Here is a 115,343-nt window from a genome sequence, read left to right on the forward strand (position 1 = left end):
TTGTAACATACCATTAAAAAATACTATCTTTACCGATTAATTTCTAAGTAAGAACTCAAGTTGCTATTTTGCAACACTACTATATAATTATGGCTTGTACAAGTTGTTCAACTTCCGATGGTGGCGCACCAAAGGGGTGTAAAAATAATGGGACTTGCGGCACCGATAGCTGCAACAAATTAACCGTTTTTGATTGGCTTTCGAACATGAGTTTACCCAATGGCGAAGCGCCTTTTGACTGTGTCGAAGTACGTTTCAAAAACGGCAGAAAAGAATTTTACCGCAATACCGAAAAACTAACCTTAAGTATGGGAGACATCGTAGCAACGGTAGCTTCACCTGGTCACGATATCGGAATTGTAACGCTAACTGGAGAGTTGGTGAAAATTCAAATGAAGAAAAAAGGAGCCAATCCTAACAGCAACGAAATACCAAAAATATACCGAAAAGCCTCTCAAAAAGACATCGACATTTGGACTGCCGCCCGTGACCGCGAGGAACCCATGAAAGTTCGCGCACGTGAACTAGCGATTCAGCACAAATTAGAAATGAAAATTTCGGATATCGAATTTCAAGGCGATGGTTCTAAAGCGACTTTTTATTATACTGCCAACGATCGTGTCGATTTTCGAATGTTAATCAAAGATTTCGCCAAAGAATTCAACACTAGAGTCGAAATGAAACAAGTAGGATTCCGTCAAGAAGCGGCTCGCTTAGGCGGCGTAGGCTCTTGCGGACGCGAATTGTGTTGTTCCACTTGGCTTACTGACTTTAGAAGTGTCAACACTTCAGCCGCACGCTATCAACAATTGTCTTTAAACCCTCAAAAATTGGCAGGACAATGCGGAAAACTCAAATGTTGTTTGAACTATGAGTTGGATACGTATATGGATGCGTTAAAAGATTTTCCAAGCTTTGAAACCAAATTAAGCACCGAAAAAGGAGACGCAATTTGTCAAAAACAAGACATTTTTAAAGGCCTAATGTGGTTTGCTTATACCGATAACTTTTCGCATTGGCATACCCTAAAAATTGAAAACGTACACGAAATCATTGCTGAAAACAAATTAAACCGCAAAGTGAGTGCTTTGGAGGATTATGCCGAAGAAATTGTGACTGAGAAGGAACAAAATTTCACCAATGCGATGGGACAAGAAAGTTTAACACGTTTTGACCAACCAAAAGCGAAAAAGAGACCAAGCAAAAAACGTAAACCCAACGCAAATCAAGCTCCAGCAAAAGCGGAATCTACCAATAAAGCAAATGCGAACGTGAGCCAAAACCCAAATCCTAATCAAACCCAAAATTCAGGTCAAAATCAAAACAAAAACAATAGAAAAAAACACCAAAACAAAAACAAAGGCAATAATAGAGATAAAAAACAAGGCACTGACAAACCCAATGAACCCAGAAAACCTATAATTATAAGCAAAAATGAAGATAAAAAATAGTTGTATTTTATTTTTCACAATACTACTCCTTATAGCTTGTGACAAAAAAAGAGTGTTTGACGAATACCAATCTGTTGGAAGCGCATGGAACAAAGACAGTATAGTTTCATTCCAACTGCCCGCATTAGATTCTACAAAACCATATAATTTATTTGTAAATCTTAGAGCCAACGATAATTATCAGTTCAACAATATTTTTTTAATTGTGGCTATGGAGCAAAAAAATGGTTTTACCAAAGTAGATACGCTCGAATATCAAATGACCAACCCTGATGGGTCGCTTATGGGAGATGGCTTTACTGATTTAAAAGAAAGCAAACTTTTTTATAAAGAAAAAGTTCGTTTCAACGGTCAATACAAAGTCTTTATCAAACAAGCCCTTAGAGAAAATGGAAAAGTACAAGGGGTTCAAAATTTAGAAGGCATTACTAATGTAGGTTTTAGAATTGAAAATATAGATTAATTATGGCAAGCAACAAAAACAACGCTAAAGTTAAAGCATCCGATAAAGACATCAATTATTACAAAAAGAAGTTTTGGAAAATCTACTTTTATGGTTTAGGGATTTTAGCTCTTTTTTTCTTATTTGCTTCTTGGGGCCTTTTTGGAAGCATGCCCTCCTTTGAAGATTTAGAAAATCCAGACTCGAATTTGGCCACCGAAATCATTTCTTCGGATGGAGTGGTTTTAGGAAAATATTTCCAAAAAAATCGTTCGCAACTGAAATATTCCGACTTGCCTAAAAACTTGGTAGATGCCTTGGTGGCTACCGAAGATGCTCGCTTTTATGAACACTCAGGAATTGATGGAAGAGGTACTTTAAGAGCTATTGTTACACTAGGTACCAGTGGCGGTGCTAGTACCTTAACACAACAATTGGCTAAGCAATTGTTTCATGGAGAAGGCTCTAAATTTTTACCTTTCCGTATTGTTCAAAAAATAAAAGAATGGATCATCGCCATTCGTTTGGAAAGACAATACACCAAAAATGAAATCATTGCCATGTATTGCAATATCTACGATTTTGGAAACAACTCTGTTGGAGTGAGTTCGGCTGCCAAAACATATTTTTCTAAAGTCCCTAAGGATTTAACGATTGAAGAATCTGCGATATTGGTAGGTATGTTCAAAAACTCCGGATTATACAATCCAGTTCGAAATCCAGAAGGGGTAAAAAACCGACGTAATGTGGTATTACTCCAAATGGAAAAAGCCAAAATAATTACCAAAGAACAAAAATTACACTTTCAAAGTTTACCCATCAAGTTAAATTTCAAATTAGAAACACACAAAGACGGTATTGCCACCTATTTTAGAGAATACTTGAGAGATTACATGAAAAAATGGGTAGAAGAAAATAAAAAACCTGACGGTACAGATTATGACATCTACAAAGATGGATTAAAAATCTACACTACTATCGATTCTAGAATGCAAACCTACGCAGAAGAAGCGGTTGCTGCCCACATGGCCAACATGCAAGAAGAATTTTTTCTGCAACAAAAAGACAATAAAAACGCGCCATTTATCAATATTACCGAAGCTGAAACCCAACGGATTTTAAAACAAGCCATGAAAAATTCCAACCGTTGGAATGTGATGAAGGCTATGGAAAAAACCGAAGATGAAATTATTGCTTCATTTAATGTAAAAACCAAAATGAAAGTGTTCTCTTGGAAAGGAGAAATTGACACCGTAATGACTCCTATGGACTCCATTCGATATTACAAACACTTTTTACAGTCTGGTTTAATGGCCATGGAGCCTCAAACAGGAAACATCAAAGCTTGGGTAGGCGGTATCAACTATAAATATTTTCAATACGATCACGTAGGCCAAGGCGCAAGACAAGTTGGGTCCACCTTCAAACCTTTTGTGTATGCTACAGCTATCGAACAATTGAACATGTCGCCATGCGATTCTATCATCGACTCTGCTTTCATGATACGCAAAGGACGTCATCACGTAACCGAAGATTGGGAACCTAGAAATTCTGACAACAAATACCGCGGAATGGTGACCCTAAAACAAGCTTTGGCACATTCCATCAATACCATTTCGGCAAAGCTTATTGACAAAACTGGACCAGAAGCCGTAATAGAACTCACTCACAAATTAGGGGTAAAATCTGAAATCATCAATCAGCCTTCAATTGCCTTAGGCGCTGTAGAAATCACCGTAGAAGATATGGTGGCGGCTTACAGCACTTTTGCCAATCAAGGGGTTTATGTAAAACCGCAATTTTTAACCAAAATTGAGGACAAAAGTGGTGTCGTAATTTACGAACCCATACCCGAATCGCATGATGTGTTAAATAAAGATATTGCATTTGCTGTAATCAAATTACTAGAAGGTGTTACCGAAAGTGGATCTGGAGCTCGTTTACGTACCGAAAGTGGCGGATCTGGAGACCACCGTTGGACAGGGTATCCATATATGTTTAAAAACCCAATTGCAGGGAAAACCGGAACTTCTCAAAACCAATCGGATGGATGGTTTATGGGAATGGTCCCTAACTTAGTAACCGGTGTTTGGGTAGGTTGCGAAGATCGTTCAGCGCGATTCAAAACATTAACGTATGGTCAAGGAGCCGCAACTGCTTTGCCAGTCTGGGGGTATTTTATGAAAAAATGTTACGAAGATACCAGTTTGCAAGTATCAAAAGAACCTTTCGAAAGACCTGCTAACTTATCGATTAAAGTAGATTGTTATACCCCAAGAAAAAAAGTGGTAGTAGATACCACAGCTGTAGAACAAAGCACAGAAGAATTTGAACTATAAACAACTCACTAGCGGTTATCTCAAAACCGCTAGCGTTTTTTACTATTGAATAAAAAATCCTTCATTGGATTTTTTATTTAACTGATTTCGCAATCGATTTCGTTTTTTTGATAAATACTACTAATTTTAAAATATGATAAATAAAACCGTTCCCAATGTTCAAGTGGCGCTCGAAGGAATTGAAGATGGTATGACCATTATGCTCGGAGGCTTTGGTCTTTGTGGAATTCCTGAAAACGCAATTGCCGAATTGGTAAGAAAAGGAACCCAAGCCCTAACGTGTATTTCAAACAATGCCGGGGTAGATGACTTTGGGTTAGGTTTGTTGCTGCAAAAAAGGCAAATAAAAAAAATGATTTCTTCTTATGTGGGAGAAAATGCAGAATTTGAACGTCAAATGTTATCGGGAGAATTGGAAGTAGAACTAACTCCTCAGGGAACATTGGCAGAAAAATGTCGGGCAGCTCAAGCCGGAATTCCAGCATTTTTCACGCCTGCCGGTTATGGCACCGAAGTAGCCGAAGGCAAAGAAGTAAGAGAATTTAATGGAAAAATGCATGTGCTAGAGCATGCCTATCAAGCCGACTTTTCTATTGTAAAGGCTTGGAAAGGTGACGAAGCTGGTAATCTAGTTTTTAAAGGTACAGCCCGAAATTTTAACGCCCCTATGGCTGGTGCTGCCAAAATCACTATTGCCGAGGTAGAAGAATTAGTTCCTATAGGTACACTCGACCCAAATCAAATTCATATTCCTGGAATTATGATTAATCGCGTGTTTCAAGGAGAACATTTTGAAAAAAGAATCGAACAAAGAACAGTTAGGAAAAGGTAGCATTCAGTGGTTAGTCCCGATATCGAGGCTTCGGGACGGGATTAGTGTTTAGCTTACAGCTAAACAAAAAAGCTATCAGATTCAAAAATGTTTAGTAGTCAATACTCGAACTAAACTTATAGGACTTAAATGTTTCAAAAAACAAAATTATGCTAACAAAAGAAGATATCGCTAAACGCATTGCAAAAGAAGTACAAGACGGTTACTATGTGAATCTTGGTATCGGGATTCCCACCTTTGTTGCCAATTATGTAAGAGAAGATATCTCGGTAGAATTTCAGTCAGAGAACGGGGTTTTGGGCATGGGTCCCTTCCCTTTTGAAGGCGAGGAAGATGCCGACATTATCAATGCGGGGAAGCAAACCATCACCACCTTGCCAGGAGCCAGTTTTTTTGATTCCGCTTTTAGTTTTGGCATGATTCGCTCTCAAAAAGTAGACTTAACCATACTAGGCGCTATGGAAGTTGCAGAGAACGGCGATATTGCCAACTGGAAAATTCCGGGAAAAATGGTCAAAGGAATGGGAGGCGCTATGGATTTAGTAGCCTCAGCAGAAAATATTATTGTAGCTATGATGCACGTGAATAAAGCCGGTGAAAGCAAAATTCTAAAAAAATGTACCTTACCCTTAACAGGAGTGGGTTGTGTGAAAAAAGTAGTGACCGAATTGGCCGTTTTAGAAATTACCCCGCAAGGTTTTAAACTATTAGAAAGAGCTCCAGGTGTTTCTGTAGAAGCCATCATAGCAGCCACAGAAGCCAAATTAATCATCGAAGGTGAAATACCGGAAATGCAACTTTAGAAAAAAACCATCAACACGTTAGCATCTCATTAAGTGAAACGAAAACGTGTTGATGGTTTTACTATTTTAAAAATGAAATCTATAAATTAGCAAAGAAATCATTTCCTTTATCATCAGTAATAATGAAGGCAGGGAAATCTTTAACCGTTATTTTACGTACGGCTTCCATTCCAAGTTCTTCAAAATCGACTACCTCAACCGAAAGAATATTTTCTTTGGCCAAAATCGCCGCGGGACCACCAATAGAGCCAAGATAGAATCCGCCATAAGTTTTACAAGCATTCATCACATCTTTGGTACGATTCCCTTTGGCTAACATAATCATGCTACCACCGTTTTTCTGGAATTCTTCCACATACACATCCATACGCCCTGCCGTAGTAGGTCCAAAACTTCCAGAAGGCATACCTTCAGGAGTTTTAGCTGGTCCTGCGTAATAAATTGGGTGATTTTTAAAATACTCCGGCATAGGTTTTCCAGCATCCAATAACTCTTTAATTTTAGCATGTGCAATATCACGAGCCACAATCAAAGTTCCGTTCAATTTTAATCGAGTCTTAATTGGATATTTAGACAATTCGGCCAAAATTTCGGACATGGGTCTATTCAAATCAATTTCGACAGCAGGCTCTAAATGAGGAGGGGTAGCAGGTAAAAATCGCTGAGGATTGGCTTCTAATTGCTCAACAAAAATACCTTCTTTCGTAATTTTTCCTTTGATATTTCTGTCCGCCGAGCAAGAAACTCCTAACCCCACAGGACATGAGGCAGCATGGCGTGGCAAACGGATCACTCGAACATCGTGTGTGAAATATTTCCCTCCGAATTGTGCTCCGATATGGCTTTCCTGACAAATAAGTTGTACTCTTTTTTCCCACTCCAAATCACGAAAAGCTTGACCAGCCATATTTCCTGAAGTTGGCAAATGATCATAATAACCAGCAGACGCTTTTTTCACCGCAGCTAAATTAGCTTCGGCAGAGGTACCTCCAATTACTAAAGCCAAGTGGTAGGGCGGACAGGCAGAAGTACCTAAATCCATAATTTTGGCTCGAATAAAAGCATCTAACGATTTCTCATTTAACAAGGATTTCGTTTGTTGATACAAATACGTTTTATTGGCAGAACCTCCTCCTTTGGCCAAAAACAAAAACTCGTAGGAAGCACCTTTTTTAGCATAAATATCGATTTGAGCCGGTAGGTTCGATCCTGAATTTTTCTCTTCGAACATGCTAATGGGCACAATTTGAGAATAACGAAGGTTTCTTTCTTGATACGTATTGAAAATACCTTTTGACAAGTACTCTGCATCATCAACACCAGTGTATACATTTTCGCCTTTTTTGGCCATTACGATGGCCGTTCCTGTATCTTGACAAGAAGGCAATTCGCCATCAATAGCTACGGCTGCATTTTGCAATAAATTATAAGCCACAAAACGATCGTTATCGGTCGCTTCTGGGTCATCCAAAATGGCTCTTAATTTTTCTAAATGCGAAGTACGCAACATAAAAGAAACGTCTCTCATAGCTTCTTGAGCCAATAATTCTAAGCCCTTTGGGTCAACGCTTAAAATCTCACGTTCTCCAAATTGTTCAACTTTAACAAAATCTGAAGTAATTTTTCGGTATTGGGTATCGTCTTTTAAAATAGGATAAGGATCCTGATATATAAAGTCCATAGATATTGATTTTTATGAAAGGTAAAGATACAAAATGTAGGGGTATCATCTATTGATTTTTGTCACCTTCACTTTTTAGAATGGATTTAAATTAACTGGCTTACAAAATGTATCTCACAAAAAAAGGGTATTCCCAATGTAAAATGGAAATACCCTTAATTAGAATGTAAAATATTTTTTAAAAAAACCAGCTCGCCACGAAAATCGCGGTAATCACACAAATCACGTCTACCAACAACATCGTTCCTAAAGCATAACGGGTATTTTTGATGTTTACCGAACCAAAATAAACTGCAATCACATAAAATGTACTTTCGGCACTGCATTGAAAAATACTACTAAGTCTACCGGTCATCGAATCGGCTCCAAAGGTATTCATGGAGTCAATCAAAAAGCCACGCGATCCTGCCGAACTAAAAGGTCTAAGTAAAGCTACAGGCAACGCATCCGTGATCTGCTTACTTACGCCTAAATTGGAAAAACCAAATGCAATCCAATCGCTAATGATTTCAAACAATCCGCTATTACGGAACAAAGAAATGGCCACTAACATCCCTAGAACGTAAGGAAAAATGGTTACTCCCGTTTTGACACCATTATTAGCTCCGGTTACAAACGCTTCGTAAACGGTGGTGCTTGCTTCGGTAAATTTCTTTTCTTTTACAAAAGATAAAATTAGGGTAAAAGCAATAATAGCCACTAAAATTAAAGCGGAAAGATTAGAAGTGAAATAATTTTTCCCTATCAAATCCAATTGGTTCACATACATTAATAAACCAACAATAGCAGCTATGAGTACCATTAATCCAAGGACTAAAGAAGCACTTTTAAAATTGATTTTTTGTTTTATCCCTACAATTAAAAATGCTGCTATTGTACCGATAAATGATGTGATGATACAAGGCAACATTACATCGGCTGGATTGCTAGCACCTGCTGCTGCACGGTATCCAATGATTGAAGTCGCAATTAAGGTAAGCCCCGAGGCATGCAAACACATGAACATGATTTGAGCATCACTCGCTTTATCTTTTTCGGGGTTGATGGTTTGTAAACTTTCCATTGCTTTCAATCCAAATGGAGTAGCGGCAGAGTCTAACCCTAAAAAATTGGCAGCAAAATTCAAGGTCATATACGAAATCGAAGGGTGATTTTTAGGAATACTTGGAAATACTTTGACGAACACTGGACTCAATACTTTTGCTAATTTTTCGGAAGCACCTGAAATGATTAGCAATTCCATCAATCCGCAGAAAAAAGCCAAATAAGCCATCAATGGCAAGATCAAATCGAGCAGTGTACTTTTACATGTTGGCAATAATCCATCTGATTTCTGCACACCACTAAATACTTTTACCACTTTGTTTTTATACACATAAGTCGAATCGGCATTCAGCGTATCTCGATCAATTACCATCGTTTGGTCGGGTGCTTTTTGGATACTGTCTTTGATAAAAACAGGCATTTGCTCTAAATAATGCTCCGATATCAAAATAGGGTCATCTTTTTTACCATTCAAAACATGATCGATGGTGTAGCTATTGCCCGAGAACAAACTCACTACTACAAAAAGAATCGAAGAAATAAAAATAACCAACCAAAATCGACTTAATACCATAATTTATAATTTTTGTAAATGTAATAATTTATTTAAAAAACCATCAATCAAATAATGGATTAACAAATAAACTATTCCTTGTGTTGTGCGATTGTTTTTCTTTACTTTACAGTAGGTCCCACCTCATCATAAGCCTGAAACTATACTTTAAAAATCCATTTTTTTCTGTAGAAAAACCAAACTAAAACAAACCAAAACGCGATATAACTCAACGCCCAAACTAGAGAGGCTAAATCTTCATTTTGAAAAAACGGCACTAATTGGTACTTATAAATATAAGATTGAATACCCATTTCTTCTCCCGCAGCTTCAGGATTAGAAACTGTTATATTGGACAATACTCTAGGAATAATACCAGACATAAAAAATACGATCATTGGATTTACTCCCCACCAAACAATGGGTTGAGTCCAAGAGGTTTTTTTAGCAATATCTATTACATAATATAGGAATGCTAAAATAACTGAAGCCAAACCAACGGTGAAAAGCACATAAGAACTGGTCCATATCTTTTTGTTGATAGGGAAAACCACATCCCACATCAAGCCTAAAATCACTAAAATGATTCCGTAGATAGCAATTTTCTTCACTCTTTCGATAGTGGTACTATTAGAATTGCTTAATATTTTACCCATGTAAGCACCTAAAATGGCTTGTGCTATGGCTGGCAATGTGCTTAGAATTCCTTCTGGATCCCAAGGAAAATCGCCTTTATATACATGATTTTTTAGAATTTGCGCGTCCAACCAATTCGACAAATTAGTGATTGGTTCTAAACTAGCCACTCCGTATCCTGGAACAGGAATCAGTGTCATAGCTCCCCAATAACCTAAAAGTAAAACTCCAATAATGATTAGATTTTGAAATGAATTAAAATTCAAATACACCAAAGAAGCAAAGAAATAACAAATCGCTATACGCTGTAAAACACCCAAAATACGAGTATCTGAAAAGGTTTCCAAACCACTAATTGACAATCCCATGAAGAGTACAAAGGTAGTGAGAGCCAAATAAAATTTAACTTTGGGACTAAAATTACCCAACATCAAATACGCAACGACAGCTGTAATTAGCAATCGAATCGCTAATAAAGGATAACCTTCTATACCCCATAAATTGATTTTGCCAAAAAACGCAAAAAAGAACCCTAAACAAAAAATCCGCAAAGATCGGGTCACTATTTTGATAAAAACTTCGTAATTAAAAAGGCGATTGGGCATAGCCAAAGGTATAGCTACTCCCATGATAAAAATGAAAAATGGAAAAACCAAATCCGTTGGCGTACAGCCATGCCATGCTGCATGCTCTAAAGGCGCATAAATGTGTTCCCATGATCCCGGATTATTCACTAAGGTCATCAACATTATGGTGAATCCCCTTAAAACATCAACCGATAGAAAGCGTTCTTTTTGCATTATAAATTGTATTACTTAATAATTGATTCTTGAATGTATTGCTGAATTTTTTCTCTAATTCTTTCTTGAGCCAATAAATTTTGATCTCCATTGGGTATCTCAGGATAAGTACGATTGGACAAAAATACGTAAACAATTCCCGTTGCAGGATCAGCCCAAGCCATATTGCCCGTAAAACCTGTATGTCCAAAACTTGCTTTGGAAACACAATCGCAAGTAGGGCTTTTTTCATGATTTAATTGAGGTTTATCAAACCCCCAACCACGGCGATTACCTTCATTACATTTCCAACAAGTATTAAAACTATCAAAGGTAGCACTCGAAAAATATTGTCGCCCACCATAAGTGCCCTTTTGCAAAAACAATTGCATCATTTTGGCTACATCCATCGCATTGGAAAACAATCCTGCATGTCCTGCTACTCCCCCCATCATAGCTGCCCCCATATCGTGTACATACCCTTGAAGAGTTTGATAGCGGTAATAATTATCTACTTCAGTTGGTATTATTTCTTTTTTATTAAATTGGGTTAAGGGATTAAAAGTAGTGCGATACATTCCCATGGATGTAAAAAAATTGTCATGGGCTAAAACGTCTAATTTTTTCCCTGAAGCTTGTTCTAAATACTCTTTTAATAGAATAAAAGTCAAATCGCTGTACTTATATTCTTTCTTCTCTGACATAGGGCTTTGAGCAATAGTACTGAGTAAGGTATCTTTATAATCGGTTCGTAAAAATAAGTTTTCTGCTACTGGAATAGAAAACTCTTTGGAAGCCGTATTTTGATAATAACGCACATCGGGTTTTTTGTTGGTATCCAAAGTAGCTTTATAAAAAGGAATCCAAGCTACCATTCCAGCAGCATGAAGCATCAGATCGTTAAATTGAATATCTTTCTTATTGGAATTGGCCAACATGGGTACCATCGCCCCTAGCCGTGTGTCTTTCTGCAATAATCCTTTGTCATAATTTTGCATCACATTGGGGAGAGTAGCTACCATTTTGGTAATAGAAGCTAGGTCGTATAAATCGCTAGTTTGTACAGCTTCTTGCTGGTCATAGGTTTTGAATCCGTATGCTTTTTGAAAAATAACTTTTCCGTTTCGAGCCACTACAATTTGAGCACTTGGAGCAATATGACGATCGATGGCATAATGAACTAAACTGTCGATTTGGGTCATAAAATTACTTTTCATCCCTTGATTTTCTGGTGTGTCAAACCCCAAACGTTCAATGTTTTTAATAAAAATGCCCGTCCCTCCTGGCAATTTTGGATTTACTGTTACCGGCAAAACCCCTTTTGAATCAAGAGCACCGAAAAGTATTTGAGCGCTTACGTTTTGAGCGATATTGGCATTTTGGTACGAAAAAACTATAGCTTCTACCGAGGACAATGCCTCCAAATCCATCAATGTATAAGGATTGGCAAATACGTCAATTATTACGTTGTGCTTTTTAGAAATGGTTTGAATGGTATTCAAATCGTTTGGCGTCAATTTCAATTTAGCCCAGGCTTTATCCAATTGATGTATTCCAATAATTACGGTTTTGAATCCTTTTAGTTTTTGGACCAACATGGGATCATCAGATCGAAATTCGGATATTTTGGCATAATTCTGAGCTGTTTCAAGAAAAGACTGATGCTCTCCATCACCAAATTTGATGTATGCAATAGCAGAAGAAACATCGGCAATTGGTAAGATGTTCTTTTCATTTCTAGCTACTGTAATGGCATTTTTATAAATATCATATTGTAACGACTCGTTGGATTTGGGATGTAACTCTTCAATCAAATGTTGAGTTTCAATTTTTTGAACGTGATGCAATCCGGCTCTGTATTTGAATTGCAATATTTTCTTCACCGAATGTGCTAAACGCTCTTCTGAAATGGTGTTATTCAAGTATGCGGCTTCAATTTTTTCTACTCCAGCTTTCACATTCATCGGGCAAAGTAACAAATCGTTTCCTGCCATAAAAGCGGCATACTCGGCTTCTCCCGGATCGGGTTTGTAGTTTCTAAGGCCGTTCATTCCAATACCATCGGTCATGATTAACCCTTGATACCCCAATTGTTTTTGCAACATATCAGTAACTACTTGAGGCGAAATCGAACTCGGCATCCCTGAAGTACCTACGATAGAAGGAATATTCAAATGAGCGACCATAACCGACGCTATTCCTTCGTCAAAAAGTTTGCGGAATGGATACAATTCGATTTGATTCAAACGGCTTAAAGAAAATGAAAGTTTGGGCAAGGCTTTATGCGAATCGACTTCGGTATCGCCATGTCCAGGGAAATGTTTACCCGTAGCTAGGACCTTATATTTTTGTTGCCCTCTAATCAAGGCAGAAGCTTTTTCGGCAACATTTTTTTTGGATTCCCCAAAAGAACGGAAACCAATAATCGGGTTTTTGGGATTGGTATTGACATCTAACACCGGAGCAAAATTAAAATGGACTCCCATTAGGTTGTTTTCTTTCCCCATGGCTTCACCTACTTTCTCAATAAGCTTTAAATCCCTTACGGCCCCTAGCGTGAGATTCCATGGAAACTTATAGGTCGAATCCAAACGCATGCTTAAACCCCATTCGGCATCAATCCCTATAAATAATGGAATTCTAGAGAGTGATTGATAGGTATTGGTCAATTTTGCTTGACGAATGGGACCTCCTTGAAAAAAAATTAGGCCTCCAATTTTTTCTATGCCAATAAGTTTTTTTATGCTGTTTGAATGAATGGTATCTCGATTGGAATACGCATTTACAAAAAATAATTGTCCTATTTTCTCGCGTGTAGTCATCGTGGCAAATACACTGTCTACCCACTGTGTTTCGGCTGGACTAGATTTAAAAAAAACAGTAGTGTCTGCTTTAGCGCTTGGCTGATATACAAGCGTTTGATTTTCTAAAGCAATAGGTGATTTAGGCATGCCACAGTTGATCATCAGCATTAATAATGCTAGTGTCAATCCTAAAATGGGAAATCTGAAATTCATCGGTAATGTATTTATTCACTCAAAGTGTTTTTGGAACTTATGGCAAGTAAGCCAAAGAAGCAAAGTAATCCGTTGATTAATATTAATTCAAAATCGAATACATACCCTCCCATCCATTGAACAGAATTGCTATTGAGCACATACGTTACAACAGGCGAAGCAAAGCACACTATCGGCACCCATTTATCTTTTACCTTTCGATTTTGTACAAAGATTCCAAATCCATATAAACCTAACAAAGGCCCATAGGTATACGAGGCAATCTTGAAAATCATAGTTACAACTGAGGCATCGTTTAAAGCGTCAAAAACGATAATCACAGCCAAAGTTGCTACGGAAAATCCAAAATGAGTCCAATGCCTTTTGATAATACTTCCTCCATTTTCTTTGGTTTCCATATTGAGAAAGTCGACACAAAAGGATGTAGTCAATGCCGTTAATGCAGAGCCTGTAGAGGCAAAGGTAGCGGCTATAAGACCTAAGAGAAAAACAATGGCAGGAAAAACAGCCAAATGGTGTAGGGCAATTTCAGGAAAAAGTAAATCAGTACGTGGCTTACCTGTAGTCAAATCCAAAGGAACTTGTATTCCCATTTTGTCAGCATAGAGATATAACAACGCGCCTAAACTTAAAAAGAACAAATTGACTACTACAAAAAAGCCCGTAAATGTCAACATGTTTTTTTGAGCTTCTTTGATGTTTTTACAACTTAAATTTTTATGCATTAAATCTTGGTCCAAACCAGTCATGGCTATAGTAACAAAAATACCTCCCAAAAATTGCTTGACAAAATGAAACTTATTAGAAATAAAATCTTCAAAAAAGAAAACTTTGGAATAGTGACTTTGTTTGATGGTTTCCACAGAATCTAGCACCGAAATATGCAAACCATCACAAATAAAGTAGATGGTCAATATAACCGCAGCCACCAAAAAGAAAGTTTGCAAAGTATCGGTAATGATAATCGTTTTTAGACCACTTTTATACGTATACAGAAAAATCAACAGCAGCGAAACAATAACTGTTGTTACAAAAGGAATTTTATAATAATCAAAAACATAGCGTTGCAAAATGATTACCACCAAATACAATCGGAAAGCCGAACTAATCGTACGACTAATTAAAAAAATAGATGCGGCTGTTTTATAACTATAGTAACCCAATCTTTTTTCGATGTAACCGTAAATTGAGGTTAAATTCATACGATAGTAAATCGGCAAAAGTATTGTTGAGATGATGACAAAACCCACCGCATTTCCTAGTATAAATTGGAAATATTTGAATTGTTCGCCAGAAGGAGCCCCCACTTCACCTGGTACAGATACAAAAGTTACTCCCGAAAGAGAAGTCCCAATCATTGCAATGGCAACCATATACCATTTTGAATTTTTATTGGCTCTAAAAAAAGCGTCATTCCCACTATCTTTTCTACTCACATAATAGGAGATCAATAGTAAAGAACCAAAATACAATAAGATTAAGAGGATGATATTAAAAGGTGTCATTGAAATGAGTTTATGAATAAAATTATGGATTAAAATGGTCTAACACTTTGCGAACACTGCCATGTTTTAAAAGTAATTCTTGTGCTTCTGTTACATCGATGCCCAGTGTTTCAGTAATCATGGTAACCCCACGAGTCACTAATTTTTTATTAGTCAATTGCATATCTACCATTTTGTTGCCTTTGACTTTGCCTAATCGAATCATCAAAGCGGTGGTAATCATATTCAAAGCCAGTTTTTGCGATGTACCAGCTTTCATACGCGTACTGCCGGTAAGAAATTCTGGTCCCACCACTAACTCAATGGGGAAATCTACCATAGTTTTTAATGTTGCTTTGCTATTGCAAAAAATGGCTCCGGTAATTAATCCCATTTCTTTGGCTTTTTTCACCCCACCAACCACATATGGTGTATTCCCTGAAGCTGCAATACCCACCACTACATCCTTAGAAGTAATCCCGTAAGCTTGCAAATCTTGCCATGCTTGTGTAGTATCATCTTCTGCATTTTCTACTGGTCTTCGTATGGCTATATCCCCACCTGCTATAATGCCGATAACTACATTTTCATCTACACCAAAAGTGGGTGGACATTCGGAAGCATCTAGTATTCCTAAACGTCCTGAAGTACCTGCTCCTATATAAAACAAGCGCCCCCCAGCAGCTATAGTGTCCACAATTCCGTCTACTAGATTTCTTATCATCGGAATTTGTGAAGCTACAACAGCAGCAATTTTAGCATCTTCTTGGTTGATATTGGTCAATATTTCTTCGGTACTCATCTTCTCAAGTGAGTCATAAAGCGAACTTTTTTCGGTATCCGAGTCTAATTTTTTCATATTTCTTAGTTATATAATAAGTAAGGCAAACGTTGTTTTTTATATTTTTTTAATCCTTTGGCCCAAGTAGCTCTAATTTTATTTTCAGACCAACCGGCTTCAATTTGTTTTCGTAAACTTTGAGTTCCAGCTAATTTTACAAAAAAGGGATTGAAAAATTTTGCTTGATCGGCAGTATTCTTATACGCTTCCAAAAGCCATTGCAATTCCAATTTAGTTACTTTGGGATAGTGTGTCAAATCTTTTCCTTTACACAATTGTCCGTTGTAAAGAGGATCTTTCGCCCCAAAATTTGGCTTAGGTGTAAAAGTGAATTCTTCCAAAGCTAAAAATGGAGAGCCAAATATTTGAAAAGGCCAATCGGTTCCTCTTCCCACGCTCACATTGGTTCCTTCGAAAAAGCATAGACTAGCATATAAATTTATAGATTGATCATTGGGTAAATTTGGCGAAGGACGAACCGGCAAATGATAAAAATCTTTTTTTTGATAGTTCGCACAAGGTATAACGGTCAATTGACATTGCACTCCATTTTTCAACCATTTTTCTCCATTGATCATTTGTGCCAACTCGCCTACTGTTAGTCCATGAAGAATCGGAATGGGGTGCACCCCTACAAAGCTGCTATATTCTTTTTCCAAAATTGGGCCATCAATTAGGGCTCCATTCGGATTGGGTCGATCCAAAACAACGAGCGGAATATTGTTTTCGGCACAAGATTCCATTAAATAGTGCAAGGTTGAAATATAAGTATAAAAACGAACTCCTACATCTTGAATGTCATACAATAGGATTTCTACATTTTTAAGACTCTCGGCATTAGGTTTCTTCTTATCGCCGTACAATGACAAAACAGGAATACCGGTAGCGGCATCGATACCACTTTGTACTTTTTCGCCTGCATCTTCTTTTCCTCTAAAGCCGTGTTCGGGAGCAAAAATGGTAGTAACATTTACATTTTGCATCTTTAAATAATCCACAATATGGATACCATTGGACAATATCCCCGATTGATTGGTAACTATACCTACTTTTTTTCCCGATAATAGATTTTGATATTTAGCAAATTGATCGGAACCTAGTTGTAGCAATTTTGGTTGTGCCTGTAGCAAAGTAAAACAGCCTATAAAGAGTATACCAATACTATATTTTATTAGAAATTTCATTGTAATTATTTAAAAAAAAGAGGTGAAAAAAAGGCATAAAAAGGCCTGAATACTTAGGAATAAGCCTCATTTAATAAAAAAAACAAATGGATTAAAAAAACTACCACTTCTTTTGGAAGTGGTAGTAAACATTTAGATTTATTCCCAACCTGGGTTTTGAGTTAAAGTAACGCCTTCTGCTTTGTATATCATAATTTCATTTACAGGTATAGCATTCAAATAATGCTTAGGTGCTACAAATGATCTACTCGGGTTATTCGCATAAGGCAGAATGTAACCTTGTGCATTTACTTTGATAGTACTTGTAGTATTACCAATTAATGAAGGTACTCTAGCACCTAAGAACAAATCAGGGTTTTTGGTTGAATCCAAGTAATCCCCTTTTTTCCAACGGTTAAGATCCATCCTTCTCAAGTAAGTCCATGACATCAGCTCCACTCTTCTTTCTCTACGTACTTCCCAAATGATTGGATTCACTGCTCCTGTAATTTGCTCTAATGCCGAAGTTCGCTGTGGATCATTGATAACAATTCCATTTGCAGAAGCATTAGTTCCATCAGTTGTCAATTTAGCAATACCCGCTCTAGTTCTTAGTAAATTGATAGAAATATCCAAATCACCATTTGAAATTGTTCCTAACTCAGCAGAGGCTTCTGCGTAATTCAACAATACTTCAGCATAAGAAAAAATAGGTGCATCAATGAAATTTCCATTAATCGAACCCATTACTGTTAATGGAGTTGCAGGATTGTTAAACAATTCAATTAAATATCCAGTACTTGAAGTCAAAGCATTTGGCGAAGTTACAGTACCATAGTAATAATTAGTCGGCAAATTTATTTGAGAAAAACGTTTGTCTCTGTTTGCAAAAGTATTAGCTGGTGTTGCATCATCAACAAACTGCGGATTTCCACCCACTTGTTTGATTGGCAAACCATTTGCTGTTACATAACTCTCAGCCGCAAACTTTGACATACCATTTTGTCTAGTTGACGAATTTGTGTACGCTTGAATAGAATTCATAAAAATTCCGCTCTCGTAGCGTTTGCACAAAATTTGTTCTTTATTGTTTAGTAATTCTAATGCATTAAAATTATCTTTCCAATTAGTATTCAACGCATAAACTTTACTATTCATAATCTGTAAAGCTGCTGCTTTAGCTTTAGTAAAATAAGCAGCACCACTTTGATTTAATTGGTATTTTTTATAAGTTCCTTCATAAAGACTAACTCTAGCTAATAATGCTAATGCAGTGTACTTATTGATATTCGTATTGTTACCGTCAACAGCCAACATCAAATTAGAAGCATCTTCCAAATCCATTATGATTTTATCCATAACTTCTGCTCTAGGAGAAGCTGGTTTGTATACATCTGGATTATCAACTGTAATAAATTTATCATAATAAGGCACATCACCAAATTGCTCTACTAAATTGAAATAGTTGTATGCTCTAAAAAATTTAGCTACTCCAATAAAATGGTTTTTCTTTGTTTGATCCATAGTTGCTATCGAAGGGACTTTCTCTAGCATCAAATTAGCTCTCTTTATTTGAGTAAAAGCGGTATTCCAGTTTCCGTTAGTCGCATTAGCCGCTGTGTTAAAGATAACTAGATCTCTATTTGTTAAATTATCATCAAATTGTGATGCGGAATGAAAATAAAATTCAGCTGTCGTACCAGAACCATTTCCATACCCTAAAAAAACCTCGAAATTTGAATTATTGAAGGTTCTAACATTGTTTTCTGACGACCAAAAATTATCACTGGTAAAAGAATCTAAAGGTTGCTTGTCTAAAAAATCCGAGCAACTGTTCAAAAATGCTCCTCCTAAAACTATTAAAGACCATTTTTTTATGTGATTTATACTTTTCATACTTTGTCGTAATTTATATTAAAAATTCATTTGAATACCCACAGACCAAGTTCTTTGGAATGGATAAGTTCTACCAAAATGTGCTTCTCCTTCTGTAATCTCAGGGTCGATAGGCAATCTACTATTTTTCAACGTCCATAAGTTAACCCCAGAAACATAAGGTCTAATCTTATCCATACCAATACGCTGACTCATAGATTTAGGCAAGGTATACCCCAAAGTTAATTGTTTCAATCTTAAGTAAGACAAGTTTAACAAATAACGCGTTTGTGAAATAAAGTTATTCATACCAGGTGCATAAGTCCCAAAAGCATTTGAGTTATGTCCAGGGAATGGTCTTGGGTAAAATGCATCGGTATTGGTTGGTGTCCAAAAATCGGTTTGATGTGCAAATAAAGCATCTGTATTCTGGTAGAAAGGCAATATAACATCTGAAGTACCTGACCAAAAATCTCTTTTTCCAACTCCTTGGAAGAAAGCATCTACATCAAATCCGTAAAACACACCACCTAAACGTAATGAATATTGGTAACGAGGAGTATTGTTTCCGATAATTTTCAAATCGCCAGGATTTAATGCTGTACCATCACCTCTTGTGATAGCATTATCACCATTCAAATCTTTGTACATAATATCTCCCGCTCCAAATTGGAAAACACCACTTGCGCGTAAGTTTTTGTAATCTACACCATTTACCGTTAAACCATTATTTGTAATTACATCATTAGTCTGAATCAATCTATCGGTAGTTAATCCCCAAATTTCCCCTAAAACTTGCCCTTCGTAAAAGCCAGTCAATAACTTGGTTGGGTTATTCCATTTAGTCACCACAGTCTTATAATCGGACAAAGCAACGTCAGCATAAACACTGATGTTAGGATTAATTTGTTTATTAAAGTTTACCCCAAGTTCCCAACCTTTAGTTTGTAAGTTACCCGCATTCGTGTTAGCAGCACCTTGGCCAAAAGTTGAAGGTAATATTTTACCTGGCGCTAACATTCCGTTGGTATCTCTTTGGTACCAATCGAAAGTAATTCCTAACATATCAAACAATCTAACATCTACTCCATAATCCACGGTGGTTACTTCTTCCCAAGTAAGTCTTGGATCTACGTTTGAAGGCAATGCTGCTCCTGGAGGAATAGTTGTTCCTGATCCAATCCAGTTTGGAGTAGTAGTACCCATTACAGGCAAGAATGCGTTAGCAGCAATATTTTGATTTCCTATTGTACCATAAGAAGCTCTTAATTTCAAGTCTGTTAACCAGTTTTCTGAGAACTTCATAAAGTTCTCTTTAGAAATACGGTATCCTACAGAAGCTGAAGGGAAAAAGCCCCATTGTTGATCCGTTGGAAATCTAGACGAGCCATCGTAACGACCGTTCAATTCCAAAAGGTATTTTTCTTTGTAATTGTAATTAATTCTCGCGAACAAACCTGCAATAGCATACTGTGAATGTCCAGGTTCAAATCCAGATAATGCTGTTGAAGCAAATTCTTGACCAATTGCCAATCTGAATTCAGGTTTTTCTCTATCCAAAAGGGTATTTCTTCTGGCAAAAGTTCTTTCAAAATCACTCCACTCAGTGTTCATACCAGCTGTAACACCAATTTTATGATCCTCTTTGATAGTTTTATTATAATTAGCATAGGCATTAAATACGTGAGTTAATCTACGCGCTTTCGATTGTGAAACATGATCATCAGCAACAGTAAACAATGCTGGAGTAGCTGACTGCAATGATGGAATCGCACTCCACCAATCCCATAGAGGCACTTGACCCCCATTCATTTTATGACTATTATAGTTTCTATTCATACTATAATCTGCTATCACATTAAACCCTTCAGCAATTGTAGCCGTTAACTTAGCTTGTAAACGTAAATCATTAGTACTGTCCACATTTTGAGAGGCTTCTCTTAAGAATCCAGGCGCATGTCTAAAACTTGTTCCTTTATAGGTACCATAAGGGAAATAAGCTCCGAAACGAGAGTAAAATCCAAAGTAACCACCACTTCCTACACTTACAGTATTAGCAGTTTGAGTAGGTGCCGATCCAATAACTCCACCAGTATTATAATAATTATAAGGATAGTTAAAGTCTTGAATAGAATTCAATACTTTAAAATCACCCACTAACCAATCTGCTAATTGAGTAGTTAAACCTAAATTTACATTATAACGTTTTATTTCATCATTATTTTCTCTGTAAACCCCTTCTTGATTAGAATACCCTAACGAAGCGATGAAAGAACTTTTTTCACCAATTGCCCCTTGAGCAGATAAATTATGAAAACTATTCATGGCGTTTTCTTTCAACATTACTTTGTGAGGATTCCATACTCTGTAAAAATGGGCTCTTCCGTTTACAATTTCCCAATCTTCACCATACACCATATTTAAATCCAAATCACTACGAGTTCCAGCATATTTGGCTTTCCAATTTTTAACCCCTGCAAGCAACGTATTGTAATTCATACCAAAAGCCTCAGGTGTTGCACCAGCTCTATTCTTAGCATCTATCAAAACAGGCAACTCTTGTTCTGGATCTAAAAATTTAACTAAATTAATTGGAGTGCTCCATCCCGAGTTGTTGCTGTAAGAAAAACGAATTTTATCTTTATCTCTACTTCCATTTTTAGTAGTAACCAAAACAACCCCAAAAGCAGCACGAGCTCCATAGATAGAAGCAGAAGCCGCATCTTTCAACACTGATAAACTAGCCACATCTTCTGGGTTCAACAATGATAAATCCCCGGGCATTCCATCAATCAATATCAAAGGTGATCCACTTACCGTTCCATTCACGATTGTACCAGCCCCACGAATGTTGATAGAGGTTCCTCTACCAATATTTCCGGATGGTGTAGTAATATTCAAACCAGGAGTAGTCCCTTGTAAAGAACGAGAGATATCAGTAACAGGACGCCCTACTAAATTTCTCTCTACGTTAACAGAGGCAACAGCTCCGGTTAAGTTTACCTTTCTTTGTTTCCCAAAACCTACCACAACTACTTCATTCAATTTTTGGGTTTCACCCTGTAAAACCACTTCAACTGTAGAGCCTGTAATCTGAACTTCTTTTTTAGTATAACCCATCATGGTCACTACCAAAACCTGACCTTTTTCTGCCTTTATCTCAAATCTTCCATCAAAATCAGTAGTAACTGACTTGTTAGTCCCTTTAATTGTAATGTTGGCTCCTACTATTGGCTGTAGGGAGGCATCCAAAACACGACCACTAATTCGTTCTTGTACTAATTCTACACGATCAAAAGTAGTCGAATTCTCCGCAGCATACAATGGGGCACATACCACCATCATAGAAGCCGCTAGCATTGCATAGGTACTCAACCCACAGTGCTTTTTCTTGCTTTTTTTTGAATTTTCAAATTTCATAAAATAGTTATTTAATAAATACAAATGCATTATTTTGCATTATTTGGTTTGTTACACACCAAATATAGTTAATTTTATATTAAAAAATAACATAACATAGTTTTTTTTGCATTTTTGAATTGATTTATCGCTTATTTGAATACAAATACAACAAAACCGCACTTTTAAGTAAATTGCAACTATACCAAGTATTCATTTTTTCATACAACTCACCACACATTTAGCAAAAGCAAATAAAAATCTACCACAAAATAATCGCTCCAATAAAAAAACCCGAACTCAAGATGACTTGAATCCGGGCTGGCATGCTATGCGAAAACTGACTAGTTAATAACGAATTATCAACAAAAAAACTTAACTAACAAACTAAAAACACTAATACAAAACAGTCATTCTTACACATTACAATACCTTTATACTATTTACTTTTTTGAAATTTTATACACTTTCCCTTCGATCATAGAAAAATACACTTCCCCATTGGTATCAATCACAAATTGATTCACTTCGGAATTTCCCGCTTTAAATCGCATTACAACTTGATGCGTTTTACTATCTACCGCTGCCACCCATCCGTTTCTTGACCCTGCATAAATCAATCCATTATGTTCAACAATCGGACATGGTGCATGGTCATAACCATATCCCAAATCCACTTGCCATGCCAATTCATAAGCTGAAGCAGACGTTGGCACCGCAATCAGTACCCCATCCATGGTTTTACCATATACCATCTTATTATCTTGACTGTGTCCTTGTGATTCCCTTATTTTATTCGCATTTGATCTCCAAATCTCCTGGCCTGTAGTCAACTGCAAAGCCGTCATATAACGATCCGGCGCAACGATATAGACACGTTCATTGGCTACCACAGGAACACAATTTCCGGGAGATAACAAATTCCCTTTTCTACCATTATTCCATTTCCATTCCATTGTCCCTGTTGCTGCATTCAAACAATACAAATTAGTATCCCAAACACCAAAAAGCACTTTTCCTTTTTCCACAACGGGTTGTGCTTGACAATAATTTAAGGCGTCTTTAAATTCCCAAAGTAACTTACCATTTTTAGGATTGATTTTGTAAAAACGTTGAAACCCTCCTTGATACAACTTCCCGTTTTTAATCACCCCATCTGCTACTATTGGCGCATTCACCTCCTTTTTCCAAACCGACTTCCCATTTTTAATGGCAACCGAATGAATGTAATTATCTGTTCCCGGCTGAATCACGCTTGACGAATAAACTAGAGGTGTCGAATACAATGAAGACGCCGTGGTGTATTCCCACACAACTTTTGAAGAGTTTTTCGATACCGCTTTAAGTTTTCCTAGAGAGTTACCAAAATAATAATTACGCTTATCCAACGCTAGTCCCGTAAAAATGGAAGCCTCATCCTGATACAACAATTCAATCGATACCCGTCCCAAATCAATGTTATCAAATTTTACGGGCTCTGGCAAGGGTATACTTCTACTTTCTTGTGTGCCAAATTGATATTTTACAACGGGAGCTTGCCCTATTTTTTTTTCCAAAACTATTACATGCTTGGCATCGTGAGTCACTATGGAATACCCAGGAATACTATCTTTTTTTAAAAACACGGAGCGAGCCATAATGTTTTTGATCCCCACCTTAGGCACATCCACATAACTATGTCCATGCCCACAAAAACTAGCACTTACATTATATTTTTTCAAAATACCCACCACCTCTTGCGCATTACCCAAATCATTGGTTGTGTAAGGATAATGACAAAAAGCCAAAATCTTGTTGACTTTAGGAGCTTGTGATTGTAATTCCTTTTCCAACCAAATAACATCCTCATGTTTTACATGACCATCCCCCATTTTCATATAAGGACCTGTATTAAAACCGACATATAAAGTACTATCCTTTACGAATGAAAATCGGTCGTCACCAAACCATTTTGTATAGGAAGTTGTCGCACTTTGCGACCAAACCGTTTCATGATTCCCAGGCACCACATACCATGGCTTCTGTAATTGCGACAAAATTCCTTTTACATTTTTCAACTCCTCATCAGACCCTTGATTGGTCAAATCACCTGTTATTACAACAAATTCAGCATCCGAGGCATTCACCTCTTGTACGATGGCTTTCAAAGCGGTTTCTTCTTCATTTTGAGGCGTTACGTGCAAATCCGACAACAAAGCAAAACGACTTTGAGACCAACCTATTTGGATACAACAGAGTAGAAAAACAAGTGAAAAAAATGACTTCATAAAGAAATTTATTATAGTAAATCAAATTTATAAAATTATTGCAATATCATAGCGTTTTTTAATTTTTTTTTACGTTTTAGCGCTTAAAAAATCTAAAAACAGTTGATAACATAGTAAAAAAAGTAAAAAAAATGACTTTAAATGCATTTTTATACGTTTTTTAATTATATTTACCCGCTAAAAAATTTGAAGAAGTAGAAAACATGTTGAAAATTGAACGACAAAAAGCCATCTTAAACCAATTGCAATTGGAAAAAAAATCGACCACTTTGGAATTGGCCACTTTATTTAATGTTTCAGAAGACACTATAAGAAGAGACTTGAATGATTTAAAAAAATCAGGACAAATCAATAAAGTTTATGGCGCAGCATTTTTGTCTGAAGAGCGACAAGATAACACGGTTTACGAACCCAAAATCACCAAATACAAAGAAAAAGAAATCATTGCGCAAAAAGCCCTAAAACATGTAAAAGACGGCCAAGTAATCATCATGAGTGGAGGTACCACCAATCTTGTACTTGCCCGTATGTTGCCAAGAAATCTCAAAGCAACCATTTATACGTACAGCCTCCCCATTGCCATGGAATTGGCTAAACTTCCGGATATTGAGCTTATGTTTATTGGTGGAAAAATTCAAAAAAACGCCATGGTTACGGTTGGTATAGATGTATTACAATACCTTTCGGGCATTTCAGCCGATATCTGTTTTATGGGAGTGAGTAGCATCAACGTCAAAAACGGTTTGACTGAAAAAGGATATGAAGTATCGATGATTAAAAAAGAAATGATGAAATCTTCTGATGCGACTATCTGTTTGCTCACTTCGGATAAGTTGAATAAAAAAATGACCTATAGCGTATGTACACTACAGGAAATTGATTTCATAATCACCGACATCAATTCAGACCATCCTTTCTTTGAAGATTACAAAAAAATGGGAGTGCTAACGGAGTAAGTAGAAATTCTCAACGCATTTACACATGTATAATCTCTTCCTCAATCAGTAGATCTTCTCTGCGAAGGCGAAGGAAAATCTGCGCCACGGCAATAGTGTCTTTTTCGCAATAGGTCACGATGCGATCGATGTCTTTTTCTACATAAAAAACATGCCCCACTTGGCTGCCATCGATATCACCTTTGGAGGAAGGGACACCCAACACTTTGCACATTAACTTCAAAGAAGTAAAATGCTTATAATCGCCAAATTTCCACATTTCTAAAGTATCCAAATGCGGGATCTCCCATGGTTTTTTGCCAAATAAATTGAGCTTTTCTGGGATAGGCATTTGATTGATAATCATTCTTCTTGCCAAAAACGGAATATCAAATTCTTTGGCATTATGACCACACAACAGGTGTTGCGGCTGATTAAAATGGTTGTTGATGAGATTACTGAAATCCCTCAATAACTGCTTTTCTTCCCCGAAAAACGAGGTCACTCTAAAATTACGGATGTCGCCCTTAATGACAAAAAAACCCACCGAAATACAAACAATTTTACCAAACTCTGCCCAAATTCCGGCGCGGTCATAAAATTCTTCAGGCGAAAAATCATCTTTGCGTTGGTATTGGGTTTTGTGGTCCCAAAGCGCTTTCATTTCATCATCCAAGGAATTGAAATCAGCTACTTCAGGAACAGTTTCTATATCTAGAAAAAGAATGTTATTGAGGTTGATTTTTTCGATCATCTATCTAATTTTAAACAGGCATTACACGAATTTACACAAACTATTGGAGTCCTAAATTTAGGTATTTTTGTAATCTGTTTCGTCATGTCTTAAAAAAATAGTTTCTTTTTTCTTAAAACAAACGCTGTTGGGCAGTTGGATTTTCGTGTTCGAGTAACCATTTTTTGCGCCACAATCCGCCAGCATAGCCCGTTAGTGAGCCATCCGTACCAATGACCCTGTGACAGGGCACGACAATCCAAAGTGGATTTTTCCCGTTGGCCGAAGCTACTGCTCGAATAGCTTTGATATCGCCTAGTTTTTTGGATTGTTCCAAATAAGTTGTAGTTTTTCCGTACGGAATCTCAAGTAGGGCTTGCCACACTTTTTGTTGGAATTCGGTGCCTTTGGGATTAATTTTGAAATCAAAATGGGTGCGTTGACCTAGAAAATAATCATTAAGCTGGGTAACAGCTTCTTGCAAAACGATTGGAATTTCAACGGAAACGGCTCCCTCATCGATAACTGAAATTTGGGAAATGCCATTGGCATCGCCAGTTATTTTGGCGATTCCTAGTGGTGTATTGATAGCAACAGTTTCCATAAGTTGGTGTGATTTGAACCGCAAAGTACTAAAAGTTTTTGGATGAATGGCGGTGATTCTGCTTTGGATGAAGCGAATTTATATGCCTTTTGTGTTTGAAAAAAAAAGATAACCGCAAAGGCCGCAAAGATTTACGCAAGGTTCGCAATAAAATAACTTAAATGACCTTAAATAGTTAAAAAAGATAACCGCAAGGGGCGCAAAGATTTACGCAAAGTTCACAAAGAAAAAACTTAATTGTCCTTATATGCCTTATATGGTTAAAAGTATAACCGAAAATAAAACGAATTAACGCAAATTGTTCTTTGAGGTGTAATTGCGTTCCTCGCGTAACACTTTGCGAACTTTGCGGTTCCTATATTTGCATCAAACTGAATTCAAAAAAAGAACCATTCGATTGTACCAAATGGCTCTTTTTAGGGATTATTCCGTTTTCAAATTGGAATAAATGTAGGCTTCTAATCCTTTTAATTCTTCGTCGGACATGGCTTTGGTGATGGCCAAATTGGCTTTCATCACTTCGTATTGCGAGGGGTCCATGATGGGTTTAGCTTCTTCTTTAAGGAAAGCGATAAGGTTTCCGTTTTGCTCTTTATAAGTCTTCGCCATATCTTGAACACTAGGACCTATAAGTTTGGCATCCACTTTATGGCAAGCTACACAAGCTCCTTTCCCTTCAAAAAGTTCTTTTCCAAGCGTTTCAGGAGTGGAAGCGTTTTGTGAAGCACTTTCAAGGGGTGTTTCAGTTTTTCCAAATGGTTCTTGACTTTCTTTTTTACAAGAAACGACAAATAACACTGCTGCTAGAACGATAATTTTTCTCATAACAATTTATTTTATATTGCTGGAATCCTTATTATTTGGTTATTTGGCTAGGTTTAGTGGTTATGTTGTTTCAAAAGTATCGCAGCTTCTTTGGCAAAATAAGTCGAAATTAGACTAGCTCCAGCTCGCTTGATACACATCAATTGCTCCATCATAATTTTGTCATGATCGAGCCAACCTCTCTCTGCTGCGGCTTTAATCATAGCATATTCGCCCGAAACATGGAAAACGGTTACAGGCACATTCACGGCATTTTTTACCTCACGCACGATATCCAAATAGGCAATTCCGGGTTTTACCATCACCATATCGGCACCTTCTTCCACATCCCACAAAGCCTCTTTTACTGCTTCGATGCGATTGGCATAATCCATTTGGTAGGTCTTTTTGTCTTTGGGCACTTCGACATCCGCTTCTTTTGGGGCACTGTCTAGCGCATCGCGAAACGGACCATAAAATGCCGAAGCATACTTGGCCGAATAACTCATTATCCCTACGTGGTGATAACCTGCAGCATCCAATCCTTGACGCAAACGCAAGACACGTCCATCCATCATATCGCTTGGTGCTACAAAATCGGCTCCCGCCTCCGCATGCGAAACGGCCATTTTTACCAAAGCATCGTTAGTTGAGTCATTTTCTACATCGCCATTGGCAATGATTCCGTCGTGACCATAAATAGAATATGGGTCTAAAGCCACATCGGGCATAACAATCATTTCTGGGCAAGCCGCTTTGATAGCACGAATGGCTTGTTGCATTAATCCGTTGGGATTCCATGCTTCTTTCCCAGTATTGTCTTTTAACTCATCGTTAACTTTTACATAAATATTGACCGCACGAATACCCAATTCGAAAAGCTCTTGCACTTCTTTCACGGTTAAATCAATGGAACGTCTATAGATTCCGGGCATAGAAGGAATTTCAACTTGTACCTTTTCGCCCTCAGCTATGAACATTGGAAACATAAAATCGCTAGGGCTTAAAGTGGTTTCTCTCACTAAGCTTCTTATGGATTCGTTGACGCGTAATCTTCTACCTCTATGTAATGGGAACATAATTCAGCCCCCTATCCCCCGAAGGGGGAATACCTATTAGGGGTCAATAGGGTTTTAGTAAGTCCTTTCATAAAGTAAGATTCCAAAATGAAAAGGCACTTATATGTTACTATTTAAACAATTATAAATCGATTTTTAATATTTTACTACATCTTGAGAAGTTCCCTCTTTGGGCGTTAGGGGGCACCAATCAATAGGTTTTTCTAATACTTTTAGTATTTTTTCTTCTTCGCTACCCGCAATAGGATGATGGTCATACACCCATTGCACGTGCGGTGGCAAAGACATCAAAATACTCTCAATTCTTCCGTTGGTTTTTAAACCAAATAAAGTGCCTTTGTCGTGCACCAAATTAAATTCGACATAACGACCTCGACGAATTTCCTGCCAAGTGCGTTGTTCTTGATTGTAGGGCAAATTTTTTCTTCGTTCAACAATGGGAACGTAAGCTTGAAGGAAACTATTGCCTACTTCAGTTACAAAATTGTACCAATCTTCCATACTCATCGCTTCAGAAGCTTTGCAGTAATCAAAGAATAAACCGCCAATTCCTCGCGCCTCGTTGCGATGTGCATTCCAGAAATAGGCGTCGCACTGTTTTTTATATTTGGGATAAAACTCAGAATTGTGCTTGTCGCAAGCGGTTTTACAAGTTTGATGAAAATGAACAGCATCTTCTTCAAAAAGATAATATGGCGTTAAATCCTGTCCTCCTCCAAACCATTGCTGAATCACTTTTTTTGAACCTGTCCCGAGCGAAGTCGAGGGATCATACATTTCAAAATAACGCCAATTGGCGTGTACAGTGGGAACCATTGGATTTTTAGGATGCAAAACCAAACTCAAACCGCAGGCAAAAAAATCGGCTTCACCAACGTTGAATAATTTTTGCATACTGTCTGGTAGTTTGCCGTGTACTGCCGAAATGTTCACACCACCTTTTTCGAAAACACCACCGTTCTCGATTACGCGTGTTCTTCCTCCACCCCCTTCTGGACGGTCCCAAAGGTCTTCTTTGAATTTGGCCTGACCATCAACCGCTTCTAATCCAGCTACGATTTGGTCTTGAAGGTTTTGGATGTAAGTATAAAATTTATTTTTCATAAGCCTCACCCCTAACCCCTCTCCGAAGGAAAGGGGAACTAGGAATTTATTTTGTGTTATTATTGATGTCAGTTATAGCCGAAATTTTAGCATTGATTCCAAACGAAAACACTTTACTTTCTTTTTGGATAAAACGATAAACAGCAAGTGCTTTTTCAGAAAAAGAAAAGGGACTTGCTGCAGATAACGCTATTATAAAATCGGCAAAGGATTCCATTTGGTTCCAATCGAAATGAAGGCGTTGCAGATGAAGTAGCAAATCCTCTGGTGAAAAATCATTCAGACTCTCCAAATCCATTGCGAAATCTTTTAACTCCACTTCGAGTGCCTCTTTTCGGTCTAAATTCCAATCCAAAGGTGGCAATACTAAAGAATGCAACTGCTTTAGACAATGGTCTATTCGGGTACTTTCTTTATCTCGCAATCCTTTGCTTAGCATTTTAATTATTTTGTGTTATCCTGCAAGGTCTTTTTCTAGACCTTGTAGGTATTCCTTTTTTAGCTGGACTTTCAAAAATACCTACAAGGTTAAAAAAAACCTTGCAGGAAAAGAATGAACGAACTAACTATTTCTTTCTATATTCCTTTACCGCATCAACAAACGCCTTGGCGTGGTCTACTGGGATGTTTGGTAAAATTCCGTGTCCTAAATTAGCGATGTATTTGTCGGTTCCAAATTCGTCAATCATTTCGTGTACCATTTTTTTGATGGTTGGAATAGGTGACAATAATCTGGATGGGTCGAAATTTCCTTGTAAAGTAATGTTTCCTCCAGATAAATAACGAGCATTTCTAGGCGTGCACGTCCAATCTACTCCAAGAGCAGAAGCTTTGCTTTTTCCCATTTCGTTTAAAGCAAACCAGCATCCTTTTCCGAAAACAATTACTGGCGTTACCTCAGCCAAAGCCTCAACGATTTGATTGATGTATTTCCAAGAGAATTCTTGGTAATCTACCGGTGACAACATTCCACCCCAAGAATCAAAAATTTGGACGGCGTTTACTCCAGCTTTTACTTTTTCTTTCAAGTATAAAATAGTGGTGTCGGTGATTTTTTGCAATAAGGTATGCGCCGCAATTGGATTAGAGAAGCAAAAACCTTTGGCGGTATCAAAGCTTTTGGAACCTTTTCCTTCTACAGCATAACAGAAAATTGTCCAAGGTGAACCTGCAAAACCAATTAACGGTACTTCATCATTTAGCATTTCTTTAGTCAATTTCACCGCATCCATTACGTAACCTAAGGTTTCTTCGATATTTGGAACAATCACTTGATTGACTTGCTCCATAGTGCGAATTGGATTGGGAATTATAGGCCCTAAATTGTCTTTTAATTCTACGTGAATTCCCATAGCACGGGGCACTACCAAAATATCCGAAAACAAAATCGCTGCATCTGGTCCTACGATACGAATAGGTTGCACGGTAATTTCTGCAGCTAATTCTGGCGTTTCGCAACGCGTGAAGAAATCGTATTTGTCACGCAAAGCACGAAATTCTGGTAAATATCTTCCTGCTTGACGCATCATCCAAACAGGTGGACGTTCTACGGATTCTCCTTTTAATGCTTTTAAAAATAGGTCGTTCTTTAACATAGTAATCAGTGTTCAATATTTTAGTGTTCAGTCTGAACACCTTAAATTATTATTTTTTTTGTTCTTTTAGGTATATTCTTGTAGCACTTCTTCGATTACATCTTCTATAGAAGGTTGAGAGGCTACGATAATGTTCTTGATTTTATTTTTTTCTAAAGCCTCGGCGGTGGTTTCGCCTATGCAAAAGCAAATTTCGTTTTTTATTTTGTTTGCTGCTAAATAACTTTCGACCGCAGATGGACTAAAAAATAAAATGCCATCTACTTTTTCCTGAATCGTTTGGGGAGACAAAGTTGTCGTGTAAACTTGAATCTCGTTGAAAACAATACCCGCACTTTGTAAAGCTTCGGGTAGCGTATTTCTGCGAAGGTTTCCGCTAAAGAAAGTATAGCTAGCATTATTGTAAATCAGCGTAATGATTTCAGCTAAATCTTCAGCATATCCCATATAAGCTTCTACTTCAAACCCTGCTTCGGTGAGCATTATCTTGGTTTTTAATCCAACGCAAAAGACTTTTTTATGCTTAAATTCAGTTGCTTTGGGATGTTTCAAGAAATTTTTCACGGCATTTTGACTGGTGAAAATCAAATGCTCGTTTACCGAATCTAAAGAAAAATCCGTTAGGGTAGTTTGAATAAAATTGGTTTCGATTACATCAAAATGAGCGTCCAGCAAAGCTTGCTTTTGATTGGGCAAAAGTGTTTTGGTAGATAAAATTCGGATGGATTGACTCATTTTAATGTTGTTTTTTGGCTGAAATAATAATCCTTTGAAATTCTTCTGCGGTTGGTAGTTTTCCAATCCACTCTTCTGGGAGTTGCTTACTCAAAATGTATTCAGAAACGCCTATTGGTTTATTTGCGTTTCGTAAAGTATATTCTACTTCTAAATGGTCTTTGTTAGGAACTAGCAAAATGCCAATACTTGGTTTGTCGTCCTCTTGTTTTAATTGTTCGTCTAATAATTGTAAATAGAAATCAAGTTTGCCAACAAATTCGGGTTCAAATTCGACTACTTTCAATTCTACTGCCACCAGACATTTGATAATTCTATGATAAAAAAGTAAATCGATATAATACTCTTTTTCGCCCAACGAAAGTCGGTATTGGTTGCCAATAAAACAAAAGCCATAACCCAATTCTAGCATTAAACGTTTGATGTTTTCAATCATTGTTTTTTCTAACGCTTTCTCTGTAATTGGCTTATTGATGTCAAGAAAATCAAGACTATATACGCTTTTTATGCTTTCTCTGGCTTGTTCTTGAAAATGTTCAGGCAAGGCTTTTGCAAAATTATGTTGTGTTGGTTTTGAGATAAAATACTCATAAGCACCCGCCTTTATTTGGTGCAACAAAACCGCTCTACTGTATCTGTTTTTGATGGTTTGCTCTAAATAAAATATGCGTGCTTTAGGGTCTTTAACTTTTTGAATAATTAAAATATTGTGTTTCCAAGGCACTGAAAACAAAAGCTTTTTTACATATTTTAAATGTGAACCAGCTTGGTTCACATTTGCTTTTTCCAAATGTGAAGCAGGCTGCTTCACATTTGCATTTTCTATATGTGAAACCAGTGGTTTCACATTTGAATATTCGGCTACCAATTGCTTCATAAACTGAAGATTTCGGGGAGACCAACTCACACCTTCTCCAATTAATTGTGGTAAATCTTGACTCAATAATAAAATTACAGATTTACCCCACCCAAATTCTTCTTGCTTTTTAATAATGAGTTCACCAATTGTCCAATAAAGTTGATTGGAAATTGTTTGTACGGATTGGATGGCTTGCACTCTATGTTCTTGCACGGCAGTAGCTACATCCGAAAGAAATTCGTTGTAAGCATCTGACGAAATGTTGTGGTGCAATTGACTCATTTTTATGTTTGTTTTCTGAAAAAGCCTATTGTTATTCTCTTAGCCCCGATGGGAGGGAATATCCTTTTTTGTGCCGATTTTTTTCGGGACAAAAAAGATAGGAAGGACAGCGGGAACCCATACTGGCAAAAAAGCCTTTTGTTTCGCTCCTTACTTTTTCAAGGTTTCTTTTATCGTTTTCATCAACTCGGTGCCGCCATTGTTCAGGATTTCTTCGGCTGAATGGTAGCCTAGATTTTTCCATTCTTCGATGGGTACAACTTTGTTGATGGCTATTTTTTGTTGGCCGTCGATAGAAAAAAGAACGCCTTCGAAATGAATGGTGTCTTCGTCTTCGTTATAGGTTGCCAAGGCTCCGATGGGTGCGGTACAACCTCCTTCGAGACGGCGTAAAAATTGACGCTCGATGTGGGTACACACCTCGGTTTCTATATCATTCAATTCGGATACGGCTTCGCGACAAAATTCGTCCTCGGCCATGGCAACCACTACCATTGCTCCTTGCGCTGGTGCGGGAATCATCCAATCCAAATTGATAAAATCTGTTGGTTTTAAATTGATGCGCTCTAATCCTGCGGCGGCAAAAACGGCTCCACTCCAGTCACTGTCTTGTAATTTTTGCATACGGGTATTGACATTGCCTCGCAAATCGACCACTTTATGATTGGGATATTTGTTGAGCCACTGGGCTTGACGGCGCAAACTTCCGGTGGCGATGGTACCGCTACCTTCTAGAAAATCTAGATTGCCTTTGTGTACCAGAATATCTAGGGTGTTCGCACGCTCTAAAACGGCGGCTTGCACAATGCCTTGTGGCAATGCGGTGGGCACATCTTTCATCGAATGTACCGCAATATCGACTTGACCGCTAATCATAGCGACATCAAGAGTTTTGGTGAAAATTCCGGTGATTCCTAATTCGTATAATGGTTTGTCCAAAATGATATCGCCTTCTGATTTCACTGCGATAATCTCTGTTTTGTACCCTAAGTCGTTTAGTTTTTTCTCGACCGTGTGGGCTTGCCAAAGCGCGAGTTCGCTATCGCGGGTTCCGATACGAATGGCCCTATTACTTCCCGAAGAGGGAATAGCAGAAGTGGAATTTGATTTCTTGTTCATTAATTTATACAGTTATTCGACAACTTATGTTATTCCTCCTTTGGGGGCTAGGGGGCAGGATTTATTTGAAAAACTTTTTCAATCCATTCAATACTTTCATCGACCATAGTTTCTTCATCTTTGAGATGATTGGCAAAATGAGTCGTGATTTTCTGAATGATGCGGTTGCTGATGATTTCGGCTTGTTCTTCGTTGAAATCGGCTAGCTTCTTACTTTGAAAGTTCAATTCGGCCTCTTTGATGGCGTTGAGCTTTTCTTTCAAGGCATGAATAGTAGGAGCAAATTTTCTAGATTTGGTCCAAGCTAAAAATTCATTTTTAATGACTTCAATAATGGCTTCGGCAGCTGGAATGTGTAATTTTCTGTTTTCTAAGGTTTCATCGGTCATTTGAGACAAGTGATCCAAATGAATCAAAGTCACTCCTTCTATTTCCGTTACATTTTCATGAACGTTTTTTGGGATAGACAAATCCAAGATCAACAAAGGTTTTTTCAGATTTAAAATTGCTTTGTCTACCGTTGGATTTTGTGCGCCTGTGGCCACAACTACCACATCGGCTTTTTGCAATTCGATATGTAAATCAGAATAATCTTTGACTACTAAATTGAGTTTTCCGGCTAATTTTTCCGCTTTGTCTTTGGTTCTATTAATCAATGTAATATGCTCATTTTTGGTATGCTTTACCAAATTTTCACAGGTATTACGACCAATTTTTCCGGTACCAAAAAGCAAAATATTTTTGTTTCCTACATCGGGAACGTTTTTCATGATGTATTGCACTGAGGCAAACGATACCGAGGTAGCACCGGAGCTGATTTCCGTTTCGTTTTTAACCTTTTTACTGGCTTGGATTACAGAATTAATCAATCGTTCCATGAAAGCATTGGTCAAATCCATCGCTTTCGACTCGATAAAACCATTTTTAAGCTGACTGATGATTTCGAAATCGCCTAAAATCTGACTGTCTAATCCTGTTCCTACTCTAAAAATATGAGTAATGGCCTCTTGATTTTTGAAAACATAGGCTACTTTTTGAAACTCTTCAACAGTTCCTTGTGAGTTTTCGCAAAGTAGTTTTATTAATTGAAAAGGGTGCTCTGCGTAGCCGTAAATTTCGGTACGGTTGCACGTTGAAGTAACGATAAGTGCTGGTATTCCTTCTTTTTTTGCTTGAGCTAATAAATTGGTTTTGGCTGCGGCATCTAAACTAAATTTCCCTCGAATAGCAGCATCTGCCTTTTTATAACTTAAACCAATCGAATAAAAATAGTGGTGCTTAGCACTTTGATTTTTTTCCATTTTAAAAATTGCCATAAATAGGACAACAAATCTAGAATACTTGCACGGATAAAAACAACGCTAAAAGTTCTTTTTGTGTCGCTCAATGCTTTTTTGGATTTAATTCGTTATTTCCAGACAAAAACGTTTATTTTTGTAGCAAATACAAGGCTTAATGATTGATTTATTTAGAGTGATTCTAAATAAAACACATTCGACACTACCTTTTTTTTGTTAAAAAATTGTCGCTATGAGTTCACAAGAAATTATAAAAATAGAGGATGATTTCACCTTATTGCGTTTCCAAAATGATGGAGACACTCCATTTCACACGCATCACGAGGTGAGCAATGGCTTGATTCAATTTCATTTTGGATTGAAAGGAAAAGCAAAATTTTTATTCAATCAAGGCAGTTATGCTCTAGAAATGAATGAAGAAAAATCATACTTGTTCTACAACCCTCAAAAAGAATTACCGCTCAATCTAGAATTAGCGCCCAACACTTGGGTGATTACCATTTTGATTTCGATTCAAAAATTCCATGGTCTATTTTCTACCGAAGCCAGCCATATTCCATTTTTGAGCGACGAAAACAAGGATAAAAAATATTATAAAGAAGGCGACATTAGTCCATCTATGGCTATTGTGCTAACGCAGTTGTTTCATTACAACTTGAATCCATCCATTAAAAACTTATACTACAAAGGCAAGGGCTATGAGTTGTTAAGCTTGTATTTTAACCGTTCCGAAGATCCCAATGCAGAGCAATGTCCTTTTTTGATAGATGAGGACAATGTGATGAAAATCAAAAAAGCAAAAGAAATCATTATTGCCAATATGGCCGAACCCCCTAGTTTACAAGAACTCGCCGATACTATCGGTCTGAATCTGAAAAAATTAAAAATGGGATTCAAACAAATTTACGGCGATACCGTTTACGGCTTTTTATTTGATCATAAAATGGATTATGCCCGTCAATTATTAGATAGTGGTTCCTATAATGTAAACGAAGTAGGTTTGAAAATTGGCTACAGTACTGGAAGCCATTTTATAGCCGCTTTCAAGAAGAAATTTGGTACCACACCAAAAAAATATTTAATGTCGATTAACTCATCAGTAACGTAATCATTGGTTTTAACTATCTCTGAAACAGAAAAAGAAATAGTAGTCTAACCAATAAAATGCAGGGTTCATTACTTTTGACCCCAAAATCAATAAAAACTATTTTAATAGAAAAATATAAAATTATAAAAATGAAAGGTGTATTATTAGTCAACCTTGGTTCTCCAGAAAGCCCAACTCCTAAGGACGTAAAACCGTATTTAGACGAATTTTTAATGGACAAATATGTAATAGACGTACCCTATCTATTGCGTGCCTTGTTGGTACGTGGTATTATTTTGCAAACCCGTCCCAAAAAATCGGCAGAAGCTTATGCTAGAATTTGGACCAGTGAAGGTTCTCCTCTGATTGTGATTTCGAAAAAAATGCATGAAAAAGTAAAAGGATTGGTAGACTTACCTGTTTCTTTAGCGATGCGATATGGAAGCATGACCATCGAAAAAGGATTACAAGAACTGCAAGCAAAAGGAGTGACCGAGGTATTATTGCTTGCCCTTTACCCACAGTATGCTATGGCCTCCACCACTACTATTTGGGAACTTGCTGATGAACTTGTGACGACTAAATTTCCTGAAATGCATTTAACAAAAGTGCCTGCTTTCTATAACCAACCCGATTACATTCAGGCGTTGGCGAATTCCATGAAAAAGCATTTGGAGGGATTTGATTACGATCATTTATTATTCTCGTATCACGGTATTCCAAAACGCCATATTCGCAAAACCGATGTTACCAATTCTCATTGTAAAATTGACGGTTCTTGCTGCAACACACCCTCCCCAGCTCATGAATTTTGCTACCGTCATCAATGTTTTGAAACAACCAAACAGGTAGTAAAATTATTAGGTATTCCCGAAGGCAAATACAGTCAAACCTTTCAATCTCGATTGGCTGGAGATAAATGGCTCACGCCTTATACCGATGTTGAAATCAATAAAATGCCCGAACAAGGAATTAAGAAATTAGCGGTTGTAACCCCAGCTTTTGTAGCCGATTGTTTGGAGACGCTAGAAGAAATTGCGATGGAAGCCAATGAGCAATTCCTACACCATGGTGGAGAAGAATTTATGGCTATCCCTTGTATGAATGATGAAGACGAATGGTGTGGTGTAGTAGCCAATTGGATTAAGGATTGGGCAAAATAAGAATTAAGAATATAGAGCAAAGATTAAAGACCAAATGAAAAACAAAAAAAGTATTGAATTACTATTTTATGAACAAAAATGGTTTAAACTAGTTTTTCTGTTTTCTTTTTTTGGTTGGTTATTTTATAATTCCTTTATACCTTATGAAATTAACAAAAATGAACTTCTTGAATTGGATTTAACTGTTACAGAAAAATTTGAATCATCAGGAAGAACAAATCCAATTAAAATTTCTTTTAGCACAAAAGAGTTTTCTAACAAATTTGGAATTTATGTAGGAGGAACTTTTGGCAGATGGACAGAAGTAACAAATTGTTTAGAAAAAAACAGAAAAATTAAAGTAAAAATTCACAGAAAAGATAAATTAAAATTGAAAAAAGTAAGCAAAGTAATTCCTATATATTATTTGTTTAGTGTCGAATCAGGCTTGATTTTCAATGAAGAACAATTTAATCAGGGTGAAAAAAATTCTAATAATAGATACATAGTTTTTTGTATTATTATTTTTATTTTTTGTCTATGGGGAATATTAAAAAATTAAATAAATGGAACTCTACAACTACCTCAAATCCTTACATATTATTTTTGTAGTCACTTGGTTTGCGGGACTTTTTTATATTGTGCGCTTGTTTGTGTACCAAATTGAAGCCGCCGATAAACCCTCGCCTGAGAAAGAGATTTTGCAAAAACAATACAATCTGATGGCCTATCGTTTGTGGTACATCATCACTTGGCCATCGGCAGTGATTACTTTTTTGGTGGCCTTTTGGTTGTTGCTTTTTACCGATTTGGGGCGAAGTTGGTTGCAAATGCCTTGGATGCATGTCAAACTAGGTTTTGTCTTTTTATTGTATTTGTATCATTTCAAATGCCAACAAATTTTTACGCAACTCCAACGCAATGAAGTAAAATATACCACCAATCAAATGCGTCTTTGGAATGAAGGCGCTACTTTGATTCTTTTTGCTGTGGTGTTTTTGGTAGTACTCAAAAATGCCTTCAACTGGGTATATGGGGTAATTGGTATTTTTTTGTTTTCCATTATTATCATGTTGGGCTTTCGTTTTTACAAAAAAATTAGAGAGAGAAAATAGTAATCAGCAGTCAGTTTTAGTAATTAGTTTACAATCAGTGCCTACTAAAATATTACCAATTATAAGTTTAAAACGTAATTATACGTTTGCATAATAATTGAATACTAACAGTCTGAACACTGAACACTAAAAAAATTATGCTAAACAACTTCAACATATCGATGCTTTCCTTACGCACTAGGATTTTCCTATCGATGATTGTTGTTATTGTAGCTTCTAGTATTTTATTGGCTTCCATATCTATTTTGCAATTTAAAAGCGAAGCTCGTGAATACCATCAAGAAAAATTAGAGCGAAAAGAGTGGGCCATCAAAGAACACATAAATTATGTGTTGGCCACCACTACATACCCGATGACAGAAGCTAACTTGAGTTTGATTTTTAAAGACAAAATACATGAATTGTCTCAAATTCATAACAGCGAAATCAATATTTATAATCTGGAAGGTAAACTTGTAAAATCATCCAAAGAATCTTTTTCGATTGATCAGCCTGCTCCACCCATTCCAAAATACATATTGAAATTGGTAAGCTCCTCTATTGACAAACGTTTTGTTGATATTAAAACAATTGATGGGTATAAAAAGCGTTCCTCTTACAGCCAGATAAAAGATGAAAAATTCAAACCTCTTGGGGTTTTAAACCTCCCTTATCTTGAAGACGACAGCTATTATGACAACGAATTGCATAAATTTTTAGTACGATTAGGACAAGTCTACTCGTTTATGTTGATTGTAGCCTTTGCATTGGCCTACTTTTTGGCGACCTACATTACCAAATCGCTCAAAACTATTGCAGATAAAATGAGTGACACCAACATTGAACAGAAAAACGAAAAAATTGTTTTGGATGCCAATAGTAGAGAAATCAATTTGTTGATTCGTTCTTACAATGAAATGGTTGAAAAGTTAGAAAAAAGTGCCCTAAAATTAGCTCAAAGCGAACGTGAGGAAGCTTGGCGCGAAATGGCCAAACAGGTAGCACATGAAATTAAAAATCCGCTAACTCCTATGCGCTTAACGGTGCAAAGTTTTGAAAGAAAATTTGATCCTTCAGACCCAAATATCAAACAAAAACTCAAGGAATACTCTCAATCTTTGATTCAACAAATCGACATTATGAGCGAAGTAGCTTCTGCTTTTTCAAATTTCGCTTCGATGCCCGTTCAACAAAATGAAAGATTCAATATTGTTGAAGTGATGGAACGTGCCTTAGATATTTTCAATGAAGATTATATCTATTTTCAACCGCAGTTTTCCACGATTATGGTAGCAATGGATAAATCACAACTTATCCGAATCATTACCAATTTAGTTAAAAATGCCATTCAAGCTATCCCAGAAAATCAAAGTCCAAAAGCGATTTCAGTGGAAGTAAAAAGAGACCAAAACGATGTAATTCTTCTTTTTCATGACAATGGCACAGGCATTGATAGTACCTTCATTTCTAAAATTTTCCAACCCAAATTCACTACCAAATCGAGCGGGATGGGCTTAGGACTTGGAATTATAAAAAATATCATAGAAAATTATAACGGAACAATTACCTTTGATACTCAACTCGGAATTGGCACTACTTTTAGAGTACAATTGCCTATTATTTCAACTTAAAAATTAAAAAAATGAATTTTGATAACTTACTTATAGCGAAAGAGAATGGTATGGCAACTATTACCATCAATCGACCCTCCAAATTGAATGCTTTAAATATCGCTACTATTGAAGAGCTTCATAAAGCCCTAAAAAAACTAAATAAAAGTAAAGATGTTCAAACAATCATCATTACTGGTAGTGGCGAAAAAGCCTTTGTCGCTGGAGCTGATATTTCAGAATTTGCTCATTTCACAAAAGATGAAGGCGAGCATTTGGCCCAAAATGGTCATGTACAACTCTTTGACTTTATCGAGAATCTCAAAAAACCAGTAATTGCTGCCATCAATGGATTTGCCTTGGGTGGTGGATTAGAATTGGCCATGGCGTGCCACTTCAGAGTTGCCTCAGACAATGCCAAGATGGGACTGCCAGAAGTTTCCTTAGGAGTAATACCAGGTTACGGAGGAACGCAACGCTTGCCACAATTGATTGGAAAAGGGCGTGCAATGGAATTAATAATGACTGCTAGCATGATTGATGCTGAAACTGCCAAAGCTTATGGTTTGGTAAATCATGTAGTTCCGCAAGCTGAGTTGTTGGATTTTGCCAAAGGAATCGCCGAAAAAATCATGAAAAATTCTCCTTATGCTATTGGCCGTGCAATTAAAGCCATCAATGCTAATTACAAAGACGGTAAAGATGGATTTGAAGTTGAAATCAAAAACTTTGGAAAATGCTTCGGTACCGATGAATTCATCGAGGGTACAACTGCCTTTTTAGAAAAACGTAAAGCTAACTTTTCTGGAAAATAAATTTGTGAGTTCTAATCCCAGAAACAGGGTAATTAGAGATCCAAATATCATATTATTATATTTTTTTGATATTTGAATATCAAATTATGATATTTTTTTGATATTTGAATATCAAATTATGATATATTTGTTCCTTCAAAAGGATTGATAAATGATACAAAGAACCCAACAACCTGCCATTGATGCTTTACTATTCAAAGGAAAAGCAATAGTAGTATTTGGTGCAAGACAAGTTGGTAAAACCTCTTTGATCAAAAATACAGTTACAAATCATCCTTATTTATGGCTCAATGGCGATGAACCAGATACCCAATTGCTTTTGGAAAACATCACCTCCGACCGACTAAAAGCGCTGATAGGAAAAAACACGATGTTAATTATTGACGAATCGCAAATGATTCACAATATTGGTCTTTTGATTAAAAGAATGGTGGACAATTTCCCTGAAATTCAAGTCATCGCTTCGGGTAGTAGTGCTTTTGAACTTGCAGACAAAACCAAAGAATCCATGATGGGAAGAAAAGAAGAATTACAACTCTTCCCGTTAAACTTTGCCGAATTAGTTAAGCATACTAACTTTATTGAAGAAACCCGTTTGGTACCTCATCGATTAGTGTTTGGTTATTATCCTGAAGTAGTAAACCATCTTGGACAGGAAGAAAAAATACTCAATGATTTAGTTGATGGTTTTTTATACAAAGATATTCTAAACATAGATGGTATAAAAAAATCGGCCACCTTACAACGATTAGTTCAAATGTTAGCTTACAGAATAGGCAGCGAAGTTAATTACAGTTCTTTCGCAAATGAATTAGGAATAAGTCGCCTTACCGTTGAAAAGTACATTGATATTTTAGAAAAAAATTTCATTGTTTTTAGCTTACCTGCTTTCAGCAAAAACCAAGATAATGAACTTAAAAAAGGACGGAAAGTCTATTTTTGGGACAATGGTCTTCGCAATCGAATCATCAAGAATTTCAATCCTATTGAACTTCGTGACGATATTGGAGCGCTATGGGAAAACTTTATAATTAGCGAAAGAAAGAAAAAATTGATCTATGAAAATCAGTTCAAAGACACCTATTTTTGGCGCAATACACAACAAGCTGAAATTGATTATTTGGAAATAAAAAATACCGAAATTGAAGCTTTTGAAATCAAATACAATCCCAATCAAAAAGTACGATTTACCAAATCTTTCACTGAAAAGTACCATCCAAAAACAACAGCAGTCATTCACAGTCAAAATTTTTGGGATTATATACTTTAATCAATAAAAACACTACAACCTATGTCCTTCCAATCTATATTTGCTGAATTTTGGCAAAAAGTAATCGCGAGTATCGAAGATCGTACTTTTGCCAAACTGACTTTGGCTAAAACTATTGGAGATACTGAGTTAAAAAACATTTATGCTCGCCCTATTATAGCAGCGGATGGTGGTTTACAGTTTTCGATAATTACGCGATATAAAAGCGAAGAAATAGAAAGTTTTCACTCCATAAAGGAAACTTTTATGGTATTGAGTCCGTATATCAACAATCCTTTTTTGAGTGCTATTTTGTTTACCACCGAAAATGATTTGACTTTCAAATTGAATAAAAAGAGAGTGGGTAGTTTAACAGAAAGCGAACCTACCTTTAAGAATGCTTCAGATGTGATGTTAGAACTTAAGGCAAATGAATAGCAAACTAAGATAACTAGTTCTTTTGAACTCACTACTGTACACTGAATTCTGAATATTGCCCACTAGGCTTGTCCCTCCCACTCGGCATAAAATTGTGCTAAAAAATCTTCCATAAAACGGTGTCTTTTTTGAGCAATGGCTTTTCCGGATGGAGTGTTCATTTGTTCATGAAGCAAAAGCAATTTTTCGTAAAAATGATTAATGGTAGGCGCCGAGCTATTTTTATATTCTTCCTTGGTCATGTGCAAATTGGGAGCAATAGCTGGGTCATACATCGGCCTGTTTTTGAATCCTCCATAGTTAAAAGCTCTAGCAATTCCAATGGCTCCAATAGCATCTAAACGGTCTGCATCTTGTACAATATCTAATTCTATAGAAGAAAATGTTCGGGTTGTACGACCTCCTTTAAAGGAAATATTTTCAATAATTTGCACTACATGAGTTATGGTTTCTTCGGAAACTTGATGATCTTCCAAAAACTTTCGAGCCGTTTTGGGACCAATGGTTTCATCACCATTATGAAATTTGCTATCGGCAATATCATGCAGTAAAGCGGCAAGTTTAACAATAAGTAAATCACATTTCTCGCTTTGTGCAATCAATAGAGCATTATGGTATACCCTTTCAATATGGAACCAATCGTGCCCGCCTTCTGCTTTGTCTAAAGTTTCTTTCACAAAAAGAATTATGTCGTGAATTAATTTGGCGTGCTGCATTTGATGAGAAAATTATTCCAACTGATTTTTTTTTCATTTAAAATCAGTTGGAAGTTTATACTGTATTTTTGTTTACAATTACAATCTCGCAGGTTCTACCCACTTAAAAATAAAAGACTCCTCAGGAACAACCAATCGCTCAGAAATCTTGGCCATACGAGCTGGTAATTTCATGAGATAATCTCTAGCTTTTTCAGCTTCGTCGGTTAAATTGACCACTTTGTCAATTTCCCATTTTGCAATTAACTTTTGCATGATTTCTACATAATCATTGGCGGTATATACTCCAATACGCTGAGCAGAATCAGAAAACTGTTCGAAAGCCGAGCTGATTTTTTGCCCCGATTCTCTTAAGAAATGCGCTGGCATCACGATTTTTTGCTTCATCATGTATTGAAAAGCCAACATCATTTCGCTTGGATCCACTTTAAAAATTTGATTCACAAATTCGCTGTAAGCCAAATGGTGACGCATTTCGTCTCCTGCAATCATTTTACAAAGCTTAGATAGTTTTTTATCGCCATAACTTTTAGCCAATTGCGATACTCTATTGTGAGAAACATAAGTGGCTAATTCTTGAAAACTAGTATACACAAAATTCTTGTAGGGATCGCGTCCAGTTCCAATATCAAAACCATCGTTAATTAAGTGTTGGGTCGTTACCTCAACCTCGCGCATGTTCACTCTTCCGGACAAATACAAATATTTGTTCAATAAATCGCCATGACGGTTTTCTTCGCCGGTCCAATGACGAATCCATTTGGACCATCCATTGCGTTCAAGATTATTGACTCCTTCTACTTCCATCAACCAAGATTCATAGGTTGGCAAAGCTTCTTCGGTAATAGTATCGCCCACCAAAGCCACCCAAAAATCATAGGGTAAATCCTTGGCAATTTCTCTTAATTCTTTTACTTCTTCGAAGAAAGAATCCGATTCAGAATTCGGCAGAAAATCTGAAGGTTGCCATATTTTTTCTACCGGAATTAGATACTCATCCACAAAACTGTCGATTTTTTGTTCTAAAAACTGCATCACTTCTAATCGAATGTTCTGTATTGACATGGTATTTTTTTATTTAAGTTATTAGTTATTTCAGGTTTAGTGTTGAATAGCCCCGACAATAGCGGCTTCTGTCTTTTGGCTCAATTCGTCAAAAGCATAGGCATTGACTGCCATAGGTTCGTGTATGGTAAACTGCAAACGATTACCTAATCCCATAGGAAATGCACCAAAACGCACCATTTTCCATGAATTATTGATAGTGATTGGCACCACATAAGCTGAAGGTGCGTATTTGCATAATATTTTTAAACCGCTTTGCGCAAATTCTTTTGGTTTACCCGTTTTACTGCGGGTTCCTTCGGGAAAAATTACGGCAGAACGGGTGTTTTTTTCAATATATTCAGACAATCCTTTTATCGTTGGAATGGCTTGTTTGGGGTCTTTTCTATCGATCAAAACCGAACCTCCATGACGCAAATTATAAGAAACACTTGGAATCCCGCTTCCTAATTCTTTTTTACTTACAAACTTGCAATGAAAACGACGCAAATACCAAATGATAGCAATAATATCATACATACTTTGATGATTCGCCACAATAATCAAAGGTACATTTTGAGGAATACGTTCTACATTTTCAAATTGATAAGTGGTTCCTAATAAATTAGTACATTTTACTAGAAAAAAATTCAAATAATCCACACTTTTTTTGTGTGCCTGATAACCAAACACATTAAAACAAATCCATTGAATGGGATGAAAAACCACCAAACAAAGACCAAAACACAAGTAATAAATGATAGATAATGGGTAGGAAATTATTTTTTGCATAGTCAACCAATAAAGGGTCAAAAGTACAAATTATATTATATCCACAATTTAAAAAATGAAACATAACTCAATTTAACGTTTAGTCGTACCTTTGCAGCGAATTACACAATTCTTTTGCGCAACTATGACCTATACGTATCCAAAAACCGAAAAGTTAAAAAGTAAAACGACCATTGGCCATTTATTTACCAAAGGAAAATCGGTGTCCAAATATCCGCTGCGCTTGGTGTATTGCCCAATCGAACCCGTTGGAGACACTCCCATTCAATTTGGTGTTTCGGTTTCAAAAAAATATTTTAAGAAAGCCGTTGATCGCAATTATTTCAAAAGAGTGCTTCGAGAAACCTACCGTCTCAACAAACATTTGCTACTTGATCATTTAGACGAACCTCACGCCTTTATGTTTTTCTATCAATCCAAAGAACGGTTATCATTTCAAGAAATCGAGTACAAAACCGTTCAATTGTTTGAAAAATTCATAGCCCAATTGAACCAAACAAAATCTGAAGTAACTGAAAAAAACGCTGATTTTTCTTCCGAAGCTTAAGATTCAGGATTTTATTAGTATTTTAGTGTTCCCAAAAACATCTCAACTTATTAATTATGAATACTTTATTTCAAAAAAAATACATACTCCCATTCTTGGCGTCGCTATTTTTATTTGTGGGGGTGAGTTTTAAAAATGATTTTTTTGAAATTGCCAAGCAAATTGAAATCTTCACCACTTTATTTAAAGAAGTCAACACCAATTACGTAGACGAAACAAACCCTGGCGATTTAATGGACAAGGCCATCAAAGGGATGTTAGCGAGTTTGGACCCCTATACCAATTACTTTAATGAGGCCGATGTAGTAAAATTTAAAATCAACAATACGGGAGAATATACTGGAATTGGCGCATTAATCAGTCGAAAAGAAGACCAATTGATTATAAAAGAACCTTACAAAAACTTTCCTGCTGATAAAGCTGGACTCAAAGCCGGCGATGCCATTATTCAAATTGGCGATGTCGTGCTGAAAGATTTTAAAGACGATGCCTCACAATTGCTTAAGGGTTCCAAAAACACTAAAATTGATATTAAATATATCCGTCAAGGAAAAACGCTAAGCACCCAATTGGTTCTGGATGAAGTAGAAATCAAATCGGTGCCTTTCTTCGGAAAAATTGATGCCAAAACAGGATATATTGTTTTGACTCACTTCACAAAAAAAGCCTCCTCTGAGGTGAAAGACGCTTTAGAACAATTGAAAAGAGAAGGTATTGATCGTTTGGTTTTGGACTTAAGAGATAATCCCGGCGGACTATTGAATGAAGCGGTGAACATTTGCAATTTGTTTGTTCCTAAAAACGAAACCATAGTAACTACCAAATCGAAAGTTGAAAAATATAATAACACTTATAAAACAACACGAGAACCAATAGATTTGAATATTCCTTTAGTGATAATAGTCAATGGTCGAAGCGCTTCTGCTTCTGAAATTGTTGCAGGTGCCTTACAAGATTTAGACCGTGCGGTGGTTTTAGGCAGTCGCAGTTTTGGAAAAGGATTGGTACAACGCCCTATCGATATGTCTTTTGGAACGCAAGTGAAAGTAACAATTTCGCGTTATTACACCCCATCTGGACGCTGTATCCAAGCCTTAGATTATGCCCGAAAAGATAAAAATGGAGCAGCTATTCGAACCGAAGAAAAAAATTATAATGCATTCAAAACCCGAAAAGGAAGAACTGTTTACGATGGTGGTGGTATTCAACCCGATATCGAACTTTCGGAAACACAGCTGAGTGCAATTGCTAATGCGTTGATAAAAAACGATGGGATTTTTGATTTTGCTACACAATATTATTATAAAAACCCCAATTTGGGCAACACCATCCCAACTATCACAGATGTGGATTACAATGATTTCAAACAATTTCTAAAAAACAAAAAATTCAATTTGGATACCGAAACTGAAGTACAATTGAAGAAAACTTTGGCAGCCGCTAAGAAAGAAAAAATAGACGAAACCATTACTGCAGAATACCAACAGCTATTGAACGCTATTCAAAAAAGTGAATGGAACACTATGGACAAAAATCAAAAAGAAATTAAAAATCTATTGCTAGACGAACTTATCAAACGCTACCAATACCAAGAAGGATTGTACCAATACTACATCAAAAACAATCCCGAAATCAAAAAAGCGGTAAGCGTGTTGAATACTTCGGCAGAGTACAATAGTATTTTGAAGTTGTAAAAAACACAGTAGAAATTAGCATCAATTCATAAACATACTAGCCTATAAGTATTCAAGTCAATGTCTCATTTTTACTATATAAGAAATTTAAGGCCATCTAAGTTAGTTTTAATGTCCCTTAAATTCATCTCCTAATGTTTTAGAAAACAAAAATCTAGTTTAAAATAACTCTAATGTCAATTCGAGCGCAGTCGAAAACCATTACTGCCTCTCGACTGTGCTCGATGTGAGAAAAAATAGAACTCTAAGCATCATAATTTATATGATTAGCCCTTTTTCATCTCGATATGCGGAATATCATCTTCTAAATACATGTCACTAATGGCCACAAAACCATGACTCTCGTAGAATTTTTTCAAGTACAATTGCGCACCAATCGTGATGACTGATTCGTTAAAATGAGTTGCAATTCCTGCGATAGCATTTTGCATCAATTCATGACCCCATTTTTTATCACGATAGGCAGCATCGACTACTACACGTCCTATTGAAGCTTCGGGAAAACTAATTCCGGGAGGTAATAACCGAGCATGGGCTACAATTTTTTCGTCGTAGATTCCAAAAAGATGCAGGGCTTTTTTATCTTTTCCATCCAAATCCAAATAGACGCAATTTTGCTCAACCACAAAAATTTCGCTTCGCAATTTCAAGATATCATACAACTCGTTTACGGTCAAATCTTGAAACGCTTTAATGTACCACTGTAACCCCATTTCTTATAAATTTTCTCTCTTAATAATTTGTACCGATTTGATGATGGCCTCTAATTCAAACATCAGATCTCGTTTTTCCTCAGCTGGAGCGTAACAAAATCCTTCGAGCACCATGACTCTTTTATATTCTGGGTCAAAAATAGTATAATTTATAAAAGGCCCTGACATAAAATCGTTCTTGAGTTCCCAATTTCCTTTTACTTCAAAAGCCTTACAATTGGCCAATTTCGTACGCATCCAATACGGAGCAAAACCTTGACCGGTTTTCATTGGCGACAGATTCTCTCTCCCTTTAATGTACAACATGCCAATGGAATCTCTCATTGAAACAATGGAAGCTATTGGGTTCTTGGATGAAATAGTTTCTAAAGGTACTTGGTACAAAAGCAAACTCATGCTACCACTAGTTATTTCCTTTTTTAACCAAATAAATCGAGGCTTTTGCAGCGCATATTTATAAGTGGTCGGAACTGCAAGTTGAATTTGAAATTTGTTAGCAAAAATTTTAGGATTCAACAAAGAAGTTTTTTGTTTTTTTTGGAGCGCTACTATTTCACCTTTTTTCAAAGTAGCCACCATTTGAGTGGTATTTTTTTCTAAAACGGATACTATGGCCTTACTATTAGGACCGACGATATGAATTAAAGTTTGAGGCTGCGCGTAACGATTGAATTGTATATCAAAAAAAGGTTTGGATCCTTTTTTAACCACCACAATATTTCGGCTATCCGTTATAAAGCCTTCGACAAATTTATCAGAATACTGATTGAGTGTAAACAGAGGTTCTTCTTGTGGGAGTCCTAATATTGGCGCTGCGATTTTTTTTCTAAGAGAATCTCCTACTTCGCCATTCCACAAATCATCATTCATAACCACCGAAATGGTATTGAAATCCCCCACCGAAACAGGCAAAGCTTTACCTTGATCCGATTGACATGCTAGAAAAAAAAGGAAACCGAATAGAGAAAAAAAATGGGTTTTATTCATAATTTTTATCTTAAAAATAAAACTCAAATGTAACCAAATTAATGGAGTCTAGCCGTTTATTTTTAATTTCATTCCCGGTTTCAATTCTTCTGCTTTGATACCATTCCACTTTTCTAAATCAGAAATAGTTACTCCAGGATATTTTTTTGAAATGCTATAAAGAGAATCTCCTTTTTTTACAAAATAATCACTAGATCCGTTTTTGATTTTTGTAGTGGGGTAAACAGGTGCTTTTTTAAACGCTTCGGCCGTTGCATTGTTGGTAATAATGGCTATTTCATTTTTGGCTACAATCAATTGTGTACCAACGGGTATTTTGTTCTTTGAAATAGAATTCCAAGCTACCAAATTGGAAAGTGTAGTCCCAAATTTTTTGGCAATTGCACCCAAATTATCCCCAGCAACTACGGTGTACGTAATATCTTTTAATTGGGGTTTGGGACTTTCTTGAACGGCAATCGCATTTTCTGAACTCACCACAAGAGTGGTTCCAGGCACCAAGTTTGTGGATAAGGTTGGATTTAAGACACGCAACTCTTCGGTAGAAATATGGTGTTTTTTAGCAACGTCTTGTAGGTGATCGCCTTTTTGAACAATATACGTTTTGGTTGACGCAACAGAATCTAATGTATCTTGTATTTGTTCTTTGTTGATAGTCGTGGTTTTCGTTGATGCTACAGCTGTTTTTGCAGACGCAACAACTACATCGGACGAAGAGGAAACAGGTGTTTTAATTTTTAAAACTTTACCCAACGGCAAGGTATTGCCTTTTAATCCATTCCAGTTTTTTAGATCTTGAACACTAACCTTAAATGCAGTAGCTACAGCATGCAAGTTATCCCCTTTTTGGATAGTATACCATTCTTGATGAGTAGCAACAGCGGCTGAATCGGTAGTGGTTTTTTTAGAAGCTATAGCGGTGCCTGTCGATCTAAAAGTAGCTTGACGGTTGTTATCATAAGCCACATAGGAATAAATTTTATCCTCGTTGGCCGTAAAAAGCCCAATTTTGTCTAAAGGTAGTCGTAAAAAATGCTGTTTGTCATCATAAACAGGAATAACATTGCGTTTGTAGGAAGGATTCAAAATTTGCAATTGCGATACTGGAACATCAATTAAATCCGCAATTTGTTTGAATGTTATTTCTCGTTGCACCCGAATAGTATCGGTTTCAAAATGTTTTAGATTGGCTTTTTCAGGAATAATGCCGTGTTCCTTGTGGTATTCGTAGAGATACATGGTAGCTAAAAAGGCAGGAACATAACCTTGGGTTTCTTTGGGTAAGTAATTTTTGATTTCCCAAAAATTTTGTTTACCTCCAGAGCGCCTTATAGCTTTAGTCACATTTCCAGGTCCCGAATTGTAGGAAGCTAAAACCAATTCCCAATCTTGAAAAATGGGGTACATGTTGGCCATATATTGAGCTGCGGCTTCTGAAGACTTTAGCACATCGGAACGTTCATCTACATAAGAATCGATGTTGAGATTATACTGTTTTCCGGTATTATACATGAACTGCCAGATACCTGTAGCACCTACTCTTGACACCGCTTTTGGATTTAGGGCCGATTCAACTATGGCTAAATATTTGATTTCAAGAGGTACATTTTTCTTAGCTAACGCTTCCTCAAAAATGGGAAAATAAAATTCCGAAGTAGCCATTAAACGACCAAATGCTTTTTTACGATTTTTCAAAAACGATTTGATGAGATTTTCAAGTACTTGATTGTATTCTATTTTGAAAGGGGATTTGGCATCCATGGCCGCTAATCGCTCTTTAAGCAAATCCGTTGATAATTCCGAATCGGTGCTTTCTAGCGCATTGATATTTTCTATATCAGTAGTTAAATCGTTGTATATCGCTAAGTCTGTGAGCTCTTTTATCCATAAACTATCCACTTGTTGCATGGATTTATAGCGCACAAAAGATTTTTTAATAGAATCTAAATAAGTTAACGGTACTGTTTTTCCTTCTATGGATTGTGCATCAAAAGACTGTTGGGAAAAAACAGTTAATGTGAAAAAAAAGAGGATACTAAATAGACTATTTTTTATGCTCATAAAAGGGATTTACAAATTTCTAAATGTCAACAACTTACAGTTAGTTTTACAAAATTACAAGGTTAAAACTAAAAAAAGCCACAATTATTGTTAAATATACAATAAATGTGGCTTTTGTAATAAAAATACTTTAGAAAAATCAATAAAAAGTATGAATTTTCAGATTTAAACTAAAAGGGAAAATTCATAAATAATAGGTAACTTATTCTAAAATAGCAGCAATACCAGGTAAAGTTCTTCCTTCAAGCATCTCCAACATAGCGCCTCCACCAGTAGATACGTAACTCATTTTTTCTTCAAATCCAAACTGTTTTACAGCTGCTACAGAATCTCCACCTCCTACTAAAGAGAAAGCGCCACTAGCTGTAGCTTCAGCAATATAATCTCCTAAAGCAATCGTTCCTTTGGCAAAAGTAGGCATTTCAAATACCCCTAATGGACCGTTCCAAAGAATGGTTTTAGAAGCTAAAATCACTTGTTTGAAATTTTCTAAAGATTTTGGTCCTGCGTCCAAACCCTGCCATCCTTGTGGAATCTCTTTTACGTCTACCACTTGTGTATTGGCATCATTTGCAAAACCATCAGCAGCCACAACATCTACTGGAATGTGTATTTGTACTCCCTTTTCTTTGGCTTTACGCAAAATTTCAAGAGCCAATTCTTGTTTGTCATCTTCACAGATAGAATCTCCCACAGATCCGCCTAAAGCTTTAATAAAAGTAAAGGTCATACCTCCACCAATAATCATGTGGTCTACTTTATCCAATATATTTTCAATTACGGTAATTTTAGAAGATACTTTCGATCCTCCTAAAACAGCAGTAACTGGTTTTTCACTGTTTTTCAACACTTTATTTAAGCTGTCAATTTCTTTAGCCAATAAAGTTCCAAAGCATTTATCTGTTGGGAAAAATTGAGCGATGATGGTAGTAGAAGCATGCGCACGGTGAGCCGTTCCAAAGGCATCATTCACATACACATCACCTAAATCGGCTAATTTTTTAGCAAAATCAACATCGCCTGCTTCTTCTTCTTTGTAAAAACGTAAATTTTCTAACAACAAAACTTCACCCGCTTTCAAGTTAGCTGCAGCAGATGATGCTGGTTCACCAATACAGTCCGTTGCAAATTGAACCGGAACACCAAAAACCTCAGCTACTTTGGCCACAATATGACGCAAAGAATACTTGTCTTCTGCTCCTTTTGGACGGCCTAAATGCGACATCAAAATGACACTTCCACCATCGGCTAAAATTTTATCAATAGTTGGTTTTGCTGCCTCAATTCTATTGGCATCAGTTACGTTGAAATTTTCATCTAATGGCACATTAAAGTCAACACGGATAATGGCTTTTTTATCTTTGAAATTAAAATCGTTTAACGTTTTCATAAGTATTGATTTTTTGTAAATAATATAATAAGTACAACAAATATACTTTTTTTAATCGATTGATTTCTAATGAAAAGCCTTAAAAAATACTTAATTAGTAACGAAATCGATATAATTTTAAAAATAACACAAATAAAGCCTGTAAAGCCTACTTTTTATATCGAAAACTAATGCAAAATAGATATAAACTTAAGTCCTCAAAAAAACACCCTTTATACCGAGGCATAAAGGGTGTGAGGTTGAAATAAAAAATATAATTAATCGTGTACTGGATTTTGTGTACACGGACAATTGCTGATGGATTGAAGAAAATCAAATCCCAAAGTAATCATGTGTGTTCCTGTATTAGCAGCAGCAAATTCGTTCATGGTAATTTGGTAGGAATACCCAAAATAGAAACCTGATTTTTTCAATCCAACCATAGGCCCTACGTTTAAGGGCTTACCAATTTGATCATTCAAAAAACGATACGAAATACCCAACCAGTAATAATCATCATAGCTATTGTATTTTCTATACTTTACATTGACATCAGTACTAGAACGTTTGTCTGAAACAAAATACTGATAATACATGGAGGGCTCAATTTCAGCACGATTATACTCACCATCAGAAAAAACATAGCCCGAATAGATTTGGTAATTCAAAAGTAAATCCGGTTCTAAATTTATAAATTGATCTAATTTTTTAGGCAAGATATTACTTGCATTAAAACTGGCGTAGAATTTTTTATAACGGTACAGTAATCCTACATCAAAGTTATTGTTAGCAGTAAACCGATTGTTATTAATGGAAGGGTCTTGATTTGTAGGATTTAGGTTATCGGTATCAATTCTAAAATTATTGAAGTTATAAGAAATTCCAAAAGACAAATATTGTTGGGAATAATAATCTAAAATAATATGATGGGAAAAAGAAGCTTTGGCTCCAGCTTGTCGGGTATTCCCGTTTTTATCATTATACACTGAGATTCCAACTCCTGACTGGTCAGCAATTCTAAAATCAGCATAAACCGATTGGTTGTTGGGCGCATCTTTAATTCCGACCCATTGCGTCAATCCATTTAACCGAATTCTGAAATTATCACCAATCCCTGCATAAGTAGGTGAAATTACAAAGGGATTGTCGGCCAAATATTGGGTCCATACCGGTAAATTTAATTCTTGTGCGTGTCCTACAACACCCATTAACAGTAACAATGCAATTAAATTCTTTTTCATAATATAGTAGATTCTTTGTTGGTAGTGCAATGACGCTATTGGGGCATAGCGTCATAGTTACCAGTTATTTTTGGGCACTGTCTTTCTTCATTATCGCATTAAAGTAAAGTGTCCAACAAATTCACGATTGTCTTGAACATTTCTCAATTTCAAAATATACCAATAATCTCCTGTTGGCAATTCGAGACTGTTGTATTTACCGTCCCAGCCTTCGCCTTCTCTCAAGCTAGCCACTTTTCGGCCGTAGCGATCAAAAATACTAATGGTTAAATCTTTGTAATTGATGGTATTCGTAGGCAACCACGTATCATTATTTCCATCACCATTAGGCGTAAACACATTTGGAATATTAATATCAATGAATTCGAAGTAACGTGTTGCGGTTGCTTCACAACCATTAACATCTCTTACAATTACCGTATAATCTCCCGATTTGTAATAAATCATTTTGTTGTTGGTAGTAAAGGTACTGCCACCATCAAAAGAGTATTGGTAATTACCTGCTCCACCGGCTGCTGTAGCAACAATTTCATTCAAACCACCATCAGCCAAATTCAAGGTTAATTGTGCAAAACCTTTCACTTCAAAAGAAACGGTTGTTTTCTCACAAGTGTTCAAGTGTCTTGCCGTGATGGTATGGAATCCTGCTGCGACATTCATGAAAATAGCGCTAGCTTGGAAAACTGTCGAACCATCTAGAGCATAATCTACCTCAGCTGGATTGGTAATACTTGCGTCTAAAGTAACAGTAACGGTATTACTTGGTGCATTATTATCACAACCATAGGTTACACTAGCTTTTGGATCTAAGTTCACGGATTTATCTAAAGCCACCAACCATTCTGCCGTACAGCCGTTGAAATCCTTAATATATACCGTATGATCTCCTCCAGTTAAACCTGTAAAGGCAAATACGTTTTGTGTGGCCGTACCCGTTGTATAGGTTCCGTTTCTATTGTCGATACTTACGCTATAAGGGGCTACACCTCCGATGATGTTGATATCGAAAGCAGCATTGTTGTCACCAAAACAAACTTCTTGAACTTCTGAACCTGCTACCGTATTCACAAAAATAGGTTGTGGTTCGGTGACATCTCTAGTCAAAAGAACATAACATCCGTTTTCATCTTGTACAATAATTTGATAGTTTCCAGGTGCTAAATTGTCAAAAACACCTGTATCAAAGAACTGGTCTAATCTTGGAGAAATAGCATACTTAATTACCCCTGTTCCACCAGAAGCGGTTACGTTAATAATACCATTGGCTGCTCCATTACACGTAACTGGAGTAACTACAGTAGTAGCGGTAACAGGCAATAATGGTTCTGTAATAGGAACAACACCTGTAGAAATTACATTACAATCTTGACTATCTACTCGGACTTGATAAGTTCCTGCAGGCAATTGTGTGAAATTACCTGGAGTGGTTTGTACTGGCGTAAAGGCCACTGGATTTCCAGTACCGTCTAGTAAAGTATAAACATAATTTCCTAAACCACCTGTTGCGGATGCAACAATAACACCACTCGTATCACCATTACAATTGATTTTGGCATTTTGTACATCTAAGGTCACTTGTAATGTAGGTACCGGTTCAACAGTAATATCATTGGAAACGATGCTAGTACAACCGTTCGTATCACGCACATAAAAACGGTAGGTTCCTGGTGTTACCGGTAAAGTAATAGAAGATCCTGTCATAGGACTCCAAACACCTGTAGCTGTAGTACTATACTCATAGGCTCCTGTTCCACCAGTTGCACTCAGGGTAATCGTTGCTGTAGTAGTACATGTTGGCGTTGTTGCCAATACTAAACTTGCCATCACTTCTGTTGGCTCATTGATTACAATTGGAACCGAAGTCGTTCCACAACCCCAACCATCAGTTACCGTTACGGTGTAGGTTCCTGCTCCTAAATTATTGAACACATTTCCACTTTGTGGTCCAGAGCTAATCATTGGCGTAGCCGAGGTCGTATTCAAAGTATATAAGTAATTTGATCCTTGACCACCTGTAGGAGCACTTACGGTTATACTTGCATTGGTATCTCTTATACAAGCTAGCAATGTAGTACTTGGTGTTGCTGTAAAGGCAATTGGTGTTGGGTTATTCAATACCACAGTAGCGAACACTTCACATCCTTTTGAATCTCTTACTTTAACCGTGAAGGTACCTGCGGTTAGGTTATTAAAGTTACTCACTGTAGACCATGGAGAAACTACAGTTGCACCATTTTCTAATTGGAACTCATAACCACCTGGCCATCCACCGGTAGCGGTAGCCGAAATTGACCCGTCATTGTTACCTGCTACACAAGTAATTGCAGTATGGGTTTCTGCTATTGTTAATGCTGCGGTAGGTCCTGTAATCGTAAAGTTTTTACTTACGGTGCAGAAAGGCGTTTGATTCAATGTAGCCGTAATCATAAAGGTTCCCGCACGTAAACCCGTTAAGTTTATTGACCCAGCTGTTGGACTACTAGTCGAAGGCACTACCACTATTGGTGCTAATGGATTTGCAATGTCAAACACAGTATAAGTAAATGGTCCTGCATTATCTACTGGCGTAGGCACTCGATCTATTAAAGTCACTCTCGCACTTCCGTTAGCGTCATTTAAACAAATAACATCCACTACATTATCAACAAGCAATTCGAAGGTATTCGGGTTGTTTACGTAGTGTACGCCGATAATTTCACAATTGGTGTCTAAGTTTTTGACATTGATTATATAATTTCCTATTGGTAAATTGGTGAAAGTAGCCACACCGCCAACTATTGAAACTGGAGGTAAACTATATGCCGTTCCTTTAATTGCTGCTGGAGGGGTAACACTAGTATCATAGATTACATCCTGAACCGTAAACGCTAAGTTAGCAGGCGTACCTCCAATTGAAGTTACCGAAACAGCTATGTCCTCAAGGTTAGTACACGTTATCGCATTAGTAACGTTCACATTTACTTTATCCAATTGCACATAAGGTGCAATGGTAATTGCGGTAGTTGACGTACCCACACAACCTTTGTTGTCATACACCTTCACTACATAAGAACCTCCTGAAAGATTCGCTTCGGTGTATACATTGCTGTTACCAAATTGAACTGAAGTGCCATTTTTAATGAATTCATAATTCAAGTATGTACCAGAACCTCCTGTAATTAAAGTTGGATCTACCGTAATCGTTGCTAAATTTCCTGTATTTCCTGAAGTACAAGCGAATTGAACTGGGGTAATCGTTGGCACTACAATTGGTGCAGGTTGAGCAACATCTATAGTTTGTGAAACTGGACAACCTCTACCGGAAGTAACCGTTACGGTATATCTTCCCGCTGCTAAACCACTGAATAATGGAGAAGGTTGCGCACCTGTTGCAGGAATGGTCACCGCTACTCCACCTACAGTAGTTCCTGTTAAAGCATACGTATAAATAGGATTACTATTTACAGTCAACGTTGATGGAGCCATGTTAGTGGTTATAGTACCATCATTTCCTCCGTTACAAGTAACTGGAGTTGGATCTAATACAAAAGCAATGGCTGTATTAGGTAAGAACATAGTTACGTCTACTGATTTAACACAAGTTGTTGTGATATCTCTTACGTAGAAAGTATAAGGCAGTAATCTTGCTTGTAAACTACCAAATACATTGGAAGATACAAAAGTACTACCATCACTACTATATTGATAGTTAGATGGTATTGACCCTCCACTAGCCGTTAAGGTCACCACACCGTCTGCAGCTGTACAAGTTGATAAGGTAGTAATGTCAGCTTGCAATTGTAACGGTTCGAAAATCGTTACTGGTGTAGCTGTTTTTGCAATACAACCATTAGCATCTCTTACCCAAACAGTATAATCACCAGGCGCAGTTACAGTTAATGAAGACGAAGATTGGAAACTATTACCATCCAAACTGTATTCTAAAGTTCCTACACCTGTACCCACTGCAAGTATCGTATAACCGGCTGGGTTAGCACATTGACTAGCAACTGTAGCTGTAACTGTTGGCACTGGATCTAATGAAATTGGCACTGTTACAGAACGGAAACATCCGTTAGCATCTTTTACATATACGTCGATTAGATCTGGGGTTATAGTTGTAGCTGACGTTGCAATTGTAATGGTTTTTGAAGGTGAGTAGAACCCTATTGGACTTGTTCCAGTAGGCACAAAAGCAAATTCAAAGCCTGGCGTTCCGCCCACAATAGTAGTTTCATCAACAGTAACTACTGCTCCTGTGGTGTTACAATTTTGATTTTTAACGTTAACACTAAGATTAGTCAAATCTAAAGCAGCTGGCTCTGTAATGATAACAGTATTAGAAGTTTTTATACAACTTGGATACGCTGTTTGTGTAATCACAACGGTGTATTCAGAAACTGGTGTAGTCGCAACTAAACCGTGAGTAAGTACCAATGGATTAGTCGTTGTATTTCCTGAACCTGAAAAACCTGTAGTCACACCACCTTTGAAAATTTCATAATTATAAGTTCCCGTATAGTTACCAATATTAATTTCAATAGCACCCGTTGCATTCGTAGCACAATCTACATTTGCTGCAGCACTTGCGGTTACGGTCATGGTATTGAATACTGGAACGGTATACGCATTTGAAATAATACTACAACCTGTTGTATTATCTGTTATTTTAAATTCATAAAAACTTCCTATTGATATAGCAGGATAAGTGAATGAAGTAGCACCAGCAGTAATTGGTGTTATCGCGCCATAAGCTCCTCCATCAATAGCAACTTGATAACTGAAATTTGTAGGTGTTGCACCACCAGTAATCGCTACATTAATTATTTCTGTAGGAATAGGAGTAGTACAATCGACTTTAGTACCTAAACTCGCTACAGCTGACACCAATTTAGGGAATGGGGTAATTGGAACTATAATATCATCCGTACAACCATTCGCATCTTTAGCATAAAATGTTAGGTTTTGTGTAGCACCTGTATCTATAACATCAAAAGTATTGGTTGATGACCAGTTGAGATTATCCCTACTAAAAGTGTAATCTGCAAGCACTGTACCTGCTCCACCACTTGCCCCAAGAGTTACTACTGTTACGTTTGGTGTATTGGTTGGAGAACAAGTAAAGGCAGAAGCTGATGCGGAAGCAACAACTGGTGATGGATCATCAATAACAACCGTATCTGGAGTTGAACAACCCCTAGCTGATGATACAAGTATATCATAAGTACCTGCAATCAATCCAGTAAATAGACCTGTAGACTGTGTTACAGGAGCCGCAGCAGTTGGTGCAGTTCTTGTAATTGTATATGTATACGGCGGATTATCATTGGTTGCATCCAAAACGATATCAATAGTACCATTTGCAATATTCCCTTGCGTACCTGTACAACTTGGAGCAGTTGGATTAGCTGTATAATCAACTGCTGTTGGCGCACTTAAAGTAACCTCTGTAGTAGTGGTACAATTGGTTGGAATAGCCGTATCTCTCATTGTTATGGTATAAGTACCATGTGGCAAAGCACTAATCACAGCTCCCGTTGGAGTATTCGTAATTAATCCCGCTACAGGTACAATACTATAAGTGTAAGTTCCTGCACCTGTTCCGCCAGAAGCAGTTAAAGTAACCTGTCCATCATTATTGGCACAAGTAGGTAAGGCATCGATAAACGGTGTCACTTTTAACGGAGCTGCAATAGTTATATTTTTGGTGTCAGTACAACCATTAGCATCTTTTATTGTAACCGTATGTGGACCTGAATTTAAACCTGTAAAGGTATTAGCAGGCGGTAAACTTGTAAAATCACTTCCGTCTATGCTAATAGTATAGGTACCTACACCAGCCGTAGTTTCTGTAACTAAAATTTCAAAAGCACCCTCTGCCACACATTTATTTACAACAGACAAATCAATAACAGGGGTTGGATCTTTGGCAATTGGCACATTTAGTAAATCAAAAGTACAACTATTAACATCTGTAACTCTAATGTTCCAACTTGTCCCAAGATTATAATCTAAAGTTAAAACGTTACTACTAGCTACAATACTTGGAGGATTGGGAGCAACTGCATAGGTATAAGTGTACGGTCCTGTTCCACCTGTTGTCTTTAAGGTTACCAATGCACCAGAATTACAAGTAGCAGGCACATTTGAAGTTACTACTGATGTAAGTGGTTGTATCGGTTGTGTTATATCGAAAGAATAAAACTGTGCACATTTTGTACCATCAACTTCCTCCACTTTTAATGTATATGCCCCAGAAGCTAAACCAGTAAAGCTATCTGTTATAGAACTTAATGAAGCAACTGTTACAATTTTAAAAACTGATGGGACTAATGATTTATTGGTTAATTGATCTAAAATCTCTAAACGCAATTGAGTTACTGATGGTGTGTAATCAGAAACTGTAAAGTTTATTGTTCCATTTGTAGAAACTGGAGAAGTATTACATGTAACATTACTTACTATAACAGGATCAATTTTGATAAGCGATAGTGCTTTAATTTTTACTTCTACAATTGAAGAACAATTATTGTTATCAATAACTTGAAAAAAGTAGGTTTGTCCAAAATTCAATCCTGTAAATGTAGCTGTTGTAGATGCAGTTGCAGGCTGAGCGGATGATAGGTCACCATATATAGAATAAACATAATTTGGTGCTGTTGGGAAAGCTGTGTCCAATTGCAAATTTACTGTAGCACCAGTTATACAATCTCCTGATATTACTGGCGGTAAAAATGTTAAATAAGGAATTGAGTTAATTCTAAGTTTGGTACTTTTAAATTCACAACCTTTAGCATCAGATACCGTAACATAGTAATCACCAAAATTCAAATTGTTTGGAAATACATATGATGTTGATGAAGTGTTTACTGAATCTAAAATGTTATTTGCAGAATCTAACAATGTGAACTTATAAGGTGCTTGTCCATCAATAACATTTGTTATTTCAATACTACCAGGAGTATCAGCAAGATTACAAGTTATATCATGAACAGTTATTGCAGCTTGAAGTGGTGCAGGATTATTCAATACAATAGTTCCTTTAGCATCACAACCTTTATCATCTCTAACAATATAATTATAAGTACCAGCAGCTAGGCCACCAAATACATTAGCAGAACCAAAAGAAGTTGGAACTGTAGGCGAAGTAGCAATAGCATAAGTAAACGGAGCAACACCTGCCGTAGCTGTTAAACGAATAGAACCGTCAGTAGATCCATTACACGTTGGGTCAACATGTGATTCACTAGCAGCAACTGGAGTTGGTGTATTAGTGTTTACAGTATTAGTAACTCTTGTACAACCATTAGCATCGGTAATTTCAAATTGATATGATTTGCCAATAATAATTCCAGTGTCTGTGTAATTGAATGTTGTTCCTCCAAAAGAAGTAGCTGTACCAAAACCAGCTCCATCAATATTAACTTTATAACTAAAAGGAGCTTTACCACCTGTAACATCCACTCTAATAGTAGCTTCTGCAGGTATTGAACATGTAATGTCTTTAGTTCTAATAGCATTTGCTGCTAATACCTCACTTACTGTAACAACTTCTGCTTTTGTACAACCAAAAGCATCTCGTACTGTAATAGTATAAGTTCCAGGCGCAACGTTAAATGTATCTAATAAAGCACCAGTTGGAGCAACCCCTGTATTGATAGAATAAGTATAAGTACCTGAACCTCCCGTGGCAGTAGCTACGATTTGATTTGTATTTCCTGCAACAGAACAAGCCGCAGTAACTGTTGGAGTTACTACAAGTGCGGTGTAAGGTGCAATAGTAAATGGGATAGAAACAGTACAACCATTAGCATCTTTAACGCTTGCGGTATAATCACCAGCCGCTAGATTGTTAAAAGTTTTAGTACTTTGTGTAACAACTGTTGTTGATGGAGATGGTCCTGTAACGGTATAACTATTAGATCCCCATCCACCAGTGGTATTGATGGTGATACTTGCAGTAGCTTTAGTACAAGTAATAGGAGAAATAGTTGGAGCTGTAATTGCTAAAGCAGCACTTGGCGCTGCTACTGTTGCAGAAGCCTTTACGCTACATTTGGTTGTAGTGTTGGTAATTTCTAATTCATGAAGTCCAGCCGCTAAATTAGGAACTAGAATATCAAATGTAGTTCCTGTTAATGGTGAACTTGCTGAACCTGCCGCTACACCATCTATAGTATAAGAATAAGGGGTATTATTGCCAAATCCGCCAACCGTATATCGAATAGATCCGTTGCTCTCACCAACGCATACTACATTGCTCACCACTACTCCACTAGCAGAAAGTGTTGGTAATACAGGTACTGAATAGGTGGTAGAGAAAAGACATTTTTTAGCATCTCTAACTTCAAAACGATAGGTAACCCCTGGATCTAGATTGGTAAAAGTAGCGCTAGACTGAAACAGCGTTACTGCAGTAGCTGGAGCACTAATTCTATATTCTAGTGGTAATGAACCGCCCGTGACGCTATCAATTGTGATGTCCGTTTTATTTGCAGGACAAGTAACCGCACTATAAGTAAACGTCATTGCCGTTGGAGGCGTCAAAGCATCAATCACCAAGGCTGGAGAAGAAGTAAGTGAACATCCTTTGGCATCGGTAGCCGTTACGGCATAACTTCCAGCTACACTCAAATTAGTAAAAATTCCTGTTGTATTACTAGCTACTGTTGTGACACCTCTTTTTAGGACATAAGTAAATCCTCCATTTCCATTCGAAGCCAAAGCAGTAATAGTCGCATTAGTAGTACAAGTATAAGGAGTGGTAATATTAGCTGAAAGATTAATTGGAGTAGGTTCAAAAACAACTGCTGTACCATCATATATACATCCCTTTTTATCTTTAATTTGATAAGGGTAAGAAGTTCCAGCTACAGAGCCTGACAATGAACCATAGGTTACAGTACCAGAAAATCCTAAATTATTAAAATTATAAGTAAAAGGAGCCACTCCAGTAAGGGCTTGTAAAGTCACACTTCCGTTGTTTAAGGTCTCACACGTTTCGTTTGTTACTACTGCATTACCCGTCACCGCAACTTTAGCATTGATAGTAGTAGAAGTAGTGGTTTTACAACCAATTGCATCTGTAATTTCAAATTTATAGGTACTGGCTACTCCAGTCGTATACGTAAAAGTAGTACCTGTCCCTACAGGTCCAACTAATGTACCCGGTCCTGTTCCTGAAAGCAACACCACGGTAAATGGTGCTGTTCCGCCAGAGATAGTTCCAGAGATAATCGCTTGGTCGTTTGGCGCTGGATCGCAATCCAAATCAGTAGTTACAGCTGAATTCGCCGTTAACTTCGCATTAATTACTTGTTGCGTTGTATCAAAATAACAACCATTACTATCGGTTACTCTAAAGACATAATTGCCCGTTACCGCAGCCGTATGGGTAAATGTTGTTGTAGTAAAGGTCGCGCTAGAAGCACTAAAAGTACCACCGTTTAATTTTGTTTGATAGCTATAAGGTGCTACACCTCCTGAAATAGACACGTTGATTTGTGCACCAGTAGTTGGATCAAAACAAAGTGCTGTGCTCGGAACAACTGCTGCGGAAATGGTTGGTGGTGCAGTTACATTTACCCCTACACCTACCGGGATTGGACATCCGTTAGCATCTTTTACAAAAACAGTATAGCTTCCTGAAGGAACATTGGTAAAAATTCCTCCGTTGTTACTATAGGCATAACCCGTAATAACAGTCACGCCATCTGCCTGACGTAATTCGTATTGGTAAGCCGGAGTGCCTCCGCCCCCAATAGCGGTGATGGTTGCCCCTGTGGTACAAGTAGCGGTTTTCGTTACTGAAGCACTAAGCGTCACTGCAGCGGGCTGGCTTATGTTTACGTCAAATGGTTTCGCACAAGCCGTTACTGCAGAACCTACTGGGCGTACAATCACTTTGTACAAGTTAGCCGCCAAATTAGAAACGGTTACAGGAGAAGTTGTCGAGGTCGTCCAATTCGCTCCGTTATTGGTAGAATATTCAAATCCTTTGATTGGGTCAAAATTACTTGCAGCTATAGTAAATTCTCCATTGGTCAAGCCATTACAAGTTACATTTTTCTGTCCTGTAATTTGAGCGGTAAAGGCTTTGCCAGCGTCGATAACTAGCGGAAAACTTTTTGAAGCAATACAGGTTCTTGGGAGTTGGTAGACACTAATGTCATCAATAGCTACGTCGTTCCCATTTTTATTACTTTTATTGGAACGAATAATAAAGGTTAGCGTGGTATTTCCTTTAGGATCTAGAGTAAAAGGTGTTTTGGGGTATCTTTCCCATAATTCAGATTTAGGGACATCACCGGTAGTAAAGGTTGAGATTTCCACTCCAGTAGCATCCACTAACGCAACCGCCAAATTACAATCGATTTGATTATTCCCTTTTCTAAGTAAATTTTTTACATACAACTCAAAATTAATGGGTTGGTTGGGAATGATGTCTTTAATTACTTTTTTATAAATCACATCTGTTGTAGCAATTTTGTCTCCTAAGTTTACTACCAAGCATCTTCCTTTAGGTGTAGGAGGAACCGTTGGAGGGGTATGGTCACCCGGTTGTATCCAAGCACCATAAGGCTGCACTATGCTAGACGTTACAGAATAATCACCATCTTCAATAACAATACTACTTTGACATTTGAAAGCATTCACTTGACGTTCAAAACAATAAAAAGTAGTATTAATTCCAGGAGATTGAGTATCTGCACCATATCCAAAGTTTTCAAACAACAAATTACTAGGAGTTGGTACAGCATTCAATTTGTAGTCAACCCTGATGTAATGAGGATTAGGTACTGAGGAAACATTAAGGAACACATTACTTGGTGTGTTGGTGTTTTTCACACCATCCAAATAGTATTCATAGCTATACGATGCATTGGGCGGGTTAGCCACTGTAACTGTACTCGTTGCTGTACCATCACAATTGAAATCAATTTGTGGCGTAGCGTTAATTTCTGGTTCTGTGGGTTCATCCAATAAGGTTACCGATGCTTTATAAATACAGTTATTGGCATCTTTTACATATAAATCATAGGTGCCTGGTGCTTTGTAAGCATCATTAGTGGTCGTCCAAGTCAATTGATTATCGAAACTAAAGAGGTAAGGGTTGGCACCCGCAAAAGGCGTTCCTCCTTGTGGGTTGGTGATGCGGACTTTTCCAAAGTTTTTATTTGGAGCCACTCCACAACCTGCTAATTCAGAAACTCCAGCGGAAGCAGTTAGTGCAGCAGCTGGTTCGGTAATGGTAATATCAGGCAGTGTTTCAAAACAATCTACTCCACTTAAAGTATATCTTAAAACTGGCTTGTAAACACCTAGTGGCAAATTAGAAAAAGCACCATTAGCTACATAATTGGCACCGTTGTCAATGCTATAGGCTAAGGTATAACCATTGGCATTGGTCACATTAAAGTTGATGGCTCCAGAATTCGCTCCGTAACATAAAACATCGGTTTTGGTTACTGTGAATACTGGTTTTGGATTAGAATTGATATTGATATCTGGAATAGTATATAAACAATTGTTTTTATCAACAACCCTAATAGAGTAAGTACCTCCTGGACTAGGAATGGCAAATACATTACTAGTCACAAAAGGTTTACCATCAATAGAGTAATTATAAGGCGCTGTTCCTCCTTGTGCGGTAACTGTCAATTCACCGTCATTGCAGGTAATGGGTTTTGTAATGGCAACAGTAGCTGCTAATTGTGTAGGGGCATCAATTACAATTCGTTTTTTACCAGAGCATCCATTCTCTGTAATGGCTTCTACATCATAACTACCTGGACTAAGATTCCCAAATGTAAATTGATTACCCATTTGCAAACCTGAGGTAGTAATAGGAGTAGTTCCTCCAGCAGTATAGATATTAAAAGTATATTGTGGTTCAACATCATTAGCAACCACTAAAACATTTCCTTTATCTCCAAAACATAAAGGTTGAGAGGCATTGGCTGTAATTGTAAAATTTCTTTGACGAATAGAAATATTTTGTACTTTGAAAATACAAGGATTAGTAGCAACACCAACTTGTCTTACATATACAGTGTATGATTTTTGAGTCGTAATATTAAAAGTATTCGAACTTTGGTAATTCGTTCCATCAATACTGTACTCATATCCTGAACTCGGTACATTATTGACCACAATTTTTCCTGGGGTTGTACAAATAATATCCGTAGCAGTTACCTTAGGATCTAAAGTGTTTTTATAGACATTGAAATAAAACCGGTTAAAACAACCTCCATCATAATTAATGGTTACACGGAATTGTCCTGCGGTATTTGCTAAAAAGTTAGGTCCATTCGGGCCAGCTGAAACCCATGTACCAGCACATGCAGCACTTTCATTTGCACATAAATCTGATAAAGCTGCTGGGGGGGCGCAAGTAGTAGTTTCCCAAACAATACTATTGGCTCCAGTTATCCCAGTTGCAATGGCTCTAGCGTCATTTAAACCACATAAGAAAATTTTAGGCAATACAATTCCATTATTTGGGCAAACTGTAATTGATCCATCAGGATTTTTGTTGTCTGCATAAGCAATAATTGGGTTCACAACAGTCCCACCAAAAGGAGTCACTGTAAAATCCTCTTTATAATCCGTACATGGTGCTATTCCAACAGCATATACTTTGTAAACCCCTGGTTGTGTAACGGTAACCTTTTCGGTAGAAGCTGTAAACCCAAAAGGCCCTGTCCAAGAATAACTAGCATAACCACTAGGACCATTAAGCGTTTTACTAGCTTCGCATAATACTTGACTTTGCGAATAGATACAGTCATTAATTCCCACTAAAAAGTTAGTAGGCTGCGGCAATCCTAAATTACAGGCTGTAAATTTTGAAATACTAGGGTCATCCGTTATTTGGGTAGGATTAACTACTCCCTTATAAGTGGCATAAGCTGAGTTTTTAATGACATTATCACAACGATCTACTAAGGAATTACAATCGGGTTTTACTTTTACTTTGAATCGAATTTCATATCGAACAAAAGGAGGGCCTGGAGTCAAGTTCTTTTTAACTAAGGCATCCGGAATATTGAAAATTAATGTTCTTGTTGCAGCATTGTAAGAATGCGTCACTCCCGCAGGTAATGATGCTAAATCAATGTCACTCGGATAGACAAAGTCAATATTTTTTGGTAAAATATCTTTTATTGTAAATCCCGTAGCATCATCATTCCCTTGATTTTCAAAACCAATCACATAATTTAATTGCTGTCCTAAAATCACATTAGCATTGCTGGCATCTACCCCTTTATCATCATACACTTCTTTGGTCAACAAAATGGAGGGTTCTATAATATCTACTGCAAAAGTGGTCAAAAAGGCTCCATAGCCATCGGTTTCAGTAGTAAGTTTTATCTTACCACCAGTTTCAGCATTGGGAATTATATTCTTGGCATTATTAGGTATATCGATAAGATCAATATCAATTCCTAAGGTATTTTTACTATCGGGAGTTCTACTAGAATTGATTACTCCTACATTAGAAATAGTTGCATTAAAGAAATTGTTAACTGGATTTATTACATCGCTCAAAACTGAAAAAGTAGGTAATGAATTAGCTTTGAAATACATATTATCTTTACCGTCCCAAATATCTCCTTCTAATGCACCTACCCCAATTTTAGCATTTACAGGTAGTGGAGATGGTAGCGTTTGAAATCCATTAACATCAAATTCAACTGACTTTAATTGATTGACACCAGAATCAGGATTCACCCCAACATAACCATCGAAAATAGAAATGTATTTACTAGTTAGTGTTGGACTTTCATAGACCACAACAAGTGACCATCCACCTGCGCCACCGCCGTCTCTTCTACCCCTAGCTGCTCTAACATTTGCAACAGTATATGTTCCATCGGCATCCGTCAAATTTCCAACAATTGATGTTACATCTTTAAAACAAACATAAGGGGAATCCTTGAAAGAATCAGTTACATTAGGTCCATTCTTTTTATAGCCATCAAAAATGATTTGGTCTGCCACAATATCTTGATAATTCCCATTTGGAACCCTAAAGCGAATTTTATCAATATTGTTATCTCTTAGTGAGCCTTCATATTTAGCATCTTTATTCGTACTTCTATCATAAGGATATATCGCGGACCAATATAAACCGGCAAAGACAATTCGTTTACAGGTGTTGTTAATTTTTAGAACTGCTGAACTCGAACTGAAATTATTACTACCATCAGGATCAATGTTAATATACTCGACAAAAAAGTCATTGTTTGCACCATTGCCATTATAAGGTAGATTGGCTTCTGTTGTCAAAGCTGCTAAATTGGTCACAGTACCCGTATAGGCGACGCCATTAACAGGAGGCGCTGGAGAAAAAATCGCTGGATTAGTAGTCGTATTTTGTGCACCTACTTTATTTATTACAGTATTTCCAATCAAAGCTACATCCCCTTTCACTTTTAGGTATTTGTTTCCACTAGCATCTTTTAATCTAGCATCAAAAGCTGTCCCTATTTGCCCATAAGACGCCTGTGTCATAAAAAGCAAAATTCCCACCATAGCAAAAGCATTGGATAGGAATCTTTTTTTAGACCGATGCACTAACGATAATCTCTCAATGCAGGTAGTAAACAACAAGTTTAGCTTCTTGGAAATAGAAACAAAATACTCCAAAAATAACAAGTGTACAATAGTAGGTTTTTTCATGGTTTTGGCATTGTATTAAAAATCTTAAAGCTAATTCCCTTGGGGAAGGAACCAGCTTTAAAGAAAAGACTATTTATAATTGTGTTCCAAATTATTTTACTAAAATTTTTAACGATACTGTATCTACTCTTAAAAAGTACTACAAAGACATTTCAAGCTCAAAAGCATCTCATTAATTCTCCACTTTTATAATCGCCATTTTATTAGTAAATGGTAATTTGCCTTTGTTGTTCATTTCACTTTGTGCTTCTTGTATGGTCTCAAACTTGTCACTATAAATGTAATAGCTACTCGTATTGGCATCATAGAAGAAATTCACATTTTTCTGACCAGATGCTACCATTTGTGTCAAGAATTTGTCTCGTTTGGCCACATCTTTATGAACCGCAAGCACCGCATAAAAGGCACTTTCCGTATGGGCCACACGTTTCATAATTTGCATATTCGATTGCTCCTCTCCAAAGTCAAAATCATTTACAGTCAATGGAGTTGCACTAGTTTTTGTCGTTTCTTTGATGCGCTTCAACGTAGCTTGATCTTGTGCCAAACGATCTGAATCATTCAATGAATTCGCACGCTTGATACGACGTTTTTTCTCCACTTCAACAGCTACTTTAATATTTTCTAATGACTCCAATAAACGATTATTCGATTGGATAGTTGCAGATTGCTCCGCCTTCAATTGATCAATCGATTTGAGATAACTTACACTTAAAGCATCCGTTGCGCTGGCACCTTTCTTAATACGCTCATCGAATAAATTCTTAATTTTAAGAATATTGTCATCTTGCATTTTATTCAAGGAAGCAATTTGAGATTTCAACGATTCAATAACTGCATTATCGTTTGTTGTACGCTTAATTTCTTGTGGTTCTTTGTATATTCCTTGCTCACTTAAGTCGTTTTCCTCCTTCATTTCACGCAATTCTTTGGCTTTCACCGCTACTTTTTGATCCAATTGAGCCAGTAATGATTTTTGCATCTTACTGGATTCTTCGGCTTGTTTGGCCATATCATCAATCGCTTTTGCGGTTTCATCTTTCACGACGATACTGGCCGCTTTGGCTTTTGCGTCAGCTTCGGCTTTTGCTTTGGCTTCCGCAGCTAGTTTCTCTTGACGTAAACGTTCTGCTTCGGCATCAGCTTTCGCTTTAGCTTCGGCTTGCGCTTTGGCTTCCGCAGCTAACTTCTCTTGACGTAAACGCTCCGCTTCGGCATCAGCCTTGGCTTTCGCATCAGCTTGTGCTTTGGCTTCCGCAGCTAACTTCTCTTGACGTAAACGTTCCGCTTCGGCATCAGCTTTGGCTTTGGCATCAGCTTGCGCTTTGGCTTCCGCAGCTAATTTATCTTGACGTAAACGTTCTGCTTCGGCATCAGCTTTGGCTTTGGCATCAGCTTGCGCTTTGGCTTCCGCAGCTAATTTCGCTTGACGTAGACGCTCCGCTTCAGCATCGGCTTTAGCTTTCGCATCAGCTTGCGCTTTGGCTTCCGCAGCTAATTTCGCTTGACGTAGACGCTCCGCTTCAGCATCGGCTTTAGCTTTCGCATCAGCTTTGGCTTTGGCTTCCGCTGCTAATTTTTCTTTACGTAAACGTTCTGCTTCGGCATCAGCTTTGGCTTTGGCATCAGCTTTGGCTTTCGCTTCCGCAGCTAATTTCTCTTGACGTAAACGCTCCGCTTCGGCATCTGCCTTGGCTTTCGCATCAGCTTTGGCTTTGGCTTCCGCAGTTAATTTCTCTTGACGTAAACGCTCCGCTTCGGAATCAGCCTTGGCTTTCGCATCTGCTTTAGCTTTCGCTTCCGCAGCTAATTTCGCATCCGCAGCTAGTTTCTCTTGACGTAAACGTTCTGCTTCGGCATCGGCCTTGGCTTTCGCATCGGCTTTCGCTTTAGTTTCTGCAGCTAATTTCTCTTGACGTAAACGTTCTGCTTCAGCATCGGCCTTGGCTTTCGCTTTAGTTTCTGCTGCCAATTGTTCTTGTCGTAAACGGGCGGCTTCGGCATCGGCTTTCGCTTTAGCATCTGCTTCGGCTTTCGCTTTGGCAATAGCCATTTCACGCAATTTTTCTTGACGTAATTTTTCTCTTTCTGCTTGAGCCTCCAAACGAGCAGCTTCCAAATTGGCTCGATCTATTGGCGAAATTATTGTAGTTGGCTTTGCAGGAGTTGTGGTTTTAGGTGTATTTTTAGTTACAGGTTTAGCAACCGGTTTTCTTGGCACTTCGACAGGAATTATCAAAGCTCCTTCTTCTTCATCATCTCCTGTAAAATAGGTACTATTTTTGAACTTATACGCCAAAACAATTTCATGAGAAGGGCCAAAACCAGAAAAACTTGAAAGCCCTTTCTCTAAATTATACTCAATAGAAATACTAGGAGTAATGTTCATCCCTATACCTCCCGAAAGGCCATATAAGGTATTATAACCCGCTTGTGCCCAAACTCCTATAGGTAGAGAAAACATGGCAAGACCCGAAAGTACCGTTTTATCCTTTTTAAATTCGGAACGCACTAAAGCTGTAAATTTACTTTTATCAAAAAATCCATAGGTATCCATATAGCCAGTATACATTAAATGGGCTTGTATGGATTGTTCTGGATCCTCTTGAAGCATTTTGGAAGATGAAACGTTGTAAGCAACTATATTATTTAATGCTAGACCGAAATCAAAAAAAGCAGTTCCATAATTAATACCTGGACTTAGGGTCAGCAAAAAATTGGAAGGAATATTGTTTAGAGAAGGATCAGAAGGATCATTGGTAATAATTCGTCCTCTATCGATACCACTTTGATAAGCGGCTAAATTCAACCCAAAAGTAAGATTACTTTCTTCTTGAAATACTACATTATGAGCAAAATTGGCTACCGCTCCAAAAGTAGAGATAATGTTGAGATTTTGTTTAAAAACCGCCAGACCGAATCCTTGATTTTCAAGAAAACGCCCAGAGTAACTCCCCAAATACGTAGTAGGAGCATTCTCTAATTGTCCCCATTGTTGTTTACTATACAGTGTAGCTACCGTATTATTTTCTTTGACAAAACTAAAAGCAGGATTAAGAACAAAACGATTGTACTTTAACGAATTTCGTATGGGTAATGCAAAAGATGCAACCCCATTTTCTACAGGGGGTGTTTGAGCATGAATATCAAACTGTAATCCACAAAATACGGCAATTAAAAGTAAAACATGCTTCATACTATTGTATCACTGTTATAGATCCCTTTTTAACCTTTTTATCAGCTGTTGTGATGATATAATAATATACGGGGTTCACGTTTTTAAATACTATCGGATTCGTTAATAAAGGCCAATTATTTTCATAACTAGTGGTTTGCAGCACTATCTCTCCCAAAGCATTAAGTATCACCACTTCGGTGTTGGTGCCTTTCACGTAAGCTTGAGGCAAAATCCAAGTATCATTGATAAAATCGCCATTTGGACTTATAACATTAGGAATATTGGGAACATCTGGAAAATTGTCTGGATCAGAAAGGTAAGTGATTTCGAACTCCAACTCTTTTGTTACCGAACAATTCCCGGGTTGTGTAATCACCACTTTATACTTTCCTTTAGTAGATACTTCATAGGTTTTGGAGCTTACATTAGGAATTAGTACCCCATTGAAATACCACTGATACGTTGGATTTACTGCATCTGTAGTGACTTGAACATTAACAGAAGTTCCAACATCTATGGCTTGCGTTGGTGGAACATTTAAACTACTGGAAAAAGTAACAGCCTTCAAATCAATACTGGCCGTAGCCTGACAACTTCCAAAACTAATTTTAGCACTATAAATTCCAGGTGAAGTTGCCGTATAAGTTTGATTAGTTGCATTGGGAATCGCAACATTATCTTTGAACCACTGATAAGAATTGGCTTGGGTAACCGTCAACAAAGTTCCGCCTTGAGTGTCGCAATACGGATTACCTTGACTCGAAGTAATAGAAGCAATGGCTCCCGAGCTAGAAGTGGAAACCGAAACTTTATTGGAATAGGAACTTGAGGTACAAGAACCGTAATTTGTTTCTACATAATATTCACCTGGTGCGGTAACCATGTAACTTCCACCCGTTGCTGCAGCTACTTTGGTTGGCGGAAGTGAACCTCCATTGTCTTTAAACCAATTGAATGTTAAACCCGGATATTTTAGTGGGGAATCATTTTGACCTGTACCAGGGTTATCAATCGTTAGCAAATACGTTCCTCCAGAGCAAATCACTACATTCTGAACACTATTGTTAATGGTGAAAGGACTGTCTTGGGGTTTATAATAAGCAGGGAAAGGATTAGACAATTGGCTCACACTAGGAGGAGTGGTACTTCGAACTCGAATTCTATAATTTTCACCAAATGTTGTGACGGGTACTGAAAGATTTGATATTTCAACTGGTGAAGTCTTGATTGCATCGGGTGCACTGGTATACAATACGGTTGGAGAGGCGAAACTTCCGTTTCCGTCAGACAGTTCTACAATAAACTGATTAGATGCATTAATTCCATTTGTTGCAGAAAAAACAAACTTAACCTTAAAAGTGTTAAATGAAGAATTAGCGCAAAATTGAGTGAATTCTAAAGTAGGTTTAGCAATCGCCATTTGAGCTTGAAGTGTTTGAACAAAAGGCGAAATTCCAACTGAAAATAAAAAGGTAAAAAGAATATATAAAACTACCTTACAGTTCCTTTTCATGTTTAAATTCAACGATTTAGTAGGTTAACATAAAAAAACTTTGGTTGTTTGGGGGGACAACCAAAGTTTTCAAATTGAACAATTTAGTTGTTAGAAGCAGTTATTTTAGAAATACGCAACCTAAAGTCAGGTCTCTTTTCATTAGAGAAATCTAAAAAGGCTTCTGCATTGTTCTTTTTATCGTAAACATTAAAAAAAGCACTGTTGCCGTACCAATTTTCTAACTCATCGTTGTTAGGATTAAATTCTGTAAAAATGTTTCCTTTACAAAAATTAATATATAATTGTTGCAATTTAATCTTATTCAAGTTAGATGCAGTAATGTCGATTTTTGCATCCAATACCACAGCTGGGTTGAAACCGGAAATCACAGTACGTTTCAAATCCAAATAGGTGTTTTCGGCTACTCTAACTGCATCTTTAATCAAGTCTTTTTGAATATCAGCGGCTAAATCGTCGCTGTCATTTAAAAAAGTCATATTAGTAGCGTTTACCGAGGTTTGCTTTTTAGTAAAATCTACCTCGCTTTTTTGATCATAGGAAGCTACGTCAAAACATCTTGAGGCTACAGTATTACTTGAAATGTAAGAAGATCGAATGGCTAAAGAATTGTCAATTCTACATTGAGCTCCATAATTGAATTTAAAATCAATACCATTCGCTCTGAGAGACACCAACTTAGTCATTACCAATTCTCCACCAAACACTTCGAAAGAATCTCCAGCACAGTTGCTTACCATTACATTTTCTATGATAGTTGTATTTCCAACACCTCCAAAAAAGATACCGTTGAAATTACCACTTCCTTTTATTTTCTTTCCCGCATACTCTACCCTTACGAATCGAAGTATTCCAGAATTAGAGGCAGCATTTGTACCCCCGTATACAGTCATGGCATTATCTAAATCATAATTCACAGAACCTACTCCACCAAATTTGTTAATAGGTGCATCACCTAAAATGACTAACCCACCCCAGTCTCCTGCTTTTTTCACACTTCGATTGGAAGTAAAAACAATGGGATCAGTTTCTAGACCATCGGCAATAATAGTAGACCCTTTGGTAATCACTAAAGCGGCTCCTGATGCAAAATCACCTATAATTACCGTACCTGGTTCAATAGTCAGTACTGCATTGTTATTTACATATACAGAGCCTTGCAAAAGATAAACATTTTTTTTCAACAACTTTGTATTGGTAGAAATAGTACCCGCCAATATTTGATTGGGCTCACCATAATCTGATTTAGCAGGCTTAAATTCTGTCCAATTGTTCAACCAATTGGTAGCACCTACTATACCTTTTTCTTGTGCACTTGCACTTACAAGAACCAATAGCCACAGAGCTATCAAACTGGTCAAGCTTTTCATAAGGCTAAAATTTTAAAGTGTTAATAATCATTGTAACTTTATGCTTTACCTGCTTTCGCAGGAGGTAATGTGAATTGTAAATTCAATGGATTAGTAGAGAAACCTTCCTTATTAGTTTTCTCCAATGCTATTCAACGACTTTAATGTTTCTTCATAAAACAAAATCGCCGAAATTAAATTTCCTTTGTCTGCATAAGGAACCATTTTTCTTTGAAAATCGACTGTCACTTCTAAAAACGAATCCATACTTTCGTTTTGCGTAGTCAATGCTTTTGTATTATTAGCATCTTCTGGGATTCCTAAGTCTGTTAAAGTAACACCTGGTTTGGTAACCAAAGCGATGTAAGGCAAAGTTTTTACTAAAACTTTAATTCTTTCAATGTACAATTCTAACAGAGGCCCCTTTTGCAATTGTTCCAATTCAGGTTTAGAATAATACTTTTTAATCAAAGCGGTTCTACTAATAATGCTCTGAGGTGCTTTAGTTTGTGCAGACGCTACTCCAAGAGCGAAAAAAAATAATACACCTAAAAAAATAATTTTCCCTTTCATGCTTTTTCGATTTTGTTAATTAAAATGTTAATAACAAAAATAATCAAATTAAGTTAACAGACAACTTAATGCCATAATTTTATGCTTAAAAAATATTACACAATTATACAAAAGTTAACTTTTATCGATAATATTTTCATTTAACGGATTGTTTAACAGTTGTTTAATATTTTTATTTTTAACAATTATAATTAATAATTTAATACCCATTTTAACTTATTTAACACTTTTAAATTGTTAATAAACAGCATTTTTCATACATAAACTTGTACTAAATAAATCACTCCTTAGCAAACCTAAAGTTTAATTCAAACTTACTTTTCCTGCATCATTTTCTATTATCTTTGCTTCATGCAATTTTCAACTATTCTAGGGCAACAACACATCAAGCACCATTTACAACAAAGTGCCGATTTCGGCAGAATTCCGCATGCCCAATTGTTTATTGGTCCTGAAGGTTCCGGTGCTTTGCCCATGGCCATAGCGTATGCTCAATACATATTGTGTCAAAATTCCAATGGAGAAAACCATCATGGAAACGAAAGTTGTAATCTAAAATTCCAACAACTCGCCCATCCTGATTTGCATTTTATTTATCCAACGGTTAGCACCGAGGAGGTAAAAAGCAAACCCAAAAGCATAGACTTTATAAAGGAATGGCGTGAATTTGTACTACAAAATCCCTACGGAAGTTTAATGGATTGGTACACTTTCTTGGGCGTTCAAAACAAACAAGGGGAAATTAGAGTAGATGATGCCCAAGAAATCTTAAAATCATTATCCTTAAAATCCTACGAAGGGGGATATAAAATCATGATTGTTTGGATGGCCGATAAGCTCAACACTGCAGCAGCCAATAAGCTTTTGAAACTATTAGAAGAGCCTCCGGAAAAAACACTGTTTCTGTTGATTACCGAAAACGAAGAAGCTATTATTAGCACTATCCTTTCGCGTTGTCAGAAGATTCATTTTAATGGCATTGCTCAAATCGACATACAAGAAGCTTTAATTGCACAGCAGCAATTAAATCCAAATGTCGCACAATCCATTGCACATCAAGCACAAGGAAATTACAATAAAGCATTACATCTTTTGCGTGATGATGCCGATGATTTGTTATTCGAACAGTGGTTTGTGGTTTGGGTAAGGGCTGCATTCAAAGCCAAAGGCAATGCGGCTGTCATTCAAGATTTGATAGATTGGAGTGAACAAATCGCACAATTGGGAAGAGAAAAGCAAAAAAAATTTCTTCACTTTTGTATCGAAATGTTTCGTCAAGCTTTGTTGTTAAATTATCAAGCACAACCACTAGTTTACCTAAGTCCAAAAGTAGAAAAATTCAAACTCGAAAACTTTGCACCATTCATTCATGGCAATAACATACAAGATATCTTCCAGCAATTGTCAGATGCTTTATACCATATAGAAAGAAATGGAAATGCGAAAATAATATTGACCGATTTATCTATTCAACTTACTCGATTAATTCATAAAAAGTAACATAATGAACAATACTGCTTCGCTTTTAATTCTAGTTTTCTTAGCACTAACCTTTATTCAATCTGCTTATGATAAACTTTTTAATTGGAAATCAAATGTAACCTGGCTTAAAGAACATTTTGCCACTACCCCTCTAAAAAACCAAGTACCACTTGCGCTAGCCCATGTACTTATACTTGAATTAATTTCTGGAATTTTATGTTGCGTTGGCAGCATCGAATTACTTCAAACCAACGGAAGAATCTACGGCTATTATGGCGCTGTTTTTTCCTGTATTACACTGTTAATGTTGCTTTTTGGACAACGATTAGCCAAAGATTATGATGGCGCAAGAACCATTGTTATTTATTTTATACCAGCCGTAATAGCAGTATTTTGGCTTAGTTAACCTCCTTTACTATTACATTTTATATGAAAGCTAAATCCCCTTCCGAATCGTTAACTATTTTAACCGATTTAGTACTACCTAGTGAGACCAACCCCCTAAACAATTTGTTTGGAGGCGAGCTATTAGCCCGAATGGATCGCGCTGCAAGTATTGCGGCAAGACGTCACTCCAGAAGAATCGTGGTAACGGCATCTGTAAATCATGTAGCCTTCAATAGAGCTATTCCAATTGGAAGTGTCGTAACGGTTGAAGCTAAAATTTCGAGATCCTTTAAAAGTTCCATGGAAATTTATTTGGATGTTTGGATAGAAGATCGCGAATCTGGCCAACGCAACAAAGCCAACGAAGGTATCTATACATTTGTAGCTGTTGATGACACCGGAAGACCTGTAGAAGTGGCCCCAATTGTTCCCGAAACCGAACTTGAAAAACAACGTTTTGATGCCGCTCTACGACGAAAACAATTGAGCCTTGTCCTTGCAGGAAAAATGAACCCTCATGATGCAACCGAATTAAAAGCGCTTTTCAACTAACTTTATAAACCCTTCACATTTTTGATTTGTAGTAACGCTACAATAAATAAAAAATGTATTTTTACTTCCATAAAAAGATAATTATACGCCTTATAAATCATTTATAAACCAAAAAAATTAAAACATGAGTGCAGACAAAGAAGCCAAATTAAAAGCATTACAACTAACGCTTGACAAATTAGACAAAACCTACGGAAAAGGTACGGTTATGAAAATGGGAGATAAAGCCATTGAAGAAGTAGAAACCATTTCATCGGGTTCTCTAGGAGTGGATTTAGCGTTAGGAGTTAATGGGTATCCAAAAGGAAGAATTATTGAAATTTTTGGACCCGAATCATCTGGTAAAACTACCCTAACGTTGCACGCCATTGCGGAAGCACAAAAAGCTGGAGGTATCGCCGCATTTATAGATGCCGAACATGCCTTTGATAGAAATTATGCTGAAAAACTAGGAGTAGATATAGAAAATCTGATTATTTCACAACCCGATAATGGAGAGCAAGCACTGGAAATCGCCGAAAACCTAATTCGTTCTGGGGCTATAGATATTGTTGTTATCGACTCGGTAGCCGCACTTACTCCAAAAAGTGAAATTGAAGGCGAAATGGGTGACTCCAAAATGGGATTACACGCCCGATTAATGTCTCAAGCTTTACGTAAATTGACTGCTACTATTAGCAAAACCAATTGTACAGTATTCTTCATCAACCAATTGAGAGAAAAAATTGGAGTGATGTTCGGAAATCCAGAAACCACTACAGGGGGTAATGCTTTGAAATTTTACGCCTCGGTACGTTTAGACATTCGTCGTTCTACTCAAATTAAAGATGGCGAAAACGTGTTGGGTAACCGCACTAAAGTAAAAATTGTTAAAAACAAAGTGGCTCCACCGTTTAAAGTTGCTGAATTTGATATCATGTATGGCGAAGGAATTTCTAAAACAGGAGAAATTTTAGACTTAGCTGTTGAATTTGATATCATCAAAAAAGCGGGTTCTTGGTTCAGTTATGGCGACACCAAACTAGGTCAAGGTCGAGATGCGGTTAAAACTTTAATCAAAGACAATCCAGAATTGGCGGATGAATTAGAAATCAAAATCAAAAATCAAATTAAGGAATTGGCTGATTAAACTATCCTTTTCCAAACAACCAAAACTACAAGTTCAATTTTATGAATTTGTAGTTTTTTTGTGTTTTTTTATAAACTGTAATACATCATGTCCGATACACTTCCAAATCATCTTGGAGATAAACCCAGATTCGGCATTAGAAATCTACTACAACTAAATTACCTCACCAGATTAAATTTATTAGCGGAGTTCAGTGAATGAATTTCTTCTTCAAAATTAAGAACTTTTTCACGAGTTTTTTTTTGGGGAGTTCTAGATACGCTTCGCTTGGTTCTCCCATTTTTAAATTCAAAATACAAAAGTATTAGCTCATCGCTTTATATTTATAAGGTATTCACTGAAAGTTGTTTCCTACTTCAAAAACAGTGAGCAAGTCCATTTTTAAAAAATGACACTATTTCGCAATGAAATCTAATGCGGAATCTGGGATAAAGTGTGACAAACTAAATTTGACTTTCTTTAAATAAACCAACTATTTAAATTATTATATACATTTAGTAATTTTTTTTAATATAACGTTGTATTTGTAGTATTTATTCATACTTTTAGGGCAACCAAAATTAAATAATTATGAATAAAACATTACTAAAAAAAATACATTTACTATTGTGTGCTTTTTTTCTATTCCCATTAATGAATGTTTCTGCCCAAGACTGCGTCGTTGGAAATGAATTTGATCGTACGACACCAAAAAAAGATTTGCGAGGGGTATTTGTGGCCTCAGTTTTCAGTTTACATTGGCCCACCAACAAGACTGCTACTCCATCTGTACAACAACAAGAATTGATTACCATATTGGATAATTTAAAAACAAATGGTTACAACACGGTTTTTTTACAAGTAAGATGCGAAGGAGATGCGTTGTATAGCTCTACGATTGTGCCTTGGTCACAATGGCTAACTGGAACCCAAGGTCAAGCGCCCTCACCGCTTTGGGACCCCCTTACTTTTGCAGTAAACGAAGCACACAAAAGAGGCCTAGAACTTCACGCTTGGTTAAACCCCTATCGTCTTCAAACCTCTGCCGTAGCTACGTATCCAAGAGCGGCGAACCATGTAATAAATACCAACTCCAATTGGGTCTTAACTTCTCTCAAAACCGACAATTCTCAAGGTAATATAAAAATACTAGACCCAGGTTTACCAGAAGTAAGAACACATATCACCAAAGTGGTGGAAGAAATTGCCAAAAATTATGACGTCGATGGTATTCATTTTGACGATTATTTTTATTTTGGAGCAGCCTCGGCTACCGTTTTTGGTATGTTAGCAGCACCCAATAATCAAGATGCCGCTACCTATAGCGCTTACAACCCTAACGGATTAACGTTAGAAAATTGGCGAAGAGACAATGTCAACCAAATGATTGCTAGTGTATACGATGCTATACAAAATATCAATAGTAGTTACAAAAAGAACATCATCTTTGGTGTGAGTCCTGCTGGAATTTGGAAATCAGGAACTCCACCAGGTATTAGTGGGAATTCAACTTATGATGCCCTTTTTTGCGATCCTATTGCTTGGTTAAATGCCGGTAAAGTTGATTATCTTGCTCCTCAATTATACTGGAAATTTACTGGAGGACAAGATTATGGCGCTTTATCCAAATGGTGGAATGATCAAACGAAAGCCAAAAACATTCCCTTATTCATTAGTCAGGCCTACTATAAAATGGATGATACAAACAATTGGCCTATAACCGAAATTCAAAACCAAATTAACCACAACCGTACCACAGGAATGGACAATACCTTTGGTCAAGTAGCCTATAGCTATAAAGAAATCAAAGACAACAAAAAAGCATTAAACCAAGCATTAACTACTACCCAATACAAATACAAATCTTTTGTGCCGCCTTTCAAAGGTAAAGATAACATCTGTCCCAATGCGCCTACAAATATTCGTTTAGAAGGTCTTAAGTTAAAATGGGATACTCCTCCTGCAGCCGAAGATGGCGATATTCCTGAAAAATATGTGGTGTATGCTTTTGATAATGCCAATCAAGCGGTATCCAACAAAGAAGATGGTAGTAAAATTATTGATATTGTGGTAGGTAATGAACTCACCTTGACTCAGTCTCAAATTGATACCAAATATTTTGTGGTAACTTCCTTAGACAAAAACAATAACGAGAAAGGTGCATTTGACAAAACATTGGCCACTACACTATTTGACACTACTAATAATGCTCAAATTGTAGTTTTCCCAAATCCTTTTGTTGACAAAATCAATATATCCTTCGACAATGCAATTCAAGGCGAAGCTACACTTCAATTGTTCAACATTAATGGTAAAAAAGTATGGTCACAACCACTTGAAGTACACGACAATCAAACTACTGAAGTACTACTTACAACCCTTTCAAAAGGAGCTTATCTAGGTAAAATTACTTGGTCCAACGGTACAAGTACCTCATTCAAATTGATCAAAAAATAACGGATTGCCCACCGCATTCAAAAAAAGAGACAGGCTAATTCAAATTAGTACTGTCTCTTTTTTTATTACACTTCTTAATTGATAAATCTGAAATTAAATTTAATATTTGAAAGGTTTTTCTTTGTTTTAAAGTCCGTGAGAATCGCGTATTTGAAATCCAAACGTACTGTTGCTCTAAATATCGAAAATATAAAGACTTAAAAATACCATAAATACTATGCCATTGACTGCAATTGATGCAAAATAGCACTATGCACTTGTTCTTTTAGCGCTTTCTTGTCATGTTTGGAAAGATGTTCCGTTGGAATACTTTCATGAAAATACACGCGAAGCAAACCAGGAGCCCCACTAAAAAAAGTATATGAAAATCGTTTTTTATTATCAGGAAAAGTAATAGGGAGTATCGGCAAATGATGATCTAACGCCAAACGAAAAGCTCCATCTCGGAAATCGTCCAAAACGATAGATTCATCATCAGGCACCCCTCCTTCTGGAAAAATGCAAATACTACGCCCCATATCTATCTTTTTTTGAGCTTCTTGAAAAACAGCGTTTCTACTCTTGGCACAAGCCCGATCTACTAAAATACAAGTATGTTTATAGAAAAATCCAAATAATGGAATATTAACCAATTCCTTTTTTCCTACAAATACAAAAGGATTTTTAATAATCGCCAACATCAACATAATGTCGATCATTGAGGTGTGATTGGCTACAATCATATAACTCTTATCAGGATTTATAGTACGAAAACCTGACACCTGATAAGAAAATCCCATACCAAAAAGAATAAACTTGGCCCAAAGTCGTGCCATTTTGAAAAAATAAGGATAGCCCTTTTCAGTAGCTATAGAAAGTACTAAAAATGGAAACATCACTAAAATCGGCAACGCCATAAGAACATAAAACCATATCCTCCAGAGTAACCATAGCAACTTTTGCATTCCATTTTTCATGTTCTTACTCAACTTTATTTTTCAAAATTAGGGTATTAATTTGTAGATAACCAGGGTTTGGGATTTATATAATTTACATTTTGGCACAAGGTGAATTTCAAAATGGTTTTTCCTTCAGCATTGGTACGAATGGTTCCAAGGGATTGTTTCGTAGACACTTTATCACCTTTTCTTACATTAATAGTACTTAAATTTTGGTAGACTGTAAAATAATCGCCGTGCTGAATCATTACTGCTTTATTATTTGCAATAGCAATCACAGAAAACACTTCGCCCGAAAAAACAGCTCTTGCAGTAGCTCCATTATAGGTAGCTATAGATAAACCGCTATTTTGAATGGTTAAGGTTTTATATACCGGATGCGGTTGGGTTCCAAAACCTATAAAAACTGACCCCTTGTCTACTGGCCAAGGCAAACGCCCTTTGTTGGCTTTGAAATTATCAGAAACCAATTGATCCTTTGGTGTGAGTTCCATTTTGGTTGAAGAAACAGCTGTTTTAGGCGCCACCACAACAGCTTTCTCCTTGGTTACATCAGGAGTTTTGACGGTTTTGGTCTCTTTAGCTAAAGCATTGGCCTTTGCTTTTTCGGCTAGTGCTTTTTCTCTAGCTTTTTTCTCCGCTAATGCCTTTTCTCTTAGTGCTTTTTCTTTGGCTGCTCTGGCTAATGCCGCTTTTCTATTGGCTTCAGCAATGGCCAATCGTATTAAACGATCAATTTCTCGATCAACTTTTTTGTATTCGAGTTGTTTTTTCTTGATCTCGGCTATGATTCGTTTTTGATCCTTTTGAAGTTGCTGAACTATTTTTTGTTGTTCTTGTTTTTCAATTTCTAAAGAGACTTTTTCCTTTTCATTTTCGGCAATCAATTGCTCTTTTTTGTTTTTTTGTAGGGTTAATTTCTGGTGATACCCTTGTAGCTGTATCGATTTCTGCTCAATTTCCTGTCCTTGAATTCTTCGATAACTTGCGTATTGTTGCATATATCGAAAGCGTTTATACGCTTGCGTAAAACTATTGGAAGACAAAATAAACAGTAGTCTACTTTCTTGCGACCTACTTTTATAAGACTTAAGAATCATTTCAGCATAATCGGATTTTAACAAATGCAATTCGTTATCCAAATGTTTTATCTTTAACTCATTCACCTGAATCGTATCACTAAGAACATGAGTTTGTTGCTCAGTAGTCTGAATTAAAGCCGCTTTGAGTTGGATTTTCTTATTTTGAATAGCAATGATGTTTGCCGCTGATTTTTCTTTCTTTTTGGCATCCTTTAATTGGATTTCGTTGTTGCGAATTTCCTTTTGCAACTTTGCTTTTTGTATTTCTAATTTTTGTTGTTGATTCTTTTGAGCAAACGCAAAGAAAGTAACGCTAAAAAAAATTAGGGTAAAGAGCGATTTGGGCATGTAGTTCTATTTTTGAACAAAAGTACTCAATTCAGTAATAGCAAAAAAAAAACACTACTTTATCTTTAGAATAATTTAGTGTTTTTTGGATCGCTACAGCATGTTACATATTGTACAACCAATAGGCTGGATTATTATAGGTCGCATTTTGTGAAATGGTAAATTTCAACACTGTTTTCCCATCGCTACCCGTTCTAATTTTACCTAAATTTTGCTTTATTCCAACTTTTTCACCTTTGGAAACGGTTACGGTACTTAAATTTTGATACACGGTAAAACAATCACCATGTTGCACCATTACAGCTTTGTTCACAGGAGAAAGCACCATGATATTAGCTACTTCACCTTCAAAAACAGATCGCGCGTAAGCTCCAGATTCTGTGGTGATTTCCACGCCACTGTTATTAATTTCTAAAGTTGGAAACACAGGGTGAGGTTGTTTTCCGTAACCAAGTGAAACAAAACCTTTTTCTACAGGCCAAGGAAGTTTTCCTTTATTGGCCCTAAAATTGTCCGCAATCAATTTGGTGGCTGGCGTTAAAGCGATTCTAGACGCAGAACCATCTGTGATGTTGGCGCCATTTTTGTCTCGTTCTAAAGCTGCTTTTCGATTGGCTTCGGCAATTGCGGCTCGAATTAATCGATCAATTTGACGGTCTATGGCTTTGGTCTCGGCTTGTTTCTTACGTATAGCCGCCATGATTTTTTTCTTGTCTTTTTTAATAGCATTCACCAAGCGTTCTTGGTTTTTCTTTTCTTTTTCTAAAAGTTGTTTTTCCTTTTCCTTTTCTACTAAAAGCTGGTGTTTTTCTTTCTTTTGAACCGAAAGCTTCTCGTAATAATTTTGTAATTCTTTGGAAGTAGCCAATATGGCTTCGCCTTGCATTTTTCTGAAGCTGCTATACTGCTTCATGTATTGCGCTCTTTTATACGCTTGTAAAAAATTTTGTGAAGACAACAAAAACATGGCTCTACTGGCCTCGGAGCGACTTTTGTAGGATTTCACAATCATACGAGCGTAATCCGATTTCAAGGTATCCAACTCTCTTTTGAGTTTATTGATTTTAACTTGATTGATATACATATTATTGCCCAAGACTTTTTCTTGTTTTTGGGTCATACTGATCAATTTTTGTTGCAATCTGATTTTATTAGCCTGAAGCATCACAAGCGATACGGCCGATTTTTCTTTTTTCCTTACCGATTGCAATTGTTTTTCATTTTCAAGTATTTCTTGTTGAATTTGAGCTTTTCGTTGTTCTAACTTTTCTTGTTGCGATTCTTGCCCCCAACTTTGGAAGAAACAAAAAATCAAAAGCATACTTAGGAAAAATTTTGGCATATCTCGTTAATATTTTAGGACACCTTATTTAATCGTAATTCTCGTATAGCCTTCTGGAACACTGTAAGGAAAGGTTAACGACTCATTGACTGTTATCGTATTATAATTCAGTTTAATTTCTGTATTCCCTTTTGGTTGTGAAGCCACTATTTGCACTTTTGAAGGCATTTTCAAATGGGCATATTGTCCAAAATTGGTATACGCTACTTGAATACTTCTTCCTTGATCTACTTGAGCTATTTCTTGTTTTTGAAGCACATTTTCTAGTACGTTCACAAAAAACGATTTTTGAATGGCTCCAATGGATTTGGCTTCTAATTTGTATTGCTCTTGCGATTCTTGAATTTCTTTATACTCTCCTTTAGACAAATCGTCTATGGCTTGCCCAATCAAGAGATTCTGTACTTTCTCAAAATTCAAATCGGTACCTAACCATTGGCTCAAACCTTTAAAATCGCCTTCAAAATATTGTCCGTTTATTTTTTCGTAATAACTTACGCTTTGGGGAGTAATCAAAGCTTTGGCCATAGTAATGCCTAAAAACCGAACACTCACCAAAATTTGTTCGTCTTTTTTGATTTTGATTTCGGCTGTAACATTTTGCGCCATTTTTTGATCCGCATAATTGGCATTCGATTTTATATACAAAGTAGAAAAATCGTTTTTATTTTGATACAATCGTTCTATGATCGAACTTTTGCTAGTGACTATTTCCGGAGAGATCGAGGCCACGGCACTCTTTTGGGTTTTGCAAGACATCAAGGTGATGAGTATCACAAGTAATCCGTATCGTTTCATTATTTCTTTTCTTTTACTAATTGATTGGCTTTGCTAAAATAGAATTCTTTTTTGTTAAAATCGCCTAATCCTAGATAAGATGCTCCCAACTGTAAATAAAAATTAGCTTCTAACCTTGGATTTTCAATCACAAAATCAATACCTGATTCTAAGGCCTCTTTGGCTTTTTTAAATTGCTGTAATTGATTGTTTCCCAGTCCTAAATAAAAATAAAAATGAGGTTGCGACGGATATTGTTCTACCAAGGATTGTGCCTTTTTTACTAAATTTTCAAATTGTTTTGCTTCGGTGTAGGATTGTAGTAACAAAATTAAATTTTCAATCGATAGCTTGGGGTTGCTTTCAAAGGCTTTATCATAATATTTTACAGCCTTTTCCCATTGTTTTTTGTTAAAATAAAAATGAGCGATTTCTAAAGCCACCGGGATAGTCGCATCGGAAGCCATCACCGTAATGGCTTTTTCTAAATCGGGTTCATATTGAGGGTTTTTGCCGGCATAAATAAGAAATTCATTGAGCACCCGATGTTTTATTTTCGCATCGATTACGTTACTTCCTAAGATAAGATTCATAGATTGTACCGCCTTGTTCCCGTCATTTTTTTCAATATGAAATTTGAACAAACTCACTTGTGCCCAGACTGAAGTGGGAATTTCCTTTTCTAATCGTTGGGCCACTTGAAGCATTTTTTCAACTTCATTGTTTTTGGAATATTGATAAATCAAATCGATATAATTCGATTCTTCTTTAGGAAACTTTTCGATTTGGGTTAACAAATTTTCAATTTCTGTTTTTTGAAATTGCCCTTGGGATAAGATTTGGATTTTATAACGTTCCCTTTCATCCGATTTTCCTACCGTTTCATTCAATTCGTTAATAAGTGCTAAAGCTTTGTCATAGGCTTTGGTTGCCATATACAACGTTACTAAATCCTCTTTAAATTTAGGATCCAAGACCACTAATTTTTGGAGCACGGCAATTCCTCTGGCATAGGCTTTCGTTTCATAGGCCACTTCATACATCCCTACCCAAAACCATTTGTTTTTAGGATCTATCGTACTTGCTTTTTCAAAAGAGGCATACGCACTTTCGTAATTCTTTAAGGCCAAATAGTTTTTGCCCAATTCATAATGAACTGCAGCTTCATAGGGTTGCGATTGCAAACATTTTTCTAAAGCTACTATGGCTTTGTCGTAATTTTCGATACCCTTTTGCAATAAAGCTTCATAAAAGGACTCCTGAAAGGCATTGGTAGCCATAGCAATTTGATCAGGCTCTGTTTGTGCTTGAACCCAAGAAGGAAAGACTAACGATCCCCAAAAAATAACTGCTATGGCACGAATGTTCATTTTTTTTTTATTCTAAAACGGAATAATCTCCTATACTGATACTGGTAAAATTACCATCATAGACCACATGATTCCCAATCATGGCATTGTCTAATGTGGCATTTTTAATATGCGCATGCGTTTGTATTAGACTGTTTTTGATAGTAGAATCGGTAACATGACAACCTTTACCTAGCGAAACATTAGGACCAACAACCGCATTTTGTAACACTACATTGGGACCAATAAAACATGGTGGTACTATAGTACTGTTCACTAACTTGGCTGATGGATCAACTAAATCAACTCCATCGTGTTGCAAGAAACCAAGCATACGCCCGTTGGTTTCTACCGTTACGTTTTTGTTGCCACAATCCATCCATTCGTCAACACTTCCGGTTTTAAATACCTTACCATTGGCCATCATACCTTTGATACCATCATTAATTTGGTATTCACCTCCATTTTGGATGTTGTTATCCAAAACATTTTGTAATTCTTGTTTTAAAATGGCAACGTCCTTGAAATAATAAATTCCAATAACTGCTAAGTCACTCACAAACTCTTTTGGTTTTTCAACCAATTCTACGATTTCATTTTGAGCATTCAATTTCACTACACCATAAGCTTCGGGTTGGTCAACTTGTTTAACCCAAATTACAGCATCAGCTTCTGGATCTAATTCAAAATCGGCACGAATCAACGTATCGGCATAAGCAATAACGGCTGGACCTGACAATGATTCTTTGGCACACATAATGGCGTGCCCAGTACCTAAAGGTAAATCCTGACGATAAATAGAAGCTTTGGCCCCTAAACTCTGGGCTAATTCTTCTAAGCTTGCTACTACATCATCTCCAAAAAAAGCTTCGTCTCCTAAGATAAATGCGATTTCATCTATAGGTTGTTTTAAAATTTTAGCTATATCTTCAACTAATCGATGTACAATGGGTTTACCTGCAACAGGGATTAATGGCTTAGGAACCGTTAGTGAATGTGGTCTTAAACGAGACCCACGTCCCGCCATTGGTACTATTATTTTCATTATATTCTATATTTAAGATTGTAGAATTAAGTATTAAGACAAAACAAAATACTCTTCTGATTATTTTTTACTAGCTTTTGTTCAAACACTGTCTTTGTTGACGGCGAACCGAATACTAAAAGCTGAACACTGTTTACTATTTTACTCCCGTGCTACCAAATCCTCCGGCACCGCGAGCGGTCTCTGATAACTCGTTCACAACTACCCATTCTGCACGCTCATGTTTGGCAATAACTAACTGAGCCACACGCTCTCCGTTTTCAATCACAAAGGTCTCATTGGATAAATTTACTAAAATCACACCAATTTCTCCACGATAATCGGCATCAATTGTTCCAGGAGCATTCAAAACGGTAATTCCGTTTTTGGCAGCCAAACCACTACGAGGTCGCACTTGCGCTTCGTAACCTATAGGTAACTCGATAAACAAGCCTGTTTTTATGATGGCTCTTTCTAAAGGGGCTAAGGTAACGGGTTCGGATAAATTGGCACGCAAATCCATTCCCGCCGATGCTATGGTTTCATAACTTGGTAAGGCGTGCGAAGAAGTATTGATAATATTAATATTCATCTTTTTTAAAACTATAAGTCTTGATTAGTACTTGGCTCTAGCCCTGATGGAAGCGGCATCCTGTGGTCCTGGGGTTCAGGACCACAGATATAGCGTACAGCAGGAAATAGCTCCTTCTTATTTTTTTCGTTTAATAATATTTAATATTGTGGTTTTCTCGTTGTGATAAATAAAATAGATAAACAACAACAATAACGGAATTCCTATAAAATAATTTTCTCTAAATCCATAGAAAGAAATTGCAGAAAACAAAATGGAAAGTCCTAAATAGCCTCCAATTTTTTCCATATCATAAGGGATAGGATAATGTTTTTTGCCCATGCCATAGGAAATAAACATCATACTACCATAGGCCGCAATTGTGGCTATGGCCGATCCATAATAACTTAATTTGGGAATTAACAAATAGTTCAAAACTAGGGTTAAAAGTGCCCCCACAATAGAGATATAAGCCCCCATTATGGTCTTGTCCGTGAGTTTATACCAAACGGATAAATTGTTGTAAATCCCCAAAAAGAAATTGGCCAAAATAATCAAAGGCACGACTTTCATGGCTTCCCAATACGTTTCATCATCTAGTAACAAAAACTTTAAAACATCGGCAAAAACAATCACACCCAAAAGAATCAAAGACCCAAAAATGACAAAATACTTTGTAATTACGGCGTAGGTTTGCGGGGCATTTTCGCTACTAGCGTGGCTAAAGAAAAACGGTTCGATTCCCAAACGAAAAGCCGTGGCAAAAAGCACCATGAATAGGCCCAACTTATAACAGGCCGAATAAGCCCCAACCTCCGATTTGGCAATGTTATCAGGTAATAAATAACCCAACAAAATTTTATCAAAATGTTCGTTGACCGCAAAAGCGATACCAGCAATTAAGATCGGTAATCCGTACCCCATCATTTTTCGCCAAAGTACGGCATCGAAATTGCGTTTTAAAGAAACATAATTGGGCGAAAGCACCACAAAAGTGAGCAAACTTGCTAATAAATTGGAAACGAATATATACCCAATTTCGAAATTATCGATGTACATGTTTCCTAAAAAAGAATGCGGATTTGCTTCATATATTTTAGGCAACATCAATAAAAAATAAAGGTTGAGCAACAGGTTTACTGCTACATTCCCAATTTTGATGATAGCATACATCATAGGTTTTTTATTGGCGCGTAACTTTGAAAACGGAATAATAACCAGCGCATCCAACACCAAAATCCAAATCGAAAAAGTGATGTATTGTACATCTACATGCGCCCAAGAAGCTAAGGTGCCTCTAAACAATAAAGCAGCAAACAAAAATAAAATGGAGGACCAAAAAATGGAAATAGTACTGGTGGCTATGACATTTTCTTTGTCGGTTTCCGCACTATAGAAACGAAAAAAAGCCGTCTCCATACCGTACGATAAAATGACATTAAAAAACACCATCCACGAAAGCACAATAGATACTTCTCCATACTCTGCGGTGGGTAAAATTCCGGTGTACAAACGTACCAATAAAAAACTAAGCATACGGGGCAAAACGGTTGCTAATCCGTAAATGGCCGTTTGTTTGAAGAGACTTTTATACAATCCCAATGTTATTTGGTTTTAATTCGACATAAAAAAGCAAAAATAACGAATTCAAGGAAGACTTAGGGAAAAAATTTAACCGCATAGATTGCGGTTTTATTTAAACATAGAAGTCAGTGAAGCCTTTTTGGAATAACATCTATTTATTGAAACATATAAGAGCCTATAAGGTCATATAAGAATAGTAAGCGTTTTCTTTGGTGTTAAATTAAACCACAAAGAGCACAAAGGGTTACACAAAATTCACAAAGGAAATTTACTTTTATTGTAAACCTCACTTACATGACCTTAATTGCCTTAAATGGTTTAAAATTTTATGAAAGCCCGTCTTCGTTAAGTATTTTTAAAAAATGAAAGCCTTTGGGCACATACCCTTGGTTGTAATAAAAACGATGGGCATTGAAGTTTCCTGTAAATGCATCTAAAACAATCATGGTGCAATTCGTAGCTTTGGCTTTAGCATCGATATAATCGGTCATCCTTTTTCCAATGCCTTTGGCACGATGATCGGGATGTACCACAAAATTATCAATTTCGATATATTTTCCAGACCATAATTTATACCCTTGCCAAAATCCTGTAATCCCAACACAAACTTCTCCCTCAAAAACGGCTAATTGCTTATAGTTATGCGGAATCATTTCGGTAAGATAGCTATCGTATTTTTCAATAGTAAAAGTGGGGTACAAATGACGTAAAAGGTCAATGTGATCCAGCATCTCCTCTTTAGTGTGCAATTCTCTAAGTTGAATTTCCATAAGCCTTGTAAAATTGTAAAATTAGAGAAAAAATAGATGAGATGGGAAGAGATTTAAGAAGGAAAGTTATGAGCTTTGAATATTTTGTGAAAATGAATAAAGCAAAATACTTCTAAAAAAGACAAAATTTAAAAATCATCTATAAGAATAAATCAATTCATCCTGATCAACCATTACAATCATCAAGACGAAACAGTAAATCGACCGCGGTCGATGATCCATTTGACCGCGGTCAATCACTTAAATGAACGCGGTCAATTGCAAACCTCATGCTTTTGTAGTGATAAACCTATCAAAATACTTTTTAAAACTGAACCTTACAAATAATAAAAGAAACCTTTGATTAAACTCATAAAAAAAGCCAACACAAGGTTGGCTTAAGGGTATTGTTATAATAAAATAGATAATTAAGCATTCAAAGCTTCTGCTCCACCAACGATTTCTAAAATTTCGCTGGTAATTGCGGCTTGACGCGCTTTATTATAAGTTAATTTCAATTGGTCACGTAATTCCGTGGCATTATCTGTTGCTTTGTGCATAGCGGTCATACGAGCACCGTGTTCTGAAGCAAATGAATCTCTAATTCCTTTATACAATTGTGTTTTCAATGATTTTGGAATCAAAGTCAACACGATTTCTTCTTTAGAAGGTTCAAAAATATAATCTCCTGAGGCTACGGCTTTATCGGATTTGATAGGAGCTAATGGCAAAAATTGTTCATTCTGTACAATTTGAGTAGCTGCATTTTTGAATTGATTATACACCAATTCGATTCTGTCATAATTTCCAGAAAGGAATTGTTGTGTCAAATGGTCAGCAATTACAGCAACATTCTCGAAGCTCAACGCATCAAAAACCTTGCTTTCATTTCCTACTACTTTATAAATTTTCCCTAAAACATCGTTTCCTTTTTTCCCAATAGCAAAAACATCAACTTGTTTTCCAGCATAAAAATCAGCGCGTACTTTTACTTCTTTAATTACATTCGAATTAAAAGCACCGCACAAACCACGATTAGAAGTAATAGCCACTAACAATACTTTTTTGATTTCTCTTTGTGTAGTGTATTCGCCACCTACATCTCCATCAAGGGTTGCTGATAGATTTTGCAATAATTCAGTTTGTTTTTCAGCATATGGACGCATAGCTGTAATCGCGTCTTGCGCTTTTTTCAACTTTGCTGCCGAAACCATTTTCATAGCCGATGTAATTTGCATCGTCGATGAAATGGAAACAATTCTATTACGGATTTCTTTTAAGTTAGCCATTGTGTTTTTAAGTAAATAGTAATAAGTAATTAGTGACTAGCTATTGACTAATCACTAATTACTATTCACTAGATTAGTTATATTTTGCTGAAATTTCTTTTGCAGCAGCTTCGATTACATCGGTAATTTCGTCAGTAAATTTTCCTGCTTTCAAAGCATCCAATGTCGCTCTGTTTTTGCTGTTCATGTACGCTAAGAAATCTTTTTCGAATTCTTTCACTTTGTTTACAGGAACATTACGCAACAAGTTTTTAGAACCTGCATAGATAATAGCTACTTGGTCTTCAACAGTATAAGGGTCGTTCAAATCTTGTTTTAAGATTTCAACGTTTCTTTTTCCTTTTTCAATTACGTTCAAAGTAACAGCATCCAAATCAGACCCGAATTTAGCAAACGCTTCCAATTCACGGAATTGTGCTTGGTCTAATTTTAAAGTACCCGCTACTTTTTTCATGGATTTGATTTGAGCGTTACCACCCACACGAGATACAGAGATACCTACGTTGATCGCTGGACGAACCCCAGAGTTGAACAAATCTCCATCCAAGAAAATTTGACCATCTGTAATCGAAATTACGTTTGTTGGGATATACGCAGATACGTCACCCGCTTGTGTTTCGATAATTGGTAAAGCTGTTAATGAACCACCACCTTTAACGATTCCTTTTAATGAATCTGGCAAGTCATTCATGTTTTTCGCGATAGAGTCATCAGCAATTACTTTACAAGCTCTTTCTAACAAACGAGAGTGTAAGTAGAATACGTCACCAGGGTAAGCCTCACGTCCTGGAGGTCTTCTTAACAAAAGAGATACCTCACGGTAAGCTACCGCTTGTTTAGACAAATCATCATAAACAATTAAAGCTGGACGACCTGAATCTCTAAAATATTCTCCAATGGCAGCACCTGCGAAAGGAGCATATACTTGCATTGGAGCTGGATCAGAAGCATTAGCTGCAACGATTACAGTATAAGCCATTGCTCCTTTTTCTTCTAACATTTTTGCAATACCAGCAACAGTAGAAGCTTTTTGACCAATAGCTACATAGATACAAAATACAGGTTGACCTGCATCGTAAAATTCTTTTTGATTTAAGATCGTATCGATACAAACTGTTGATTTACCAGTTTGACGGTCACCAATAACTAACTCACGTTGTCCACGTCCTACAGGGATCATAGCATCTACTGCTTTTACACCTGTTTGTAATGGTTCAGTTACTGGCTGACGGAAGATAACTCCAGGAGCTTTTCTTTCTAATGGCATTTCGTATAACTCACCTGTAATTGGTCCTTTACCATCAATTGGTTGACCTAAAGTGTTTACTACACGTCCTACCATTCCTTCTCCTGTTCTAAGAGAAGCAATACGTTGTGTTCTTTTGGCAGTAGAACCTTCTTTGATTCCTGTTGATGGTCCTAAAAGTACCACCCCTACGTTGTCTTCTTCTAGGTTCAAAACGATTGCTTCTAACCCATTTTCGAATTCCACTAACTCACCATATTGAACATTAGAAAGCCCGTAAACACGAGCAATACCATCTCCAACATTAAGTACTGTTCCTACTTCTTCTAGTGTAGCACCAGACTCAAAACTCTCAACTTGCTTCTTTAATATTGCTGAAATTTCAGCAGGTTTGATTTCCGCCATTTTACTTTATTATTTAAACACTTATGTGTGATAAAACTTAGTTACTTAATTCTCTTTTTAAAACTTGTAATTTATTCGCTACCGAAGCATTGTATTGCACATCACCTATACGCAAAATAAATCCTCCTATGATCGCTGGATCAACGGTATTTACGATTTGTATTTTCTTATCAGAAAGGGTGGCGATTTTGGCCAACACTTTAGCTTCTAAAGCAGCATCCATAGGAATTGCTGTAGTAACTTGTGCCACTTCAACACCATTCATGATATCAAATAATTTGTTGTATTCTGAGGCTATTCCTTCTAAGATTTCGAATCTTTTGTTTTCGAATAACAAATGAAATAAGCCTTTGGTTACGCCATTAACAGAAGCAAAAACTTCCAATAAAGCTTGTTCTTTCAATTCCACCTTTAGGGTAGGATTTTGAATAAAAGTGCTTAATTCCAAATTAGAAGCAATAGTTTCACCTATTAACTTCATGTCATTATTCACGGCTTCTGCAACTTGTTTGGCAGAAGCAATATCTAGAATTGCTTTTGAATATCGAATTGCTGCTCTTGTACTTGCCATGATTAGTTCATTTTAACCTCGCCTAACATTTTCTCAACTAATTTAGCTTGAGCTTCTTTGTTAGATAATTCGTCTTTCAATACTTTTTCTGCGATGCTTAATGATATAGTAGAAACTTGTAATTTCAATTCATTCATAGCGGCATTTTTTTCGCTTTCGATAGCTGCTTTAGCTTGCTCGATCATTTTTTGACCTTGAGCTTGTGCTTCATTTTTAGCATCAGCAACGATTTTTTCTTTCATTTCACGAGCTTCTTTAAGCATGCTGTCACGCTCTAATCTCGCTTCTTGTAAAATACGTTGGTTGTCTGCTTGCAAATCTTGCATTTCTTTTTTGGCATTTTCTGCAGATTCTAAAGCATTTTTAATGCCTTCTTCTCTCTCGTTTACCGCATCAAGAATAGGTTTCCAAGCAAATTTTTTCAATAAAAGAATTAATCCAACAAATATAACTACTTGCCAAATAAACAAACCAAACGAAAAATCATTTATTAACTTCTCCATTTTATATTTCTATTATAATTTTTAATGTTTTACTTTTAAAACAATAGTCGCAACCAACCGTTGCAACTATTGCTTTGTGTTGTAATTACGCAGCGAATAAAGCAGCGAAACCAATACCTTCAATAAGTGCAGCTGCAATAAGCATAGCTGTTTGGATTTTTCCTGAAGCTTCTGGTTGACGAGCGATAGCGTCCATTGCTGAACCACCGATTCTACCAATACCTAAACCTGCTCCGATTACGATTAATCCTGCTCCTACAATAGTTGGAATTTGCATAATATATATATTAAAAATTAAACATTCAATTTGAGGTTAGAGGTTAGAAATTCGAACTTATAAATTTCTAACTTCTCACTTCTATTTTCTAACTTATTAATGGTGTGCTTCGTCGTGGTGGTGTTCTTCGTTACCTGCTCCAAAATAAAGGGCAGACAACATCGTGAAGATATACGCTTGAAGAAAAGCTACTAATATTTCTAGAATAGAAAGTGCAAATGCCAATCCAAATGACAATGTGCTTCCAATCCAGCTTTTGAAAATAAACATCAATCCAATAATACTCATCAATACTACGTGACCTGCTAAAATGTTAGCATACAAACGTATCATCAATGAAAATGGCTTAATGATTGTACCTAATAATTCGATAGGCGCTAAGATAAATTTCATTGGTGTTGGTACCCCCGGCATCCAGAAAATGTGTCCCCAATAATTTTTGTTAGCGGTAAATGTAGTGATTAAATACGTTAAGATAGCCAATGAAAAAGTAATGGCAATATTACCTGTTACATTGAATCCAAATGGTGTTAATCCTAAAATGTTCAAGAAAAAGATGAAGAAGAAGATGGTCAACAAATAACTCATGTATTTCTTGTATGCTTTCTCTCCAATGTTTGGAATAGCAATTTCATCTCTTACATAAATTACCAACGGCTCAAAGAAACGACCTGCACCTTTGGCAATTCCTCCATTTTTAGCATATGATTTGGCTAAACTTGAGAACAATACCAACATCAAAATCGCCACAAACAAAATCCCAATCACACTTTTTGTAATAGACAAATCTAATGGACGAACATTTGTTGGATGACCGTGCTCCTCAGTAAGTGTACCTTTAGCATCGGTTTTATAAATTTTTTCGTGGTGCAATTTATAGAAATTTCCGTTGTGTTCTGCTACATCAGCTACAGGACCGTGGTGAAATTCAGAAGAAGAAAACACTTGCAAACCGTTATCCCAAAGAATAACAGGCAATGAAAACCCGTAGTGCTCTCCAGTTTCTTTATTGGCATTGAAATAAAAAGAGTGCGAGTCCAATAAGTGGTGATTGATAAACTCTTTGATTTCTGTTTTTATGTCTTTCGGTGCTGCGTGAGCTACATCGTTTGAAGCTTCGTGCGCAACTAAATCCTCCTTAGCGGCTATTTCTACCTCATGTTTGGTACTATCTATAACAGGATTTGCTGAAGTAAATAATGGAAGGCAGGCTATGACTATTGCTACAAAAAATCGAAGTGGTCTGTTTGAAATCACCATAATAGTTAATTATCTTAATTCTTATTTCTAAAATTTGGCGCAAATGTACATTTTTTATTAATATCCGAAAGCATTAAAAAAATTATTTTTTTGCGAAATGAAGATTTTTAAAAGACTTATTTTGACTTTGGGTTGACTAGTCGAATAGTGAATAAAGTTTCGACCAATAAAAAGAAAATAAAAAGGAAAAAAAAGTTGGCTTTTTCAACGATAATTTCATCCGTAACCCCCTTTAAAACAGGACGTAACAACACATAGCTCACAACCATCTTAACACTAGTTATGACCAAAAAACTCATGCCTACATTGTCAAAACTTTTCTTCTCAACCTGCAATAAAACCATCATAATTATCATCGTAAAAAAAGAAAACCACAAATACAATTCGGGTATCGAATACTTGAAATTGGATGTGTTTATTTTAAAAAAATGAAAAAAAAAGACATGAATAACGAAAACGACTGCGATACTAATGACAAAAGGAATAATTTTTTGAAATAAAACGATTTTCATTTAAGAATTTTTATTGATTTCATTTACTTGTCGGTAAACATTATATAGAGCCAAAAAAACGCCTACAACAACTAAAACTTTAACATAATATACTTTTGAACTAGGATGATGCTCATCTAGCCATTGCCCTAAAAAGGCAAACAAAAAAATCACTATCCCCATTTGAATAGGAATATTGATTAAGGCCAACCATTTATTGGGCTTACGATTGTTGGGCTTTTGTTTAGGGTTCATTTTCAAATTCTATGGGATGCATCTGACACGTCGCTGTAAATAAAGCTCCTGGTTCGATAGCTAGTTTTCCAATGTATACCTCACCCTCTACTGTGGCTGTGGCCTTAATAGTAAGCAATTCCTTGGCTACCAATTTCCCTTTAAAAACACCTTCGATATCAGCACTTTTGCACTGTATATCTCCAATTACTTTTCCTGAAGGGCCAATAACTATTTTTCCATTTGAAGTAAAATTTCCCAACAATTCTCCATCCAATCGAAAATCTGCAGAAGAAACAACATCCCCTTTTATTTGGGTCATTTCAACTATTCGATTGGTTTTGCCTTGTAAATCTGTGGTGGTGGTTTTCTTCTTTTTATCAAACATGCTGTATTACTTTTGTGTCGCAAGATACTGATCCAAATTTTTATTCATTTGTATCAGCGCATAATTTTTATCCGTAATAGGAATTGCTTGGGCTCGTCCTTGCTCTTGTGCTTTGCTATTGATTTGTGTTGCAATTTCTTTGGCGTAGCTTTCCGATGGGAAACCATGCCAACAAATAATTCGATCTTTGGTCGTAAAATTATCGCAAGTGAAATACAATTTGGCCAAATTTTCTTTTTTTGTAAATGCTAAAAGTTGATTTTCAATAGTCCGCTCTTGTTGATAATCCTCTACGGGAATAATAAAAATGAGTTTCCAATTTTGAGTGTCTTTTGTACTAAATGCCATAGCTTCTAAAACGGGAATCTCGTTCAAAACAATAGCATCGGCTTTTTGACCTTCCTCTGTAGAAGGAAAATTGTCAGCCACGTATTGCATGGCTTCTTTGTAAGCAGGTAAACCGTTCGTTTTTCCCAAAGCATGCGCTTTGAGCAATTCAAATTTTGCCACTATTTCTTCGCCCGTTAACTGCTGTATCATCTGATTGCATTTTTGAAGAACCGCTACAAATTTTTCCTGAAAATACCATTGATAACATTGGTTATAAATATTCTCAGGAGCGTCTTTGTCCAAACTAGTATCAGCAGTACTCTGAGTGAGTAAGCGTGCGTACCTAGTCTCTGGAAAAGTAGCAAGTAGCTTTTCTTTTACCGTTTGTGCAGCACCCGGTTGTGTTGTTTCATATATTTTATACAAATGGTATAAAGTAGGCGGAACAAGTGGGGCATCGGGTTGAAAGGTGAGCAATTGCTCGAGTTTTTCCGAAGCTAAATGGTATTCTTTAAGTTTTTCCTTGTACACTACGCCAAGTTGATAATAAGCTGTATTCCGTTCTTTGGTGATACTGTCAATTGCTGTAGCTTGTGTGGGCAATGAATTTAAATAAAAGGCTGTGGTATAATACGGTTTTTCTTCGGTATTGTTTTCGGTAATGGCTGTGTCCGTTTCGCTTGTTTCAGGAACTTCTTCGGTTCCTTTTCCAACGGCGGCAAAGAGCCAATTCTCTACCAAAGCACGTTTTCCAAATGCCTTTCTAAACTCCTGTTTCCCATAGGCTACTGTATTGGGATTGTAAAAATAAAACGTAGAAGTTCCTTCTGTTTTTGGAGAATCTGCTGGAGGCAACATGCTATTGGCTGTAGGCATTCCTATTCCCGTAGCAGTACTTACATCGGTAGTGGAAGCGGCCAAATTACGCTCGATATTGGCTAACTTTTGTTTTTGTACTTCTTCTTTGGCTCTTTGAATGGAATCTTGTCGTTTGAGTTTTTCAATATGAGCCACAAAGAAAGCTGTTCTTTCATTGGGTGCTAAATGAACGAGTTTTAATATACTATCATTGCGATGAGTAATATTTTCCAATCGAATAACTTCGTCCAAATTTTTACGCTTTTTTTGAATTTTGTAATACTCTCTTGTTTTGGCATCAAGATGCACCAAAGTGCTATCGTAATATTGTGCCGCTAAAGCGTAATTGGTCTTTCTAAAAAAAAGATTTCCCAAATTTCTATAATTAGAAGCCACTAAGTAAGGGTCTTTGGACTGTGTTTTCAAAGAAGCCTTATAAAATGTTTGGGCTTCTTGATCTTGCTGGTAATTATCATAAAAAACCCCCATATTGTAATATATGACATCCAAAAAAGGGCGGTTTTCTCGATCCTTGATCAATTCGTCATAGATGGCCACAAAAGCTTCGGCATCTCCCGTCGCATAATCAAACAATTGCGCTTTTTTGGCATAAGATTGTATAACATAGTCGCGCTTTGCCTTGCGATGCATGGCGATAACAGCGTCATAGTAATACAGAGCGCTATCTTTTTTGCCAATTTCTTGATACAATTGCCCCAAAATAAAACGATAACGAGCCTTATGTTCATTATTTTTGGTGAAATGCTCTGCCACTTTTAATTGAGTAATAGCCGAATCTTTGATTTTCAAATTTAAAAAGGCCTCGGCCATAAGCGCATGCGCATCAGCAAAAGGTTGATCTTTAAATTCTTCTGCTTTTAATAATTTATGAATGTTTTTGATCACCAAGGCATCATTACCCAAACGCATGTTGGTTTTTTCGCGCCATACTTTGGCTTCATATATTTTATCGCTTTCGGGGTATTTGTACAAAATATAGTTAAAGGCATCCAAAGCGGGAACAAATCGTTGGTCGTAATATCTTGCTTTACCTAAAAGCAAATACGCTTCATCGGTTTGGTAGTTCACTTCTCGCCCACCAATATTCATGGAGTGTTTTTGAATGGCTTTGGTGGCTTTGGTTTCGGCCAAATCAAAATCGGCATTTTTGGGTTGCTCATCTTCCAAAGGTTGAGAGGGCAACATCCGCTCTATTGGCAAACGCTCCCAAAAATTATCTTTGGTCTCGGATTGAATGCCTAGAACTCCTTTATCGAAAGCTATATTTCCATTATACAATACATTGTAACGGGTTGTTAAAGCATGCGAATTTCTGGCCAAAAAAGTATTTTTCTTGGTGGAACATGCTATCATGAACCCCAAAAAAAGGAAAAGAAAAAGCGACTTACAACCGATAATTTTCACTAGGAAACGTTTTATCATTTAACTTGAAAAACATTATTTTAGTATAATGACTGGTAAAAATACGTTTCTTTTTGCAATATTCGAATTTAAACCGCAAAAAACGCTTCCAGCTCGGCCAAAGTCTCGGTTGATGTTTGAATGTCTTTGACTACTTCTCCTTTGTTCAAAGCGACAATTCGGTTACACACTTCCACGGTATGTAACAAATCGTGACTCGAAACTAAAACGGTTACATCTGGATTTTGAGCCAATTCTTTGATGATTTTTTTCAATCGGTTTACGGTTGTCGGGTCTAAGTTGGCAAAAGGTTCGTCCAAAATAACGACCTCGGGATTACCTATTAAAGTCGCAATTATCCCAACTTTCTTTTGATTTCCTTTAGACAAGTCTCTCAGGTATTTTTTGTTATTCAAGATTTCGCCATTAAAAAACTCTTCATGTTTGGCCAATAAGGCATCCACATCGGCTTTGTTTTGTCCGCGCAATTCGCCAATAAAATAAAAGTATTCTTCGGGAGTTAAATACCCAATCAAAAAACTTTCGTCCAAGAAAGAACCCGTAAAAGGTTTCCAACTTTCGCTGGTATTTACTTGTACCCCATTGTTAATAACGGACCCTGTAGTGGGGTGAATTAAATCGAGTAATAAACTAAAAAAAGTAGTTTTCCCTGCGCCATTATTACCAACCAATCCAAAACTTTCGCCTTTTGGAATTTCTAATTGGTCTATTTTTAAAACGGTGGTTCCGTTGTATGATTTTGAAAGGTTTTGTACTTGTATCATATATGCCCCCTAACCCCCAAAGGGGGAACAGCTGGGGAAAGCTGGGTTTTAATTGTTGATTATTTTTAAACTCCCCCTTCGGGGGTTGGGGGGCTATTTTTGCTTGTAAGCCGCAATGGTTTTGTATTTTTCTCTTTTGTAAATTTTTTCAATTTGAAGAAACACCCAGTTTCTCATTGCAAAACCAATCACGCCCGCAAGAGCAACAAGGGCTAAACCTAATTCTTGTCCGCCAAAATATTTCCCCAAACCATACAAAATCAAAGGCAAAACTAATTTTGGAATAGAGAGCAACATCGTGTTGACATTGAATGCTTTTTTGTCTCCAAAGGCACCTTTACTCATGGTCAAATCGATTGGTGTTTTGGTAAAAGCACCTCCCAACAACACCAAATGTGAGTTGATTCCAATATTGTAAATCGCACCAGCTATAATGGTTAAATACACTTGCCAACCAAAATAAAGATAAAAACTAGCCAAAATCGTAGAAGCAAAAGTTGCTATGACAATTAACCACCATTTGGAATTCAAATAGCCACGATACGGAATGTTTTGGGTCATCATTAACTGGTAATATGAACTATCCCAACTCGGTACAAATTGACCAAAGGTGAATAAAAATCCGCCCGAAACAAAAATCCCAGCAAAAATATACATCACTTGTGGCTGTGTTGGATTACCAAAGAAAATCAACCCATAAAACAAGAAGAGAATACTCATGAATACCGTTGTTTTGGAGCGCTTATTTCTTTTGATTAGCTTGATGTCGTTCTTTAAAAAGGTACCCAAAGTTCCAAACTGATTCAACCAAGTCAACTCTTCTGTCTTGGCAATTTCGCCTTTTACGGCCAAACCAGCATCGAGATACAATTCGTTTTTGAAATAAACAAAGGTGTAATAATACAACAATCCTAAGATTACAAGCGGAATTACAAACACACCTGGCGAATGAAATAAAGCCTCGAAAAATGGAGCGCTGTACACCGTTACATCAAAATAACCGTAATAGTGCAATCCGCCTAGCACTGCAACAATAGCCAGGAAAATTCCAAACAATTGGTCTTTATTGCTCAAAATAATATTCAAAAAATTATTAAGATACACCAAAGCCAATAACCCAAGATTCCACTGGAAAACAGACCCTACAGCATACCCTTCATAAAGCAAAACAGCACTAAAAGGCAAAAAGAAAAAGGCATGTAAAATATTGAAAAAAGACAAAGCGGTCTTTCCTAATGAAAAATGCACAATCGTAGACCTATTAAACGGTAATACCAATAAAGGACGAATGTTGAGCACTGGGATTTTTTGAAGTAGTAATCGAAAAACCAAATCAAATAGAAAATAGTAAACCAAAAATTTGTTGATGGTTACTAATGGATTTAAATGCATTTTCTCTAGAGCATAAAAGCTACCAATTCCTAATGCTAAAAACAACAAGGTGAAATAAGCAATCAAAAAGCCCATTAGAATTTTCATTCCCAAATTAGTTCCAAAAGAAGCGGAACGCAAAAAGGCTTTCCACTCGAGGTAAATAAAACGTAAAAACATTAGTATTACTTTTTAAAGTTCTGCACTATAAGTAAATAGTAGGCTAAAAATGTTACAAATTAGCCAAAGAATATTCTGGATAAGTTTTCAAAAGGTATTTTTTCGACTGTGAAGGAATTTTAAAAAAGATAGCATACAGCAAAATAGTCATCAGTACCAAAAAGAAACTGGCAAAACCTAAAACATATGTGTTATCCAAATAATGTTCTGCCCGATTAAAGATTTGTAAAAAGATATTTAGCGGCAAAACAATCGCACCCACAAAAGTCCCATATTGGTTTAAAATATCTTCAAACAACCAACGTTTTTCTTGATTCTGAATTTGCCTTTTGTGTTTCAACTGATTTGAAATCATTCTATAAAAAACAAAAACTACCAATAACCCATAGAAAAGCAACACCCAATCGCCGTTGTAGTGACTTGCTTTTAGTAACAAAAACAGTATCCCCGTAACTCCAATTGTTCCCATAATTTTGGGTAGCGTAAAAAAAGTCTTCACGATAGACCACACAATCTGATTGTATTTCTTTTGTAAAAATCGCTGTTTGCATTCAACTACGTCCATAAAGCCAAAAACGCCAAATTTTTTGAATTCGTTTTGTAAAGCTTGATCAAACGAAAGCTTTGAATTTTCTTGCCATTGTTCCTCAATAGCATTCGCCAAATGATCCACCAATTCAGTTTGGAGATCATACCATTCTACATAATGTTGGCGCGTGAACCTATATAATTGATCGATTTGTTCGGTGGTTAGTTTCATAGTAAATAATTAAATTCGGTTGGTTTTAAATTTCTGAATAGTAGCAAAAGCGTAACGACTGTAGGCAAAAAACAAGGTTATGCTTATTGAAAGAGTTATAGCATTTCCTTTAAAATCATCAAACCAACCATTAAGCATAACACTTAAAAAATAAATTATCATCAAAGCATAATTCAAATACTCTAAACGTAAGTATTGTTTTTTCATCACTAAAGAGAAATACGTTCTTTGCGTTAATCCTAAACACAAAATCAAAAAATAACTTGCGTAATGAATTCCTTGTAGCGATAAAATCGAATCAAAATACCAACCTAAGAAAAGCATCATACCACCAAAAATTAAGGTAATGGGATGCCATAGCGTGGGACAAAAACTAACAATAGCTTCTTTTAAGTAAGCAAAAGTTGCATTGTTTCTCTGTAACAACTGGGATTTATTGACTGCCATAAACGCTTTAAAAGCCTCATAAAAATCAAGCGCTTCGTCTTGCATTTTATGCTCTACAGCTGTAGCGATATGGTCCGTCAATTCGGAACGCACATCAACATAACGCACTTTTGAAACTTTTAAATAGTGGTCAATAAATTCTATTTGTTCTTGATTTAAAACTACCATAGCGCACTAAAATTCTAATTTTGGATTCACTAAACTTTGCATATTTCGGATAAAATCTTCCAATTCTGCTAATCGATTAACGGTTTCTGTAGTTCCTTTTTCGGTGAGTTTATAATACTTTCTCAAGCGGTTGTCTACTCGTTCTATCTCTACATCAAGCAATCCTTCCGCTTCCAATTTGTGCAACGCTGGATACAAAGCACCTTCGGTAATGGTCAATTCTCCTTGTGTCAACGCCTTTACTTTCTGGGTGATTTCATACCCATACATTTTGCCATTTTCTTCCAACAACTTCATAATAATGGTGTTGAGACTGCCTTTGTATAATTGTGAGTTTTTCATATTTTGAAGAATTAGAAAATCTGTTTTTGAATTTCAAATATACATAAGATTCTTATACATAACAAAATTAGGTATAAAAAATTCAATCGGTTGCGCTATCAAAGTTATGGTCTTTGCTATCTTTGCAAAAAAAATCAACCAATGCCAACATTTAAAAAACTCCTCATCAAAGAAGTAAAACGCGAAACCAAAGATGCGGTTTCCTTACTTTTTAATATACCTGAAGAATTCAAATCTGACTATACTTTTACCGCAGGACAATACGTTAACTTGCGTTTAACCCTAGACAATCAAGAGATTCGCAGAGCTTATTCTATTTGTTCTGCTCCTGAAAGTGGGGAATTGCGCATAGCTGTAAAAGCTGTAAAAAATGGACTGTTTTCTCAATTTTCCACAAGCCGACTAAAAGCCGGAGACGTACTCGAAGTAGGACAACCCGAAGGGAAATTCACCTTCACTCCTGATGCCGAGCGTCAAAGAAACTACGCCGCTTTTGCAGCCGGTAGCGGAATCACTCCTGTAATTTCTATCTTAAAATCGGTTTTGAAAAGCGAACCCAAAAGTTCTTTTGTTTTGGTTTACGGCAACAAAACTCCTGAAGAAACCATCTTTCATCAAGAATTGCACGACTTACAATTGCAATATGTAGGACGCCTTTTTGTACATTATGTTTACAGTAAAGTACAGGCTGGAGAAGGTCTTTTTGGTCGCATCGACAAGTCGGTAGTAAATACTATACTTTCTGAAAAAAACGCTGCTCTTGATGTTGACAAGTATTACTTGTGTGGCCCAGAAGCCATGATTACAACTGTTTCTGAAGCCTTAAAAGAAAGAAATGTAAAAGAATCGGCCATCAAATATGAATTGTTCACTGCTTCTACTGAAGAAAAGACGATTAGCACCAATGCTGATGGACATACTACAGTAACCTTAGTTGTAGATGATGAAACGACTACCTTCGAAATGTCGGCCAAACAAACGATTTTGGAAGCTGCCCTAAAACAAGGTATTGATGTGCCTTACTCTTGTCAAGGCGGTGTATGTAGCAGTTGTTTATGTCGCATCACCGAAGGTACTGCCGAAATGAAGAAAAACTCCATCTTGTCCGAAAGTGAAATTGCCGAAGGCTTACTTTTAAGTTGTCAAGCAGTACCCACCTCGGCTAGTTTAGCTGTAGATTTTGATGATGTGTAGATAAAATTCCAAAGTCATCAAATCCTAATATTGAAATCCCAATATTGAAAAATCCAAATTCCAAAAATTAAACAGTAAATGAAAACTTCTCTGAAAAGGGAAGTTTTTTGTTTTAAGATAATTTGATTTGATTTTTTGTAAGAAAAAAACAATATATTTGATACGACTTGTAAAACGTAATAACTAAAAAAAGTGTACGAAAAAGAAAAGAACATAATTTCGAATTTTGACAATCTGATTTCAGAAAATATCAAAGCACACCTATTAAAAGAAAATGCTGCTAAAGTAAAAAGCGATTCATTTTTTATCGGAGAAAAAGCAACTGATGCCAGATTAGATTTTAATATAACTAGAGATATTGATTTTATACAGGAAGATTTAATCTACACAACTGGAATTTTATATACTTTAAGACCACTCATAAATAATCCTTTGACCGAATCAGAATTTTTTATGGGTAAACAAAGAGTTACATATTTCCCAACTTTATACGATTCATTATATTCAATGTACGCAAGTTGCTGTTATGAAAAGCTCTATAATTTTTGGGATAGAATTGGGGACAAAATTGCAACTGAATTTACCACCGAATTTCCAAATCCCAAATTTATAATGTTTGCTAATGTAATTGACAAAATTAGAGTACGGAATTCTATAAATGAAAACATAAACTGGTTAATTAAATTTAGAGATTTGGATTTTAAAGAGTTTAATGAAAGAAGAAAAAAAGTTGTTCATTATGAACAAGTCGAAACAAAATATACAGAATCTATTCTTCACAATTCATCTGATATAGAAAAGGTAAAAGAAATCTGGAATGAAAAGAATTCGTTACCAGAGTTTTTTAAAAAACATATAGAATTATCAAATAAGGGAATAGAAAACACGTATGAATTTATAAAAAACAATCGATAATAACGTATTACTGTGATCAATTATAGTTCACCCATACTGCTGCTTGACTGCAACAAGTTCCTGCTTTAATTAAACGTTAAATCTTAACTTTTGTGAACTAGGTTAGCTATGAATTATAAGTAAATAATAAACCTTAGTGGTAATATATCTTGAAAAAACACGTTTTAAATTCTTTAATTGGCTTACAAATGAATTTTAGAAAATACATTTGTTTTATAAATTTTTTTAATGATGAATTATTCTAATTGAGACTTTTGGAAAATAGTGAATTATTCTAAAGAATTAAATAATGTTAGAAAATTATTATTAAGGTAATTAATTAAAAGGTGCTTTAAGAAATAGATAAAATCTTAATTATTTTATGGGAGACATTAATCAAATTTTCAAAGAATTGAATAAAATGAATTCAACAGAATTATTGAATAAATCGTCATTTAAACTTTGTAAAGTGATTGACTATTTAACATTAGATCTTTTTGAACTCGAAAATAGATTTTTAGAAAGTGAGTTAACATTCAAACATAAAGTTGAAATGATTATTTCAAATAAGTCAAGTGGATTTCTAAAATTATTTCCCTTTTTAATTTCTAACATCGAAAGAACCAATCTTCAATTTCTAAAAAACATAGATAGGTTATTTGATCAGAAACAATATTCTATTGACAAGAGATATGAAAAAGATATAGTCATTGTAAATGACTTTCTAAATTTAACTAGATCAAGAATTGAGAGTTGTGAATATTTTTATTTAGAATCTTATTATTCTGACAAAGATTGGACGAAAAATTAATTTCCTAAGAATATGTTTAATTATTTATCACATAAGATTAAAACTAATCCTAATTCCCTTACCTCGTCTTTCCTCGAAGACATTAAAGTTTGTTTTTCAATAATAGGGTTGGGTCTTCAAGATGAAAATAAAGTTTTAAAAGCTAATGATTATTTTTTGAAAACAAGTGATCCATTTTCATTTAATATACCTAACTCATTTGATGATATAAAAACAGAATTAAGAATGGTACATTCCGCTATTGATCTAAACGAAATTTTGTTTGATCGCATTGTAAATGATGTAATTAACAAATATAGAAACTAAATAAAAATTTAAAGCAAAATAAAAATATGAAAAACGCTATGTTCATTTTGAACTTAATAAAATTTTCATTTCATTTTATTATAACATTTACAATATTTTATTATTTTTTCTTATTGGCCTTGAAATTTATTCTAATAGTAAATCCAAATGAAAATTTATTGTTGACGATTATTTATTCTTTAATAATACTTGTAATTACAAATTATATTTTTTTAAAATTTATTGTTATGACAATAATTGCAGGTATATTTAACTTATATAGTTTTGAAAAACTAAACAAGATTACTTACATAACTCACATTAGTTGTTTATTAAGTGCATTTTTATTAATAGAAAACAAAAATGAATTGTGCCAAGTTTATCAAAATAAAGAAATTATTTATATTTCTTATGCACTAATAGTTTTTTCTACTCTAAAATTCATAAGAAAAGTAAATCAAGCAACATTGAATTTAAAATTAATTAATACAGATAATTATATTTCATTAATTGATAATGGTTTAATTACTCCATATGATGCTATCGAACAAATAAAATATATTGATAACATAACAAATCAAAAAAGATTTGAAATTATTGAGGCTCTTGAAAATAAATATAAAGACAAATATTAAGTTTCAAAATAGTTACTTCGCCCAAACGCCGTTAGTCGCAAGTTTACAAAAAAATGAATAAACAATTAGAATCATCTCTTGAGAAAGCTATATTTACGCTTCAAAAATGGGATGGAGATATAGAGGAATATAGATTACAAAGGAGAATCACTAGTAATGGTGGAGATAATTTTTATGAGATTAAATTTTTGATTCATCGATTGATTCAATTAGAGCTTGTAGAAGAGAATAATAGCCAATCGGTTACTTTAACACAAAAAGGTTGGAATTTTAAGGGATTTGACCATATTAGATATAAAGAATTTTTAAAACTTGAAGTAGAAAATTTGGTGCAGGAAAATTTAAAATTACAAAATGAAAATTTAGAAATCCAAAATTCTTCGCAAGATAGACAAGTTGAAATAGATAAGCTAACAATTGAAAATTTGAAGCTTCAAAATCAACAAATTAAACGATATATTATATTTTCTATAGTTGCTTTTATTACTGGTGCCATTTTGACAAATTACAAAGAAATTTGGCATATAATAAAATCGCTTTTTAAAAGTTAAAACTAATTAAAACAAATAAAGTTTATGAAAAAAATGTTATTTATTCTGATGTTGGGGTTAGCAAATCAAATAACCTATGCTCAATCAAAAAATGTCAATGTTACAATTAGACCAGAAAATCCAATTGGTGATGCAATGAATAGAATATCTCAAGATGCTATAGCGAATAAAATAGCAAATGCTAAAGAGGCTGAATCACAATCTATAAGAAATGCCTCCTATAATGAAGCAATGAAAAATAATTACTCTAAAATAACTATTGATAACCTTATCAATAATTCAAATAATTATAAATACGTTGTTATTGAAAATGTGAGTGGATGGTATCCTAAAAACAACAAAGAGGATATAATAAATATTTTAACATCTGCAAAAAAATATACTATAATAGATATTTCAAATGACTATGATAAAAGAGATAAAGAAATCAAGAAACAAAAGGAGGAACTTGACAATACAATTAATAAAAAAGAACTTCTTTTTCTTAATTGGATAAGAGAGGCCCAAGGAGAAGTTAATCGAATTACTCATCTTTCAATTAAAAATTCGGAAGGTCAAACAGTTTATGAATCTTTATCCAAAAATTTAACTCACGGGGAAATTTTAAAACCATTAATTTCAAATTATATCTATACGAAAGAGCAAGCCTTATCAAAAATCGAAGAATTAAAGAAGTATTCAGATTTAGGAATAATTACTAAAGAAGAATTTGATTTAAAAGTTTCAGAATTAAAAACAATTTTGCTAGGGAATAACTAGAATTATGATTAACAATGTTAAAAAAAATTAAAACACAAAAGGAAGAAGGTACCCGATGTAATTGTGCATCTTATGTGTATTCAGCAGTCAGTTCTGAATGGATTTCATAATAAACGAAAACTTGTTTAAAAGAGACTTTTTTTTTGGTTTACGGGTGTTTAGTTTTTTACAAAAGTTGAATTGATGATTTAAAAGAAAAAATATTGTATTATTTACAACTTTATGGCAAAAAACCTTCTGCAATCTGACCTATTTTGGATGTATAAGAAGGATTAAATCACATACTAAATCCTTCATTTTGATTGTTTAATATATAAAAACTTAAAGAAAAGATGGAAAAAGAAGTAATACAAAATGAAATTAAAGAATTGTTAAAAATAAAATCCAAATGGGCATCCACATTAAAAAATAAATCAAATGCAAATAGTTTGATTTCGGAAATTATTATATTCCAACATATGCTTTCCGCAGATTTTCCAAATTCTGCTAAATATTTTGAAAGAAATAGCTTCGCAGAAATAAATTTTACTGATGGTATTTCAGAACTTCGAAGATATTCACAAAGTAAACTTAAAGTTAAAGATGATATATGTTTTACAGATGGAATTAAGAATATTTGTTACGGAATTAGTAATTTGATAAACGAATTGAAAATAGAAATAGAAGAATAAAATATAGAAACTGAAGATAATGTTAAAAGGGAAAATAGAAAATCATACGAAATAGAAATTGACAGTCAAAAACAATAAAAAAACATCCACTTTATGAAAAAAATAATGCTCTTGGTAATTATTACAGCCTTTGGATGTAATGATAAAAAAGAAGTTGAATTTCTAGAATCACAAGAAAAAATAAAAAAGAAATATGATGTTACTCATTCTTTAACAGATGTACTTATAGATTTTGATGGAGAAAAAATAGCTTTATTGTCGATTATAAAAAACACACCAAAGGACACCTTGCAGATTGTTTTAAAGGATTATTTAAATAAAACATATCCACTCGTTACTGATGCCTATAAAGTTGATAAAATAATTGACACTATTTCACATAAATACCATATGTCAAAAATTAAAGTTGCAAGTATCGTTTTTAGTTACAATTATGAGATGCTAACTAACGATGAAATTGAACAAAATGCAATTGAAAACGAACAAGAAAATAAGCAAGAATAAAATTCTTTAATTGTAAAATTTAAAACAAAAAAATTATGGAAAGAATATGGAAATTATCAAAAGCAGTTGCTTTTATATTAAGTTTAACTGCATTTGTTTATGTTGGTGAAATGATAAGTGAAAATGGTCGTTATCAACTTTCATCAGCGAATCCGGGAGTCGTAATAATTGACACTAAAACAGGTACTGTTCAATTTTTTAGAGATGAGAATGGACAAAAGGTTTTTCATAAAATTAATTTTAAAGAGCATTCTTTTGAGTAATAATCAAATCAGTCTGTCTTAAAATAGTTTTTGAAATCAAAACCGATCGAAGTATTTCTTAAAATGAGAAAATTACAATAAACAAATGTGTTGTGAGACGGACTCTTGTCCTCGCACCACATAAACAAAACCAGTTGTGCAAATTAATCCTATGCAAAGCTGCTCAAACTAGCTAATCGACCTGACTAAGTGAATGACTTCCGACATTAAGTGTTTTAAATTGTACGAAGCTCCAAATTATCAAGCCACAATTTCGAATTTGAAAAGGTATATCGTTGAACGCTGTCGAGACGAGAAGATTTATTTATGATGAAATTCCAAATTCATCAAATCACAATAAAAAAATTCCAAATTCCAAACTAAATACTGTTGGAATTTGGAATTTTATTTTTTGGAATTTATTTAAAGTTTAGCCACAACCTCTTCTGGTAAAATCGTTCGCATAGCCTCTTCATAACCTGCTACTTTTTTATTGCCATATACCGAAGTAGGTAACTTTGGAAACAAATTTCGATCAGCCACCAAGGCATTTTCTATGGGTTGATTAAAAGGTGAAAAACCAGCATAAGGATGGGTGGCACCCCAAAGTGTAATGACTTTTACGCCCAACATCGCGGCAATATGTGCATTGCCAGAATCCATAGACAACATCACATCAAGATTACTAATCAATTGCAGTTCTTGTGTAAACTTGATTTTCCCTGCCATGTTTACCACATTTTGATAGGGTTTTGCCATGGAATCAAGTATTTCGGCTTCTTTTTTTCCTCCGCCAAAAAGCAAAATGGTTTGTTCTGGATTCGCTGCTAATTTTGCAATGACTTCTTGCATTAAATCCAAAGGATAGACCTTAGATTCATACTGTGCAAAAGGAGCAATTCCGATTAACTTTTGATTCGGATTACCAATTAATGATAAAATCTCGTTTGACAAAACCGCTTTTTCAGGAAAAATAGGATGGGATAAATCTAAAGTAAAACCCAGTGTTTCAAAAACTTGGCAATGTCTTTCAAACATAGTCATCAAAGGCTTGAACACCTTATTTTCAGGACGCGTTAGGGCTTTTTTTTCGGCTCTTCCCTTGTCTACCGCTACCACTTGCTTTCCAGACAACCTAAAAAGGGTGCGCACCACCTGAGAACGAAGCACATTGTGTAAATCCACAAAAGCATCAATATGGAGTGCAGACAATTCTTTGTAAAGTCGAATTAATCCCAAAAATCCCTTGTGATTTACTTTTTCGTCAAAAGCAAAAAAAGTAAGATTGGGAATGCCTTCAAAGAAAGGTTGGAAAAAAGGTCGAGAGACCATTGTAATTTTTACCTTGGGATAGTGCTGAGCAAAAGCGCGAATAACAGGAACGGTCATCGCCACGTCTCCCATAGCCGAAAGTCGGATGATCGCGATATGTTGAATTTGTTTTGACAATAGAACTACGGCATTAAAAAACCATTAAGAAATTAAGATCCTAAAGCATTGCTAAATTTTCTTAATTCCTTAATGGTTCCATTATTTTGTTTTACTTTTTATTCTGGTACAAAACGGGGTTCAATTCATCGTCATTGTACATTTTCATTTGTTTGTACACTTTCATGAATTTGTCACCGTTTTCGATGTCTTGCAACAAATCGTCGATGGCTGTAGACAAATCGGTTCTTTGTTCCAAAAGTACATTTAACTTGGCTTGGCAGTTGTCTCTGTGTTCTTGAGAAGCTTCAGCACGAGTGGCTTCTTCGTTCATATGATAAATTTTCAAAGCCAAAATAGACAAACGGTCAAACGCCCAAGCTGGACTTTCAGAATTGATTTTAGCTGTTTCTTTTACCGCTACACCACTGTATTTTTGAAGAAAATAACTGTCGATGTATTCTACCATATCAGTACGTTCTTGATTGGAAGCATCGATTTTTCTTTTTAAAGTCAATGCTGCTACCGGATCGATATTCGGATCACGGATGATGTCTTCATAATGCCATTGTACTGTGTCAATCCAGTTTTTTAGATATAATAAATGTTCGAATTTTTCTTTGGGATAAGGGTTATTTATAGGTTGATCAACAGAATCAAATTGATGATAATCTTTGATACTTTGTTCGAAAACGGAATACGCTAATTTTGAAAACATATCATTTATTTTTTAAAAGACAAAGATACTTTTTATACTTTTATAGTGTTCAATTTTGAAAAAAAAATAATTTTAAATTAGCTCATCATGCAAATTCATAATTTATCGGAAACTAATAGTGTTTTAAATCATTTTTTGGCACAAATTAGAGACGTTACCGTTCAAAATGACAGCCTTCGTTTCCGAAGAAATATTGAACGTATCGGCGAAATTATGGCCTATGAAATCAGTAAAACTTTGCATTATGAACCCCATACGGTCACTACCCCATTGGGCACAAAAACCACTGCTACCATCAAAGATCCTTTGGTTGTCTGTTCCATACTTAGAGCTGGACTAACGTTGCATCATGGTTTTTTGAATTATTTTGATGCCGCTGAAAATGGCTTTATTTCTGCTTATCGTCATCATCCTAATAATGATGATTACTTTGATATTTTGGTCGAATATCAAGCTATAGCTGATATTGAAGGTAAAAATGTATTGTTGGTAGATCCGATGTTGGCCACGGGTCAATCCATAGTAGCAGTATATAAAAAATTAGTAGAGAAAAAAATCCCCGCTAATTGGCATATTGCCGTTGTAATTGCTGCCCCAGAAGGCATTGCGTATCTAAAAGAACATTTACCAAGTGACTGTCATTTGTGGATTGGCGCCATAGACGAGAAATTGAACGAGAAAAGTTATATCGTTCCCGGATTAGGAGATGCCGGAGATTTGGCCTACGGACCTAAACTATAATTGAGCAAAAAAGAGCCACAAACTACAAAGAATTAGTACTCCAAAAACTATTTCTTGTTTGATTTTTTGTTGGAAAACCTCAATTGTATTGGTGCCCATAATGGCTAAAGGTGCAAAAGTGAAAACTAACAAATCGTTATTTTTTTCGGGAGTAATAAAAAATACAGCCAAGGCAATTACCATGTAGGCAATGAGTTTCTTATACGAACTATGCAACAATTGTGGTTTGCTAGAATAGGTTGCCATCATGATAAGCAAAAAGAAAAGCGAGACGGTCATGAATATGGCAAAAGCCCAATTTTGAGCCGAATTGGCAAAGTAATCCAATGAAGGATCTAGATACAATTTGTTCAACCAAAAATCTTCAATATTAAGTTCTTGAAAAGTAAGGAAAACAAAAAATCCAATAAGAACAATCATTAAGGCGATGAATGGTAAAAACCAATTTCTATAATCGCTTGAAACATGAAAAAGAATGGAGATAAAAACCAATACCATGAACAAAAGGCACCATGGCTGAATGATAGATGCCACCAAAATCCACAAAGAAGCATCAAAAATCTTTTCTTTGGATTCTTTCAAGGATTGTAAGGATAGCAACCTTCGTAAGGCCAAAAGCAAAAAAAAGTTAGTTCCAAGAATTGGCAAATTATCTAGTAATGAAGGAGAAAAAAGCAGAAACAAAAGAAAAAATAAAACCGTATAAGTATTGTCTTTGCTGAGACCGTTCTTTTTGCAAACAAAATTGGTCAGAAACAAAGTGGCCATTAAAAGTAATAAAATAACAATTTTTTGAAGCATCAATCCAATTGAATTAACCCAATGGAGTTCCTGGAATTGATACAGTAAAAAGAACAACAACATCAAAATAAACACAAAGGAATAATTTAACGGTGTAGATTTTTTAAAAACACTTGTAATCATAAGGATATTTTATACTTTTGCGACTGTAAATATAATACTTGTTTAAAAGTAATTGTGTAAGTGAATCAAGTTTATTTCGTAATTAAATCTTATTCGCTGTAGCAAACAACAACATAACCGAATTTAATTACCATTTATTATGAAAGCATTTTTTGAAGCCATTCAATTTTTATTTGTAGACATTTTATTCAAACCATTGGATTGGTTGCGTGAACTTGAATTAATCACTTGGTTTGGTGCCAATACCATCAACTGGATTTTTATGATTATTTGTTCTGCT

At 36.1% G+C, this 115,343-nt stretch carries 93 protein-coding genes (1 of these 93 cut by a window edge); 32 read left to right on the top strand and 61 right to left on the bottom strand.

The window, feature by feature from the left end; translation table 11 throughout:
* Nucleotides 1-89: 89 nt before the first annotated feature.
* The 5 genes from ACZIX2_RS02045 (at nucleotide 90) to ACZIX2_RS02065 (ending at nucleotide 5,867) form a co-directional block, all read left to right on the top strand.
* Nucleotides 90-1,451, top strand: a complete 1,362-nt coding sequence (locus tag ACZIX2_RS02045; RefSeq protein WP_463338408.1) for a PSP1 domain-containing protein — start codon at nucleotides 90-92, stop codon at nucleotides 1,449-1,451.
* Entirely contained in the window at nucleotides 1,435-1,914 is a 480-nt protein-coding gene (locus ACZIX2_RS02050; protein ID WP_463338409.1) for a gliding motility lipoprotein GldH, read from the top strand. Before ACZIX2_RS02045 ends, ACZIX2_RS02050 begins: the two co-directional genes overlap by 17 nt.
* A gap of 2 nt (nucleotides 1,915-1,916) precedes the next feature.
* On the top strand, nucleotides 1,917-4,232 hold the full coding sequence (locus tag ACZIX2_RS02055) for a penicillin-binding protein 1A (protein ID WP_463338410.1): 2,316 nt from the start codon (nucleotides 1,917-1,919) through the stop codon (nucleotides 4,230-4,232).
* A gap of 133 nt (nucleotides 4,233-4,365) precedes the next feature.
* Nucleotides 4,366-5,064, top strand: coding sequence for a CoA transferase subunit A (locus ACZIX2_RS02060; protein WP_463338411.1), 699 nt, complete (start codon nucleotides 4,366-4,368; stop codon nucleotides 5,062-5,064).
* A 149-nt stretch (nucleotides 5,065-5,213) separates the two neighbouring features.
* The gene (locus ACZIX2_RS02065) at nucleotides 5,214-5,867 is read left to right on the top strand and encodes a CoA transferase subunit B (protein ID WP_463338412.1); all 654 of its coding nucleotides are present in this window, start codon (nucleotides 5,214-5,216) and stop codon (nucleotides 5,865-5,867) included.
* A 79-nt stretch (nucleotides 5,868-5,946) separates the two neighbouring features.
* Here ACZIX2_RS02065 and ACZIX2_RS02070 read toward each other — a convergent pair whose 3' ends face one another.
* From ACZIX2_RS02070 to ACZIX2_RS02115, 10 genes are all read right to left on the bottom strand, one after another.
* The gene (locus tag ACZIX2_RS02070) at nucleotides 5,947-7,548 is read right to left on the bottom strand and encodes a fumarate hydratase (RefSeq protein WP_463338413.1); all 1,602 of its coding nucleotides are present in this window, start codon (nucleotides 7,546-7,548) and stop codon (nucleotides 5,947-5,949) included.
* Between the two features lie 178 nt (nucleotides 7,549-7,726).
* On the bottom strand, nucleotides 7,727-9,166 hold the full coding sequence (locus ACZIX2_RS02075; protein ID WP_463338414.1) for a nucleoside recognition domain-containing protein: 1,440 nt from the start codon (nucleotides 9,164-9,166) through the stop codon (nucleotides 7,727-7,729).
* A 140-nt stretch (nucleotides 9,167-9,306) separates the two neighbouring features.
* Nucleotides 9,307-10,581, bottom strand: coding sequence for an acyltransferase family protein (locus ACZIX2_RS02080; RefSeq protein ID WP_463338415.1), 1,275 nt, complete (start codon nucleotides 10,579-10,581; stop codon nucleotides 9,307-9,309).
* 11 nt (nucleotides 10,582-10,592) lie between these two features.
* On the bottom strand, nucleotides 10,593-13,577 hold the full coding sequence (locus tag ACZIX2_RS02085; RefSeq protein ID WP_463338416.1) for a glycoside hydrolase family 3 N-terminal domain-containing protein: 2,985 nt from the start codon (nucleotides 13,575-13,577) through the stop codon (nucleotides 10,593-10,595).
* Nucleotides 13,578-13,588: 11 nt separating this feature from the next.
* Nucleotides 13,589-15,082, bottom strand: coding sequence for a sodium:solute symporter (locus ACZIX2_RS02090; protein WP_463338417.1), 1,494 nt, complete (start codon nucleotides 15,080-15,082; stop codon nucleotides 13,589-13,591).
* Nucleotides 15,083-15,104: 22 nt separating this feature from the next.
* On the bottom strand, nucleotides 15,105-15,920 hold the full coding sequence (gene murQ / locus ACZIX2_RS02095; protein WP_463338418.1) for an N-acetylmuramic acid 6-phosphate etherase: 816 nt from the start codon (nucleotides 15,918-15,920) through the stop codon (nucleotides 15,105-15,107).
* A 5-nt stretch (nucleotides 15,921-15,925) separates the two neighbouring features.
* The gene (locus tag ACZIX2_RS02100) at nucleotides 15,926-17,086 is read right to left on the bottom strand and encodes an exo-beta-N-acetylmuramidase NamZ family protein (RefSeq protein WP_463338419.1); all 1,161 of its coding nucleotides are present in this window, start codon (nucleotides 17,084-17,086) and stop codon (nucleotides 15,926-15,928) included.
* Nucleotides 17,087-17,224: 138 nt separating this feature from the next.
* A complete protein-coding gene (locus ACZIX2_RS02105; protein WP_463338420.1) occupies nucleotides 17,225-18,961 on the bottom strand; it encodes a RagB/SusD family nutrient uptake outer membrane protein in 1,737 nt (578 codons plus the stop codon).
* Nucleotides 18,962-18,979: 18 nt separating this feature from the next.
* Nucleotides 18,980-22,360 carry a SusC/RagA family TonB-linked outer membrane protein gene (locus ACZIX2_RS02110; RefSeq protein ID WP_463338421.1) on the bottom strand — a complete coding sequence of 1,127 codons (3,381 nt, stop codon included), beginning with the start codon at nucleotides 22,358-22,360 and terminating at the stop codon, nucleotides 18,980-18,982.
* A 422-nt stretch (nucleotides 22,361-22,782) separates the two neighbouring features.
* A complete protein-coding gene (locus ACZIX2_RS02115; protein ID WP_463338422.1) occupies nucleotides 22,783-24,606 on the bottom strand; it encodes an outer membrane protein assembly factor BamB family protein in 1,824 nt (607 codons plus the stop codon).
* A gap of 203 nt (nucleotides 24,607-24,809) precedes the next feature.
* Here ACZIX2_RS02115 and ACZIX2_RS02120 point away from each other — a divergent pair, with 203 nt between their 5' ends.
* A complete protein-coding gene (locus ACZIX2_RS02120; protein WP_463338423.1) occupies nucleotides 24,810-25,562 on the top strand; it encodes a DeoR/GlpR family DNA-binding transcription regulator in 753 nt (250 codons plus the stop codon).
* Between the two features lie 19 nt (nucleotides 25,563-25,581).
* Here the strand turns inward: ACZIX2_RS02120 and ACZIX2_RS02125 are convergent, their stop codons facing one another.
* From ACZIX2_RS02125 to hemA, 11 genes are all read right to left on the bottom strand, one after another.
* On the bottom strand, nucleotides 25,582-26,295 hold the full coding sequence (locus ACZIX2_RS02125; RefSeq protein ID WP_463338424.1) for a 3'-5' exonuclease: 714 nt from the start codon (nucleotides 26,293-26,295) through the stop codon (nucleotides 25,582-25,584).
* A 112-nt stretch (nucleotides 26,296-26,407) separates the two neighbouring features.
* On the bottom strand, nucleotides 26,408-26,878 hold the full coding sequence (locus tag ACZIX2_RS02130) for a methylated-DNA--[protein]-cysteine S-methyltransferase (RefSeq protein WP_463338425.1): 471 nt from the start codon (nucleotides 26,876-26,878) through the stop codon (nucleotides 26,408-26,410).
* A 423-nt stretch (nucleotides 26,879-27,301) separates the two neighbouring features.
* Nucleotides 27,302-27,703, bottom strand: a complete 402-nt coding sequence (locus ACZIX2_RS02135) for a c-type cytochrome (protein WP_463338426.1) — start codon at nucleotides 27,701-27,703, stop codon at nucleotides 27,302-27,304.
* 53 nt (nucleotides 27,704-27,756) lie between these two features.
* Nucleotides 27,757-28,761: a porphobilinogen synthase gene (gene hemB / locus ACZIX2_RS02140; RefSeq protein WP_463338427.1), complete on the bottom strand. Its 1,005-nt coding sequence runs from the start codon at nucleotides 28,759-28,761 to the stop codon at nucleotides 27,757-27,759.
* A gap of 135 nt (nucleotides 28,762-28,896) precedes the next feature.
* Nucleotides 28,897-29,865, bottom strand: a complete 969-nt coding sequence (gene hemF / locus ACZIX2_RS02145) for an oxygen-dependent coproporphyrinogen oxidase (protein WP_463338428.1) — start codon at nucleotides 29,863-29,865, stop codon at nucleotides 28,897-28,899.
* 46 nt (nucleotides 29,866-29,911) lie between these two features.
* A complete protein-coding gene (locus ACZIX2_RS02150) occupies nucleotides 29,912-30,304 on the bottom strand; it encodes a hypothetical protein (RefSeq protein ID WP_463338429.1) in 393 nt (130 codons plus the stop codon).
* 127 nt (nucleotides 30,305-30,431) lie between these two features.
* The gene (gene hemE / locus ACZIX2_RS02155) at nucleotides 30,432-31,460 is read right to left on the bottom strand and encodes a uroporphyrinogen decarboxylase (RefSeq protein WP_463338430.1); all 1,029 of its coding nucleotides are present in this window, start codon (nucleotides 31,458-31,460) and stop codon (nucleotides 30,432-30,434) included.
* 66 nt (nucleotides 31,461-31,526) lie between these two features.
* Nucleotides 31,527-32,195: a uroporphyrinogen-III synthase gene (locus tag ACZIX2_RS02160; protein WP_463338431.1), complete on the bottom strand. Its 669-nt coding sequence runs from the start codon at nucleotides 32,193-32,195 to the stop codon at nucleotides 31,527-31,529.
* A 1-nt stretch (nucleotide 32,196) separates the two neighbouring features.
* A complete protein-coding gene (locus ACZIX2_RS02165; RefSeq protein WP_463338432.1) occupies nucleotides 32,197-33,336 on the bottom strand; it encodes a PDDEXK nuclease domain-containing protein in 1,140 nt (379 codons plus the stop codon).
* A gap of 150 nt (nucleotides 33,337-33,486) precedes the next feature.
* Nucleotides 33,487-34,455 carry a hydroxymethylbilane synthase gene (gene hemC / locus ACZIX2_RS02170; protein WP_463338433.1) on the bottom strand — a complete coding sequence of 323 codons (969 nt, stop codon included), beginning with the start codon at nucleotides 34,453-34,455 and terminating at the stop codon, nucleotides 33,487-33,489.
* Nucleotides 34,456-34,502: 47 nt separating this feature from the next.
* A complete protein-coding gene (gene hemA / locus ACZIX2_RS02175) occupies nucleotides 34,503-35,756 on the bottom strand; it encodes a glutamyl-tRNA reductase (protein ID WP_463338434.1) in 1,254 nt (417 codons plus the stop codon).
* 229 nt (nucleotides 35,757-35,985) lie between these two features.
* Here hemA and ACZIX2_RS02180 point away from each other — a divergent pair, with 229 nt between their 5' ends.
* The 8 genes from ACZIX2_RS02180 to ACZIX2_RS02215 all read left to right on the top strand — a co-directional run bounded on the left by ACZIX2_RS02180 (nucleotide 35,986) and on the right by ACZIX2_RS02215 (nucleotide 43,188).
* Nucleotides 35,986-36,861 carry a helix-turn-helix domain-containing protein gene (locus tag ACZIX2_RS02180; RefSeq protein ID WP_463338435.1) on the top strand — a complete coding sequence of 292 codons (876 nt, stop codon included), beginning with the start codon at nucleotides 35,986-35,988 and terminating at the stop codon, nucleotides 36,859-36,861.
* A gap of 128 nt (nucleotides 36,862-36,989) precedes the next feature.
* The gene (gene hemH, locus ACZIX2_RS02185; RefSeq protein ID WP_463338436.1) at nucleotides 36,990-38,003 is read left to right on the top strand and encodes a ferrochelatase; all 1,014 of its coding nucleotides are present in this window, start codon (nucleotides 36,990-36,992) and stop codon (nucleotides 38,001-38,003) included.
* A 34-nt stretch (nucleotides 38,004-38,037) separates the two neighbouring features.
* Complete coding sequence (locus tag ACZIX2_RS02190) at nucleotides 38,038-38,544, top strand: hypothetical protein (RefSeq protein ID WP_463338437.1); 507 nt, start codon at nucleotides 38,038-38,040, stop codon at nucleotides 38,542-38,544.
* A 4-nt stretch (nucleotides 38,545-38,548) separates the two neighbouring features.
* Nucleotides 38,549-39,097, top strand: a complete 549-nt coding sequence (locus ACZIX2_RS02195; RefSeq protein WP_463338438.1) for a CopD family protein — start codon at nucleotides 38,549-38,551, stop codon at nucleotides 39,095-39,097.
* Nucleotides 39,098-39,234: 137 nt separating this feature from the next.
* Nucleotides 39,235-40,707, top strand: coding sequence for a sensor histidine kinase (locus ACZIX2_RS02200; RefSeq protein WP_463338439.1), 1,473 nt, complete (start codon nucleotides 39,235-39,237; stop codon nucleotides 40,705-40,707).
* An 11-nt stretch (nucleotides 40,708-40,718) separates the two neighbouring features.
* Complete coding sequence (locus ACZIX2_RS02205; protein WP_463338440.1) at nucleotides 40,719-41,501, top strand: enoyl-CoA hydratase/isomerase family protein; 783 nt, start codon at nucleotides 40,719-40,721, stop codon at nucleotides 41,499-41,501.
* A 151-nt stretch (nucleotides 41,502-41,652) separates the two neighbouring features.
* Nucleotides 41,653-42,771 (top strand): ATP-binding protein, encoded by a 1,119-nt coding sequence (locus ACZIX2_RS02210; RefSeq protein WP_463338441.1) that lies wholly within the window; start codon nucleotides 41,653-41,655, stop codon nucleotides 42,769-42,771.
* Between the two features lie 21 nt (nucleotides 42,772-42,792).
* A complete protein-coding gene (locus tag ACZIX2_RS02215) occupies nucleotides 42,793-43,188 on the top strand; it encodes a hypothetical protein (protein WP_463338442.1) in 396 nt (131 codons plus the stop codon).
* A gap of 62 nt (nucleotides 43,189-43,250) precedes the next feature.
* Here ACZIX2_RS02215 and ACZIX2_RS02220 read toward each other — a convergent pair whose 3' ends face one another.
* The 3 genes from ACZIX2_RS02220 to ACZIX2_RS02230 form a co-directional block, all read right to left on the bottom strand.
* Complete coding sequence (locus tag ACZIX2_RS02220; protein WP_463338443.1) at nucleotides 43,251-43,904, bottom strand: HD domain-containing protein; 654 nt, start codon at nucleotides 43,902-43,904, stop codon at nucleotides 43,251-43,253.
* Between the two features lie 78 nt (nucleotides 43,905-43,982).
* Nucleotides 43,983-44,969: an acyl-ACP desaturase gene (locus ACZIX2_RS02225; RefSeq protein WP_463338444.1), complete on the bottom strand. Its 987-nt coding sequence runs from the start codon at nucleotides 44,967-44,969 to the stop codon at nucleotides 43,983-43,985.
* Between the two features lie 36 nt (nucleotides 44,970-45,005).
* Nucleotides 45,006-45,740 (bottom strand): lysophospholipid acyltransferase family protein, encoded by a 735-nt coding sequence (locus ACZIX2_RS02230; protein ID WP_463338445.1) that lies wholly within the window; start codon nucleotides 45,738-45,740, stop codon nucleotides 45,006-45,008.
* Between the two features lie 124 nt (nucleotides 45,741-45,864).
* Between ACZIX2_RS02230 and rnpA the strand changes: the two genes are divergently transcribed.
* Nucleotides 45,865-46,287 carry a ribonuclease P protein component gene (gene rnpA, locus ACZIX2_RS02235; RefSeq protein ID WP_463338446.1) on the top strand — a complete coding sequence of 141 codons (423 nt, stop codon included), beginning with the start codon at nucleotides 45,865-45,867 and terminating at the stop codon, nucleotides 46,285-46,287.
* Nucleotides 46,288-46,343: 56 nt separating this feature from the next.
* Nucleotides 46,344-47,981, top strand: a complete 1,638-nt coding sequence (locus ACZIX2_RS02240; RefSeq protein ID WP_463338447.1) for a S41 family peptidase — start codon at nucleotides 46,344-46,346, stop codon at nucleotides 47,979-47,981.
* A 266-nt stretch (nucleotides 47,982-48,247) separates the two neighbouring features.
* Here the strand turns inward: ACZIX2_RS02240 and ACZIX2_RS02245 are convergent, their stop codons facing one another.
* The 10 genes from ACZIX2_RS02245 to ACZIX2_RS02290 form a co-directional block, all read right to left on the bottom strand.
* Entirely contained in the window at nucleotides 48,248-48,694 is a 447-nt protein-coding gene (locus ACZIX2_RS02245; RefSeq protein WP_463338448.1) for a GNAT family N-acetyltransferase, read from the bottom strand.
* A gap of 3 nt (nucleotides 48,695-48,697) precedes the next feature.
* Entirely contained in the window at nucleotides 48,698-49,681 is a 984-nt protein-coding gene (locus ACZIX2_RS02250) for a DUF4837 family protein (RefSeq protein WP_463338449.1), read from the bottom strand.
* Between the two features lie 48 nt (nucleotides 49,682-49,729).
* Nucleotides 49,730-51,742: a lytic transglycosylase domain-containing protein gene (locus ACZIX2_RS02255; protein ID WP_463338450.1), complete on the bottom strand. Its 2,013-nt coding sequence runs from the start codon at nucleotides 51,740-51,742 to the stop codon at nucleotides 49,730-49,732.
* A 202-nt stretch (nucleotides 51,743-51,944) separates the two neighbouring features.
* Entirely contained in the window at nucleotides 51,945-53,132 is a 1,188-nt protein-coding gene (locus ACZIX2_RS02260) for a phosphoglycerate kinase (RefSeq protein ID WP_463338451.1), read from the bottom strand.
* A 257-nt stretch (nucleotides 53,133-53,389) separates the two neighbouring features.
* The gene (locus ACZIX2_RS02265) at nucleotides 53,390-54,352 is read right to left on the bottom strand and encodes a PorP/SprF family type IX secretion system membrane protein (RefSeq protein WP_463338452.1); all 963 of its coding nucleotides are present in this window, start codon (nucleotides 54,350-54,352) and stop codon (nucleotides 53,390-53,392) included.
* Between the two features lie 90 nt (nucleotides 54,353-54,442).
* Nucleotides 54,443-69,016, bottom strand: coding sequence for a T9SS type B sorting domain-containing protein (locus tag ACZIX2_RS02270; RefSeq protein WP_463338453.1), 14,574 nt, complete (start codon nucleotides 69,014-69,016; stop codon nucleotides 54,443-54,445).
* A gap of 172 nt (nucleotides 69,017-69,188) precedes the next feature.
* Nucleotides 69,189-72,212, bottom strand: coding sequence for a PorP/SprF family type IX secretion system membrane protein (locus ACZIX2_RS02275; RefSeq protein ID WP_463338454.1), 3,024 nt, complete (start codon nucleotides 72,210-72,212; stop codon nucleotides 69,189-69,191).
* 1 nt (nucleotide 72,213) lies between these two features.
* Complete coding sequence (locus ACZIX2_RS02280; RefSeq protein WP_463338455.1) at nucleotides 72,214-73,707, bottom strand: T9SS type B sorting domain-containing protein; 1,494 nt, start codon at nucleotides 73,705-73,707, stop codon at nucleotides 72,214-72,216.
* An 83-nt stretch (nucleotides 73,708-73,790) separates the two neighbouring features.
* Entirely contained in the window at nucleotides 73,791-75,077 is a 1,287-nt protein-coding gene (locus ACZIX2_RS02285) for a hypothetical protein (RefSeq protein ID WP_463338456.1), read from the bottom strand.
* Between the two features lie 111 nt (nucleotides 75,078-75,188).
* The gene (locus ACZIX2_RS02290; RefSeq protein ID WP_463338457.1) at nucleotides 75,189-75,629 is read right to left on the bottom strand and encodes a hypothetical protein; all 441 of its coding nucleotides are present in this window, start codon (nucleotides 75,627-75,629) and stop codon (nucleotides 75,189-75,191) included.
* Between the two features lie 351 nt (nucleotides 75,630-75,980).
* On the opposite strand from ACZIX2_RS02290, the gene ACZIX2_RS02295 reads away from it, so the two are divergent.
* The 5 genes from ACZIX2_RS02295 to ACZIX2_RS02315 all read left to right on the top strand — a co-directional run bounded on the left by ACZIX2_RS02295 (nucleotide 75,981) and on the right by ACZIX2_RS02315 (nucleotide 81,615).
* Nucleotides 75,981-77,129, top strand: coding sequence for a DNA polymerase III subunit (locus ACZIX2_RS02295; RefSeq protein ID WP_463338458.1), 1,149 nt, complete (start codon nucleotides 75,981-75,983; stop codon nucleotides 77,127-77,129).
* A gap of 4 nt (nucleotides 77,130-77,133) precedes the next feature.
* Nucleotides 77,134-77,517 (top strand): DoxX family protein, encoded by a 384-nt coding sequence (locus ACZIX2_RS02300; protein WP_463338459.1) that lies wholly within the window; start codon nucleotides 77,134-77,136, stop codon nucleotides 77,515-77,517.
* Between the two features lie 23 nt (nucleotides 77,518-77,540).
* A complete protein-coding gene (locus ACZIX2_RS02305) occupies nucleotides 77,541-78,050 on the top strand; it encodes an acyl-CoA thioesterase (RefSeq protein ID WP_463338460.1) in 510 nt (169 codons plus the stop codon).
* 124 nt (nucleotides 78,051-78,174) lie between these two features.
* Nucleotides 78,175-79,179 (top strand): recombinase RecA, encoded by a 1,005-nt coding sequence (recA, locus tag ACZIX2_RS02310; RefSeq protein ID WP_463338461.1) that lies wholly within the window; start codon nucleotides 78,175-78,177, stop codon nucleotides 79,177-79,179.
* A gap of 570 nt (nucleotides 79,180-79,749) precedes the next feature.
* On the top strand, nucleotides 79,750-81,615 hold the full coding sequence (locus tag ACZIX2_RS02315; RefSeq protein ID WP_463338462.1) for a glycoside hydrolase family 10 protein: 1,866 nt from the start codon (nucleotides 79,750-79,752) through the stop codon (nucleotides 81,613-81,615).
* Nucleotides 81,616-81,830: 215 nt separating this feature from the next.
* Here the strand turns inward: ACZIX2_RS02315 and ACZIX2_RS02320 are convergent, their stop codons facing one another.
* From ACZIX2_RS02320 to ACZIX2_RS02435, 24 genes are all read right to left on the bottom strand, one after another.
* Nucleotides 81,831-82,559 carry a lysophospholipid acyltransferase family protein gene (locus ACZIX2_RS02320; protein WP_463338463.1) on the bottom strand — a complete coding sequence of 243 codons (729 nt, stop codon included), beginning with the start codon at nucleotides 82,557-82,559 and terminating at the stop codon, nucleotides 81,831-81,833.
* A 47-nt stretch (nucleotides 82,560-82,606) separates the two neighbouring features.
* On the bottom strand, nucleotides 82,607-83,983 hold the full coding sequence (locus ACZIX2_RS02325; RefSeq protein ID WP_463338464.1) for a murein hydrolase activator EnvC family protein: 1,377 nt from the start codon (nucleotides 83,981-83,983) through the stop codon (nucleotides 82,607-82,609).
* 103 nt (nucleotides 83,984-84,086) lie between these two features.
* On the bottom strand, nucleotides 84,087-85,325 hold the full coding sequence (locus tag ACZIX2_RS02330; protein ID WP_463338465.1) for a murein hydrolase activator EnvC family protein: 1,239 nt from the start codon (nucleotides 85,323-85,325) through the stop codon (nucleotides 84,087-84,089).
* A gap of 24 nt (nucleotides 85,326-85,349) precedes the next feature.
* Nucleotides 85,350-86,123 (bottom strand): lipoprotein insertase outer membrane protein LolB1, encoded by a 774-nt coding sequence (gene lolB1, locus ACZIX2_RS02335; protein ID WP_463338466.1) that lies wholly within the window; start codon nucleotides 86,121-86,123, stop codon nucleotides 85,350-85,352.
* A complete protein-coding gene (locus ACZIX2_RS02340; RefSeq protein WP_463338467.1) occupies nucleotides 86,123-87,472 on the bottom strand; it encodes a tetratricopeptide repeat protein in 1,350 nt (449 codons plus the stop codon). The genes lolB1 and ACZIX2_RS02340 overlap by 1 nt, the downstream gene beginning before the upstream one ends.
* A gap of 7 nt (nucleotides 87,473-87,479) precedes the next feature.
* Nucleotides 87,480-88,496 carry a sugar phosphate nucleotidyltransferase gene (locus ACZIX2_RS02345; RefSeq protein ID WP_463338468.1) on the bottom strand — a complete coding sequence of 339 codons (1,017 nt, stop codon included), beginning with the start codon at nucleotides 88,494-88,496 and terminating at the stop codon, nucleotides 87,480-87,482.
* Between the two features lie 136 nt (nucleotides 88,497-88,632).
* Nucleotides 88,633-89,067: a dUTP diphosphatase gene (dut, locus tag ACZIX2_RS02350; protein ID WP_463338469.1), complete on the bottom strand. Its 435-nt coding sequence runs from the start codon at nucleotides 89,065-89,067 to the stop codon at nucleotides 88,633-88,635.
* A 117-nt stretch (nucleotides 89,068-89,184) separates the two neighbouring features.
* The gene (locus tag ACZIX2_RS02355) at nucleotides 89,185-90,648 is read right to left on the bottom strand and encodes a lipopolysaccharide biosynthesis protein (protein ID WP_463338470.1); all 1,464 of its coding nucleotides are present in this window, start codon (nucleotides 90,646-90,648) and stop codon (nucleotides 89,185-89,187) included.
* A gap of 308 nt (nucleotides 90,649-90,956) precedes the next feature.
* Nucleotides 90,957-91,400 carry a GNAT family N-acetyltransferase gene (locus ACZIX2_RS02360; protein ID WP_463338471.1) on the bottom strand — a complete coding sequence of 148 codons (444 nt, stop codon included), beginning with the start codon at nucleotides 91,398-91,400 and terminating at the stop codon, nucleotides 90,957-90,959.
* A 407-nt stretch (nucleotides 91,401-91,807) separates the two neighbouring features.
* Nucleotides 91,808-92,668, bottom strand: coding sequence for an ATP synthase F1 subunit gamma (atpG, locus tag ACZIX2_RS02365; RefSeq protein WP_463338472.1), 861 nt, complete (start codon nucleotides 92,666-92,668; stop codon nucleotides 91,808-91,810).
* Nucleotides 92,669-92,741: 73 nt separating this feature from the next.
* Nucleotides 92,742-94,319, bottom strand: coding sequence for a F0F1 ATP synthase subunit alpha (atpA, locus tag ACZIX2_RS02370; protein WP_463338473.1), 1,578 nt, complete (start codon nucleotides 94,317-94,319; stop codon nucleotides 92,742-92,744).
* Nucleotides 94,320-94,356: 37 nt separating this feature from the next.
* Nucleotides 94,357-94,890: an ATP synthase F1 subunit delta gene (gene atpH, locus ACZIX2_RS02375; RefSeq protein ID WP_463338474.1), complete on the bottom strand. Its 534-nt coding sequence runs from the start codon at nucleotides 94,888-94,890 to the stop codon at nucleotides 94,357-94,359.
* A gap of 2 nt (nucleotides 94,891-94,892) precedes the next feature.
* Nucleotides 94,893-95,393 carry a F0F1 ATP synthase subunit B gene (locus ACZIX2_RS02380; RefSeq protein ID WP_463338475.1) on the bottom strand — a complete coding sequence of 167 codons (501 nt, stop codon included), beginning with the start codon at nucleotides 95,391-95,393 and terminating at the stop codon, nucleotides 94,893-94,895.
* Between the two features lie 85 nt (nucleotides 95,394-95,478).
* Nucleotides 95,479-95,670 carry an ATP synthase F0 subunit C gene (gene atpE / locus ACZIX2_RS02385; RefSeq protein ID WP_077374818.1) on the bottom strand — a complete coding sequence of 64 codons (192 nt, stop codon included), beginning with the start codon at nucleotides 95,668-95,670 and terminating at the stop codon, nucleotides 95,479-95,481.
* A gap of 96 nt (nucleotides 95,671-95,766) precedes the next feature.
* Nucleotides 95,767-96,930, bottom strand: coding sequence for a F0F1 ATP synthase subunit A (atpB, locus tag ACZIX2_RS02390; protein WP_463338476.1), 1,164 nt, complete (start codon nucleotides 96,928-96,930; stop codon nucleotides 95,767-95,769).
* A 116-nt stretch (nucleotides 96,931-97,046) separates the two neighbouring features.
* Entirely contained in the window at nucleotides 97,047-97,442 is a 396-nt protein-coding gene (locus tag ACZIX2_RS02395; RefSeq protein ID WP_463338477.1) for a hypothetical protein, read from the bottom strand.
* Nucleotides 97,443-97,676 carry an AtpZ/AtpI family protein gene (locus ACZIX2_RS02400; RefSeq protein ID WP_463338478.1) on the bottom strand — a complete coding sequence of 78 codons (234 nt, stop codon included), beginning with the start codon at nucleotides 97,674-97,676 and terminating at the stop codon, nucleotides 97,443-97,445.
* Entirely contained in the window at nucleotides 97,666-98,043 is a 378-nt protein-coding gene (locus tag ACZIX2_RS02405) for a bactofilin family protein (RefSeq protein ID WP_463338479.1), read from the bottom strand. Before ACZIX2_RS02405 ends, ACZIX2_RS02400 begins: the two co-directional genes overlap by 11 nt.
* A 6-nt stretch (nucleotides 98,044-98,049) precedes the next feature.
* Nucleotides 98,050-100,605 carry a type IX secretion system periplasmic lipoprotein PorW/SprE gene (gene porW, locus ACZIX2_RS02410; RefSeq protein ID WP_463338480.1) on the bottom strand — a complete coding sequence of 852 codons (2,556 nt, stop codon included), beginning with the start codon at nucleotides 100,603-100,605 and terminating at the stop codon, nucleotides 98,050-98,052.
* A 137-nt stretch (nucleotides 100,606-100,742) separates the two neighbouring features.
* Nucleotides 100,743-101,438 carry an ABC transporter ATP-binding protein gene (locus ACZIX2_RS02415; RefSeq protein ID WP_463338481.1) on the bottom strand — a complete coding sequence of 232 codons (696 nt, stop codon included), beginning with the start codon at nucleotides 101,436-101,438 and terminating at the stop codon, nucleotides 100,743-100,745.
* A 93-nt stretch (nucleotides 101,439-101,531) separates the two neighbouring features.
* Nucleotides 101,532-102,989, bottom strand: coding sequence for a DUF5687 family protein (locus ACZIX2_RS02420; RefSeq protein WP_463338482.1), 1,458 nt, complete (start codon nucleotides 102,987-102,989; stop codon nucleotides 101,532-101,534).
* A 52-nt stretch (nucleotides 102,990-103,041) separates the two neighbouring features.
* On the bottom strand, nucleotides 103,042-103,749 hold the full coding sequence (locus ACZIX2_RS02425; protein ID WP_463338483.1) for a hypothetical protein: 708 nt from the start codon (nucleotides 103,747-103,749) through the stop codon (nucleotides 103,042-103,044).
* Nucleotides 103,750-103,758: 9 nt separating this feature from the next.
* Nucleotides 103,759-104,364 (bottom strand): hypothetical protein, encoded by a 606-nt coding sequence (locus ACZIX2_RS02430; protein ID WP_463338484.1) that lies wholly within the window; start codon nucleotides 104,362-104,364, stop codon nucleotides 103,759-103,761.
* A 6-nt stretch (nucleotides 104,365-104,370) separates the two neighbouring features.
* Nucleotides 104,371-104,706 carry a PadR family transcriptional regulator gene (locus ACZIX2_RS02435; RefSeq protein WP_024980561.1) on the bottom strand — a complete coding sequence of 112 codons (336 nt, stop codon included), beginning with the start codon at nucleotides 104,704-104,706 and terminating at the stop codon, nucleotides 104,371-104,373.
* Nucleotides 104,707-104,847: 141 nt separating this feature from the next.
* Here ACZIX2_RS02435 and ACZIX2_RS02440 point away from each other — a divergent pair, with 141 nt between their 5' ends.
* The 9 genes from ACZIX2_RS02440 (at nucleotide 104,848) to ACZIX2_RS02480 (ending at nucleotide 111,273) form a co-directional block, all read left to right on the top strand.
* Nucleotides 104,848-105,900 (top strand): 2Fe-2S iron-sulfur cluster-binding protein, encoded by a 1,053-nt coding sequence (locus tag ACZIX2_RS02440; protein ID WP_463338485.1) that lies wholly within the window; start codon nucleotides 104,848-104,850, stop codon nucleotides 105,898-105,900.
* Nucleotides 105,901-106,092: 192 nt separating this feature from the next.
* Nucleotides 106,093-106,815 (top strand): Cthe_2314 family HEPN domain-containing protein, encoded by a 723-nt coding sequence (locus ACZIX2_RS02445; protein ID WP_463338486.1) that lies wholly within the window; start codon nucleotides 106,093-106,095, stop codon nucleotides 106,813-106,815.
* A gap of 361 nt (nucleotides 106,816-107,176) precedes the next feature.
* Entirely contained in the window at nucleotides 107,177-107,605 is a 429-nt protein-coding gene (locus tag ACZIX2_RS02450) for a hypothetical protein (protein WP_463338487.1), read from the top strand.
* A gap of 533 nt (nucleotides 107,606-108,138) precedes the next feature.
* Nucleotides 108,139-108,525: a hypothetical protein gene (locus ACZIX2_RS02455; protein WP_463338488.1), complete on the top strand. Its 387-nt coding sequence runs from the start codon at nucleotides 108,139-108,141 to the stop codon at nucleotides 108,523-108,525.
* A 53-nt stretch (nucleotides 108,526-108,578) separates the two neighbouring features.
* The gene (locus ACZIX2_RS02460) at nucleotides 108,579-109,076 is read left to right on the top strand and encodes a hypothetical protein (protein WP_463338489.1); all 498 of its coding nucleotides are present in this window, start codon (nucleotides 108,579-108,581) and stop codon (nucleotides 109,074-109,076) included.
* Between the two features lie 24 nt (nucleotides 109,077-109,100).
* The gene (locus ACZIX2_RS02465; protein WP_463338490.1) at nucleotides 109,101-109,835 is read left to right on the top strand and encodes a hypothetical protein; all 735 of its coding nucleotides are present in this window, start codon (nucleotides 109,101-109,103) and stop codon (nucleotides 109,833-109,835) included.
* 332 nt (nucleotides 109,836-110,167) lie between these two features.
* Nucleotides 110,168-110,506 (top strand): hypothetical protein, encoded by a 339-nt coding sequence (locus tag ACZIX2_RS02470; RefSeq protein WP_463338491.1) that lies wholly within the window; start codon nucleotides 110,168-110,170, stop codon nucleotides 110,504-110,506.
* A 93-nt stretch (nucleotides 110,507-110,599) separates the two neighbouring features.
* Entirely contained in the window at nucleotides 110,600-111,010 is a 411-nt protein-coding gene (locus ACZIX2_RS02475; protein ID WP_463338492.1) for a hypothetical protein, read from the top strand.
* 35 nt (nucleotides 111,011-111,045) lie between these two features.
* The gene (locus ACZIX2_RS02480) at nucleotides 111,046-111,273 is read left to right on the top strand and encodes a hypothetical protein (RefSeq protein WP_463338493.1); all 228 of its coding nucleotides are present in this window, start codon (nucleotides 111,046-111,048) and stop codon (nucleotides 111,271-111,273) included.
* A gap of 402 nt (nucleotides 111,274-111,675) precedes the next feature.
* On the opposite strand, the gene ACZIX2_RS02485 is transcribed toward ACZIX2_RS02480, so the two are convergent.
* Both ACZIX2_RS02485 and ACZIX2_RS02490 read right to left on the bottom strand, forming a co-directional pair.
* Nucleotides 111,676-112,656 (bottom strand): glycosyltransferase family 9 protein, encoded by a 981-nt coding sequence (locus tag ACZIX2_RS02485; protein ID WP_463338537.1) that lies wholly within the window; start codon nucleotides 112,654-112,656, stop codon nucleotides 111,676-111,678.
* Between the two features lie 136 nt (nucleotides 112,657-112,792).
* The gene (locus ACZIX2_RS02490; RefSeq protein WP_463338494.1) at nucleotides 112,793-113,398 is read right to left on the bottom strand and encodes a DUF4254 domain-containing protein; all 606 of its coding nucleotides are present in this window, start codon (nucleotides 113,396-113,398) and stop codon (nucleotides 112,793-112,795) included.
* 87 nt (nucleotides 113,399-113,485) lie between these two features.
* Here ACZIX2_RS02490 and upp point away from each other — a divergent pair, with 87 nt between their 5' ends.
* Entirely contained in the window at nucleotides 113,486-114,139 is a 654-nt protein-coding gene (gene upp, locus ACZIX2_RS02495; RefSeq protein WP_463338495.1) for a uracil phosphoribosyltransferase, read from the top strand.
* Here the strand turns inward: upp and ACZIX2_RS02500 are convergent.
* Nucleotides 114,134-115,063 carry a DUF6427 family protein gene (locus tag ACZIX2_RS02500; RefSeq protein ID WP_463338496.1) on the bottom strand — a complete coding sequence of 310 codons (930 nt, stop codon included), beginning with the start codon at nucleotides 115,061-115,063 and terminating at the stop codon, nucleotides 114,134-114,136. The genes upp and ACZIX2_RS02500 overlap by 6 nt on opposite strands.
* A gap of 139 nt (nucleotides 115,064-115,202) precedes the next feature.
* Here ACZIX2_RS02500 and ACZIX2_RS02505 point away from each other — a divergent pair, with 139 nt between their 5' ends.
* Nucleotides 115,203-115,343, top strand: the 5' portion of a protein-coding gene (locus tag ACZIX2_RS02505) for a DUF6341 family protein (protein ID WP_463338497.1). Its footprint extends 90 nt past the window's final position; only the first 141 of its 231 coding nucleotides appear in the window; the start codon lies at nucleotides 115,203-115,205; the stop codon falls past the right edge of the window.

Source organism: Flavobacterium riviphilum (assembly GCF_055231795.1).

Coding starts and splice junctions, on each gene's coding strand:
- ACZIX2_RS02070 (WP_463338413.1), bottom strand. CDS start 7,548: ATGGACTTTATATATCAGGATCCTTATCCTATTTTAAAAGACGATACC.
- ACZIX2_RS02110 (WP_463338421.1), bottom strand. CDS start 22,360: ATGAAATTTGAAAATTCAAAAAAAAGCAAGAAAAAGCACTGTGGGTTG.
- ACZIX2_RS02120 (WP_463338423.1), top strand. CDS start 24,810: ATGTTGAAAATTGAACGACAAAAAGCCATCTTAAACCAATTGCAATTG.
- ACZIX2_RS02200 (WP_463338439.1), top strand. CDS start 39,235: ATGCTAAACAACTTCAACATATCGATGCTTTCCTTACGCACTAGGATT.
- murQ (WP_463338418.1), bottom strand. CDS start 15,920: ATGAAAAAATTAGACTCGGATACCGAAAAAAGTTCGCTTTATGACTCA.
- ACZIX2_RS02220 (WP_463338443.1), bottom strand. CDS start 43,904: ATGCAGCACGCCAAATTAATTCACGACATAATTCTTTTTGTGAAAGAA.
- ACZIX2_RS02270 (WP_463338453.1), bottom strand. CDS start 69,016: ATGAAAAAACCTACTATTGTACACTTGTTATTTTTGGAGTATTTTGTT.
- rnpA (WP_463338446.1), top strand. CDS start 45,865: ATGACCTATACGTATCCAAAAACCGAAAAGTTAAAAAGTAAAACGACC.
- ACZIX2_RS02500 (WP_463338496.1), bottom strand. CDS start 115,063: ATGATTACAAGTGTTTTTAAAAAATCTACACCGTTAAATTATTCCTTT.
- recA (WP_463338461.1), top strand. CDS start 78,175: ATGAGTGCAGACAAAGAAGCCAAATTAAAAGCATTACAACTAACGCTT.
- ACZIX2_RS02060 (WP_463338411.1), top strand. CDS start 4,366: ATGATAAATAAAACCGTTCCCAATGTTCAAGTGGCGCTCGAAGGAATT.
- ACZIX2_RS02315 (WP_463338462.1), top strand. CDS start 79,750: ATGAATAAAACATTACTAAAAAAAATACATTTACTATTGTGTGCTTTT.
- ACZIX2_RS02165 (WP_463338432.1), bottom strand. CDS start 33,336: ATGAGTCAATTGCACCACAACATTTCGTCAGATGCTTACAACGAATTT.
- ACZIX2_RS02345 (WP_463338468.1), bottom strand. CDS start 88,496: ATGAAAATAATAGTACCAATGGCGGGACGTGGGTCTCGTTTAAGACCA.
- ACZIX2_RS02485 (WP_463338537.1), bottom strand. CDS start 112,656: ATGGGAGACGTGGCGATGACCGTTCCTGTTATTCGCGCTTTTGCTCAG.
- ACZIX2_RS02285 (WP_463338456.1), bottom strand. CDS start 75,077: ATGAAAAGCTTGACCAGTTTGATAGCTCTGTGGCTATTGGTTCTTGTA.
- ACZIX2_RS02300 (WP_463338459.1), top strand. CDS start 77,134: ATGAACAATACTGCTTCGCTTTTAATTCTAGTTTTCTTAGCACTAACC.
- ACZIX2_RS02435 (WP_024980561.1), bottom strand. CDS start 104,706: ATGAAAAACTCACAATTATACAAAGGCAGTCTCAACACCATTATTATG.
- ACZIX2_RS02045 (WP_463338408.1), top strand. CDS start 90: ATGGCTTGTACAAGTTGTTCAACTTCCGATGGTGGCGCACCAAAGGGG.
- ACZIX2_RS02450 (WP_463338487.1), top strand. CDS start 107,177: ATGGGAGACATTAATCAAATTTTCAAAGAATTGAATAAAATGAATTCA.
- ACZIX2_RS02280 (WP_463338455.1), bottom strand. CDS start 73,707: ATGAAAAGGAACTGTAAGGTAGTTTTATATATTCTTTTTACCTTTTTA.
- hemH (WP_463338436.1), top strand. CDS start 36,990: ATGAAAGGTGTATTATTAGTCAACCTTGGTTCTCCAGAAAGCCCAACT.
- ACZIX2_RS02240 (WP_463338447.1), top strand. CDS start 46,344: ATGAATACTTTATTTCAAAAAAAATACATACTCCCATTCTTGGCGTCG.
- ACZIX2_RS02205 (WP_463338440.1), top strand. CDS start 40,719: ATGAATTTTGATAACTTACTTATAGCGAAAGAGAATGGTATGGCAACT.
- atpG (WP_463338472.1), bottom strand. CDS start 92,668: ATGGCTAACTTAAAAGAAATCCGTAATAGAATTGTTTCCATTTCATCG.
- ACZIX2_RS02100 (WP_463338419.1), bottom strand. CDS start 17,086: ATGAAATTTCTAATAAAATATAGTATTGGTATACTCTTTATAGGCTGT.
- hemB (WP_463338427.1), bottom strand. CDS start 28,761: ATGTTCCCATTACATAGAGGTAGAAGATTACGCGTCAACGAATCCATA.
- ACZIX2_RS02055 (WP_463338410.1), top strand. CDS start 1,917: ATGGCAAGCAACAAAAACAACGCTAAAGTTAAAGCATCCGATAAAGAC.
- dut (WP_463338469.1), bottom strand. CDS start 89,067: ATGAATATTAATATTATCAATACTTCTTCGCACGCCTTACCAAGTTAT.
- ACZIX2_RS02115 (WP_463338422.1), bottom strand. CDS start 24,606: ATGAAGTCATTTTTTTCACTTGTTTTTCTACTCTGTTGTATCCAAATA.
- ACZIX2_RS02460 (WP_463338489.1), top strand. CDS start 108,579: ATGAATAAACAATTAGAATCATCTCTTGAGAAAGCTATATTTACGCTT.
- ACZIX2_RS02400 (WP_463338478.1), bottom strand. CDS start 97,676: ATGAACCCTAAACAAAAGCCCAACAATCGTAAGCCCAATAAATGGTTG.
- ACZIX2_RS02395 (WP_463338477.1), bottom strand. CDS start 97,442: ATGAAAATCGTTTTATTTCAAAAAATTATTCCTTTTGTCATTAGTATC.
- atpB (WP_463338476.1), bottom strand. CDS start 96,930: ATGGTGATTTCAAACAGACCACTTCGATTTTTTGTAGCAATAGTCATA.
- ACZIX2_RS02125 (WP_463338424.1), bottom strand. CDS start 26,295: ATGATCGAAAAAATCAACCTCAATAACATTCTTTTTCTAGATATAGAA.
- ACZIX2_RS02250 (WP_463338449.1), bottom strand. CDS start 49,681: ATGAATAAAACCCATTTTTTTTCTCTATTCGGTTTCCTTTTTTTTCTA.
- atpE (WP_077374818.1), bottom strand. CDS start 95,670: ATGCAAATTCCAACTATTGTAGGAGCAGGATTAATCGTAATCGGAGCA.
- ACZIX2_RS02265 (WP_463338452.1), bottom strand. CDS start 54,352: ATGAAAAAGAATTTAATTGCATTGTTACTGTTAATGGGTGTTGTAGGA.
- ACZIX2_RS02440 (WP_463338485.1), top strand. CDS start 104,848: ATGCCAACATTTAAAAAACTCCTCATCAAAGAAGTAAAACGCGAAACC.
- ACZIX2_RS02470 (WP_463338491.1), top strand. CDS start 110,168: ATGGAAAAAGAAGTAATACAAAATGAAATTAAAGAATTGTTAAAAATA.
- ACZIX2_RS02160 (WP_463338431.1), bottom strand. CDS start 32,195: ATGAGTCAATCCATCCGAATTTTATCTACCAAAACACTTTTGCCCAAT.
- ACZIX2_RS02295 (WP_463338458.1), top strand. CDS start 75,981: ATGCAATTTTCAACTATTCTAGGGCAACAACACATCAAGCACCATTTA.
- ACZIX2_RS02275 (WP_463338454.1), bottom strand. CDS start 72,212: ATGAAGCATGTTTTACTTTTAATTGCCGTATTTTGTGGATTACAGTTT.
- ACZIX2_RS02415 (WP_463338481.1), bottom strand. CDS start 101,438: ATGATACAAGTACAAAACCTTTCAAAATCATACAACGGAACCACCGTT.
- ACZIX2_RS02290 (WP_463338457.1), bottom strand. CDS start 75,629: ATGAAAGGGAAAATTATTTTTTTAGGTGTATTATTTTTTTTCGCTCTT.
- ACZIX2_RS02380 (WP_463338475.1), bottom strand. CDS start 95,393: ATGGAGAAGTTAATAAATGATTTTTCGTTTGGTTTGTTTATTTGGCAA.
- ACZIX2_RS02065 (WP_463338412.1), top strand. CDS start 5,214: ATGCTAACAAAAGAAGATATCGCTAAACGCATTGCAAAAGAAGTACAA.
- lolB1 (WP_463338466.1), bottom strand. CDS start 86,123: ATGAAACGATACGGATTACTTGTGATACTCATCACCTTGATGTCTTGC.
- ACZIX2_RS02195 (WP_463338438.1), top strand. CDS start 38,549: ATGGAACTCTACAACTACCTCAAATCCTTACATATTATTTTTGTAGTC.
- ACZIX2_RS02305 (WP_463338460.1), top strand. CDS start 77,541: ATGAAAGCTAAATCCCCTTCCGAATCGTTAACTATTTTAACCGATTTA.
- ACZIX2_RS02420 (WP_463338482.1), bottom strand. CDS start 102,989: ATGTTTTTACGTTTTATTTACCTCGAGTGGAAAGCCTTTTTGCGTTCC.
- ACZIX2_RS02230 (WP_463338445.1), bottom strand. CDS start 45,740: ATGCAAAAAATAATTTCCTACCCATTATCTATCATTTATTACTTGTGT.
- ACZIX2_RS02255 (WP_463338450.1), bottom strand. CDS start 51,742: ATGAGCATAAAAAATAGTCTATTTAGTATCCTCTTTTTTTTCACATTA.
- ACZIX2_RS02455 (WP_463338488.1), top strand. CDS start 108,139: ATGACAATAATTGCAGGTATATTTAACTTATATAGTTTTGAAAAACTA.
- ACZIX2_RS02050 (WP_463338409.1), top strand. CDS start 1,435: ATGAAGATAAAAAATAGTTGTATTTTATTTTTCACAATACTACTCCTT.
- ACZIX2_RS02210 (WP_463338441.1), top strand. CDS start 41,653: ATGATACAAAGAACCCAACAACCTGCCATTGATGCTTTACTATTCAAA.
- ACZIX2_RS02215 (WP_463338442.1), top strand. CDS start 42,793: ATGTCCTTCCAATCTATATTTGCTGAATTTTGGCAAAAAGTAATCGCG.
- porW (WP_463338480.1), bottom strand. CDS start 100,605: ATGATAGCATGTTCCACCAAGAAAAATACTTTTTTGGCCAGAAATTCG.
- ACZIX2_RS02180 (WP_463338435.1), top strand. CDS start 35,986: ATGAGTTCACAAGAAATTATAAAAATAGAGGATGATTTCACCTTATTG.
- ACZIX2_RS02360 (WP_463338471.1), bottom strand. CDS start 91,400: ATGGAAATTCAACTTAGAGAATTGCACACTAAAGAGGAGATGCTGGAT.
- ACZIX2_RS02075 (WP_463338414.1), bottom strand. CDS start 9,166: ATGGTATTAAGTCGATTTTGGTTGGTTATTTTTATTTCTTCGATTCTT.
- ACZIX2_RS02190 (WP_463338437.1), top strand. CDS start 38,038: ATGAAAAACAAAAAAAGTATTGAATTACTATTTTATGAACAAAAATGG.
- ACZIX2_RS02135 (WP_463338426.1), bottom strand. CDS start 27,703: ATGAGAAAAATTATCGTTCTAGCAGCAGTGTTATTTGTCGTTTCTTGT.
- ACZIX2_RS02430 (WP_463338484.1), bottom strand. CDS start 104,364: ATGGTAGTTTTAAATCAAGAACAAATAGAATTTATTGACCACTATTTA.
- ACZIX2_RS02225 (WP_463338444.1), bottom strand. CDS start 44,969: ATGTCAATACAGAACATTCGATTAGAAGTGATGCAGTTTTTAGAACAA.
- ACZIX2_RS02090 (WP_463338417.1), bottom strand. CDS start 15,082: ATGACACCTTTTAATATCATCCTCTTAATCTTATTGTATTTTGGTTCT.
- ACZIX2_RS02480 (WP_463338493.1), top strand. CDS start 111,046: ATGGAAAGAATATGGAAATTATCAAAAGCAGTTGCTTTTATATTAAGT.
- atpH (WP_463338474.1), bottom strand. CDS start 94,890: ATGGCAAGTACAAGAGCAGCAATTCGATATTCAAAAGCAATTCTAGAT.
- ACZIX2_RS02105 (WP_463338420.1), bottom strand. CDS start 18,961: ATGAAAAGTATAAATCACATAAAAAAATGGTCTTTAATAGTTTTAGGA.
- upp (WP_463338495.1), top strand. CDS start 113,486: ATGCAAATTCATAATTTATCGGAAACTAATAGTGTTTTAAATCATTTT.
- ACZIX2_RS02320 (WP_463338463.1), bottom strand. CDS start 82,559: ATGCAAAAGTTGCTATGGTTACTCTGGAGGATATGGTTTTATGTTCTT.
- ACZIX2_RS02130 (WP_463338425.1), bottom strand. CDS start 26,878: ATGGAAACTGTTGCTATCAATACACCACTAGGAATCGCCAAAATAACT.
- ACZIX2_RS02085 (WP_463338416.1), bottom strand. CDS start 13,577: ATGAATTTCAGATTTCCCATTTTAGGATTGACACTAGCATTATTAATG.
- hemC (WP_463338433.1), bottom strand. CDS start 34,455: ATGAACAAGAAATCAAATTCCACTTCTGCTATTCCCTCTTCGGGAAGT.
- ACZIX2_RS02340 (WP_463338467.1), bottom strand. CDS start 87,472: ATGAACATTCGTGCCATAGCAGTTATTTTTTGGGGATCGTTAGTCTTT.
- hemF (WP_463338428.1), bottom strand. CDS start 29,865: ATGAAAAATAAATTTTATACTTACATCCAAAACCTTCAAGACCAAATC.
- ACZIX2_RS02150 (WP_463338429.1), bottom strand. CDS start 30,304: ATGCTAAGCAAAGGATTGCGAGATAAAGAAAGTACCCGAATAGACCAT.
- ACZIX2_RS02490 (WP_463338494.1), bottom strand. CDS start 113,398: ATGTTTTCAAAATTAGCGTATTCCGTTTTCGAACAAAGTATCAAAGAT.
- ACZIX2_RS02330 (WP_463338465.1), bottom strand. CDS start 85,325: ATGCCAAAATTTTTCCTAAGTATGCTTTTGATTTTTTGTTTCTTCCAA.
- ACZIX2_RS02245 (WP_463338448.1), bottom strand. CDS start 48,694: ATGGGGTTACAGTGGTACATTAAAGCGTTTCAAGATTTGACCGTAAAC.
- ACZIX2_RS02260 (WP_463338451.1), bottom strand. CDS start 53,132: ATGAAAACGTTAAACGATTTTAATTTCAAAGATAAAAAAGCCATTATC.
- ACZIX2_RS02465 (WP_463338490.1), top strand. CDS start 109,101: ATGAAAAAAATGTTATTTATTCTGATGTTGGGGTTAGCAAATCAAATA.
- ACZIX2_RS02325 (WP_463338464.1), bottom strand. CDS start 83,983: ATGCCCAAATCGCTCTTTACCCTAATTTTTTTTAGCGTTACTTTCTTT.
- hemA (WP_463338434.1), bottom strand. CDS start 35,756: ATGGAAAAAAATCAAAGTGCTAAGCACCACTATTTTTATTCGATTGGT.
- ACZIX2_RS02475 (WP_463338492.1), top strand. CDS start 110,600: ATGAAAAAAATAATGCTCTTGGTAATTATTACAGCCTTTGGATGTAAT.
- ACZIX2_RS02425 (WP_463338483.1), bottom strand. CDS start 103,749: ATGAAACTAACCACCGAACAAATCGATCAATTATATAGGTTCACGCGC.
- hemE (WP_463338430.1), bottom strand. CDS start 31,460: ATGTTAAAGAACGACCTATTTTTAAAAGCATTAAAAGGAGAATCCGTA.
- ACZIX2_RS02405 (WP_463338479.1), bottom strand. CDS start 98,043: ATGTTTGATAAAAAGAAGAAAACCACCACCACAGATTTACAAGGCAAA.
- ACZIX2_RS02080 (WP_463338415.1), bottom strand. CDS start 10,581: ATGCAAAAAGAACGCTTTCTATCGGTTGATGTTTTAAGGGGATTCACC.
- atpA (WP_463338473.1), bottom strand. CDS start 94,319: ATGGCGGAAATCAAACCTGCTGAAATTTCAGCAATATTAAAGAAGCAA.